Annotated in this window: 107 protein-coding genes, 3 tRNA genes, 2 other RNA genes and 1 riboswitch (2 of these 113 cut by a window edge); of the genes, 80 read left to right on the top strand and 32 right to left on the bottom strand. The window is 56.5% G+C overall.

The window, feature by feature from the left end; genetic code table 11:
* Window positions 1-1617, top strand: the 3' portion of a protein-coding gene (gene pgm, locus ACXKZG_RS15990) for a phosphoglucomutase (alpha-D-glucose-1,6-bisphosphate-dependent) (protein WP_053146095.1). Its footprint begins 24 nt before the window's first position; 1617 of the gene's 1641 nt are visible here — the last part of the coding sequence; its start codon lies beyond the left edge, outside the window; the stop codon is at window positions 1615-1617.
* A 68-nt stretch (window positions 1618-1685) separates the two neighbouring features.
* Here the strand turns inward: pgm and kdpE are convergent, their stop codons facing one another.
* Window positions 1686-2369 (bottom strand): two-component system response regulator KdpE, encoded by a 684-nt coding sequence (kdpE, locus tag ACXKZG_RS15985; RefSeq protein ID WP_105759483.1) that lies wholly within the window; start codon window positions 2367-2369, stop codon window positions 1686-1688.
* Between the two features lie 316 nt (window positions 2370-2685).
* Here kdpE and ACXKZG_RS15980 point away from each other — a divergent pair, with 316 nt between their 5' ends.
* The 3 genes from ACXKZG_RS15980 to phrB all read left to right on the top strand — a co-directional run bounded on the left by ACXKZG_RS15980 (window position 2686) and on the right by phrB (window position 5406).
* Complete coding sequence (locus tag ACXKZG_RS15980; protein WP_013201307.1) at window positions 2686-2892, top strand: YbfA family protein; 207 nt, start codon at window positions 2686-2688, stop codon at window positions 2890-2892.
* A 111-nt stretch (window positions 2893-3003) separates the two neighbouring features.
* Window positions 3004-3960, top strand: coding sequence for a YbgA family protein (locus tag ACXKZG_RS15975; RefSeq protein ID WP_013201308.1), 957 nt, complete (start codon window positions 3004-3006; stop codon window positions 3958-3960).
* An 18-nt stretch (window positions 3961-3978) separates the two neighbouring features.
* Window positions 3979-5406: a deoxyribodipyrimidine photo-lyase gene (gene phrB / locus ACXKZG_RS15970; protein ID WP_488875138.1), complete on the top strand. Its 1428-nt coding sequence runs from the start codon at window positions 3979-3981 to the stop codon at window positions 5404-5406.
* Window positions 5407-5509: 103 nt separating this feature from the next.
* On the opposite strand, the gene ACXKZG_RS15965 is transcribed toward phrB, so the two are convergent.
* Window positions 5510-6403 carry an SDR family oxidoreductase gene (locus ACXKZG_RS15965; protein ID WP_013201310.1) on the bottom strand — a complete coding sequence of 298 codons (894 nt, stop codon included), beginning with the start codon at window positions 6401-6403 and terminating at the stop codon, window positions 5510-5512.
* A 314-nt stretch (window positions 6404-6717) separates the two neighbouring features.
* Here ACXKZG_RS15965 and ACXKZG_RS15960 point away from each other — a divergent pair, with 314 nt between their 5' ends.
* The 8 genes from ACXKZG_RS15960 to nei all read left to right on the top strand — a co-directional run bounded on the left by ACXKZG_RS15960 (window position 6718) and on the right by nei (window position 13169).
* Window positions 6718-7461, top strand: a complete 744-nt coding sequence (locus ACXKZG_RS15960) for a type 2 GTP cyclohydrolase I (protein WP_134823712.1) — start codon at window positions 6718-6720, stop codon at window positions 7459-7461.
* Window positions 7462-7582: 121 nt separating this feature from the next.
* Window positions 7583-8239, top strand: a complete 657-nt coding sequence (gene pxpB / locus ACXKZG_RS15955) for a 5-oxoprolinase subunit PxpB (protein WP_053146085.1) — start codon at window positions 7583-7585, stop codon at window positions 8237-8239.
* Window positions 8233-9165: a 5-oxoprolinase subunit PxpC gene (gene pxpC / locus ACXKZG_RS15950; protein WP_488875137.1), complete on the top strand. Its 933-nt coding sequence runs from the start codon at window positions 8233-8235 to the stop codon at window positions 9163-9165. Before pxpB ends, pxpC begins: the two co-directional genes overlap by 7 nt.
* Entirely contained in the window at window positions 9155-9892 is a 738-nt protein-coding gene (gene pxpA, locus ACXKZG_RS15945; protein WP_346595036.1) for a 5-oxoprolinase subunit PxpA, read from the top strand. Before pxpC ends, pxpA begins: the two co-directional genes overlap by 11 nt.
* 77 nt (window positions 9893-9969) lie before the next feature.
* Window positions 9970-10698, top strand: coding sequence for a DUF969 domain-containing protein (locus ACXKZG_RS15940; RefSeq protein WP_488875136.1), 729 nt, complete (start codon window positions 9970-9972; stop codon window positions 10696-10698).
* Entirely contained in the window at window positions 10698-11687 is a 990-nt protein-coding gene (locus tag ACXKZG_RS15935) for a DUF979 domain-containing protein (RefSeq protein ID WP_013201316.1), read from the top strand. Before ACXKZG_RS15940 ends, ACXKZG_RS15935 begins: the two co-directional genes overlap by 1 nt.
* 7 nt (window positions 11688-11694) lie before the next feature.
* Complete coding sequence (pcp, locus tag ACXKZG_RS15930; protein WP_134823714.1) at window positions 11695-12360, top strand: pyroglutamyl-peptidase I; 666 nt, start codon at window positions 11695-11697, stop codon at window positions 12358-12360.
* A 17-nt stretch (window positions 12361-12377) separates the two neighbouring features.
* The gene (gene nei, locus ACXKZG_RS15925) at window positions 12378-13169 is read left to right on the top strand and encodes an endonuclease VIII (RefSeq protein WP_346565893.1); all 792 of its coding nucleotides are present in this window, start codon (window positions 12378-12380) and stop codon (window positions 13167-13169) included.
* A gap of 48 nt (window positions 13170-13217) precedes the next feature.
* On the opposite strand, the gene ACXKZG_RS15920 is transcribed toward nei, so the two are convergent.
* Window positions 13218-14498: a citrate synthase gene (locus tag ACXKZG_RS15920; RefSeq protein WP_013201319.1), complete on the bottom strand. Its 1281-nt coding sequence runs from the start codon at window positions 14496-14498 to the stop codon at window positions 13218-13220.
* A gap of 622 nt (window positions 14499-15120) precedes the next feature.
* On the opposite strand from ACXKZG_RS15920, the gene sdhC reads away from it, so the two are divergent.
* The 24 genes from sdhC (at window position 15121) to ACXKZG_RS15800 (ending at window position 35141) form a co-directional block, all read left to right on the top strand.
* Entirely contained in the window at window positions 15121-15510 is a 390-nt protein-coding gene (gene sdhC / locus ACXKZG_RS15915) for a succinate dehydrogenase cytochrome b556 subunit (protein WP_013201320.1), read from the top strand.
* Complete coding sequence (gene sdhD / locus ACXKZG_RS15910) at window positions 15504-15851, top strand: succinate dehydrogenase membrane anchor subunit (RefSeq protein ID WP_053146075.1); 348 nt, start codon at window positions 15504-15506, stop codon at window positions 15849-15851. The genes sdhC and sdhD overlap by 7 nt, the downstream gene beginning before the upstream one ends.
* A complete protein-coding gene (gene sdhA, locus ACXKZG_RS15905) occupies window positions 15851-17617 on the top strand; it encodes a succinate dehydrogenase flavoprotein subunit (protein WP_013201322.1) in 1767 nt (588 codons plus the stop codon). Before sdhD ends, sdhA begins: the two co-directional genes overlap by 1 nt.
* A 16-nt stretch (window positions 17618-17633) precedes the next feature.
* A complete protein-coding gene (locus tag ACXKZG_RS15900) occupies window positions 17634-18350 on the top strand; it encodes a succinate dehydrogenase iron-sulfur subunit (protein WP_013201323.1) in 717 nt (238 codons plus the stop codon).
* 267 nt (window positions 18351-18617) lie between these two features.
* Window positions 18618-21425, top strand: a complete 2808-nt coding sequence (gene sucA / locus ACXKZG_RS15895) for a 2-oxoglutarate dehydrogenase E1 component (RefSeq protein ID WP_053146074.1) — start codon at window positions 18618-18620, stop codon at window positions 21423-21425.
* Window positions 21426-21439: 14 nt separating this feature from the next.
* Window positions 21440-22663, top strand: coding sequence for a 2-oxoglutarate dehydrogenase complex dihydrolipoyllysine-residue succinyltransferase (gene odhB / locus ACXKZG_RS15890; protein ID WP_013201325.1), 1224 nt, complete (start codon window positions 21440-21442; stop codon window positions 22661-22663).
* Window positions 22664-22770: 107 nt separating this feature from the next.
* The gene (gene sucC, locus ACXKZG_RS15885) at window positions 22771-23937 is read left to right on the top strand and encodes an ADP-forming succinate--CoA ligase subunit beta (RefSeq protein WP_013201326.1); all 1167 of its coding nucleotides are present in this window, start codon (window positions 22771-22773) and stop codon (window positions 23935-23937) included.
* The gene (gene sucD, locus ACXKZG_RS15880; protein WP_134823719.1) at window positions 23937-24809 is read left to right on the top strand and encodes a succinate--CoA ligase subunit alpha; all 873 of its coding nucleotides are present in this window, start codon (window positions 23937-23939) and stop codon (window positions 24807-24809) included. The genes sucC and sucD overlap by 1 nt, the downstream gene beginning before the upstream one ends.
* A gap of 552 nt (window positions 24810-25361) precedes the next feature.
* Complete coding sequence (gene cydA, locus ACXKZG_RS15875) at window positions 25362-26945, top strand: cytochrome ubiquinol oxidase subunit I (protein ID WP_488875135.1); 1584 nt, start codon at window positions 25362-25364, stop codon at window positions 26943-26945.
* Window positions 26942-28081, top strand: coding sequence for a cytochrome d ubiquinol oxidase subunit II (gene cydB, locus ACXKZG_RS15870; protein WP_151037955.1), 1140 nt, complete (start codon window positions 26942-26944; stop codon window positions 28079-28081). The genes cydA and cydB overlap by 4 nt, the downstream gene beginning before the upstream one ends.
* Before the next feature lie 15 nt (window positions 28082-28096).
* Entirely contained in the window at window positions 28097-28207 is a 111-nt protein-coding gene (gene cydX, locus ACXKZG_RS15865; RefSeq protein WP_065762065.1) for a cytochrome bd-I oxidase subunit CydX, read from the top strand.
* On the top strand, window positions 28207-28500 hold the full coding sequence (ybgE, locus tag ACXKZG_RS15860; RefSeq protein WP_488875134.1) for a cyd operon protein YbgE: 294 nt from the start codon (window positions 28207-28209) through the stop codon (window positions 28498-28500). Before cydX ends, ybgE begins: the two co-directional genes overlap by 1 nt.
* A gap of 213 nt (window positions 28501-28713) precedes the next feature.
* Window positions 28714-29118 carry a tol-pal system-associated acyl-CoA thioesterase gene (gene ybgC / locus ACXKZG_RS15855; protein WP_013201331.1) on the top strand — a complete coding sequence of 135 codons (405 nt, stop codon included), beginning with the start codon at window positions 28714-28716 and terminating at the stop codon, window positions 29116-29118.
* A 5-nt stretch (window positions 29119-29123) separates the two neighbouring features.
* Complete coding sequence (tolQ, locus tag ACXKZG_RS15850; RefSeq protein ID WP_013201332.1) at window positions 29124-29801, top strand: Tol-Pal system protein TolQ; 678 nt, start codon at window positions 29124-29126, stop codon at window positions 29799-29801.
* 14 nt (window positions 29802-29815) lie between these two features.
* The gene (gene tolR, locus ACXKZG_RS15845; RefSeq protein ID WP_013201333.1) at window positions 29816-30247 is read left to right on the top strand and encodes a colicin uptake protein TolR; all 432 of its coding nucleotides are present in this window, start codon (window positions 29816-29818) and stop codon (window positions 30245-30247) included.
* A 29-nt stretch (window positions 30248-30276) separates the two neighbouring features.
* Window positions 30277-31548, top strand: coding sequence for a cell envelope integrity protein TolA (gene tolA, locus ACXKZG_RS15840; protein WP_488875133.1), 1272 nt, complete (start codon window positions 30277-30279; stop codon window positions 31546-31548).
* 121 nt (window positions 31549-31669) lie between these two features.
* Window positions 31670-32962 carry a Tol-Pal system beta propeller repeat protein TolB gene (tolB, locus tag ACXKZG_RS15835; RefSeq protein WP_013201335.1) on the top strand — a complete coding sequence of 431 codons (1293 nt, stop codon included), beginning with the start codon at window positions 31670-31672 and terminating at the stop codon, window positions 32960-32962.
* A 44-nt stretch (window positions 32963-33006) separates the two neighbouring features.
* Window positions 33007-33525, top strand: a complete 519-nt coding sequence (gene pal, locus ACXKZG_RS15830; protein WP_013201336.1) for a peptidoglycan-associated lipoprotein Pal — start codon at window positions 33007-33009, stop codon at window positions 33523-33525.
* Window positions 33526-33534: 9 nt separating this feature from the next.
* A complete protein-coding gene (gene cpoB / locus ACXKZG_RS15825; protein ID WP_013201337.1) occupies window positions 33535-34353 on the top strand; it encodes a cell division protein CpoB in 819 nt (272 codons plus the stop codon).
* Between the two features lie 164 nt (window positions 34354-34517).
* A tRNA-Lys gene (locus ACXKZG_RS15820) sits at window positions 34518-34593 on the top strand.
* Between the two features lie 13 nt (window positions 34594-34606).
* A non-coding RNA gene (locus ACXKZG_RS15815) (RtT sRNA) lies at window positions 34607-34732 on the top strand.
* Between the two features lie 42 nt (window positions 34733-34774).
* A tRNA-Lys gene (locus ACXKZG_RS15810) sits at window positions 34775-34850 on the top strand.
* Window positions 34851-34910: 60 nt separating this feature from the next.
* A tRNA-Lys gene (locus tag ACXKZG_RS15805) sits at window positions 34911-34986 on the top strand.
* 32 nt (window positions 34987-35018) lie between these two features.
* A non-coding RNA gene (locus ACXKZG_RS15800) (RtT sRNA) lies at window positions 35019-35141 on the top strand.
* Between the two features lie 579 nt (window positions 35142-35720).
* Here the strand turns inward: ACXKZG_RS15800 and ACXKZG_RS15795 are convergent.
* Window positions 35721-37181, bottom strand: coding sequence for an AlkA N-terminal domain-containing protein (locus ACXKZG_RS15795; protein WP_488876278.1), 1461 nt, complete (start codon window positions 37179-37181; stop codon window positions 35721-35723).
* A 178-nt stretch (window positions 37182-37359) separates the two neighbouring features.
* On the opposite strand from ACXKZG_RS15795, the gene ACXKZG_RS15790 reads away from it, so the two are divergent.
* The 3 genes from ACXKZG_RS15790 (at window position 37360) to pnuC (ending at window position 39822) form a co-directional block, all read left to right on the top strand.
* The gene (locus ACXKZG_RS15790) at window positions 37360-37869 is read left to right on the top strand and encodes a methylated-DNA--[protein]-cysteine S-methyltransferase (RefSeq protein ID WP_488875132.1); all 510 of its coding nucleotides are present in this window, start codon (window positions 37360-37362) and stop codon (window positions 37867-37869) included.
* A 155-nt stretch (window positions 37870-38024) separates the two neighbouring features.
* Window positions 38025-39068, top strand: coding sequence for a quinolinate synthase NadA (nadA, locus tag ACXKZG_RS15785; RefSeq protein ID WP_134823725.1), 1044 nt, complete (start codon window positions 38025-38027; stop codon window positions 39066-39068).
* Between the two features lie 34 nt (window positions 39069-39102).
* Window positions 39103-39822, top strand: a complete 720-nt coding sequence (pnuC, locus tag ACXKZG_RS15780; protein WP_013201341.1) for a nicotinamide riboside transporter PnuC — start codon at window positions 39103-39105, stop codon at window positions 39820-39822.
* On the opposite strand, the gene zitB is transcribed toward pnuC, so the two are convergent.
* The 4 genes from zitB to ACXKZG_RS15760 all read right to left on the bottom strand — a co-directional run bounded on the left by zitB (window position 39819) and on the right by ACXKZG_RS15760 (window position 44910).
* Window positions 39819-40748, bottom strand: coding sequence for a CDF family zinc transporter ZitB (zitB, locus tag ACXKZG_RS15775; protein ID WP_134823726.1), 930 nt, complete (start codon window positions 40746-40748; stop codon window positions 39819-39821). The genes pnuC and zitB overlap by 4 nt on opposite strands.
* Entirely contained in the window at window positions 40729-43824 is a 3096-nt protein-coding gene (locus ACXKZG_RS15770) for a hybrid sensor histidine kinase/response regulator (protein ID WP_488876277.1), read from the bottom strand. Before ACXKZG_RS15770 ends, zitB begins: the two co-directional genes overlap by 20 nt.
* Before the next feature lie 23 nt (window positions 43825-43847).
* A complete protein-coding gene (locus ACXKZG_RS15765) occupies window positions 43848-44438 on the bottom strand; it encodes a response regulator (protein WP_488875131.1) in 591 nt (196 codons plus the stop codon).
* A gap of 124 nt (window positions 44439-44562) precedes the next feature.
* A complete protein-coding gene (locus ACXKZG_RS15760; protein ID WP_013201345.1) occupies window positions 44563-44910 on the bottom strand; it encodes a YbgS-like family protein in 348 nt (115 codons plus the stop codon).
* A 292-nt stretch (window positions 44911-45202) separates the two neighbouring features.
* On the opposite strand from ACXKZG_RS15760, the gene aroG reads away from it, so the two are divergent.
* Window positions 45203-46258, top strand: coding sequence for a 3-deoxy-7-phosphoheptulonate synthase AroG (gene aroG / locus ACXKZG_RS15755; protein WP_013201346.1), 1056 nt, complete (start codon window positions 45203-45205; stop codon window positions 46256-46258).
* Window positions 46259-46396: 138 nt separating this feature from the next.
* Here the strand turns inward: aroG and gpmA are convergent, their stop codons facing one another.
* The 6 genes from gpmA to modE all read right to left on the bottom strand — a co-directional run bounded on the left by gpmA (window position 46397) and on the right by modE (window position 53048).
* A complete protein-coding gene (gene gpmA, locus ACXKZG_RS15750) occupies window positions 46397-47149 on the bottom strand; it encodes a 2,3-diphosphoglycerate-dependent phosphoglycerate mutase (protein WP_013201347.1) in 753 nt (250 codons plus the stop codon).
* 157 nt (window positions 47150-47306) lie between these two features.
* Window positions 47307-48344 carry a galactose-1-epimerase gene (gene galM, locus ACXKZG_RS15745; protein ID WP_346565909.1) on the bottom strand — a complete coding sequence of 346 codons (1038 nt, stop codon included), beginning with the start codon at window positions 48342-48344 and terminating at the stop codon, window positions 47307-47309.
* Window positions 48338-49486: a galactokinase gene (gene galK, locus ACXKZG_RS15740; protein ID WP_013201349.1), complete on the bottom strand. Its 1149-nt coding sequence runs from the start codon at window positions 49484-49486 to the stop codon at window positions 48338-48340. Before galK ends, galM begins: the two co-directional genes overlap by 7 nt.
* Window positions 49487-49488: 2 nt before the next feature.
* Window positions 49489-50535: a galactose-1-phosphate uridylyltransferase gene (gene galT / locus ACXKZG_RS15735; RefSeq protein WP_013201350.1), complete on the bottom strand. Its 1047-nt coding sequence runs from the start codon at window positions 50533-50535 to the stop codon at window positions 49489-49491.
* Between the two features lie 188 nt (window positions 50536-50723).
* On the bottom strand, window positions 50724-52193 hold the full coding sequence (gene modF, locus ACXKZG_RS15730) for a molybdate ABC transporter ATP-binding protein ModF (RefSeq protein ID WP_488875130.1): 1470 nt from the start codon (window positions 52191-52193) through the stop codon (window positions 50724-50726).
* A 75-nt stretch (window positions 52194-52268) separates the two neighbouring features.
* Window positions 52269-53048 (bottom strand): molybdenum-dependent transcriptional regulator, encoded by a 780-nt coding sequence (modE, locus tag ACXKZG_RS15725; RefSeq protein ID WP_134823732.1) that lies wholly within the window; start codon window positions 53046-53048, stop codon window positions 52269-52271.
* A 150-nt stretch (window positions 53049-53198) separates the two neighbouring features.
* Here modE and ACXKZG_RS15720 point away from each other — a divergent pair, with 150 nt between their 5' ends.
* From ACXKZG_RS15720 to modC, 4 genes are all read left to right on the top strand, one after another.
* Window positions 53199-53354 carry an AcrZ family multidrug efflux pump-associated protein gene (locus ACXKZG_RS15720; protein WP_013201353.1) on the top strand — a complete coding sequence of 52 codons (156 nt, stop codon included), beginning with the start codon at window positions 53199-53201 and terminating at the stop codon, window positions 53352-53354.
* A gap of 147 nt (window positions 53355-53501) precedes the next feature.
* Complete coding sequence (gene modA, locus ACXKZG_RS15715) at window positions 53502-54275, top strand: molybdate ABC transporter substrate-binding protein (protein ID WP_488875129.1); 774 nt, start codon at window positions 53502-53504, stop codon at window positions 54273-54275.
* Window positions 54272-54961: a molybdate ABC transporter permease subunit gene (modB, locus tag ACXKZG_RS15710; RefSeq protein WP_346595017.1), complete on the top strand. Its 690-nt coding sequence runs from the start codon at window positions 54272-54274 to the stop codon at window positions 54959-54961. The genes modA and modB overlap by 4 nt, the downstream gene beginning before the upstream one ends.
* Window positions 54961-56040 carry a molybdenum ABC transporter ATP-binding protein ModC gene (gene modC, locus ACXKZG_RS15705; protein ID WP_053146034.1) on the top strand — a complete coding sequence of 360 codons (1080 nt, stop codon included), beginning with the start codon at window positions 54961-54963 and terminating at the stop codon, window positions 56038-56040. The genes modB and modC overlap by 1 nt, the downstream gene beginning before the upstream one ends.
* On the opposite strand, the gene ACXKZG_RS15700 is transcribed toward modC, so the two are convergent.
* Window positions 56022-56840: a pyridoxal phosphatase gene (locus tag ACXKZG_RS15700; protein ID WP_013201357.1), complete on the bottom strand. Its 819-nt coding sequence runs from the start codon at window positions 56838-56840 to the stop codon at window positions 56022-56024. The two genes, modC and ACXKZG_RS15700, sit on opposite strands and share 19 nt — an antisense overlap.
* Window positions 56841-56990: 150 nt before the next feature.
* On the opposite strand from ACXKZG_RS15700, the gene pgl reads away from it, so the two are divergent.
* Complete coding sequence (pgl, locus tag ACXKZG_RS15695; RefSeq protein WP_488875128.1) at window positions 56991-57986, top strand: 6-phosphogluconolactonase; 996 nt, start codon at window positions 56991-56993, stop codon at window positions 57984-57986.
* 73 nt (window positions 57987-58059) lie between these two features.
* Here pgl and ACXKZG_RS15690 read toward each other — a convergent pair whose 3' ends face one another.
* The 4 genes from ACXKZG_RS15690 to bioA form a co-directional block, all read right to left on the bottom strand.
* Window positions 58060-58536 carry a kinase inhibitor gene (locus ACXKZG_RS15690; protein WP_013201359.1) on the bottom strand — a complete coding sequence of 159 codons (477 nt, stop codon included), beginning with the start codon at window positions 58534-58536 and terminating at the stop codon, window positions 58060-58062.
* A 14-nt stretch (window positions 58537-58550) separates the two neighbouring features.
* Window positions 58551-59231, bottom strand: coding sequence for a type 1 glutamine amidotransferase domain-containing protein (locus ACXKZG_RS15685; protein ID WP_105759457.1), 681 nt, complete (start codon window positions 59229-59231; stop codon window positions 58551-58553).
* Window positions 59228-60286 carry an NADP-dependent oxidoreductase gene (locus tag ACXKZG_RS15680; RefSeq protein ID WP_346595013.1) on the bottom strand — a complete coding sequence of 353 codons (1059 nt, stop codon included), beginning with the start codon at window positions 60284-60286 and terminating at the stop codon, window positions 59228-59230. Before ACXKZG_RS15680 ends, ACXKZG_RS15685 begins: the two co-directional genes overlap by 4 nt.
* Window positions 60287-60373: 87 nt before the next feature.
* Complete coding sequence (gene bioA / locus ACXKZG_RS15675) at window positions 60374-61666, bottom strand: adenosylmethionine--8-amino-7-oxononanoate transaminase (protein WP_488875127.1); 1293 nt, start codon at window positions 61664-61666, stop codon at window positions 60374-60376.
* Between the two features lie 89 nt (window positions 61667-61755).
* Between bioA and bioB the strand changes: the two genes are divergently transcribed.
* The 4 genes from bioB to bioD are packed head-to-tail and all read left to right on the top strand — an operon-like array spanning window position 61756 to window position 65348.
* Window positions 61756-62787, top strand: coding sequence for a biotin synthase BioB (gene bioB / locus ACXKZG_RS15670; protein ID WP_013201363.1), 1032 nt, complete (start codon window positions 61756-61758; stop codon window positions 62785-62787).
* Window positions 62788-63939 (top strand): 8-amino-7-oxononanoate synthase, encoded by a 1152-nt coding sequence (gene bioF, locus ACXKZG_RS15665; RefSeq protein WP_134823739.1) that lies wholly within the window; start codon window positions 62788-62790, stop codon window positions 63937-63939.
* Complete coding sequence (gene bioC, locus ACXKZG_RS15660; protein ID WP_488875126.1) at window positions 63926-64681, top strand: malonyl-ACP O-methyltransferase BioC; 756 nt, start codon at window positions 63926-63928, stop codon at window positions 64679-64681. Before bioF ends, bioC begins: the two co-directional genes overlap by 14 nt.
* Complete coding sequence (gene bioD, locus ACXKZG_RS15655; protein WP_488875125.1) at window positions 64674-65348, top strand: dethiobiotin synthase; 675 nt, start codon at window positions 64674-64676, stop codon at window positions 65346-65348. Before bioC ends, bioD begins: the two co-directional genes overlap by 8 nt.
* A 42-nt stretch (window positions 65349-65390) precedes the next feature.
* Here bioD and ACXKZG_RS15650 read toward each other — a convergent pair whose 3' ends face one another.
* A complete protein-coding gene (locus ACXKZG_RS15650) occupies window positions 65391-66110 on the bottom strand; it encodes an ABC transporter ATP-binding protein (protein WP_013201367.1) in 720 nt (239 codons plus the stop codon).
* A 281-nt stretch (window positions 66111-66391) separates the two neighbouring features.
* Between ACXKZG_RS15650 and ACXKZG_RS15645 the strand changes: the two genes are divergently transcribed.
* Both ACXKZG_RS15645 and uvrB read left to right on the top strand, forming a co-directional pair.
* Window positions 66392-66580: a hypothetical protein gene (locus tag ACXKZG_RS15645; RefSeq protein ID WP_488875124.1), complete on the top strand. Its 189-nt coding sequence runs from the start codon at window positions 66392-66394 to the stop codon at window positions 66578-66580.
* Window positions 66581-67030: 450 nt separating this feature from the next.
* Window positions 67031-69052, top strand: a complete 2022-nt coding sequence (gene uvrB, locus ACXKZG_RS15640) for an excinuclease ABC subunit UvrB (RefSeq protein WP_151037930.1) — start codon at window positions 67031-67033, stop codon at window positions 69050-69052.
* Window positions 69053-69116: 64 nt separating this feature from the next.
* Here the strand turns inward: uvrB and ACXKZG_RS15635 are convergent, their stop codons facing one another.
* Window positions 69117-70025, bottom strand: coding sequence for a gluconeogenesis factor YvcK family protein (locus tag ACXKZG_RS15635; RefSeq protein ID WP_013201369.1), 909 nt, complete (start codon window positions 70023-70025; stop codon window positions 69117-69119).
* Window positions 70026-70210: 185 nt separating this feature from the next.
* A riboswitch (molybdenum cofactor riboswitch) is annotated at window positions 70211-70341 on the top strand.
* Here ACXKZG_RS15635 and moaA point away from each other — a divergent pair.
* The 6 genes from moaA (at window position 70328) to ACXKZG_RS15605 (ending at window position 74212) form a co-directional block, all read left to right on the top strand.
* Complete coding sequence (gene moaA, locus ACXKZG_RS15630) at window positions 70328-71317, top strand: GTP 3',8-cyclase MoaA (RefSeq protein WP_488876276.1); 990 nt, start codon at window positions 70328-70330, stop codon at window positions 71315-71317. Its footprint overlaps the riboswitch before it by 14 nt.
* A gap of 16 nt (window positions 71318-71333) precedes the next feature.
* Window positions 71334-71849, top strand: a complete 516-nt coding sequence (gene moaB, locus ACXKZG_RS15625; protein WP_013201371.1) for a molybdenum cofactor biosynthesis protein B — start codon at window positions 71334-71336, stop codon at window positions 71847-71849.
* 4 nt (window positions 71850-71853) lie between these two features.
* On the top strand, window positions 71854-72339 hold the full coding sequence (gene moaC, locus ACXKZG_RS15620) for a cyclic pyranopterin monophosphate synthase MoaC (RefSeq protein ID WP_013201372.1): 486 nt from the start codon (window positions 71854-71856) through the stop codon (window positions 72337-72339).
* Window positions 72332-72577, top strand: coding sequence for a molybdopterin synthase sulfur carrier subunit (gene moaD, locus ACXKZG_RS15615; protein ID WP_013201373.1), 246 nt, complete (start codon window positions 72332-72334; stop codon window positions 72575-72577). The genes moaC and moaD overlap by 8 nt, the downstream gene beginning before the upstream one ends.
* Before the next feature lies 1 nt (window position 72578).
* Window positions 72579-73031 (top strand): molybdopterin synthase catalytic subunit MoaE, encoded by a 453-nt coding sequence (moaE, locus tag ACXKZG_RS15610; RefSeq protein ID WP_488875123.1) that lies wholly within the window; start codon window positions 72579-72581, stop codon window positions 73029-73031.
* 86 nt (window positions 73032-73117) lie between these two features.
* On the top strand, window positions 73118-74212 hold the full coding sequence (locus ACXKZG_RS15605; RefSeq protein WP_346595006.1) for a DUF1615 domain-containing protein: 1095 nt from the start codon (window positions 73118-73120) through the stop codon (window positions 74210-74212).
* An 8-nt stretch (window positions 74213-74220) separates the two neighbouring features.
* Here the strand turns inward: ACXKZG_RS15605 and ACXKZG_RS15600 are convergent, their stop codons facing one another.
* On the bottom strand, window positions 74221-76167 hold the full coding sequence (locus ACXKZG_RS15600; RefSeq protein WP_488875122.1) for a methyl-accepting chemotaxis protein: 1947 nt from the start codon (window positions 76165-76167) through the stop codon (window positions 74221-74223).
* Window positions 76168-76440: 273 nt separating this feature from the next.
* On the opposite strand from ACXKZG_RS15600, the gene ACXKZG_RS15595 reads away from it, so the two are divergent.
* Window positions 76441-77151, top strand: coding sequence for a Bax inhibitor-1/YccA family protein (locus tag ACXKZG_RS15595; protein WP_488875121.1), 711 nt, complete (start codon window positions 76441-76443; stop codon window positions 77149-77151).
* Between the two features lie 34 nt (window positions 77152-77185).
* On the opposite strand, the gene ACXKZG_RS15590 is transcribed toward ACXKZG_RS15595, so the two are convergent.
* The 3 genes from ACXKZG_RS15590 to ACXKZG_RS15580 are packed head-to-tail and all read right to left on the bottom strand — an operon-like array spanning window position 77186 to window position 80156.
* The gene (locus ACXKZG_RS15590; protein ID WP_105759448.1) at window positions 77186-78154 is read right to left on the bottom strand and encodes a lysylphosphatidylglycerol synthase domain-containing protein; all 969 of its coding nucleotides are present in this window, start codon (window positions 78152-78154) and stop codon (window positions 77186-77188) included.
* Window positions 78154-79398, bottom strand: coding sequence for a cardiolipin synthase ClsB (gene clsB / locus ACXKZG_RS15585; RefSeq protein WP_013201379.1), 1245 nt, complete (start codon window positions 79396-79398; stop codon window positions 78154-78156). Before clsB ends, ACXKZG_RS15590 begins: the two co-directional genes overlap by 1 nt.
* The gene (locus tag ACXKZG_RS15580; protein ID WP_053145997.1) at window positions 79395-80156 is read right to left on the bottom strand and encodes an endonuclease/exonuclease/phosphatase family protein; all 762 of its coding nucleotides are present in this window, start codon (window positions 80154-80156) and stop codon (window positions 79395-79397) included. Before ACXKZG_RS15580 ends, clsB begins: the two co-directional genes overlap by 4 nt.
* Before the next feature lie 182 nt (window positions 80157-80338).
* On the opposite strand from ACXKZG_RS15580, the gene ACXKZG_RS15575 reads away from it, so the two are divergent.
* The 8 genes from ACXKZG_RS15575 (at window position 80339) to ACXKZG_RS15540 (ending at window position 87219) form a co-directional block, all read left to right on the top strand.
* Window positions 80339-80728, top strand: a complete 390-nt coding sequence (locus ACXKZG_RS15575) for a YbhQ family protein (protein ID WP_013201381.1) — start codon at window positions 80339-80341, stop codon at window positions 80726-80728.
* Between the two features lie 121 nt (window positions 80729-80849).
* Entirely contained in the window at window positions 80850-81401 is a 552-nt protein-coding gene (locus tag ACXKZG_RS15570; protein WP_013201382.1) for a cytochrome b, read from the top strand.
* A 31-nt stretch (window positions 81402-81432) separates the two neighbouring features.
* Entirely contained in the window at window positions 81433-81960 is a 528-nt protein-coding gene (locus ACXKZG_RS15565; protein WP_013201383.1) for a tetratricopeptide repeat protein, read from the top strand.
* Window positions 81961-81984: 24 nt separating this feature from the next.
* Window positions 81985-82500, top strand: a complete 516-nt coding sequence (locus ACXKZG_RS15560; protein ID WP_053145995.1) for an RNA polymerase sigma factor — start codon at window positions 81985-81987, stop codon at window positions 82498-82500.
* A complete protein-coding gene (locus tag ACXKZG_RS15555) occupies window positions 82497-83276 on the top strand; it encodes an anti-sigma factor family protein (RefSeq protein ID WP_013201385.1) in 780 nt (259 codons plus the stop codon). The genes ACXKZG_RS15560 and ACXKZG_RS15555 overlap by 4 nt, the downstream gene beginning before the upstream one ends.
* 210 nt (window positions 83277-83486) lie before the next feature.
* Window positions 83487-84929 carry an ATP-dependent RNA helicase RhlE gene (gene rhlE, locus ACXKZG_RS15550; protein ID WP_013201386.1) on the top strand — a complete coding sequence of 481 codons (1443 nt, stop codon included), beginning with the start codon at window positions 83487-83489 and terminating at the stop codon, window positions 84927-84929.
* Between the two features lie 59 nt (window positions 84930-84988).
* Window positions 84989-85951: a tRNA dihydrouridine(16) synthase DusC gene (gene dusC / locus ACXKZG_RS15545; RefSeq protein ID WP_488875120.1), complete on the top strand. Its 963-nt coding sequence runs from the start codon at window positions 84989-84991 to the stop codon at window positions 85949-85951.
* 65 nt (window positions 85952-86016) lie between these two features.
* Window positions 86017-87219, top strand: a complete 1203-nt coding sequence (locus tag ACXKZG_RS15540; protein ID WP_488875119.1) for an MFS transporter — start codon at window positions 86017-86019, stop codon at window positions 87217-87219.
* A gap of 80 nt (window positions 87220-87299) precedes the next feature.
* Here ACXKZG_RS15540 and ppk2 read toward each other — a convergent pair whose 3' ends face one another.
* Window positions 87300-88220, bottom strand: coding sequence for a polyphosphate kinase 2 (gene ppk2 / locus ACXKZG_RS15535; protein WP_013201389.1), 921 nt, complete (start codon window positions 88218-88220; stop codon window positions 87300-87302).
* A 13-nt stretch (window positions 88221-88233) separates the two neighbouring features.
* The gene (locus ACXKZG_RS15530; RefSeq protein ID WP_488875118.1) at window positions 88234-89844 is read right to left on the bottom strand and encodes an inorganic phosphate transporter; all 1611 of its coding nucleotides are present in this window, start codon (window positions 89842-89844) and stop codon (window positions 88234-88236) included.
* A gap of 225 nt (window positions 89845-90069) precedes the next feature.
* Between ACXKZG_RS15530 and ACXKZG_RS15525 the strand changes: the two genes are divergently transcribed.
* Both ACXKZG_RS15525 and ACXKZG_RS15520 read left to right on the top strand, forming a co-directional pair.
* Complete coding sequence (locus ACXKZG_RS15525) at window positions 90070-91095, top strand: CorA family divalent cation transporter (protein WP_041692244.1); 1026 nt, start codon at window positions 90070-90072, stop codon at window positions 91093-91095.
* A 109-nt stretch (window positions 91096-91204) separates the two neighbouring features.
* Window positions 91205-92212 (top strand): DUF481 domain-containing protein, encoded by a 1008-nt coding sequence (locus ACXKZG_RS15520; protein WP_013201392.1) that lies wholly within the window; start codon window positions 91205-91207, stop codon window positions 92210-92212.
* 48 nt (window positions 92213-92260) lie between these two features.
* Here ACXKZG_RS15520 and ACXKZG_RS15515 read toward each other — a convergent pair whose 3' ends face one another.
* Together ACXKZG_RS15515 and ACXKZG_RS15510 are read right to left on the bottom strand one after the other, a co-directional pair.
* Window positions 92261-93571, bottom strand: coding sequence for a L,D-transpeptidase family protein (locus ACXKZG_RS15515; RefSeq protein ID WP_346594998.1), 1311 nt, complete (start codon window positions 93569-93571; stop codon window positions 92261-92263).
* 184 nt (window positions 93572-93755) lie between these two features.
* A complete protein-coding gene (locus ACXKZG_RS15510) occupies window positions 93756-95570 on the bottom strand; it encodes a glycoside hydrolase family 15 protein (protein ID WP_134823754.1) in 1815 nt (604 codons plus the stop codon).
* A 154-nt stretch (window positions 95571-95724) separates the two neighbouring features.
* Here ACXKZG_RS15510 and ACXKZG_RS15505 point away from each other — a divergent pair, with 154 nt between their 5' ends.
* Window positions 95725-96507: an SDR family oxidoreductase gene (locus ACXKZG_RS15505; RefSeq protein WP_206402631.1), complete on the top strand. Its 783-nt coding sequence runs from the start codon at window positions 95725-95727 to the stop codon at window positions 96505-96507.
* 20 nt (window positions 96508-96527) lie between these two features.
* Here ACXKZG_RS15505 and ACXKZG_RS15500 read toward each other — a convergent pair whose 3' ends face one another.
* On the bottom strand, window positions 96528-97157 hold the full coding sequence (locus ACXKZG_RS15500) for a DedA family protein (protein ID WP_049789592.1): 630 nt from the start codon (window positions 97155-97157) through the stop codon (window positions 96528-96530).
* 211 nt (window positions 97158-97368) lie between these two features.
* Between ACXKZG_RS15500 and ACXKZG_RS15495 the strand changes: the two genes are divergently transcribed.
* The 3 genes from ACXKZG_RS15495 (at window position 97369) to ACXKZG_RS15485 (ending at window position 101615) form a co-directional block, all read left to right on the top strand.
* A complete protein-coding gene (locus ACXKZG_RS15495; RefSeq protein ID WP_053145971.1) occupies window positions 97369-97956 on the top strand; it encodes a Yip1 family protein in 588 nt (195 codons plus the stop codon).
* Window positions 97957-98136: 180 nt separating this feature from the next.
* Window positions 98137-99084: a D-alanyl-D-alanine endopeptidase gene (pbpG, locus tag ACXKZG_RS15490; protein WP_013201398.1), complete on the top strand. Its 948-nt coding sequence runs from the start codon at window positions 98137-98139 to the stop codon at window positions 99082-99084.
* Between the two features lie 101 nt (window positions 99085-99185).
* On the top strand, window positions 99186-101615 hold the full coding sequence (locus ACXKZG_RS15485; RefSeq protein ID WP_013201399.1) for a DUF3772 domain-containing protein: 2430 nt from the start codon (window positions 99186-99188) through the stop codon (window positions 101613-101615).
* Here ACXKZG_RS15485 and dld read toward each other — a convergent pair.
* The gene (dld, locus tag ACXKZG_RS15480) at window positions 101596-103365 is read right to left on the bottom strand and encodes a D-lactate dehydrogenase (RefSeq protein ID WP_488875117.1); all 1770 of its coding nucleotides are present in this window, start codon (window positions 103363-103365) and stop codon (window positions 101596-101598) included. The two genes, ACXKZG_RS15485 and dld, sit on opposite strands and share 20 nt — an antisense overlap.
* 195 nt (window positions 103366-103560) lie before the next feature.
* Between dld and bglX the strand changes: the two genes are divergently transcribed.
* The 5 genes from bglX to idi all read left to right on the top strand — a co-directional run bounded on the left by bglX (window position 103561) and on the right by idi (window position 110781).
* Complete coding sequence (bglX, locus tag ACXKZG_RS15475; RefSeq protein ID WP_013201401.1) at window positions 103561-105861, top strand: beta-glucosidase BglX; 2301 nt, start codon at window positions 103561-103563, stop codon at window positions 105859-105861.
* Between the two features lie 116 nt (window positions 105862-105977).
* Window positions 105978-106850 (top strand): oxygenase MpaB family protein, encoded by an 873-nt coding sequence (locus tag ACXKZG_RS15470; protein WP_488875116.1) that lies wholly within the window; start codon window positions 105978-105980, stop codon window positions 106848-106850.
* Between the two features lie 122 nt (window positions 106851-106972).
* Window positions 106973-108082, top strand: a complete 1110-nt coding sequence (locus tag ACXKZG_RS15465; RefSeq protein WP_013201404.1) for a suppressor of fused domain protein — start codon at window positions 106973-106975, stop codon at window positions 108080-108082.
* 138 nt (window positions 108083-108220) lie between these two features.
* A complete protein-coding gene (locus ACXKZG_RS15460) occupies window positions 108221-110116 on the top strand; it encodes a methyl-accepting chemotaxis protein (RefSeq protein ID WP_013201405.1) in 1896 nt (631 codons plus the stop codon).
* Window positions 110117-110238: 122 nt separating this feature from the next.
* A complete protein-coding gene (idi, locus tag ACXKZG_RS15455) occupies window positions 110239-110781 on the top strand; it encodes an isopentenyl-diphosphate Delta-isomerase (protein ID WP_013201406.1) in 543 nt (180 codons plus the stop codon).
* A gap of 32 nt (window positions 110782-110813) precedes the next feature.
* Here the strand turns inward: idi and ACXKZG_RS15450 are convergent, their stop codons facing one another.
* Complete coding sequence (locus ACXKZG_RS15450; RefSeq protein WP_013201407.1) at window positions 110814-112283, bottom strand: MFS transporter; 1470 nt, start codon at window positions 112281-112283, stop codon at window positions 110814-110816.
* Between the two features lie 221 nt (window positions 112284-112504).
* On the opposite strand from ACXKZG_RS15450, the gene osmF reads away from it, so the two are divergent.
* The 3 genes in view from osmF to ACXKZG_RS15435 are tightly spaced (at most 47 nt apart) and all read left to right on the top strand, a layout consistent with a single transcriptional unit that may run on beyond the window.
* On the top strand, window positions 112505-113425 hold the full coding sequence (gene osmF / locus ACXKZG_RS15445) for a glycine betaine ABC transporter substrate-binding protein OsmF (protein WP_053145948.1): 921 nt from the start codon (window positions 112505-112507) through the stop codon (window positions 113423-113425).
* A 47-nt stretch (window positions 113426-113472) separates the two neighbouring features.
* A complete protein-coding gene (locus tag ACXKZG_RS15440) occupies window positions 113473-114633 on the top strand; it encodes an ABC transporter permease (RefSeq protein ID WP_488875115.1) in 1161 nt (386 codons plus the stop codon).
* A protein-coding gene (locus ACXKZG_RS15435; RefSeq protein ID WP_013201410.1) for an ABC transporter ATP-binding protein crosses the window boundary here: on the top strand, window positions 114630-114662 show its beginning. 900 nt of this gene lie beyond the right edge of the window; 33 of the gene's 933 nt are visible here — the first part of the coding sequence; the start codon lies at window positions 114630-114632; its stop codon lies beyond the right edge, outside the window. Before ACXKZG_RS15440 ends, ACXKZG_RS15435 begins: the two co-directional genes overlap by 4 nt.

The following is a 114662-nucleotide window of genomic DNA, read 5'->3' as shown; positions in this document are numbered from 1 at the left end:
CAACCCGCCCAGCAGAGTGATTTGATTAACGTTGCACAATTAACGTCACAGTATTATGTCCTGCAGCCCGATCTGAGCAACCCGGAACATGCGGTTAAATTCGGGACTTCTGGCCATCGCGGCAGTGCAGGGCGTCAGAGCTTTAACGAGACGCACATTCTGGCTATTGCTCAGGCGATTGCAGAAGAACGCAAAAAGAACGGCATTACCGGTCCTTGCTTCGTCGGCAAAGATACCCATGCGCTCTCCGAACCTGCGATCATTTCCGTACTGGAAGTGCTGGCCGCGAACGGTGTCGATGTGATTGTGCAGCTGGACAATGGCTATACGCCAACGCCTGCGATCTCCAATGCTATTCTGGAGCACAACAAAGCCGGTGGCCCTCAGGCCGATGGCATTGTGATCACGCCTTCGCACAACCCACCGGAAGATGGCGGCATTAAATACAACCCGCCAAACGGTGGCCCGGCTGACACTAACGTCACCAAAGTGGTTGAAGACCGTGCCAATGCTCTGATTAAAGATGGCCTGAAAGGCGTTAAGCGCATCGCGCTGGACAAAGCCTGGGAAAGCGGCCATTTGCAGGAAAAAGACCTGATCCAGCCTTACATTGAAGGCCTGGCGCAGATCGTTAACATTCCTGCCATTCAGAAAGCGGGCCTGAAAATTGGTGTCGATCCGTTAGGCGGTTCAGGGATTGCTTACTGGCAGCGTATTGCCGAGTTCTACAACCTTGATCTGACCATCGTGAACGATTCGGTCGATCAGACCTTCCGCTTTATGCACCTCGACAAAGATGGCGTGATCCGTATGGATTGCTCGTCTGAGAGCGCGATGGCGGGTCTGCTGGCGCTGCGTGATAAATTCGATCTGGCCTTTGCCAACGATCCGGATTATGACCGCCACGGTATCGTCACGCCTGCTGGCCTGATGAACCCGAACCACTACCTGGCCGTTGCAATCAACTACCTGTTCCAGAACCGTCCGCAGTGGGGCAAAGATGTCGCCGTCGGCAAAACGCTGGTTTCCAGCGCGATGATCGACCGCGTGGTTAACGACATTGGTCGCAAGCTGGTGGAAGTGCCGGTTGGCTTTAAATGGTTTGTTGACGGCCTGTACGATGGCAGCTTTGGTTTCGGCGGCGAAGAGAGTGCGGGTGCTTCCTTCCTGCGCTTTGACGGCACGCCGTGGTCTACCGACAAAGACGGCATCATCATGTGCCTGCTGGCGGCAGAAATCACTGCGGTAACCGGCAAGAATCCACAGCAGCATTATGACGAACTGGCCGCGCGCTTCGGCGCCCCGAGCTACAACCGTCTGCAGGCTTCTGCGACTTCTGCGCAAAAAGCGGCGCTGTCTAAACTGTCACCAGAAATGGTCAGTGCCGATACGCTGGCGGGCGATCCGATCACTGCACGCCTGACGGCAGCGCCGGGTAACGGTGCTTCTATCGGTGGTCTGAAAGTGATGACCGAGAACGGCTGGTTTGCTGCGCGTCCTTCGGGCACTGAAGATGCATACAAAATCTACTGCGAGAGCTTCCTCGGTGCTGAGCACCGTGAGCAGATCGAGAAAGAAGCGGTTGAGATTGTTAGCGAAGTGCTGAAAAACGCCTAATCGCGAAGCTTCAGAAAAACCAAAAGGCGCTGATATAGCGCCTTTTTTATTGCCTACGCCGCAGCCATTCACGGCATAAAGCGGTAGCCGACACCGGTTTCGGTGATCAAATGGCGAGGTTGCGCCGGATCGTTTTCCAGCTTCTGCCGCAGATGTCCCATATAGATGCGCAGATAATGGCTGTGCTCGACGGCATTGGGTCCCCAAACCTGGTTAAGCAGTTGACGTTGCGTCATGACTTTTCCGGCGTGATTCAACAGGCTGACCAGCAGACGAAACTCAATGGGCGTCAGATGCAGATCCGCACCGCCTTTGGTGACGCGTCGCCCGGCAATATCCACGCAGACGTCGCTAAAGGTGATTTCACTGGCTTGCGTCCCGTTGCCGGATTTATCCCGGTGCCGAAGCGCAACACGCACTCTTGCCAGTAACTCCCCAATACCAAAAGGCTTGGTGAGAAAGTCATCGGCGCCGGCATCCAGCGCCGCAATCTTATCCTGTTCGTCACTGCGTGCAGAGAGCACGATGACCGGCACCGCACTCCACTGGCGCACTTCGCGGATAAACTGATTGCCATCGCCGTCAGGCAAACCCAGATCGAGGATCACTAAATCGGGTTTACGGGTTGCCGCTTCAATCAGCCCGCGTTGCAGGGTGTCGGCGTCGTACACCCGCAGGGATTCACCCTCCAGCGCAATACGCAGAAAACGGCGGATCTCTTTTTCATCTTCAACGATCAGAACGGTTGTCACCGGGTTTCCTTCCTGTTATCGGGCAGCGGCGCCGCATTAGGGCGGCCCAATTTATCAAATATCCTTCCGCTTTGCTGCAAACCTTATCGGCCGTGCAACAGGCGACCGAAGACGGTAAGGGATAATCCGGCAGTGGATGTCATTCGATTGTTAATTAATAACGGTAAAGTTAACATTTATGTAACTTGATTACGGTTCGGTGAAAATATCAGCGGTTTTTTTCGCTTTTAGTGGTCGGATGAGTAGTAAAATTACACAGAAGGCGCTATTATTTTGCGCAGATTACATTCGTTTCATTGGGCTAACGGGAGGACATATGGGTCTTTATCAGCACTACTCTTTACACCGGATTGTCCTGCGTCGCATTGCGGTGATCGTCGCAGGCACTTTGGCTTTACCGGTTATGCTTTTCCGCCAGGATCGTGCCAGGTTTTACAGTTATCTGCACCGCGTCTGGTCCAAGACCAGCAGCCAGCCGGTCTGGCTGGCCCAGTCTGAAGCCGCAGGTTGCGACTTCTACTGATCTCTCCCGCTCCGGCGGGATTTTTTTTGCCCGTTATTCAACCTTCACGCGATCATTGCGCGGCTTTCAGCTACACTTAAACCTCTACAAGATTCTGGAGGTTGTACAACTATGAGCGAAAAAATTCCCGTCGGCATCAGCGCCTGTTTGCTCGGTGACAACGTCCGTTTTGATGGCGGTCATAAGCGCTGCGCTTTCGCCACCGAAGATCTCGCCCCGTTTATCCGTTATGAACCGGCCTGCCCGGAAATGGCGATCGGATTGCCGACGCCACGACCTGCGCTGCGTTTAACCGAAAATGGTGACGATCTGCCCGCGCTCTGCTTCAGTAATGGCAAAGGCGATCCGGTCACCGAGGCCATGCAGTCTTACGCAGAAAAACGCGTTTCAGCCCTGCATCATCTGTGTGGCTACATTGTCTGTGCTAAATCGCCCAGCTGCGGCATGGAACGCGTGCGGGTCTATCAGGCTGACAACAACAATAACCGCAAAGAAGGGGTAGGGGTCTTTACTCGCGAGCTGATGGCGCAAATGCCGTGGCTGCCGGTTGAAGAAGATGGTCGCCTGCACGATCCCGTACTGCGGGAAAACTTTGTTGAACGCGTGTATACGCTGCATGAATTTAATGAGCTGTGGCGCAGCGGGCTGACGCGCGGCAAATTAATGGCCTTTCACAGCCGTTATAAGCTCTCTTTGCTGGCGCATTCCCAGCCGGAATACCGCGAAATGGGGCGTTTTGTTGCGGCGATGGCCGACTGGTCGTCACTTGAAGAGTATGCCTTTGAGTATCGCCAGCGTCTGATGGACTTGCTGAAGAATCAGGCCACCCGGGGAAATCACACTAACGTGCTGATGCACGTTCAGGGTTATTTCCGTCCTCAGCTGACCTCAAAACAGCGCCAGGAGCTGACCTCGCTGATTGAACACTATCGTCAGGGGATGCAGCCGTTGCTGGCACCGATCACCCTGTTGAAGCATTACATGGCGGAGTACCCCGATGCGTATCTGGCGCAGCAGCGCTATTTTGAACCCTATCCGGAAGCGCTTCGCCTGCGCTATGGACACTAGTTTTTCTCAGGGAGTGTTATGGCAACCCATTTGATCTGGCTGCGCAACGATCTGCGCGTCCATGATAATTACGCATTGCATGCTGCCTGCCGCGATGCCGATGCCACCGTGCTGGCACTGTTTATTGCCACGCCAGCGCAGTGGAAAAGTCATTCGATGGCGCCGAAACAGGCGGCCTTTATCTACCAGAACCTGCTGGATGTTCAACAATCGCTGGCTGAGAAGGGCATCGCACTGCACACATTGCAGTGTGATGATTTTGCCGCTTCCGTCGAGGCGTTAAGTGATTTCTGCCAGCAGCATCATGTCGACCGGCTGTTCTACAACTATCAGTATGAAGTTAACGAACGCCAGCGCGATGCGGCGGCGGAGCGCTGGCTGTTTGATCTCGATATCATTTCTCAGGGATTCGACGACAGCCTGTTGCTGCCACCGGGTAGCGTACTGACCGGTAACCGTGAGATGTACAAAGTCTTTACGCCGTTCAGCCGGGCGTTTGTTAAACGCCTGCACGAAGGATTGCCCGAGTGCGTGCCGGCACCCAAACCGCGTCAGGGCGCGCCGTTAAGCAAAACGCCGGAGATAAAGCCCTTCGATTATCCGACCGAAGCGTTCGACAGCGAGCTGTTTGCCGCCGGAGAGAAAGCCGCCTTGCATCAGTTACGGCATTTCTGCCAGCAGCCGGTCACTGACTACCCCGACACCCGCAATATTCCGGCGGTTGATGGCACCAGCCGGCTTTCTGTCTATCTGGCTACCGGCGTGCTTTCGCCACGTCAGTGTCTTCACCGGCTGCTGGCGGAACATCCCCGCGGTCTGGACGACGGAAACGTTTTTGTCTGGCTGAATGAGCTGATCTGGCGTGAGTTTTACCGTCATCTGCTGGTGGCCTGGCCGAAGCTCTGTCGGTATAAACCCTTTATCGCTTGGACCGACAACGTGAAGTGGCAGCCGGCTGATAAGCAGCTGGAAGCGTGGCAGCAGGGTAAAACCGGCTATCCGATAGTTGATGCGGCGATGCGACAGATGAATCAGTTGGGCTGGATGCACAACCGTCTGCGGATGATCGTCGCCAGCTTTCTGGTCAAAGACCTGCTGATCGACTGGCGGGAAGGGGAACGCTACTTTATGTCACAGCTGATTGATGGCGATCTGGCGGCCAACAATGGCGGCTGGCAGTGGGCGGCGTCCAGTGGCAACGATGCCGCACCCTATTTCCGCATCTTCAATCCCACCACTCAGGGCGAGCGCTTTGATAAAGACGGTGAGTTTATCCGCAAGTGGCTGCCGGAGTTAAAGGACGTGCCGGTTAAGCATATTCATCAACCGCATATCTGGGCCGACAATATGGGCGTTGCGCTGGATTACCCTCAGCCGGTTGTCGATCACAAGGAAGCGCGGAAGCGCACGCTTGAGGCGTTTGAAGTGGCGCGTAAACAGAGTTAACCCTTAAGGCGACAGAATTTTTCACTGGACGCTTTACGTAATTGCCAGCAAAAAAAAGAGATCGCCAGGCGATCTCTTTTTTATTTCTTAGCAGGAACGGGAGTTACAGCGTGCCGGTACCACCATCCGAGCACCAGACCTGACCAGAGGTATAGCTGCTTTCGGTCGAGGCGAGGGTGACATACAGCGGAGCAATTTCAGCTGGCTGTCCCGGGCGACCCAGTGGGGAATCCTGACCAAACTGCTGCACTTTTTCCTGCGGCTGTCCGCCACTTGACTGCAGTGGCGTCCAGTAAGGTCCCGGTGCGACGGCATTGACGCGAATGCCTTCTTTCCCCAGCTGCTTAGCCAGTGATTTGGTAAAGGCGACAATGCTGGCTTTGGTCTGGGCATAATCCAGCAGGATTTCGCTGGGTTTAAAGGCCTGAACCGAACTGGTATTAATAATCGACGCGCCACGCGGAAGATAATCCACCGCCGCTTTAGTTATCCAGAACATGGCATAAACGTTGGTTTTAAATGTGGCATCGAAATCTTCGGTACTTAATGTCCGAATAGATTCATTAAATTGCTGACGCCCGGCATTGTTCACCAGAATATCCAGACCGCCAAGTTTGCTGGCTGCCTCTTTAACTAATTGCTGACAGAAAGCTTCGGTGCGAATATCACCCGGGATCGCGATGGCTTTGCGCCCTTCGGCTTCGATAAGCTGAATAACTTCAGCCGCATCTGACTCTTCTTCCGGCAGATAATTGATTGCCACGTCGGCCCCTTCACGAGCATAGGCAATGGCCACGGCGCGGCCGATGCCGGAGTCGCCACCGGTGATCAGCGCTTTACGTCCGGCCAGTCGGCCTGACCCTTTATAGGATTTCTCACCGTGATCCGGCACCGGGATCATTTTGCTGGCAAGGCCTGGCACAGGCTGAGGCTGTTCTGCAAAGGGTGGCGCAGGATAATCAACGGTCAGGATGCTTTTGTTATTTTGATGTGACATATTTTTCACCTTGTGCATATTTACGTGTTGTTAAAGCCTGGCACAGATGTGAGGTTTGTCACACATTAAGCCGGAAAAAGTCCTTTTATCGGAACAATCGTCCGGGCGATCCAGTGCATTAACCCGATGAACAACCCGGGCGAAATAAATAACGTACACCGCTGTTGATGCGTTAATTGTCTGTTTTATCAGCAGCTGTCGGCAGATAAAAAAATGCTGCTGATAGTCCCCACGCTTTGTTATTGTGACGGTAATCCCACACGCAGCGTTACGCGGTAATTGTTTTCCGGGTAACGCGCACTTCAGGAATTGATATGCGTAATACAGAGCTTGAACAGATTGTTAACCAACTGCTGAACACCGCTGCCTTCAAAGACTACGGCCCGAACGGCTTGCAGGTGGAAGGGCGGAGTGAGGTGAATAAAATTGTTACCGGCGTTACCGCGTGCCAGGCGCTGCTGGATGAGGCGGTGCGGCTGAATGCTGATGCGGTGCTGGTCCATCACGGTTATTTCTGGAAGAACGAAGCCTCGGTGATCAAAGGGATGAAGCGTAACCGGCTGAAAACCCTGCTGGCCAATGACATCAATATGTACGGCTGGCATCTGCCGCTGGACGCGCATCCTCAGTTGGGAAATAACGCCCGGCTCGCCAGCCTGCTGGGCATTGACATCAAAGGTGAAATTGAAGAACTGCTGCCATGGGGAGAGCTGAAAGAACCGTTGACCGGCGACCAGTTTGCCCAGCGTATCAGTCAGGTGCTGGGACGTGAACCGCTGCACTGTGGCGATAATGCCCCTGAGTCGATCCGCCGTATTGCCTGGTGCTCCGGTGGCGGTCAGGGCTTTATTGATGCGGCGGCAGCCTTCGGCGTCGATGCGTTTTTCAGTGGCGAAGTCTCAGAGCAGACCATCCACAGCGCGCGCGAACAGGGCCTGCACTTCTTCGCTGCCGGGCATCATGCCACCGAGCGTTGTGGCATTCAGGCGCTCGGCGAGTGGCTGGCAGAGAACCATAATCTGGACGTCACCTTCATCGATATCCCTAATCCTGCCTGATTTCTGCCAGGCGGCTACCCCGGCCGCCTGCAACACAGTTGACACATCCCCGACATTTCCGCATAACTATTTGCCTTATATCGATTTCAGATGGCCTTAATACCAGGTCAGGAGGAGCGTTTTGCAACGAGCTCGTTGTTACCTGTTAGGCGAACGTGCAGTCGTACTTGAACTTGAGCCGCCGGTTACGCTGGCCACTCAGCAACGGATTTGGGGCCTGTCGTCGCGATTAATGGCAAGACCTGAAGTCATTGAAGTGGTCCCGGGGATGAATAACATCACCGTGCTGCTGAGCGATCCGCAACAGACGGCGCTGGATGCCATTGAGTGGTTACAGTCCTGGTGGGAAAAAAGCGAACAGCTGGAAATGACCTCACGCGAGGTTGAGATTCCGGTGGTTTATGGCGGTTCCGCCGGGCCGGATCTGGATGAGGTTGCCCGCCACAGTGGCTTAACGCCGCAACAGGTTGTCGAAGCCCATGCCAGCGGAAAATACGTGGTTTACTTTATCGGTTTCCAGCCTGGATTCCCGTATATGGCTGGGCTGGACGATCGCCTGCATACGCCACGGCGTGCCGAGCCAAGAGTGGCGGTGCCCGCCGGATCGGTAGGCATCGGCGGCAGCCAGACCGGCGTCTATCCGTTTTCCGCCCCTGGCGGCTGGCAGTTGATTGGTCAGACGGACATCACGTTGTTCAATCCAGCAAACCAGCCACCCACTTTCTTAAGGCCGGGCGACAGCGTGCGGTTTGTACCGCAGAAGGGAGGCTTATGCTGAAGATAATTCGCGCAGGAATGGCGACCACGTTGCAGGACGCCGGCCGCACCGGTTGGCGGCAGTACGGCGTCGGTCTGAGCGGGGTTCTCGATCGTCCCGCCATGGAAACCGCCAATCTGCTGGTGGGCAATGATAAAAACAGCGCGGTACTGGAGATTACGCTGGGGCAATTCAGTGCTGAATTCACCCGCGACGGCTGGATAGCGCTAACCGGCGCGGGATGCAGTGCCGAGCTGGACAGTCAGCCGGTGTGGACCGGCTGGCGAACGGCGGTGAAAAAGGGACAGCGGCTGACGTTAAGCATGCCGCACCGGGGCATGCGCAGCTATCTGGCGCTGGATGGCGGGTTTGCCGTCGAGCCAATGTTAGGTTCTTGCAGCACGGATGCCAAAGCCGGCTTTGGTGGCTTTAGCGGCGGCCCGATTAAAGATGGCGATTTGCTGCCTCAGCGCGAGCCGCAACGGCACTTCCTGAAGCCGGTCGGCGTGCGCCAACTGCTGTTCGGTAACCGCATCCGGGTGATGATGGGGCCGGAATATCATGAGTTTACCCATGAGAGTCGTGAAGCGTTCTGGCGGACCGCCTGGAAACTTAATCCGCAAAGTAACCGCATGGGTTACCGTCTGCAGGGCCGGCCGCTGCAACGCAGCGAAAAGCGTGAAATGCTGTCGCACGGCCTGATCCCCGGCGTGATTCAGGTGCCGCCAAACGGTCAGCCGATTGTGCTGATGGCGGATGCGCAGACCACCGGCGGCTATCCGCGCATTGGCTGCGTGATCGAAGCCGATCTTTACCATCTGGCGCAGATCCGTCTGGGCGAGCCGATGCATTTTGTTTACTGCACGCTTGAAGAAGCGCTGAAAGCCAAACGCGACCAGCAACTGGCGCTGGAGCAAATGGCCTGGGGAGTGGAACATGAAAGTTGATCTCAATGCCGATCTGGGCGAAGGCTGCGCCAACGATCGTGACTTATTGCAGCTGGTGTCATCGGCCAATATCGCCTGTGGATTCCATGCCGGCGATGCGCAAACCATGCGTCAAAGCGTGTTATGGGCGCTGGAATTCGGCGTGGCCATCGGCGCACATCCGAGCTTTCCCGATCGGGAGAATTTTGGCCGCACGCGGATGCAGCTCCCTGCCGAAACCGTGTTTGCCCAGATGATTTACCAGATTGGCGCCCTGCAGGCGATTGCCCGCAGCGAAGGCGGCAAGTTGGTGCATGTGAAGCCGCACGGAATGCTCTATAACCAGGCCGCTCAGGAGCCTGAGCTGGCGGATGCGATTGCGCGGGCAGTGAAAGCCGTCGATCCGGCTCTGGTGCTGGTGGGGCTGGCCAACAGTGAATCCATTCGGGCCGGCAAGGCGTTGGGTCTGACCACGCGCGAAGAGGTTTTCGCCGATCGTGGCTACCAGGCCGACGGATCGCTGGTTCCGCGCAGCCAGCCAGGCGCGCTGATTGACAGCGATCAACAGGCCATCGAGCAGACCCTGAGCATGATCCAGCAGGGCAAGGTGAAGAGCCTCAGCGGTGAATGGGTGAACGTCAATGCTGACACCGTTTGCCTGCACGGCGATGGCGCACACGCAATGGCCTTTGCCGCCCAGCTCCGTCAGGCCTTTAAGCAACAACAGATTCAGGTCACCAGCCTTTAAGGCAATAACGCGTTGAAACGCGGCAGATTCCTCAACTCGGTTGGGGAATTTTTTTTATCAATACCGGGAGGATGTATATGGAAAGTGCAGTGAATTTGTGGCCACTGGCAGGGATTGTGGCCATCGTCATCGGTTTTTTACTCCGGTTTAACCCGGTGCTGGTGGTGATCGTCTCCGGACTGATTACCGGGCTGGCCGCGCATATGCCGCTGGGCGATATTCTGGAAAAGCTGGGCTCAGGATTTCTGAACACCCGTAACCTGCCGCTGATCCTGTTGTTGCCGCTGGCCGTTATCGGCCTGCTGGAGCGTCACGGTCTGAAGCAGCGGGCCCAGGCGTGGATCGCTCAGATTAAAACCGCCACAGCCGGACGCCTGCTGATTGTGTATCTGTTCGTGCGTGAAATCACCGCCGCGATGGGCCTGACCAGTCTGGGTGGGCATCCGCAAATGGTGCGTCCGCTGCTGGCACCGATGGCCGAAGGGGCCACCGAAAACCGCTATGGCGAGTTGCCTGACAGCGTTCGCCATCGCCTGCGCGCGATGTCGGCCGCAACCGATAACGTCGGCCTGTTCTTTGGCGAAGATATCTTTGTCGCCTTTGGCGCGATCATCTTTATGCATAACTTTATGCAGGAATCCGCCGGTATTCAGACCGAGCCGCTGCATATTGCGCTGTGGGGCATTCCGACCGCTTTCTGCGCGTTTCTGATCCACGCCGTGCGCTTACGCCGCCTGGATAAAACCATTGCCAAAGAACTGTCTGCACTGAATAACACCGCGTTGAAAGCGAAGGGAGGCCGCTAATGTTCCAGCAACAATATCTGTTCTGGCTGGCGGGAATTATCCTGCTGGTGGTCGCCGTGATGTCCTGGCGCGACAAAGGAAACCCACGCCGCTTAACCACCGGGCTGTTCTGGGCACTGTACGGGCTGGTGTTTTTCGTCGGTGACTGGGCGGTTGAGCTGCTTGGCGCACGTTCACTGCACATTGTGATAGGCGTGATGGTGGTGGTGATGGCGTTGATTGCCGGTCTGGGCGGCGTGAAGCTGGGCTCATACCATCAGCGCAGCGAAGAGCAGAAAGAGCAAAGCGCTCAGCGCTTACGCAACAAACTGTTCCTTCCGGCGTTAGCCATTCCGGTGGTGACGGTGATTGGCGTGCTGGCCTTCAATAATATTCCGGGGTTGCAGGAAGGGCTGTTTGGTCCGGGGAATCACTCCACGCTGGTGACGTTATTCTCAATGATGGTCGGCTGCGTGATCGGCTGGCTGATCGCCCTGAAACTCACCCATGAAGGCCCGGCGCAGTCGGTGCAGGAAGCGCGTCGCCTGCTGGATGCCATCGGTTGGGCATTTATTCTGCCGCAAATCCTTGCCACCTTAGGTCTGCTGTTCACCAGCGCCGGCGTTGGCACGGCGATTTCGCACCTGACCGAAACCTACCTGGCGGTAGATAACCGCTTTATTGCCGTTGCCACCTATGCCATCGGCATGGCGCTGCTGACCATGGTGATGGGCAATGCCTTTGCCGCATTCCCGATTGTTACCGCCGGCATTGGTATTCCGATCCTGGTGCTGCAACACCATGGCAATCCGGCGGTCATGGCGGCGATTGGCATGTTCTCCGGCTATTGCGGCACGCTGATGACGCCCATGGCGGCCAACTTCAATATTGTCCCGGCGGCGCTGCTCGAACTGCCTGACCGCAATGCGGTGATCAAGGCTCAGGTGCCCACCGGCGTGCTATTGTTAATAGCCAATATCTTCCTTCTGTATTTCATGATGTTCCTGTGAGGCCACAATGAAGACCGTTTTGATTACCGCTTTCGAGCCGTTCGGAGGCGAGCTGGTGAACCCGTCGTGGGAAGCCGTCAGCCATCTGCATGAGCGCATGGTGTGCGGAGCAAAAGTGATGGCCAAACAGCTGCCCTGTGCTTTTGGCGACTCGCTGACCGCGTTGTATGCCGCCATTGAAGAGTTGAAACCGGATCTGGTGATTGCCGTAGGGCAGGCGGGGGGGCGTACCGATGTGACCATCGAGCGCGTCGGCATCAATGTCGATGATGCCCGCATTCCTGATAACCTGGGGAATCAGCCGATTGACGAAGAGATTGTCGAGGATGGGCCGGTGGCCTACTTCTCCACGCTGCCGATTAAGGCGATTGTCGAAGGGATCCGCGAAGCGGGGATCCCGGCGTCCGTCTCTCAGACGGCGGGCACCTATGTCTGCAATCACGTGATGTACGGGCTGATGCATTATCTGGAAAAATACAACAGCCTGGCTAAGAACAAGACCAAAATCCGCGGTGGGTTTATCCATATTCCTTACCTGCCTGAACAGGCGGTTAAACATCCTGGCGTGGCGAGCATGCCGGCGGCGACGGTGATCCTCGCGCTGGAAATGGCGCTGAGCATTGCGCTGACCGTTGAAAAGGATATTCGTCTGGAAGGCGGCGCCACACACTGAGACTGAACGGGTGAATCATGCCAGAAGGACCTGAAATCCGCCGCGCGGCGGATAAGCTGGAGAAAGCGATCAAGGGGAAAACGCTGACTGACGTCTGGTTTGCTTTTCCTCAGCTAAAAACCTACGAACCGGCATTGCTTGGCGAACGGGTTGAGGCGATTGAAACGCGGGGCAAAGCGATGCTGACCCACTTTTCTAATGGCCTGACGCTTTACAGCCATAACCAGCTGTATGGCGTCTGGCGGGTGGCGAAAAGCGGCGTTGATCCTGCCACTAACCGCATTCTGCGCGTTCGTCTGGCGGCGGAAGATAAGGCCATTCTGCTCTACAGCGCGTCAGAGATTGAATTGCTGAATGCGGATACGTTGATGGCACATCCTTTTCTGCAGCGCGTAGGTCCGGACGTGCTGGATATGACGTTAACCTCTGAGCAGGTTAAAGCGCGGTTGCTTTCATCCCGTTTCAGACGGCGTCAGTTCAGCGCGTTACTGTTGGATCAGGCTTTTCTGGCGGGATTAGGCAACTATCTGCGGGTAGAAATACTCTGGCTGGCAGGCCTGGCGCCGCAACATAAAGCGCAGGACCTGACCGAAGAGCAGTTGGCGCTATTGGCTGACGCGTTACTGGCCATTCCGCGGCTTTCGTACCTCACGCGGGGAGTCAGTAAAGAGAATAAACATCACGGCGCGCTGTTCAGTTTTAAGGTGTTTCATCGGGCAGGGCAGCCGTGCGAGCGGTGCGGCGGCATCATTGAGAAAACGGTGCTTTCGTCGCGGCCGTTTTACTGGTGTCCGGGTTGCCAGCATTAATCAAAAAAAAACGCCGCAATTGCGGCGTTTTTTATGCGGTCTGGCGGATTATTTGGTGCCAGACTTGAAGTCACGCTTGTCGTAGCCGGTATACAGCTGACGCGGACGGGCAATTTTGATGCCGTCGTCGTGCATTTCTTTCCAGTGTGCAATCCAGCCCACGGTACGCGCCATCGCGAAGATCACGGTAAACATGGAAGACGGAATGCCCATCGCTTTCAGAATAATGCCTGAGTAGAAGTCGACGTTTGGATAGAGTTTACGCTCGATAAAGTACGGGTCGTTCAGCGCGATATCTTCCAGCTTCATCGCCACTTCCAACAGATCGTCCTTCATGCCCAGTTCGTTCAGCACTTCATGACAGGTCTCACGCATCACGGTTGCACGCGGATCGTGGTTCTTATACACGCGGTGGCCGAAGCCCATCAGACGGAACGAATCGTTCTTGTCTTTTGCACGCTTCACGAACTCAGGGATGTGATCAACGGTGCTGATCTCTTCCAGCATACGCAGGGTCGCTTCGTTTGCGCCACCGTGGGCAGGTCCCCACAGGGAAGCGATCCCCGCGGCGATACAGGCAAACGGGTTAGCGCCAGAAGAACCGGCGGTACGCACGGTAGAGGTGGAGGCGTTTTGCTCGTGGTCAGCATGCAGGATCAGGATACGATCCATGGCGCGTTCCAGAATTGGGTTCACCACGTACTCTTCGCACGGCGTGGAGAACATCATATGCAGGAAGTTTCCGGCGTAAGACAGGTCGTTGCGTGGGTAAACGAAAGGCTGGCCGATCGAATATTTGTAACACATCGCCGCAACGGTCGGCATCTTGGACAGCAGGCGGAATGCCGCAATTTCGCGGTGACGCTCAATGTTAACGTCCATCGCATCATGATAAAACGCGGCCAGTGCACCGGTAACACCACACATTACCGCCATCGGATGAGAGTCACGACGGAAGCCACGGAACAGATGATGGATCTGCTCATGGATCATGGTATGGCGGGTTACGATGGTTTTGAATTCTTCAAACTGCTCTTTGGTTGGCGCTTCGCCATTCAGCAGGATGTAGCACACTTCCAGATAGTTGGAGTGCACAGCGAGTTGATCGATCGGGAAACCACGGTGGAGCAGGATACCTTCATCACCGTCGATGTAGGTGATTTTAGATTCGCAGGACGCAGTAGAGGTGAAGCCTGGGTCAAAGGTGAAATACCCTTTGGATCCGAGGGTACGTACATCTATCTCGTCCTGGCCTAACGTGCCTTGCAACACATCAAGTTCAATAGGAGCTTCGCCTGGTAGGGTTAGCGTTGCTTTTTTATCAGCCATTTATTGTCTCCTTTGCGCCTTATCTATAGATCTTCGACACTCGAAATGCTCATTGTGTCCGCGCCTGCATAAAAAAGCGCAGTGTCGTCTCTGTGGCATCTTGTATCGTGCAGGGTACAGAGAGACGGGGCGTGCGCAGGCCGGGTGGGCACAACAGTACTGCGTTTCGCGGTTGTTAAAGATCCGGTCTGGTCGTAACTTGTTGGTAACCGATACCTGATACTTTGTACGTATATATCATCAATGTTACATAACTTGTGCTTAGGGGAAAGTGTATCCCCATAACTTTTGTGCATCATAGAACTTTTGATCGTCCGTTTGTAACAGGAATGTTGAAGTTTTGTCAAATCAGATAATTAAATTTGTATAAATTGTGAAAAATGTGAGTCGGATCACTGTTCCACCTAAATATGCCCAAGAAGTTTGTAGGGGAATTGTAATGAGTTTGTGAACCCCCTATACTTCCGCCAGGTCTCCGGAATACCCTGCAGTAGGAGCCACCCAGCGTTGCGTACGCGTCGTTTTGACACTGGATGTTGTTGTTTTAGTGCCTGGCGCAGTATCTCCGTAACGCTGTCTGACCCGCCCTCAGGACCGGAGGAAGCAAAATAAGAAAGGCTGTGTGGGCAAAACCGTGAAAAAACAAAGACCTGTCAACTTGGATCTCTCCACGATCCGGTTTCCCGTTACTGCAATAGCGTCTATTCTCCATCGCGTATCTGGCGTCATTACGTTTGTGGCTGTTGGTATACTGCTCTGGTTACTGGGCCTGTCACTCTCATCTCCCGAAGGCTTCCTGCAAGCTTCTGCCGTCATGGGCAGCTTCTTTGTCAAATTCATCATGTGGGGCATTTTAACCGCACTGGCGTATCACATCGTCGGTGGGATTCGTCACATGCTGATGGACTTCGGATATCTGGGTGAAACGCTGCAAATTGGGACGCGCTCCGCGCAAATCTCTTTTGGTATCACTGTCGTGCTTTCAATTCTGGCTGGAGTCCTCGTATGGTAAGCAACGCTTCTGCATTGGGTCGCAACGGCGTTCATGACTGGCTGCTGCTGCGTGCTGCTGCGATGATCATGACGTTATACGTGATCTACATCCTCGGTTTCGTGGTGATGTCAGGAACCCTGACGTACGACATCTGGCGTGGCTTCTTTGCCTCCAACTTTACCAAAGTCTTCACCCTTCTGACGCTGTTCTCCATTCTGGTGCATGGCTGGATTGGGATGTGGCAGGTACTGACGGATTACATCAAGCCGGTTGCTATTCGCTTGATGCTGCAACTGGTGGTGGTGGTTGCGCTGTTGGTTTATGCCATTTATGGAACTGTTGTTGTGTGGGGTGCGTAATGAGTTTGCCAGTAAGAGAGTTTGACGCCGTAGTAATCGGCGCCGGTGGTGCAGGCATGCGTGCCGCGCTGCAGATTTCCCAATCGGGCCAGAGCTGTGCTCTGTTGTCCAAAGTTTTCCCGACCCGTTCCCATACAGTTTCTGCGCAGGGCGGTATCACCGTTGCGCTGGGTAACACCCATGAAGATAACTGGGAATGGCATATGTACGACACGGTGAAAGGCTCCGATTACATCGGTGACCAGGACGCCATTGAATATATGTGTAAAACCGGACCGGAAGCGATTCTGGAACTGGAACACATGGGCCTGCCTTTCTCCCGTCTGGACGATGGCCGCATTTATCAGCGTCCGTTTGGTGGCCAGTCGAAGAACTTCGGCGGTGAGCAGGCGGCGCGTACCGCGGCGGCGGCTGACCGTACCGGCCATGCGTTATTGCATACCCTTTATCAGCAGAACCTGAAAAACAAGACCACTATCTTCTCCGAGTGGTATGCGTTGGATCTGGTGAAAAATGCCGACGGCGCCATTGTCGGCTGTACCGCACTGAATATTGAAGATGGCGAAGTCGTCTACTTTAAAGCGCGCGCAACGGTTCTGGCGACCGGCGGTGCAGGACGTATTTACCAGTCCACCACCAATGCCCACATCAATACCGGTGACGGCGTGGGTATGGCACTGCGTGCCGGCGTGCCGGTACAGGACATGGAAATGTGGCAGTTCCACCCAACCGGTATTGCCGGCGCGGGTGTGCTGGTGACCGAAGGCTGTCGTGGTGAAGGTGGCTACCTGTTGAACAAACACGGTGAGCGCTTTATGGAGCGTTATGCGCCAAACGCCAAAGACCTTGCCGGTCGTGACGTGGTTGCCCGTTCAATGATGATCGAAATCCGTGAAGGTCGTGGTTGCGAAGGTCCGTGGGGCCCGCACATCAAACTGAAACTGGATCACCTCGGTCACGAAGTGCTGGAAGCGCGTCTGCCAGGTATTCTGGAACTGTCCCGCACCTTTGCTCACGTCGATCCGGTTAAAGAACCGATCCCGGTTATCCCTACCTGCCACTATATGATGGGCGGTATTCCGACCCGCGTAACCGGTCAGGCGCTGACGGTAAATGAGAAGGGCGAAGATACTCTGGTGCCAGGACTCTTTGCGGTGGGTGAGATTGCCTGCGTATCGGTTCATGGTTCTAACCGTCTGGGCGGCAACTCGCTGCTGGATCTGGTGGTGTTTGGTCGTGCGGCGGGTCTGCACCTGCTGGAATCCATTCAAGAGCAGGGCGAGCTGAAAGACGCAACCGAAGAAGAGATCGAAGCGTCTCTGGCCCGCATGAACCGCTGGAACAACAACACCACCGGCGAGGATCCTGCCGAGCTGCGCAAAGCCCTGCAAACCTGTATGCAGAACAACTTCTCGGTGTTCCGTGAAGGCGATGCGATGGCAAAAGGTCTGGAAGAGCTGAAAGTTCTGCGTGAACGCCTGAAAGGCGCCCGTCTGGATGACCGTTCAAGCGACTTCAATACCCAGCGTATTGAGTGCCTTGAGCTGGATAACCTGATGGAAACGGCCTATGCAACGGCCGTCGCGGCGAACTACCGCACCGAAAGCCGTGGCGCGCACAGCCGCTTCGACTACCCAGAACGTGACGATGCAAACTGGTTATGCCACAGCGTGTATCTGCCGCAGAGCGAAAGCATGACTCGCCGTGAGGTGAACATGGCGCCGAAACTGCGCGCGGCGTTCCCGCCGAAAGCACGTACTTACTAGTTTGCGGAGATAAGCGATGAGACTCGAATTTTCTATTTATCGTTACAACCCGGAAGTTGACGATGCTCCGCACATGCAGGAGTACAGCCTGGAGTCCGAAGAAGGGCGCGACATGATGCTGCTGGACGCGCTGATGCGTCTGAAGGAAAAGGACCCGACGCTGGCTTTCCGTCGCTCCTGCCGCGAGGGCGTTTGCGGTTCCGATGGCATCAACATGAACGGTAAAAACGGTCTGGCCTGTATCACACCTGTTTCCGCCCTTGGCGGCGGCAGTAAAAAAATTGTGATCCGTCCTTTACCGGGTTTACCGGTGATCCGTGATTTGGTGGTGGACATGGGGCAATTCTACACTCAGTATGAGAAGATTAAGCCTTACCTGTTGAATAATGGGGAAAATCCACCGGCGCGTGAGCATCTGCAGGAGCCGGAACAGCGTGAAAAACTGGATGGCCTGTACGAATGTATCCTGTGTGCATGCTGCTCAACGTCCTGCCCATCTTTCTGGTGGAACCCGGACAAATTTATCGGTCCGGCTGGGTTGCTGGCAGCCTACCGCTTCCTGATCGACGACCGTGATACCGAAACGGATGCGCGCTTGGATAATCTGAACGATGCTTTCAGCGTATTCCGGTGTCACAGCATCATGAACTGTGTGAGCGTATGTCCTAAAGGACTTAACCCTACGCGCGCCATCGGCCATATTAAGTCGATGCTGCTGCAAAGAGGCGCATAAGCGCACCTCATCCGGGAACCGCCAGGTTCCCGGTTGTTTTACCAGGAAACCCTGCCAAGCTTATCTTCGGGTTGGCTTTGCAAGGTTCCCTTACGGGCCCGGGCGCCAGCAGTCGCGCACAGCGCTCGTATCGATGAACTTTCAGGCTGCGTCCCGCGTTGTTAGCGGAACACAGCCGAGGGCAAGCCGCTTATGCGGCGTGGGGCCTGCAAAGGCCCTGTTAAATAATCACGGCGAACTAAAGCACAAAATGCTTAAGGGATCACAATGCAGAACAGCGCGATGAAACCCTGGCTGGACTCCTCCTGGCTGGCCGGCGCGAACCAGACCTACATAGAGCAGCTCTATGAGGACTATCTAACTGATCCTGACTCTGTTGATGTTGCCTGGAAAGAGCTCTTTCAGCAGCTTCCAGGTCAAGGGGTCAGACCGGAACAATTTCACTCGAGCACACGCGAGTACTTCCGCCGTCTGGCGAAAGACGCCACGCGTTACACCTCTTCCGTAAGCGATCCTGATACCAATGCCAAGCAGGTTAAGGTTCTCCAGCTGATCAACGCCTTCCGTTTCCGCGGACATCAGCTGGCAAACCTCGATCCGTTAGGCCTGTGGCAGAATGAATCCGTGCCGGATCTGGATCCTAAATTCCACGATCTGAGCGAAGCGGATTTCCAGGAAACCTTCAACGTGGGTTCATTTGCTTTCGGCAAAGACACCATGAAGCTGGCGGATCTTTACGCCTTGCTGAAGCAGACCTACTGCGGCTCGATCGGTGCTGAGTATATGCACATCACCAACACCGAAGAGAAACGCTGGATCCAACAGCGCATCGAATCGGTAGCCGGGCAGGCATCGTTCTCCACCGCGGAGAAGAAAGGTTTCCTGAAACAGCTGACCGCAGCCGAAGGCCTTGAGCGTTACCTCGGTGCGAAATTCCCGGGCGCCAAGCGCTTCTCGCTGGAAGGCGGCGATGCACTGGTGCCAATGCTGAACGAGATGATCCACCATTCAGGCAAAAGCGGCACGCGTGAAGTGGTGCTGGGCATGGCCCACCGTGGTCGTCTGAACGTGCTGATCAACGTGCTGGGTAAAAAGCCGCAGGACCTGTTTGACGAGTTCGCGGGCAAGCACAAAGAGCATCTCGGTACCGGTGACGTGAAGTACCATATGGGCTTCTCTTCCGACGTCGAAACCGAAGGCGGCATGGTTCACCTGGCGCTGGCGTTTAACCCGTCGCACCTTGAGATCGTCAGCCCGGTAGTGATGGGGTCTGTGCGTGCGCGTCTGGATCGTCTTGACGAGCCGGGCAGCAACAAAGTTCTGCCAATCACCATCCACGGTGATGCGGCGATCATTGGTCAGGGTGTGGTTCAGGAAACGCTGAACATGTCTCAGGCTCGCGGCTATGAAGTCGGCGGCACCGTGCGCATCGTGATCAACAACCAGATTGGTTTCACCACCTCCAATCCGAAAGATGCCCGTTCAACCCAGTACTGTACCGATATCGGTAAAATGGTGCTGGCGCCAATCTTCCACGTGAATGCCGATGACCCGGAAGCGGTGGCCTTTGTGACCCGCCTGGCGTTGGATTTCCGTAACACCTTCAAGCGTGATGTCTTCATCGATCTGGTCTGTTATCGCCGTCACGGCCATAACGAAGCGGATGAGCCAAGTGCGACTCAGCCGGTGATGTATCAGAAGATCAAAAAGCATCCAACCCCGCGCAAACTCTATGCCGATCGTCTCGAAAGCGAGAAGATTGCCAGCCTGGAAGATGCCACGGAAATGGTCAACCTGTACCGCGACGCGCTGGATGCTGGCGAATGCGTGGTGCCTGAATGGCGTCCGATGAGCCTGCACTCCTTCACCTGGTCGCCGTATCTGAACCATGACTGGGATGAAAGCTATCAGGAAACCTTAGACCTGAAGCGCCTGCAAGAGCTGGCTAAGCGCATCAGTAGCGTGCCGGAAGCCATTGAAATGCAGTCCCGCGTGGCGAAGATCTATAACGATCGCGCTGAGATGGCCGCAGGCAACAAACCGTTCGACTGGGGCGCTGCCGAGAACCTGGCCTATGCCACGCTGGTAGATGAAGGCATTCCGTGCCGTCTTTCCGGTGAAGACATGGGACGTGGCACCTTCTTCCACCGCCATGCGGTGATCCACAACCAGTCTAACGGCTCAACCTATACCCCGCTGATGCACGTGCATAACGGTCAGGGCACCTTCAAAGTCTGGGACTCCGTCCTGTCTGAAGAAGCGGTGCTGGCGTTCGAATACGGTTATGCCACGGCAGAACCACGCACGCTGACCATCTGGGAAGCGCAGTTTGGTGACTTTGCCAACGGTGCTCAGGTGGTTATCGACCAGTTCATCAGCTCCGGCGAGCAGAAATGGGGCCGTATGTGCGGTCTGGTAATGCTGCTGCCGCACGGTTACGAAGGGCAGGGCCCGGAGCACTCATCTGCCCGTCTGGAACGTTATCTGCAGCTTTGCGCTGAGCAGAACATGCAGGTTTGCGTGCCGTCAACGCCGGCTCAGGTTTACCATATGCTGCGTCGTCAGGCGCTGCGCGGTATGCGCCGTCCGTTGATCGTCATGTCACCGAAATCTCTGCTGCGTCATCCGCTGGCGGTCTCTTCTCTGGAAGAGCTGGCCACGGGCGGCTTCCAGCCGGCAATTGGCGAGATCGACGAGCTTGACCCGAAAGGCGTGAAGCGTGTGGTGCTCTGCTCCGGTAAGGTCTATTACGATCTGCTGGACAAGCGTCGCAAAAACGAGCAAACCGATGTCGCTATCGTGCGTATCGAACAGCTGTATCCGTTCCCGCACAAAGCGGTTCAGGATGTGCTGCAGCAATATTCGCATGTGCATGATTTCGTGTGGTGCCAGGAAGAGCCGCTTAATCAGGGCGCATGGTTCTGCAGCCAGCACCACTTCCGTGAAGTGGTTCCTTTTGGGGCTTCATTACGTTACGCCGGCCGCCCCGCCTCCGCCTCGCCGGCAGTTGGCTATATGTCCGTTCACCAGCAGCAGCAGCAAGATCTGGTAAATGACGCGCTGAACGTTAATTAATTCAAGGAAAAATAATGAGTAGCGTAGAGATCATCGTTCCCGACCTGCCTGAATCCGTTGCCGATGCCACCGTGGCAACCTGGCACAAAAAACCAGGCGATTCTGTCCAGCGCGACGAAGTGCTGGTAGAGATCGAAACCGACAAAGTGATTCTGGAAGTTCCGGCCACCGCCGATGGCGTGCTGGAAGCGATTCTGGAAGATGAAGGCGCAACAGTTATCTCTCGTCAGGCGCTGGGTCGTCTGAAAGAAGGGAACAGCGGCGGCAAAGCAAGCTCTGCCAAAGTTGAAGAGCAGGATTCTACCCCGGCACAGCGTCAGAGCGCTTCTCTGGAAGAAGAGAGCAACGACGCGCTCAGCCCGGCTATCCGCCGCCTGATTGCTGAACACAACCTCGATGCGGCCGCCATCAAAGGCACCGGTGTCGGTGGACGTTTGACGCGTGAAGACGTTGAAAAACATCTGGCGAAAAAACCTGAAGCCGCCGCGAAAGCGCCTGCTGCAGCCGCGCCTTCTGCACCAGCCGCCGCTCTGCCAGGCCGCAGCGAGAAGCGCGTTCCAATGACCCGTCTGCGTAAGCGCATTGCCGAGCGTCTGTTGGAAGCCAAAAACAGCACCGCGATGTTGACCACCTTTAACGAAGTCAACATGCAGCCAATCATGAACCTGCGTAAGCAGTACGGCGAAGCGTTTGAAAAACGTCACGGCGTGCGTCTGGGGTTCATGTCCTTCTACCTGAAAGCGGTTGTTGAAGCGCTGAAACGCTTCCCGGAAGTCAATGCGTCTATCGACGGCGAAGACGTTGTTTACCACAACTACTTTGACGTCAGCATCGCTGTTTCCACCCCACGTGGGCTGGTCACGCCAGTGCTGAAAGATATCGATGCACTGGGTATGGCCGATATCGAGAAGAAAATCAAAGAGCTGGCAGTGAAAGGCCGTGACGGGAAACTGACCGTTGACGAACTGACTGGCGGTAACTTCACCATCACCAACGGCGGCGTGTTCGGTTCCCTGATGTCCACGCCGATCATCAACCCACCGCAGAGTGCCATCCTCGGCATGCATGCGATCAAAGATCGTCCTATGGCGGTTAATGGTCAGGTTGTGATCCTGCCAATGATGTATCTGGCCCTCTCTTACGATCACCGCCTGATCGACGGTAAAGAATCCGTCAGCTACCTGGTGGCGATCAAAGAGCTGCTGGAAGATCCGTCAAGGCTGCTGCTGGACGTTTAATCCCTGTCGGGTGCGGCCTGGTGCTGCACCCAACCCTATGTGTGGCCGACACTCTGGCAACCGCCAGATTCGGCCAAGTTTTTTCCGACCTGAATGGATAGAACATCATGAACTTACACGAATATCAGGCAAAACAGTTGTTTGCACGGTATGGTTTACCGGCACCAACCGGCTATGCCTGCACCACTCCACGTGAAGCTGAAGAAGCCGCCTCAAAGATTGGCGCCGGTCCGTGGGTAGTGAAATGTCAGGTTCATGCCGGAGGCCGTGGTAAAGCGGGCGGTGTGAAGGTAGTGAAGAGCAAGGAAGAGATCCGTGCTTTCGCTGAACACTGGCTGGGCAAACGCCTGACCACCTATCAGACTGATGCCAATGGCCAGCCGGTAAACCAGATCCTGGTTGAAGCGGCAACGGATATCGACCAGGAACTCTACCTGGGTGCCGTGGTTGACCGTGCGACCCGTCGCGTGGTGTTTATGGCCTCGACCGAAGGCGGCGTGGAAATTGAGAAAGTGGCGGAAGAAACCCCGCACCTGATCCACCAGATGGCGCTGGATCCATTGACCGGTCCTCAGCCTTATCAGGGCCGCGAACTGGCCTTCAAACTGGGTCTGACCGGTAAGCAGGTTGGCCAGTTCACCAAGATCTTTATGGGTCTGGCCACGCTGTTCCTGGAGCGCGATCTGGCACTGGTTGAGATCAACCCGCTGGTGATCACCAAGCAGGGCGATCTGATCTGCCTCGACGGCAAACTGACTGCGGATGGCAATGCTCTGTTCCGTCAGCCGGAACTGCGTGAAATGCGCGATCCAAGCCAGGAAGATGCCCGTGAAGCGCAGGCTGCACAGTGGGAACTGAACTATGTGGCACTGGAAGGCAACATCGGTTGTATGGTTAACGGCGCAGGCCTGGCGATGGGTACCATGGACATCGTTAAGCTGAGCGGCGGCCAGCCTGCTAACTTCCTGGACGTTGGCGGCGGCGCAACCAAAGAGCGCGTGACCGAAGCCTTCAAAATCATCCTGTCTGACGACGCGGTGAAAGCGGTATTTGTGAACATTTTCGGCGGCATCGTACGCTGCGACCTGATTGCTGATGGCATCATCGGCGCGGTTGAAGAAGTCGGTGTGAACGTGCCAGTGGTGGTGCGTCTGGAAGGTAACAATGCCGAGCTGGGTGCCAAAAAACTGGCAGACAGCGGTCTGAACATCATTGCAGCAACCAGCCTGAGTGACGCGGCGCAGCGCGTTGTTGCCGCAGCGGAGGGTAAATAATGTCCATTTTGATCGATAAGAACACCAAAGTAATCTGCCAGGGCTTCACCGGTGGCCAGGGAACTTTCCACTCCGAGCAGGCGCTGGCCTATGGCACGCAGCTGGTTGGCGGCGTAACGCCAGGTAAAGGCGGCACCGAGCATCTGGGTCTGCCGGTGTTCAACACCGTGCGTGAAGCGGTAGAAGCAACGGGCGCAACCGCCTCGGTCATCTACGTTCCGGCCCCGTTCTGTAAAGACGGTATCCTGGAAGCGATCGAAGCGGGCATTAAGCTGATCATCACCATCACGGAAGGCATTCCTACCCTGGATATGCTGACGGTGAAAGTGAAGCTGGATGAAGCTGGCGTGCGTATGATTGGCCCGAACTGCCCAGGTGTGATCACCCCTGGCGCCTGCAAAATCGGCATCATGCCGGGTCACATTCACCAGCCAGGCCGTATCGGCATCGTTTCACGTTCCGGTACCCTGACCTATGAAGCCGTTAAGCAGACCACAGACATCGGCTACGGCCAGTCTACCTGCGTCGGTATCGGTGGTGACCCGATCCCAGGTTCAAACTTCATTGATATCCTGAAACTGTTCCAGGAAGATCCACAGACCGAAGCGATTGTGATGATCGGTGAAATCGGCGGCAGCGCGGAAGAAGAAGCGGCAGCCTTTATCAAAGAGCACGTCACCAAGCCGGTTGTCGGTTATATCGCGGGCGTGACTGCGCCGAAAGGTAAGCGTATGGGCCATGCTGGCGCCATCATCGCGGGCGGTAAAGGCACAGCAGACGAGAAGTTTGCCGCGCTGGAAGCTGCAGGCGTGAAAACCGTGCGTAGCCTGGCCGATATCGGCGACGCGGTTAAAGCGGTTCTGCCGAATTAACTGACGCTTTCTGGAATACCTTCAAAGGCCACCTTCGGGTGGCCTTTTTAATGTGTTCAAAAAAAGTGATGCCAAAGAGGGTGTATCGCAGGCAAAGCTGAGAAACCTGACTAAGATTAGGGAAGCTGGCCGCGTTAAATTTTACCGGAAACTATTACTTAATTATTTCAAATTAGAGTTCATTTAAAACAATAAATTAACAACTTCACCCCTCTACCACACCAACAGGTCACTAAACTTTAATTAAGATCAAATAAGTGCGATCTATATCAATTCTTAAAGCTGGCTAAGAAAAAGGTTTTTCGATTAAATTGCTCTGCATCAATACGGGCGTCTCAGGCAATATTAGAAAAACCTGTATCTGGTTAAATAAAATAAATCTGGCATCACAAATTCTTTACTTTCAGCAAGGTAAAACCGCAAGGCTTATCGCCATGATGATGCGGAAAACTGTGTGTTTAATTGGATTAAAATACTGGTACTGACCGGTATCACGGATACTCAGCCGTGCTTACCGCGTCATCACCCACGTGTGTGGAGCAAGGAGTCAAGATGTTTGATATTGTCGAACTATCGCGCTTACAGTTTGCTCTGACAGCCATGTACCATTTCCTGTTCGTCCCATTAACGCTCGGTATGGCGTTTTTGTTGGCGATCATGGAAACGGTCTATGTGCTTTCAGGCAAGCAAATCTATAAAGATATGACCAAGTTCTGGGGCAAGTTATTTGGCATTAACTTTGCGCTGGGCGTGGCAACCGGGCTGACCATGGAGTTCCAGTTCGGAACCAACTGGTCTTATTACTCTCACTATGTCGGGGATATCTTTGGCGCACCGTTGGCCATTGAAGGCCTGATGGCATTCTTCCTCGAATCCACCTTCGTCGGGCTGTTCTTCTTTGGCTGGGATCGCCTGGGCAAAGTTCAGCATATGGCCGTGACCTGGCTGGTGGCGTTGGGTTCAAACCTCTCCGCACTGTGGATCCTGGTGGCGAATGGCTGGATGCAGAATCCGGTCGCCTCCGAATTCAACTTCGAAACCATGCGTATGGAAATGGTCAGCTTCTCCGAGCTGATCTTAAACCCTGTCGCGCAGGTGAAGTTCGTGCATACCGTAGCTGCCGGCTATACCTGTGGCGCGATGTTCATCCTCGGTATCAGTGCCTACTATCTGCTGCGCGGACGCGATATCGCCTTTGCGAAACGCTCCTTTGCCATTGCCGCCAGTTTCGGTATGGCCGCCATTCTCTCGGTGATCGTGCTGGGTGATGAATCCGGTTATGAAATCGGTGACGTGCAGAAAACCAAACTTGCCGCGATTGAAGCCGAATGGGAAACGCAGCCGGCGCCAGCCGCGTTCACGCTGTTTGGTATTCCCGATCAGGAAGCGCAGGAAAATAAATACGCCATTCAAATTCCGTGGGCGCTGGGGCTGATTGCTACCCGCTCGGTGGACAAGCAAGTCACCGGCCTGAAAGAGTTAATGGGTCAACATGAAGTGCGTATCCGCAACGGGATGAAGGCCTACAGCCTGCTGGAGCAACTGCGTTCCGGGAATAAAGATCCTGCTGTGCGCACCGAATTCAACGATGTGAAGAAAGATCTGGGTTACGGGCTGCTGCTGAAGCGCTACACGCCAAACGTGGCAGATGCCAGCGAAGCGCAAATCCAACAGGCAACCAAAGACTCAATTCCACGCGTGGCTCCGCTGTACTTCTCCTTCCGTATCATGGTCGGCGCGGGCGTGCTGATGCTGCTGATTATCGGTGGATCCTTCTGGACCGTAATCCGTAACCGCATTGGTAAGAGTACCTTCCTGTTGAAATGCGCGTTGTACGGCATTCCGCTGCCGTGGATTGCCATCGAATCGGGCTGGTTTGTCGCTGAATACGGTCGTCAGCCGTGGGCCATCGGTGAAGTGCTGCCAACCGCGGTCGCCAACTCCTCGCTGACCGTGGGCGACCTGCTGTTCTCGATGATCCTGATCTGCGGTCTGTATACGCTGTTCCTGGTGGCTGAAATGTATCTGATGTTCAAGTTTGCGCGCCTGGGGCCAAGCAGCCTGAAGACCGGACGCTATCACTTCGAACAGTCCAGTATTGCTGTGCGTGATGCTCAGACAGGAGTCCTGCAATGATCACTTATGAACTGTTGCGTTTCGTCTGGTGGGTACTGATTGGCGTGTTGCTGATTGGCTTCGCCGTTGCCGACGGATTCGATATGGGCGTGGGCATGCTGACCCGCATTCTTGGGCGCACCGATACTGAACGTCGCATTATGATCAACAGCATCGCGCCACACTGGGACGGTAACCAGGTCTGGCTGATCACCGCCGGTGGCGCGCTGTTTGCCGCCTGGCCAACGGTGTATGCCGCTGCGTTCTCCGGCTTTTATGTGGCGATGATTCTGGTGCTCGCTTCGCTGTTCTTCCGGCCGATCGGCTTTGACTACCGTTCAAAACTGGAAGACAACCGCTGGCGTGGCATGTGGGACTGGGCGATCTTTATCGGCAGCTTTGTGCCACCGTTAGTGATTGGCGTGGCCTTCGGCAATCTGCTGCAGGGCGTGCCTTTCCATATGGATGAGTATCTGCGCCTGTTCTATACCGGCAACTTCTTCCAGCTGTTGAATCCGTTTGCGCTGCTGGCCGGGATTGTCAGCCTGACCATGATCCTCACGCAGGGTGCGACCTATTTGCAGATGCGTACTGTCGGCGAGCTGCATGTGCGTTCGCGCCTTGCTGCACAGATCTCGGCATTGGTGATGGTGGTGTGCTTCGTACTGGCCGGCGTCTGGGTGATGCATGGTATCGACGGCTATGCCGTGACCAGCGTGCTGGATCACAACGCGGCTTCAAACCCATTGGGCAAAGAAGTGGTGCGTGAAGCGGGTGCCTGGATGGTCAACTTCAATAAGACACCGTTGCTGTGGATCATTCCCGCGCTGGGCGTTGTGCTGCCGCTGTTGACCATTCTGTGTTCGCGACTGGAGAAAGGGGCCTGGGCGTTTGTCTTCTCTTCCTTAACGCTGGCCTGTGTGATCCTCACTGCGGGTGTTGCCATGTTCCCGTTCATCATGCCGTCCAGCACGATGCCGAATATGAGCCTGACTATGTGGGACAGCACCTCCAGCCTGTTGACGCTGAAAATCATGACCGTTGCCGCCATTATCTTCGTGCCAATTATCCTGGCCTACACAACCTGGTGTTACTACAAAATGTTCGGTCGTCTGACCAAAGAGCAGATTGAAAACAACACCCATTCTCTCTATTAATTGAGGAGCTGAACAATGTGGTATTTTGCCTGGATCCTCGGCACCTTGCTGGCCTGCGCGTTCGGCATTATTACAGCGCTGGCAATTGAGCATATCGAAGACAGTGAAGTGAAAGAGAAACGCTGATGGGGCAGGGGATAACACGCCTCTATCAGTGGATGGATAAGAGCCCGTTACGGGCTCTTTCATTGCTGATGGCCTTGCTGCTGGCAGGCTGTATGTTCTGGGATCCGAAACGGTTCGCGGCGAACAGCAGCTCACTGGAAATCTGGCAGGGATTATTAATGATGTGGGCGGTGTGCACCGGGGTGATCCATGGGGTTGGTTTCCGGCCTCGTCGACTGGGCTGGCAGGCATTTTTCTCGCCTCTTCCTGCCTGGATCGTCCTTATTTTTGGCCTGGCCTTCTTCTTTTCCTAAGCTTACTCAGGCGAAGTCTCACTTCGCCTGCCTTCCCTGACCGCCTAAACCGCCTTTTTCCTCAGATTACGTCAAGAAACGTCCAGGATTTGTCCGTATTTCCTCCGGCTTGTTTCCAAACAATAATTATTTTCTTTCCCCTCTGGCAACCCATTCCAAAGGCGTATGCTCTTGCGTATAGTAGCAGCGTTTAAAGCATTACCGGGATGTAGAGTGAGTACAACGCTGTTTCGATGGCCGGTTCGTGTCTACTACGAAGACACCGATGCCGGTGGTGTGGTTTACCATGCCAGCTATGTCGCGTTTTATGAACGGGCACGAACTGAGATGTTGCGCCAGCACCATTTCAACCAACAGGCTTTGCTGGAACAGCAGGTCGCGTTTGTCGTGCGTCGGATTACGGTCGATTACCTTGCAGCTGCCCGCCTTGACGATCTTCTCGAGGTGCAGTGTGAAGTGGTAAGCATGACCAGAACGACCATGACTTTCGCACAACGTATTGTGAATGCAGAAGGACGGACGCTGAACGAAGCGGAAGTGCTGATCGCCTGCATCAATCCACATCTAATGAAGCCCATTGCGCTTCCCAAGTCTATTGTCGCGGAGTTCAAGCAGTGACTGACATGAACATTCTTGATTTGTTCCTGAAGGCGAGCCTTCTGGTCAAACTTATCATGTTGATTTTGATTGGTTTTTCTATCGCCTCATGGGCAATCATTATTCAACGCACGCGCATCCTGAATGCCGCCGGGCGTGATGCTGATGCATTCGAAGACAAGTTTTGGTCGGGGATCGAACTGTCTCGCCTGTATCAGGAAAGCCAGGCCCGTCGTGACGAGCTCGGGGGCTCTGAACAAATTTTCTATTCGGGCTTCAAAGAGTTTGCCCGACTGCACCGTGCCAATAACCATGCGCCAGAAGCGGTGGTTGAAGGCGCAACGCGTGCGATGCGCATCTCGCTGAACCGTGAAATGGAAGCGCTGGAAAACCACATTCCCTTCCTGGGAACCGTGGGCTCCATCAGTCCTTATATCGGTCTGTTCGGTACCGTCTGGGGCATCATGCATGCCTTTATCGCGCTGGGCGCGGTGAAGCAGGCCACCTTGCAGATGGTTGCGCCGGGTATTGCAGAAGCGCTGATCGCCACGGCTATCGGTCTGTTTGCGGCGATCCCAGCCGTTATGGCTTACAACCGCCTTAATCAGCGCGTGAATAAGCTGGAACAGAATTACGATAACTTTATGGAAGAGTTCACGGCTATTCTGCATCGTCAGGCGTTCTCCAGCGAGAACACCAAGTAAGAGCTGAGGTTAGCATGGCCAGAACTCGTGGTCGCGGCGGTCGCCGTGAGATGAAGTCCGAGATCAACATTGTTCCACTGCTGGACGTTTTGCTGGTGCTGCTGCTGATTTTCATGGCAACCGCACCGATCATTACCCAGAGCGTGGAAGTGGATCTGCCGGATGCGACAGATTCAAAAACTGTTTCCAGTGACGATAATCCGCCAGTGATCGTCGAAGTGGCGGGCGTGGGGCAGTACAGCCTGGTGGTTGATCACGATCGGATGGAGCAGCTGCCACCTGAGCAGGTAGTAGCCGAAGCTCAGCGCCGTATTGAGGCGAATCCGAAGACGGTATTCCTGATCGGTGGGGCAAAAGATGTGCCTTACGACGAGATCATTAAGGCGCTCAACTTGCTGCATCAGGCAGGCGTTAAGTCTGTCGGATTAATGACGCAGCCGATTTAATTCATTCGAACCGTTTTTGGGAATCGAGAGTGTCGAAGGCAACCGAGCAAAACGATAAGTTAAAACGAGCGATTATCTTTTCAGTCATCCTGCATGTGCTTGTCATTGCGGTACTGATCTGGAGCTCTTTTGACGAACACATCGACGCGAGCAGCGGCGGTGGCGGTGGTGATATCGATGCCGTCATGGTCGATCCTGGTGCGATCGTTGATCAGTATAATCGGCAGCAGAATCAGCAAAGCGACAGTAAGCGGGCTGACAATCAGCGTAAGAAGCAGGCGCAACAGCAGGCTGAAGAGCTGCAACAGAAGCAGGCCGCTGAGCAACAGCGTTTGAAAGAGCTGGAAAAAGAGCGTCTGCAAGCCCAGCAGGATGCGAAGCAGCAAGCGGCTGCGCAGGCTGCCGAGCAGAAGCAGGCTCAGGACGCGGCGAAGCAGGCACAGGAAGAGCAAAAGCAGGCTGAAATGGCCGCCGCTAAAGCGAAGTCCGATGCCAAAGCGCAGGCTGATGCTCAGGCTAAATCGGCCGCTGAAGCACAGAAAAAAGCGGAAGCAGAGGCCAAACAGGCAGCTGCCGATGCACAGAAAAAAGCCGAAGCCGAAGCCAAAAAAGTGGCAGCCGAAGCCAAAAAGCAGGCTGACGCTGAAGCCAAAGAAGCTGCCGCTGAAGCCGCCAAGGTAAAAGCGGCCGCCGATGCGAAGGCGAAAGCCACCGCAGACGCGAAAGCCAAAGCGGCGGAAGAGGCTAAAGAAGCGAAAGCTGCTGCCGCGAAAGAAGCCGCAGAAGCGAAAGAGAAAGCCGCTGAAGAGGCGAAAGCCAAAGCAGAGGCTTCTGCAAAAGCGAAAGCAGACGCCGCGGCGAAAGCCAAAGCCGCTGCCGACGCCAAGAAAAAAGCCGCCGCTGATGCCGCAAAAGACACCAGCGATGTGGACGATTTACTGGGAGGACTCAGCTCTGGCAAGAACGCGCCGAAGCAGGGTAAATCCGGTGGCGCTGCCGCAGGGCTGGGTAATCAGAAAAAAGCGGGCGCTTCAGGGGCTGCAATTGATAGTTATATAGGCCAGGTTCAGGCGGCTATCCAGAGTAAGTTCTATGATTCGGACACGTTCAAAGGCAGGACGTGTGATATTCACATCAAGATCATGTCCGATGGCACCTTAGTTTCCGCCACTGCGGCTGGAGGCGATGCTGCACTGTGTCAGGCGGCAATTAATGCTGCCCGCATGGCAAGAATGCCTAAACCGCCGAGTGCGGAAGTTTATCAGGCAGTTAAAGATGCAACGTTAGAATTCAAGCCATAAGAATTCGGTAACATCCGGCAAGTTGAACTATGGTCAACTTGCCGTACTCTATAGATGCATTATTGGTTCGTTTGAACACTGCTAATTATCGTGGACGTTGCGTTCAGGTAAGGGAGAAAAGATGAAGCAGGCATTTCGTGTAGCAATGAGTTTTTTACTGCTGTTTGTCGCTGTAGCGCATGCAGAAGTTCGCATTGAAATTACCCAGGGTGTGAACACCGCGCGTCCAATTGGCGTGGTCCCATTCAAATGGGCCGGCCCGGGTGCCGCACCTGAAGATATCGGTGGCATCGTTGCCGCTGATTTACGCAACAGTGGTAAATTCAACCCGTTAGATCGTTCACGTCTGCCTCAGCAGCCAACCACAGCAGCTGAAGTTCAGCCTGCTGCCTGGACCGCGCTGGGTATCGATGCCGTGGTTGTCGGTCAGGTTCAGCCTGGCGCCGACGGCAGCTACCTGGTTTCTTACCAGCTGGTGGATACCTCGGGCAATCCGGGTGCCATTCTGGCTCAGAACCAGTATAAGGTGACCAAACAGTGGTTACGTTATGCGGCGCATACTGCCAGTGATGAAGCCTTTGAGAAGCTGACCGGCATTAAAGGGGCTTTCCGCACCCGTATTGCGTATGTCGTGCAGACCAACGGCGGTCAGTTCCCGTATGAACTGCGCGTCTCTGACTACGACGGTTACAACCAGAACACCGTGCACCGTTCACCACAGCCGCTGATGTCTCCGGCCTGGTCTAAAGACGGCAGCAAGCTGGCTTACGTGACTTTCGAAAGCGGTAAATCAGCCCTGGTTGTGCAGACTCTGGCGAACGGCGCGATCAAACAGGTTGCTTCCTTCCCGCGTCACAACGGTGCACCGGCCTTCTCCCCAGACGGGACGAAGTTAGCCTTTGCGCTGTCCAAGACCGGTAGCCTGAATCTGTACGTGATGGACCTGGCGTCAGGCCAGATCAATCAGCTGACAGACGGTCGTTATAACAGTACTGAACCCACCTGGTTCCCGGACAGCCAGAGCCTGGCTTACACTTCGGATCAGGCAGGTCGTCCACAAATTTATAAAATCAGTGCAAGTGGCGGTACCGCACAGCGTCTGACCTGGGAAGGCGGACAGAATCAGGATGCGGACGTGAGCTCTGATGGTAAATCACTGGTGATGATTAGCACCAACGGCGGTGCTCAACACGTCGCCAGACAAGATCTGGAAACGGGAGCCGTTCAACAATTAACGGACACGTTCCTGGATGAAACGCCAAGCCTCGCACCAAATGGCACCATGGTAATCTACAGCTCTACTCAGGGTATGGGATCCGTATTGCAGTTGGTTTCGACTGATGGGCGTTTCAAAGCGCGTCTTCCGGCAACTGATGGACAGGTAAAATTCCCTGCCTGGTCGCCGTATCTGTGATGCATATGTAAATATGTATGGCTAACAATAATAGGATTGTAGAAATGCAACTGAACAAAGTGCTGAAAGGCTTAATGCTGGCACTGCCAGTAATCGCAGTGGCTGCTTGTAGCTCACACAAAAACAATAACAACGACCAGACCAATGGTATGGGCGATGGCGCTAACGCTAATAGCGGCATGAACAGCGGCAACATGTCATCTGATGAGCAGGCTCGCCTGCAGATGCAGGAACTGCAGAAAAACAACATCGTTTACTTCGGCCTGGACAAGTATGACATCCAGTCTGAGTTCGCACAGATGCTGGATGCTCACGCTAACTTCCTGCGTAGCAACCCATCTTACAAAGTGACTGTTGAAGGTCATGCGGATGAGCGCGGTACACCAGAGTACAACATCGCCCTGGGCGAACGTCGTGCTACTGCTGTTAAAATGTACCTGCAGGGTAAAGGTGTTTCTGCTGACCAGATCTCTATCGTTTCTTACGGTAAAGAGAAGCCAGCTGTACTGGGTCATGACGAATCAGCGTATGCTAAAAACCGTCGTGCCGTACTGGTATACTAAGAGAATCACATGATTAGTAACTTCAGACTTCACGTGTTGGGTCTGTCGTTACTGGTTGGCGTAGCGGCCCCCTGGGCCGCTAATGCCCAGGCGTCAATCAGTAACGTTGGCTCAGGCTCGGTCGAAGACCGTGTCACAACTCTTGAGCGTATCTCCAATGCTCAGGCGCAACTTCTTCAGCAACTTCAGCAACAGCTCTCCGACTCACAGCGCGATGTCGATTCACTCCGTGGTCAGATTCAAGAAAATCAGTACCAAATGAATCAGATGACTGAGCGTCAGAAAAGCATGTACCAGCAGATTGATACGCTAAGCAATGGCGGTGGCAATGCCAACGCACAGGCTCAGGGTGCTTCTGGTGATGCCGCCGCTGCTGCCGGTGGTGCTGCAGCCGATAATGCCGCAAACGGCAACAGCGCAGCGTCAGGGGCCTCTGCGGCACCTGTGCAAAGCGGGGATGCCAACACTGATTACAATGCTGCGGTCGCGCTGGTTCTTGAAAAGAAACAGAACGAACAGGCAATCAGTGCATTTCAGGCTTTTGTGAAGAAATATCCGGATTCCACTTATCAGCCCAATGCCAATTACTGGTTGGGACAGTTGAATTACAACAAAGGCAAGAAAGACGACGCGGCGTATTATTTCGCTACTGTGGTCAAAAACTACCCGAAATCACCAAAGAGTCCTGATGCGTTGTATAAGGTTGGGGTGATCATGCAGGAGAAGGGCGACACGGCGAAAGCCAAAGCCGTTTACCAGCAAGTGTCCAAACTTTATCCAAACAGTGATGCAGCGAAAAATGCCGCAAAACGGGCAGCTGCGCTCTAAGTGACCAGCTTTGACCGGATATTGCCGTATTTCTGGTCTTTGCGGACGAAAGGTAGTCAGTTGAACAAGTTATCTGAAAATAGTGGTTGCGCTGAATCGGTAAATCAGTAATATATGCCGCCGTTGAAGGGACATATGTGAAAACGTTCTGGCAGCGCAAAAGTGGGTCGTTAGCTCAGTTGGTAGAGCAGTTGACTTTTAATCAATTGGTCGCAGGTTCGAATCCTGCACGACCCACCACTTTCAAAGTAGTACCCAGTGTTAAGCGTGAAGGATTTGAACCTGCAGCAGGTTCGAGTTGAGCGAAGCGAAACAACGTTGCAATAAGCAACGGGCCGAGAGGCCGAGGCGTAGCCGAGTTATCCTGCACGACCCACCACTTTAAAGCAGTATGCAGTACCAAGCAGTAACCGCTCGATGCGGGTCGTTAGCTCAGTTGGTAGAGCAGTTGACTTTTAATCAATTGGTCGCAGGTTCGAATCCTGCACGACCCACCATTAAGCCTTAATAGCGCAAGTGTTTAAGCAGGCATCGAAGTGAAGTGTTACCGCGAAAGCGGGTCGTTAGCTCAGTTGGTAGAGCAGTTGACTTTTAATCAATTGGTCGCAGGTTCGAATCCTGCACGACCCACCAGTGTTAAGAAGGCGCCCTAAAGGCGCCTTTTTGCTATCTGCGATTCGTGTAGGATTTGAACCTGCAGCAGGTCGAGTCGAACGAAGTGAGACAGCGTTGCGACAGCAACGACCCGCAGGGCGAGGCGTAGCCGAGTCATCCTGCACGACCCACCAGTGTTAAGAAGGCGCCCTAAAGGCGCCTTTTTGCTATCTGCGATTCGTGTAGGATTTGAACCTGCATCCTGCACGACCCACCAGTGTTAAGAAGGCGCCCTAAAGGCGCCTTTTTGCTATCTGCGATTCGTGTAGGATTTGAACCTGCATCCTGCATGACTCACCAATGTTAAGAAGGCGCCCTAAAGGCGCCTTTATGCTTTCTGCGATTTATAAAATGTTGGTTGAAGGGCTGGTTGCCTGCGTGGCCCGGTATCCCGGTCAGGGAGAGAAGGTTGAACGCAAAGTCGCCGTGAACCCATCCCTGGGGGCTCAGCGGCGACATCCCTGTCGCCGATGCTTTGCTTATCAACCTTCTCTCCCTTCCCCTAAGCTTCAGTATCGAATGGTTAATTGTGGACACACAGGTCAAAGCCCTATTCGATGCTTGCCTTTCAAACGAGCTTCCACCGAGCCTCATCAACGCGATCGCACTTCACTCAGCCTTTGACCTGTGTATCCATCAACCTACCCATCGACACCAATTCTATGCTGACGCCATACCCCCGAACCCGGTTTTGACCTGAATCCCTTTAGCCCTCAACCCTTCCCCGGCGCAAGATTCTTCCAGATATGCATCACGGCATAACTTCGCCACGGGCGCCAGGCTTGAGATAATCGCTCGGCTTCCTTCGCCGTTACGCTACCCAGATTCTTTCTGACCACCACATCTCCGGCAGGGAATGCGTCAGGCCAACGCAGCGCCCGCATCGCAATATAATGCGCGGTCCACTCTCCTATGCCCGGCTGAGCCACCAATGATGCGATTGCGCGATCCGGATCGGTGCCTGCATCCAACCTCAGCTCACCCCGATCGTAGGCTTGTGCAATGGCTATCAGCGTCCGTGAACGCGCGCTGACGATGCCAAGGCTCGCCACCTCATCCAACGTCGCCACTGCTATCCTCGCGGCCTGTGGTGACAGCTGAGTGAGCTCAGGGAAGGGCGTCTTGATCGCCTCGCCAAAGGCCTCTGCAAAACGACCACCAATCGTGGTGGCAGCTTTCACGGTGATCTGCTGACCGAGAATGGCCCTGACCACCATTTCAAAACCATCAAATGCGCCAGGTACCCGCAATCCCGCATCTTTCGTCAGACTGTCCCGCAACAGCGGATCCTGCTCAAGATGGGCGGCAATCAGATCGGGATGGGCATCGAGATCAAAAAGATTCTTCAACCGACGCAACAGCGCAGGTAACACCGGCGTCAGCGAATGGGTAAACTCGACCTGTAATCCGTGCTTCTTGTCAGACTGTGTGACACGAACCCATCCGGTATGCTCGCCCAGACGCACGGTACGCGCATAACTTTGATTATCCACACTCTCCACGCCTTTAATGGCACGAAGCCGCAGAAAGGCTAACAGGGCGGTCCAGTTGAATGGCGGACGATAGCTCAACAACAGCGTCGAGGTCTCACTGCTGATAAAATGCCCCGTTTCGCTGGCTTCTTTGCGTAACCGGCTCGGCGGCATTCGATACTGACGGCTGAACACCTCGTTGAAGCGACGCAAACTGGCAAATCCACTGGCATATGCCACCTCAGTGACTGGCAGCGTGGTTTCGGTCAATAGCTGCTTTGCCAGCAGCAAACGACGGGTCTGCCTGAGCTCGAGCGGCGAAACGCCCAACTCTTTTTGCACAATGCGCCGCAACTGACGTGAACTGAGCGAAAACTGCGCCGCAATCTCTTCCAGACTGTCGATATCCTCAACCAATCCTTCTTCAATCCGCTGGATCAGCAAATCGGCAATCCGGTGACTGCTGTCTACCGGCGCATTCCCCGGCGCCAGTTCCGGACGACAGCGCAGGCAAGGGCGAAAGGCGGCCTTTTCTGCCGCTTCAGCACTGTCAAAAAACAGACAATTCACCTCATGCGGCGGCTTAACCGGACAGACAGGCCGGCAATAAATGCCGGTAGACGTCACGCCGACATAAAACACCCCATCAAAACGCACATCCCGGGAGGTCAGTGCCCGGTAAGCAACCTGTTTATCAATCATCATCATTCCCGACTCGCTGGCTTTTATGCCAGGTTAAGGGCAATTTGTTGCCCTCGCTAGCCGTTTTCGGACAGCTAACGTATTTCAACCTGATGTCCGAAAACGGCTAGCGTAGCGTTTCTTCTCACGGATAATAGACGTAATCTCAGCAAAACATCGTGATACAGGAAGAAGACTGATGAGCTATTTTTGCAAAGTAATGCCTTCACCCGTGGGCGCCCTGACGCTGATTGCCAGCGATCTCGGCCTGACGGCGATCCTCTGGCAGGATGACAACCCAAATCGCGTGCGCTTACCGGATATGCAAGAAAATCCGACGCATCCGGTGCTGGTGGAAACCGAGCGTCAGCTGAATGAGTATTTTGCCGGGACGCGTACCACCTTCACCATGACGCTGGATTTTGTCGGTACCGAATTTCAGAAAAAAGTCTGGCAGGCGCTGGTGGCCATTCCGTTTGGGGAAACGCGCAGCTATGCCGATATCGCCCGCGAGATTGGCAACCCGAAGGCGGTCAGAGCGGTCGGCGCGGCCAACGGTAAAAATCCAATCTCGATTATTGCTCCCTGTCATCGCGTGATTGGATCGAATGGCAAACTGACCGGATTTGCCGGCGGTCTGGAGGTCAAAGCCTTCCTGCTGAAGATTGAAACGGTGAAGCAGGACGAGGCAGAATTCATCCTGAAGTGATCGGGCTCACATCCTGAGATCTCAGCGAAAAACTGAGCGACAGCGGCGACTATTTCGGCTATCGTGTTTAGCATATAAAACAAACCAACCGCAGGTCGGCGCGGAAAGGCCAATTTCCGCTAATTTGGTTAAGTTAAAGAAACGAGAGCCGCGATATGAGCCTGATGTTCGATCCTGAAACCGCTGTATATCCCTTCCCGCCGAAACCTGCCCGCCTTACCCAGGATGAAAAGCAGATTTACCGGGAGAAAATCAAACGGTTACTTAAAGAACGCAACGCCGTGATGGTTGCCCATTACTATACCGATCCGGAAATTCAGGCGCTGGCAGAAGAGACCGGCGGTTGCGTCGCCGATTCGCTGGAAATGGCCCGCTTTGGCAGCCAGCACTCCGCCAGCACCTTGCTGGTGGCGGGCGTACGGTTTATGGGCGAGACGGCCAAGATCCTCAGCCCGGAAAAAACCATCCTGATGCCAACCCTTCAGGCGGAATGTTCCCTCGATCTCGGCTGCCCGATCGACGAATTCAACCGCTTCTGCGACCAGCATCCCGACCGCACCGTGGTGGTGTATGCCAACACCTCCGCAGCAGTCAAGGCTCGCGCTGACTGGGTGGTCACCTCAAGCATTGCCGTAGAACTGATTGAACATCTTGATAGCCTGGGTGAGAAAATCATCTGGGCACCGGATCGTCACCTTGGCCAGTACGTTACCCGCCAAACCGGGGCCGATATCCTGTGCTGGCAGGGCGCATGTATTGTCCATGACGAGTTCAAAACTCAGGCGTTGCAACGCATGAAGGCACTTTATCCGGACGCGGCGGTGCTGGTTCACCCGGAATCTCCGCAGGCGATTGTGGATCTGGCGGATGCGGTCGGCTCGACCAGCCAGCTGATCCAGGCAGCCAAAACCCTGCCTAACCCACAGATGATTGTGGCGACCGATCGCGGCATCTTTTATAAAATGCAGCAGGCTTGCCCGGACAAAGAACTGCTGGAAGCGCCAACAGCGGGCGAGGGCGCAACCTGCCGCACCTGTGCAAACTGTCCGTGGATGGCGATGAATGGCCTGAAGGCGATTGCCGATGGCCTGGAACATGGCGGCAGCCAGCATGAAATTCATGTCGATGCGGCGCTACGTGAAGGCGCGTTGATCTCGTTGAACCGTATGCTAACCTTTGCAGCAAGTTTAAAAGGCTAATCGTTGCTTTTCTGCTGAGGACACAGGTGCCAATATGGATTTTTTTAGCACGCATAATATTCTGGTTCACATCCCCCTTGGGACCGGTGGTTACGATCTTTCGTGGATTGAAGCCATTGGTACCGTGGCGGGCCTGCTTTGTATCTGGCTTGCCAGTCTTGAGAAAATCAGTAACTACGCCTTTGGCCTGATTAACGTCACGCTGTTTGCGGTTATTTTCTTCCAGATCCAACTCTACGCCAGCCTGCTGTTGCAGCTGTTCTTCTTTGTCGCCAACATCTACGGCTGGTATGCGTGGAGCAGGCAAACCACGGATAACCAGCAGGCGCTGCAAATCCGCTGGATGACCTTGCCGAAAGCCATTGGCTGGCTGCTGGTGTGCGTGGTAGCGATTGGCCTGATGACGCTGTACATCAATCCGGTCTTTGCCTGGCTGACGAAAATTGCGGTGACGGTAATGCAGGGCGTGGGCCTGTCGGTCGCCATGCCGGAATTGCAGCCCGATGCGTTCCCGTTCTGGGACTCCTGCCTGATGGTGTTGTCGATTGTGGCGATGATCCTGATGACGCGGAAATACGTCGAGAACTGGCTGCTGTGGGTGATTATTAACGTGATTAGCGTGATGATCTTCGCGCGCCAGGGCGTTTACGCCATGTCGCTGGAATATGCCATCCTCACGCTGATTGCCCTGAACGGTTGCTGGCTGTGGATTAAAAGCGCCCGCGAACAGGGTTCACGCGCGCTTTCGTCTTAGTGATGATGGTGGGCATGCTCATGCCCACCATTTCCCCAACTCAGTTCACAGTCGCCATCATCACAACTCTGATATTCCATCTGCACCGTCGCATGTTCAATCTGATAATGGTCATGCAGCCAGTCGTGGATGCGGTGCAGTAATGCATCGTGGTCGTAAGGCGGGATGACGTGAACGTGCAGCGTCATCACCGGCTTCTCACCTACCTGCCACAAATGAATATGATGCACATTGCGGATCTCCGGGATGCCTTGCGTCAGCGCCCGCTTCAATTTGTCGACATCCAGTGAAGGAGGCGCGCCTTCCAGCAACTCATGAATACTCTCTTTCATCAGCGCCCAGGCACTGCGTAACACCAGCACCGAAACCAGAATCGACAGGATCGGGTCAATCGGCGTCCAGCCGGTATAAATGATGATTAATGCTGCGGCGATGGCGCCGACGGAACCCAGCAAATCCCCCAACACATGCAGCGCCGCAGCGCGCACGTTGAGGTTCTTTTCCTCACTGCCACGATGCAACAGCCAGAAAGAGAGCAGATTCGCCAGCAGTCCCGCCACGGCAACGGTCAGCATAAAACCGCCCGCCACGGGTTCCGGATGACGGAAACGAACGATCGCTTCCCAGACGATCAACACGGTGATCACCACCAGCGCGATGGCGTTGACGAAAGCCGCGAGGGTGGTCAGACGAAGCAGGCCAAAGGTGTGGCGAGCATTGGGTTTGCGTTGGGCAAACTGTACCGCAAGCAGGGCCATCAGCAGAGCGGCCGCATCGGTAAGCATATGCCCGGCGTCCGCCAACAGCGCCAGCGAGCCAGAGAGTATGCCGCCGGCCACTTCAGCCACCATAAAGACGGCGGTAACGAGAAAGGCTGCCAGCAGGCGGGTACGGTTTCCCGTGCCTTCAGAATGGGTGTGCGCCATAAGATTCCAGTTCAGTGAGTAAACTTTCTGTTAATGATATCAATAAATTCAGTTCGGTAGCAGGCTGTTGCTGTGCCCGGCACTGCCCGATAATGTGCTGGCAGCGATTTTCACCCTCGGCATAGCCTAGCATTTGCCAGCTTCCCTTCAGACGATGGGCGGCTTTTTCGGCCTTTTCCCAATCTTGTTCCTTCAGCGCGGTGACCAGCCTGGTGCTGTCTTCTCGTAGGGTCTGCTGCAGCGTTTTCTGCAATTTGCTGAAAAAGGCGTGGTCATGACCGGCCAGATCCCACAGTCGCTGGTGCAGATCGGCAAAAACGACCTCGGTGCCCGCGGTCAGCAGCGGCTCAATTTCGTTCAGGGTTACAGGTTTCAGCAACACCTTATCGGTCAGCGCCGCCACCTGTGGGCTGGCCAGGATATCGGCATCGGCCGAACACATCACAATGCGGCAGCGTCGGGCGGTGTGACGCTCACCACGACGGATGATTTTCGCCAGCGTCACGCCATCCGGATGCGGCATGCTGTAGTCAATAAACAGCAGGTCATACACGCCGCCCGCGGCGAGAAAAGCCCGGCCATCAGGATAGCAGTCGGCTTCAATGCCAAACCAGGCCAGCTGCTGCTGCATCACCAGCAGATTGGTGGGATGATCGTCGACCACCGCAACGCGCTGCACGTTTGGCGTTCCACCCGGCGAGCGCACGGGTGCCGGTTCATTCATGGCAGCATCGCTGGTGACGATCTGCAAAGGCAGAAACACCGTCAGCGTGGTCCCTTGATGCGGCGTGGATGCCAGCAGGATCTCTCCGCCCATCCTGGCGACAATCTCTTTGCAAATCGACAGGCCAAGACCGCTGCCCTGCACGGAAAGCTGACGGCCCGATGGTGTCTGATACCAGGGCTCAAACAGCCTTATCTGCTCCTCGGCAGGAATGCCGCTGCCGCTGTCGATCACCTGTAAGCGCAGGCGATCGTTTTCCGTCGCCAGGGTAACGCGAATCTCACCCTGGCGGGTAAATTTGATCGCATTGCTGATCAGGTTATTGGCAATCTGCTGCAGCCGTTGCCCATCAATCATGATCAGCGCAGGTAACGGCGGGAGGGTTTCGACGCGGAACAGCGGCCCGTTATTTCGCATCAACGGGTGATAAAAATCTGCCAGCCGGCTGAGCCATTTGGCCGGATCGAGCGGCTGCGGCACCAGGGTAAAACTGTTGCTCTCCAGCTTGGCGTGATCCTGTAGGTCGTTCAGCAAGGTCAGTAGCGTGGAGGCGCTGCTGTGGATCACGTTGAGGTTTTTGCTGGCAGGCGTGCGGGACACTTCCACTTCCAGCAGGCCCAGAATCGCCTGCATCGGCGTGCGCAGCTCGTGGCTGACGGTGGCCAGAAACTGGCTTTTCATCTGATTGGCACGCTCGGCCTCTTCGCGCTCCAGCTCCAGCTGGCGGCGCTGCAGCCGTTCGCGGCGCTGTTCCAGATAACGTCGAATCAACAGCACCAGTAAAAAGACAATGGCAAATAACGCGGCGATCAGCACAAATAACGAGATCGGCCGCATGCTGTTTTCAGCGCCTTCTGAAAGCACCGAGCTGTTGTTGCTCCAGGTCTCTCTCATCCGTTGCTGCGTATCGGCGGGGATTTGCTGCAGGCTGGTGTTGAGCAGGGTTCTTAACAGCGGGAACGCCGGGCTGACGCCCAATGTGATGGGCCAGGCGGTGTCGCTGGCGGCAAAGGCCAGGCGTAACGCGTCGCTATAGCGGGACTGAATCAGCCAGCGGGCCGAAATGACATTGTCTACCAGCGCATCGATCTGTCCATTAGCCAGCGCGTCATACAGCGTTTTGCTGTCTTCAAACGGCACGACAGTGATGCCTGCGGGTATCAGCCCGCGCGCGATATCCCCGCGACGGATGCCGACTTTCAGGCCCTGAAGCTGCTGCCAGCCGGTCGCCGGTCGCGACATCTGCCCAACGTAGACGCCCCAAAGCGCACGCCAGATTGGCAGCGTATTGCTGCGCATCGCATCGTCGCCGGTCAGGGGCAGCGTCAACTGAATCATCGCCCGTCCCTGATCGACCAGCGCCTGCGCCTGTTGCGCATTGCTCACCCACCAGGGCTGAAAACGCAGCCCGGTGTTCTGACCGATAATATTCAGCAGCTCGACGCTGTAGCCACTCGGTTGACCGTTGGCCGCCCGGTAACTCCAGGGATAGTCATCGCCGATCGCCGCATAGGTCACAACCGGATGTTGCGTGATCCAGCTGCGCTCCATCGGGGTTAAGTGGGCAGTATTGGTGTCCTGATAACGCGGTAACTGGCTGCTCCAGCGGCCCTGAATGCCGTTAATCACCTCCATCGGGAGCTGGCGGATGGCCATGTCCAGCCGTTCGGTTAACGCCGGCTGGGTGGTAATGGCCTGCAGACGCAGTTCACCCGGATCGAGCGGCGAGGCCAGTTGATAAATTTGCCCCTGTTGCAGCTGATTGAGCAAAAAACCGGCGCTGGTCTCATCGGCGACCACATAATCACTTTTATTATTCAGCAAGGCATACAGCGCCTGCAGATCGTTATCCACCACCTGCCAGTGATGCTGGCGGGCAAATGCCGGATCGATCAGCGCAATGGCCGATTTGCTGATGGTGATTTGGGCATCGGTGGAATTGAACATCACCGGCCGCAGATTTTCGCGGCTGCGGTAAATGCGCAGGGGGCTGGTAAACCAGGGCTGGGTGGCGCTCATTCCCTTTTCCAGCGTTTGCTGAGGCACGCCAAAAGCGATATCCAGCTTGCCTTCTAGCAGAGCCTGCTGCAAGGCCTGCCAGTCCGGGTAATCCGCAACCTGAAACTTCAGACCGGTGGTTTGCGTCAGCGCCACCAGATAGTCAGCATTGATGCCATAGAGATCCTGGCCAACCACCATATTCCACGGCGTGCTGTTATCGCGCAGGATGCCCACGCGTAATGGCTTATCCTGCCACTTCGACGACTGATCCAGCGGCATCATCTCCTGCGGCATCAACACGCTGCTGATCGGCCGCAACGCGGCGGCAACCGGCAGGCACAGCAACAGCATCACAGCCAGCAACAGGCGACGCGTCACTGCTGAGCCTTCCAGAATCCGGCCAGTTCAACCACCGAGGTGGCTCCGGTTTTATCCATGATGTTCTTTTTATGGGTGCTGACGGTTTTATTGCTGATATTGAGCTGTTCAGCAATCTGTAAATTAGACAGACCGCGCGCCAGCAGCGCTAAAATCTGCTGCTCTTTGCTGGTCAGTATATGCGTGGTGGTTTCACTCTCGCTGCTGACAGGGAACGCCTGCTGGCCGCCCAGTACCGCCAGAATGGCAGAGAGCAGCTGTGGCATCGGCTGACGTTTCGCAACATAGCCCGCTGCACCGGCGGCTTCGGCCAGCCGTTGATAGAGACGTTCCTCCTGCGCGGAATAGATGATCACCGGCAGGGCAGGGAAGTGGCGGCGGATAAATTTCAGCAACTGCAGGCCATCACTGTCCGGCAGCCCGATATCCAGCACCACAATATCCACCGGCTGTGCCGCCAGCAGCGCATGGGCGCGGTTTTCATCTTCGGCTGCCAGCAGGGTAAAGGGAAAAGGCGCACGCGCCAGCGCCGCTTCAAGCGCAACATGCACCAGCGGGTGGTCGTCAATCAGCAGCAGCGTAACCATGAATTTATCCGGGGGAAATCAGGGCTTTCAAGAATAGCGTAAAGGTTCAGGTAAGCAAACAGACATGAAAAAGGAGAGCCTGAGCTCTCCTTTTAATCACGCGTCAAAACGGTTATCAGGCGACTTACTGGGTAGTGCCATCCGTTTTAGTATTCGCGTCAGGTCCGACTTTTTTGTTGATGTTCGGACATTTACCGTCTTTACACTCGCTGTTTTTGTGGATCTGCTCAGCGCTCATTTTTTTGTGATGCTTCATGGTTTTATGGGTCGTACCACTGGTGGCATCACCGGTATTGTTGATTTTGCTGTTATCCACGCCATTAGGGGCGATTTTCTGGGCTGCACCACCGGCCGCTGCACCGGCATCTGCTGCCTGGTTAGACGTACCGTTGTTGCCAGATTCAGCCATTGCCGCGCCGCTACCCAGGGTCATTGCTGCGGTCAGGAATACGATTGCAAACTTATTCATCATTATGCTCCGTTTAGGTGTGAATATTGCCGAACCAAACCCGTTAAAATGCGGTTTGAATAAATAATTCGAAGAGTTCGGAATACAATCAGCACAAGATCAACTCCTCTAAAGTTAGTGATCTTTATGCGTTTTTTTTAAGTATTAACAAGTAAAAGTGTAGTTCAGGAACCGGAAACAGCAACTTTAAATGGCAAGAAGTTGACCAAAGCGGATTTACAGCACTGTAAGCACGCGATAAATTGGACGTGATGCGCCTGATGTGCAGAACGGCCTTTAAAATACTGGAAATATTATGAATTATCAGAATGATGACTTAAGAATCAAAGAGATAAAAGAACTTCTTCCCCCTGTAGCCCTGCTTGAAAAGTATCCTGCCACGGACATGGCGGCGAAAACCGTTTCTGACTCCCGCCAGGCTATTCATAATATTCTTAAAAAGACCGACGATCGTTTATTGGTGGTGATTGGACCTTGCTCCATTCATGACACCCAGGCCGCAAAAGAATATGCTGCGCGTTTACTGACGCTGCGTGAAGAGTTAAGTGACTCTTTGGAAGTGGTGATGCGCGTGTATTTTGAAAAACCGCGGACTACCGTTGGCTGGAAAGGGCTGATTAACGATCCGCATATGGACAACAGCTACCAGATCAATGACGGCCTGCGCATTGCCCGCAAGCTGCTGCTGGACATCAATGATTCCGGCCTGCCTGCCGCCGGTGAGTTCCTCGATATGATCACGCCACAATATATGGCTGACCTGATGAGCTGGGGAGCAATTGGCGCGCGCACCACCGAATCGCAGGTTCACCGTGAACTCTCTTCGGGCCTTTCCTGCCCGGTTGGCTTCAAGAACGGCACCGACGGGACGATTAAAGTGGCTATCGATGCTATTAATGCCGCCAGCGCGCCGCATTGCTTCCTGTCAGTAACCAAGTACGGTCACTCGGCCATTGTTGAAACCAGCGGCAACGGCGACTGCCATATCATCCTGCGCGGCGGCAAAGAGCCGAACTACAGCGCCCACCATGTCAGCGCCGTTAAAACCGGTCTGGAGAAGGCCGGTCTGGATCCGCAGGTGATGATCGACTTCAGCCATGCCAACAGCAGCAAGCAGTTCCAGAAGCAGCTGGTGGTGTCGGATGACGTGTCGCAGCAGATTGCGGGCGGAGACAAGGCGATTATTGGCGTGATGATCGAGAGCCATCTGGTGGAAGGTAATCAGAGCCTCGAAAGCGGTGAGCCGCTGGTTTACGGTAAGAGCGTGACCGATGCCTGTATTGGTTGGGAAGACACTGAGAAAGTGCTTCGCCAGCTGGCAGATGCCGTGAAGGCGCGTCGCGCCCACTAAGCCTCGGCGTTGAGACTACTTATGCCCGAGTACAGGTCGGGCAGCGTTTTCTCAGCGCATCAGCCATAAAAAAATCCGCCTTTCGGCGGATTTTTTGTGCTCAGTATTCTCTCTTTTCCCGCAGGGAAGAGGAGGGAATTACTTCGCTTTACCCTGGTTGGCTACTGCCGCCGCTTTCGCAGCAATTTCGTCAGCATCGCCCAGATAGTAATGTTTGATTGGTTTGAAGTTTTCATCAAACTCATACACCAGTGGCACGCCAGTTGGGATATTCAGTTCAAGGATGGCTTCTTCACTCATGTTGTCCAGGTATTTCACCAGCGCACGCAGGGAGTTACCGTGGGCCGCGATGATCACTTTCTCGCCGCTTTTCATGCGTGGCAGAATGGATTCGTTCCAGTATGGCAACACGCGATCGATGGTCAGCGCCAGGCTTTCTGTGGTTGGCAGCTGCTCAGCCGTCAGTGCAGCGTAACGTGGGTCATGGCCAGGGAAACGCTCATCGGCACGATCCAGCTCTGGCGGCGTTACCGCGAACCCGCGACGCCATTGCTTAACCTGCTCGTCACCGTATTTCTGTGCGGTTTCGGCTTTATCCAGACCCTGCAGCGCACCGTAGTGACGCTCGTTCAGACGCCAGGATTTCTCCACTGGCAGCCAGACCTGGTCAACTTCGTCCAGGATGTTCCACAGCGTGTGGATGGCACGTTTCAGCACGGAGGTGTAAGCGAAATCGAAGGTGAAGCCTTCTTTTTTCAGCAGCTGACCTGCGGCTTTCGCTTCGGTACGGCCTTTATCGGACAGGTCAACATCGTACCAACCGGTAAAGCGGTTTTCATTATTCCACTGGCTTTCGCCGTGACGTACCAGAACCAGCTTAGTTACAGCCATAGCTTAACTCCTTAATAATCTGACGTTTCTATGATAATGGTAAACCGTAAATTGCCGGTAGCACCCTGGCGGCAATTTTATAGGCCATTACCATAGCGGAAATCTGCGCACCGCGTAAGCCTGTCGCCTCTCCGATGCGCGTTTTTCATGCGCTGAATCAAACCGCTGTCAGGCGGTAGCGCGTAATCGACTGATACGATTCACCCGGTTTAAGCCAGCAGTCAGGCTGCGGCCACTCGGGATGATTCGGCGAGTCGGGTAAAAACTCGCTCTCCAGTGCGATACCCTGAAAGGCATTATAGACGCCCTGCTCACGAGCAGGGGTGCCTTGCAGATAATTGCCTGAGTAAAATTGCAGCGCCGGGGCCGAGGTAAATACGCTCAGCTGCAGCTGACCATCTGCCGACCAGAGTTCGGCCGCGGACTGGCTTTCATCCTCGGTGTTCAGCAGGAAGGCGTGGTCGTAACCTTTCACCGCGCGCTGATCGTCATCCTGCAGGAACTCGGCGGCGACCGTTTTTGGCTGGCGGAAGTCAAAACTGGTGCCGGCAACGGCTTTCAGATCGGCATTCGGGATGCCTTCACTGTCAACCGGCAGATACCGTTCAGCATTCAGCTGCAACTTATGATCGCGGGCATCGCCATGCCGGGCGTCCAGATTGAAGTAGGCATGGTTGGTCAGGTTCACCGGGCAGGCTTTATCCGTGGTGGCGTGATACTGGATGGTCAGCGTGTTGTCATCTTCCAGACGGTAGAGCAGGGTCACCAGCAGATTGCCTGGATAGCCCTGATCGCCATCGGGCGAATCCAGCTGATATTCCACTTCATGCTCTGCCTGGCGGACGATCTGCCAGCGACGGCTGCTGAAACCTTCCGGGCCGCCGTGGAGCTGATGAGGTCCCTGATTGGCCGCAACCTGCCAGGTTTTGCCTTCACCGCTGAACGTGGAATGGGCAATACGGTTGGCATAGCGACCGACGGTGGCACCAAGGTAAGCCGTCTGATGCAGATAATCCGCCGGTGTGGCGCAGCCGAGCAGGGCTTCACGCACGGTGCCATCTTTCATGGGCACACGGGCGGAGAGCCAGGTGGCGCCCCAGCTCATAAAGGTGGCAACCATGCCGCCCGCATTGCGCAGCGTGGTGATATGCCATGGCTGACCATCCGGCGCACGGGAAGTGGGTTCGGTTAGCATTGACCCGCTCCTTCAGAGGCTTTGCAGACGTAGAAGGTTTCTTTGATGCCCGATTTGGCTTCGTATTGCTGCTCCACGGCAGCTTTCACCGACTCCACCATCTCCAGCGGCATCAGCGCGACAACGCAGCCGCCGAAACCGCCGCCGGTCATGCGCACGCCGCCACGATCGCCCAGCGAGGCCTTAACGATCTCAACCAGCATATCGACCGGTGGCACGGTGATTTCAAAGTCATCACGCATTGAGGCATGAGATTCGGCCATCAGCACCGCCAGACGCGCCAAATCGCCGCGTGCCAGCACGTCAGCGGCTTCCAGCGTACGGGCATTTTCGGTCAGCACATGACGCACGCGCTTCGCGACGACCGGGTCGAGTTTGTCTTCCGCCGCTCTGAACTGCTCCAGTTCGACGTCACGCAGTGAGGTCTGACCAAAGAACGCCGCACCCGCCTCACACTGTTCACGACGCACGTTATATTCGCTGCCGACCAGGCTACGACGGAAGTTGGTGTTGATAATCACCACCGCAATGTCTTCCGGCATAGGCACCGGGCGCGTACCCAGCGTGCGGCAATCGAGCAGCATGGCGTGATCTTTTTTACCCAGCGCCGAAATCAGCTGGTCCATGATGCCGCAGTTACAGCCAACAAACTGGTTCTCTGCTTCCTGGCCGTTCACCGCAATCTCCGCACCGTCTAAAGGCAGATCGTACAGCTGCTGGAACACGGTGCCGACCGCCACTTCCAGCGAGGCAGAAGAGCTCAGACCTGCACCCTGCGGCACATCACCGGCAATCACCATATCCACGCCAGAAAAATCGCTGTTGCGCTTCTGCAGATGCTTCACCACGCCACGGACATAGTTCGCCCACATTTTGTCGTTCAGCGGCGCGATCGGCTCATCCAGCGAGAAGATATCCTGCTCGTTGTCGTAATCCGCCGCAATAACGCGCACCTGACGATCGTCGCGTTTCGCGCAGGCAATCACCGTCTGATAGTCGATGGCGCACGGCAGCACGAAGCCGTCGTTGTAATCGGTATGTTCGCCAATAAGATTCACGCGGCCTGGCGCCTGGATAGTATGGTCAGCGGCGTAACCAAACTTTTCCTGGAAAATGTTGTGGGTAGAGGTCTGTAAGGTCATGGTTATGCTCCCGTCTCGCGGAAATGAATATCACTGACGGAACGCAGACGTTCTGCTGCCTGTTCCGCTGTTAAATCACGTTGTGTTTCGGCCAGCATTTCATAGCCAACCATAAATTTACGTACCGTAGCGGAACGCAGCAGCGGCGGGTAGAAGTGGGCGTGTAACTGCCAGTGATCGTTGGCTTCGCCGTTGAAAGGCGCGGCGTGCCAGCCCATCGAATATGGGAAGGAGCACTGGAACAGGTTGTCATAGCGGCTGGTCAGTTTTTTCAGCGCCAACGCCAGATCGGTACGCTGTGCATCGGTCAGATCGACCAGGCGTTTGATATGGGCTTTAGGCAACAGCAGGGTTTCGAACGGCCATGCAGCCCACCAGGGCACCACTGCCAGCCAGTGTTCGGTTTCAACCACCGTGCGGCTGCCGTCTTTCAGCTCGCGCGCGCTGTAATCGACCAGCATTGGTGACCCGTGCTGCTCGAAGTAAGCGCGCTGCAAATCGTCTTCGCGTTTCACTTCATTTGGCAGGAAGCTGTTGGCCCACACCTGGCCGTGCGGATGCGGGTTAGAGCAGCCCATGGCCGCACCTTTGTTCTCAAAAACCTGCACCCACGGATAGTGTTGGCCCAGATCGGCGGTCTGTTCCTGCCAGGTTCTGACCACCTGCTCGATACCGGCAACGGTCAGTTCAGGCAGGGTTTTGCTGTGATCCGGCGAGAAGCAGATCACCCGGCTGGTGCCGCGCGCGCTTTCGCAACGCATCAGCATGTCTTCGCTTTCCGGCGCGTCTGGCGTGTCGGTCATCAGCGCCGCAAAATCGTTGGTGAAGACATAGGTGCTGCTGTAATCGGGGTTTTTATCGCCTGTTACACGGGTGTTTCCAGGACACAGGAAGCAGTCCGGATCGTGGGCAGGCAGTTTTTCCTGGGAAGCGGTTTCCTGCGCGCCTTGCCATGGGCGTTTGGCGCGGTGAGGAGAAACCAAAATCCACTGATCTGACAGTGGGTTATAACGGCGATGCGGATGATCGACCGGATTAAATTTTTGCATGTTGAGTCCTGATAACCTTCTTTATGCGTCGATAGCCTTAAAGAAAAATAGCACAGCGCGGAGGAATAAAGCGTGATCAAGTCTGTATAAATGGAATCGTTTACACAAGTTGAATAATCCGAACTGTCAGTAAAAACGGCAAAATAATCCATGCGTCGATGGTGGTAAGCAATAATTAGTGGTAGCGGTTACATCATTTTATCCCGCTGATAGCGATAGTGCTCGCCTTCGGCGACAAAGGTCAGGCGATCGGTAATACAGTGCGGCGCATCTTCAGCATGGTGTGAGACGAACAGCAGCTGCGTTTCGCCTTCGCCAATCAGCACATCGACGAAACGGCGAACCAGCTGACGGTTGATCGGATCCAGACCCTGCAACGGCTCATCGAGGATCAGCAGCGCCGGATGTTTCACCAACGCGCGGGCGATCAGGACCAGCCGCTGCTGTCCCCAGGAAAGGCCGTGGAACGGCGCATCGCCGAGCTTTTCCATCCCCAGCAAATGCAGCCACTGCTTAGCCAGCGATTGCTGGCGATCGGACACCGCCTGATAAATGCCAATGGAGTCAAAATAGCCGGAGAGGATCACGTTGCGCACGCTGCTGCTGACCCGGTAATCCAGGTGCAGGCTGCTGCTGACGTAACCAATATGCTGCTTGATATCCCAGATGGTTTCACCACTGCCGCGCCGGCGGCCAAACAGCGTCAGATCGTTGCTGTAGCCCTGCGGATGATCGCCGGTCACCAGGCTCAGCAGCGTGGATTTTCCTGCGCCGTTCGGCCCGACGATCTGCCAGTGTTCGCCGGGTTTCACTTCCCAGCTGAGATGATTGAGGATCGGCTTATCGTTATAGGAGACGACGCCATTGCGCAGCACAATCAGCGGATCGCCGGCGACAAGCGCAGGCTTACTTCCGGCGTCATCGGCTTCGGGCAGGGCCATCCCCGCCAGCTGTTCGCTGTGAGCGAGCTGGGCGACTAAGGCTTCGGCGAGGATTTCACGGCGGGGACCCACGTGGGTCAGGGTGCATTCAGCCAGCACGCCCACGTTGTCGATAAAATCAGGGATATCATCAAAGCGGTTCAGCACCAGCACCAGCGTGCAGTTTTGCTGATGCAGCCCGGCCAGCACCTGTGCCAGATTGGCGCGAGAATCAACGTCCAGACCGTCAAACGGCTCATCCAGCACCAGCAGGTCCGGTTGCGACATCAACGTCTGGCACAGCAGGGTTTTACGCGTTTCGCCGGTGGACAGGTATTTGAAGCGGCGATCCAACAGCCGCGTGATGCCAAATAACGCGGCCAGCTGCTGGCAGCGTTGCGGATCTTTGGTATTTTCCTGGATGATTTCTGCGGTGGTGCGGCCGGTATCGTCTTCACCGGGACTGAGCAAATCGGTGTTATTTCGCTCCCACTCTTCCGCCACCAGTTTCTGCAACTGCTCCAGGGAGAGGCGGACGGGGCGGACAAAGCTGTTGGTCAGCTGGCCTTTAGCCGCATTCAGTTCACCTGCCAGCACGCGAGCCAGCGAAGATTTACCGCTGCCGTTGGCGCCAACAAAGGCCCAACTTTCACCGGCCTGCAGGGTCAGCGCATCCAGGGTCAGGTTTTTAGTCTCACTAAGGTGAAACGTGCCTTGCAAAATTTGCAACGTCGACATTGTTCATTCCATTTTATGCATTGTTAGCAAACTATGGATCCGCAATGCCCTTGCTGTCAAATCTCCTGTCCGGTTTCAGAGCAGTGTGGCGATGATCACCTTGTCGGCATTAAAATGTGCTGTGACCGGCAGATCCTGTTGCAGGTTTTGCTCTGCCACGCGTTCGTTGGCAAGCGTTGCACACAGCGTTTCACCGCCCGGTAAGGCGATTAACACCTCACTCTGACTTTCTCCCTGTTCAATCTTGCTGATGGTGCCACTCAGCTGATTATCCGCGTCTGAGGCGCCGGTGGTCACGTCAATCCACGGCGCTTTGATTAACACCAGCACCTCTTTACCGCTGGTCAACGCCAGCCGGTTGGCGCTCTGCTCGGTTAACGCCACCGAGATTTTTGTACTGCCATCGGCCAGCAGCACTTCAACATGCTGCACCACGGCCCGATCGTCGCGGTCGGTAATCGTGCCAAACAGCTGGTTACGCGCGCTGGTTTGCAGCGAGAAGCGGGCGATGGCGCCCAGCAGGCTGCCTAACGGCACATCGTCCTGCAGCACATCAAACGCTTTCTGCTGGATCTGTTCCATCAGCGCAAACAGCTGGATCAGCCGCTCGCCGTAAGGGGTGACTTTGGCGCCCCCACCGCCTTTGCCGCCGGTGGCGCGGTCCACCAGCGTGCGGTCGGCGAGGGTATTCATTTCATTAATGGCATCCCAGGCGCTTTTGTAGCTGATGCCAGCGAGTTTTGCGCCCTGGCTGATCGAGCCCGTTTGTTGAACCTGCTTCAGCAACTCAATACGCCGTGGGTCGGCAAACAGCCGCTGCTGTAGTTTCAGGATCAGGGAAAGTTCTGCCTGCATAATGGCTCTCGCTTCGGGATAAAATAAGGGTGGGGTGCAGTGTACACCTTTGGCTGGCCGGGCGTAAAAACAGGTAAAAGGCACAAAAGGGCAGTGCACTTTTTTTGGCTGTAGATACAATGGCTTTTTTACGCTGCAATGGAGGCGACCATGCTTGAATTACTGATAGGTCTTGGCGAAGCAATCCTGATGGTGCCTGTTGTGATGGCGATTATCCTCGGTCTGATTTGGGGACTGGGTGAAGTATTTAACGTTATCTCAACAATCGGTCATAAAAAGGACCAGACGGAACAATCCCGTCATTAAGCTTTCCTGAAACGCCCGGCACCTGCCGGGCGTTCGTTTTTTGTTGATCCCCCTTAAGCTTTTCCCCCTTCCAACCGATAAACTCCATGACAGGGTAGATAAAATCGTTATATTACGAACTACATAACGAACCCTCTGGAGATCACCATGTCTGTAAAATTACGCCATTTCTTCGTTGGTGCCGTGCTCAGCGCCAGCTTTTCCGGCCAGGCGGTTGCCGCCGATAAGATCACCGTGTTTGCCGCGGCCTCGTTGACCAATGCGCTGCAGGAAATTGGCGACAGCTATCAGAAAGGCAAAAACGTGCAGGTGGTTTCTTCCTTCGCCTCGTCGTCCACGCTGGCGCGACAGATTGAGCAGGGCGCGCCTGCGGATCTGTTTATCTCAGCCGATCAGCAGTGGATGGACTACGCGGTGCAGAAGAAAACCATCGATGACGCCAGCCGTTTTACGCTGCTGGGTAACGAGCTGGTGCTGGTGGCGCCCGCCGAGACTCACCCTGAGCAAGTGACGATTTCCAAAAATACCGACTGGAAAAGCCTGTTAAAAGGACAGCGTCTGTCAGTGGGCGATCCCGATCATGTCCCGGCCGGTATCTATGCGAAAGAAGCGTTGCAGAATTTAGGTGCGTGGGAAACTCTGTCAGGCCAACTGGCGCCGGGCAACAGCGTACGCGTCGCGCTGGCACTGGTTGAGCGCAACGAAGCGCCTTACGGCATCGTCTATGGCTCTGATGCGGTTGCCAGTAAAAAAGTGAAGGTGGTTGGCATCTTCCCGGAAGACAGCCACAAACCGGTCGAATACCCGATGGCTATGGTGAAAGATCATAACTCTGCCGCCGTAACCGCTTTCTACAATTATTTGAAAGGGCCTGACGCTGCGGCCGTGTTCAAACGTTACGGATTTACGCCTGAAAAATGATCCTGAGTGAGCCCGAATGGCAGGCCGTTGCCCTGAGCCTGAAAGTCGCTTCAGTGGCGGTAATTTTTAGCCTGCCCTTCGGGATCCTGATGGCGTGGATCCTCGTCCGCTGCCGTTTTCCCGGCAAAACCCTGTTAGACAGTCTGGTTCATCTGCCGCTGGTGCTGCCGCCGGTGGTGGTGGGCTATTTACTGCTGATCGGTTTTGGCCGTCGCGGATTTATCGGCGAATACCTGTATGACTGGTTTGGCTTCACCTTCGCCTTCAGCTGGCGCGGCGCGGCGCTGGCCTCGGCGGTGATTGCTTTCCCGCTGATGGTCAGGGCCATCCGCCTGGCGCTGGAAGGCGTCGACAGCAAGCTGGAGCTGGCCGCCCGCACGCTGGGTGCCGGGCGCTGGCGCGTCTTTTTCACCATCACCTTACCGCTGACCCTACCGGGCATTATTGCCGGCACCGTGCTGGCCTTTGCCCGCTCGCTGGGCGAGTTTGGTGCCACCATTACCTTCGTCTCGAATATTCCGGGTGAAACCCGCACGCTTCCCTCCGCGATGTACACGCTGATTGAAACACCCGGTGCTGAAAATGCCGCCGCGCGGCTCTGCGTCATTGCGATTTTACTGGCGCTGGCTTCACTGCTGATTTCTGAATGGCTGGCACGCTGGGGCCGCAAAAGGTTGGGATTGTAATGCTGGAACTCAATTTCACTCAGCGCTTGGGCGATCATACCCTGACCCTCGATACACAGCTGCCCGCCAGGGGCATCACCGCGATTTTCGGCGTATCGGGTGCCGGGAAAACCTCCCTGATCAATGCTATCGGTGGCCTGACCACGCCACAGCAGGGCCGCATCGTGCTGAATGGCCGGGTGTTAAGCGACGCCGGGAGCAAACTTCATCTGCCGCCAGAAAAACGGCGGATTGGCTATGTGTTCCAGGATGCCCGGCTGTTCCCGCACTATCGCGTGCGGGGCAACCTCGAGTACGGCATGGCCAAAAGCCTGCGTCCGGAGTTTGATCAACTGGTCAGGCTGTTGGGTATTGAAGATCTGCTGACGCGCTTTCCGGCGTCGCTGTCGGGCGGTGAAAAGCAGCGTGTCGCCATCGGCCGGGCGCTGCTGACCGCGCCCGAAATTTTGTTGATGGACGAACCGCTGGCCTCGCTGGATTTGCCGCGTAAGCGTGAATTGCTGCCTTACCTGCACAAGCTGGCGAAAACGGTGGATATCCCGATCCTGTATGTCAGCCACAGCCTGGATGAAATCCTGCAGCTGGCCGATAACGTGCTGGTGCTGGATAACGGCCAGGTCAAGGCGATGGGCAGCGTGGAAAAAGTCTGGGCCAGCAGCGCGATGCGGCCGTGGTTACCGCGATCCGAACTGAGTAGCGTGCTGCGGGTGCAGGTGCTGGAGCAGCATCCGCACTATGCGATGACCGCGTTGTCGTTGGGCGATCAGCATATCTGGGTCAGTCGGGTGGATGCGCCGGCGAAGACGCCGCTGCGTTTGCGTATTCAGTCCGCCGACGTGTCATTAAGCCTGCAGCCGCCGGTCAACAGCAGCATTCGCAACGTGATCCCGGCCCATGTGGCGGAGTTGCTGGAGATTGACGATCAGATTGAAGTGAAGCTGATGGTGGGACAAAGCGAGCTGTGGGCGCGCATCACGCCCTGGGCTCGCGATGAACTGATGATCAAACCGGGCATGTGGTTATATGCCCAGATTAAAAGCGTGTCGATTATCGCGCCAACTCACAGCACTTCGCGGTAGATGGTTTCCGCAATACCTGGCTCAAGGTTGGTGCCGATTACCCGGCCGGCACGGGCTTTGATCGCCTCGTCGGCATTGCCCATCGCCACACCCAGACCCACCGTTTCCAGCATGCTCAGGTCATTGTAGTTATCGCCAAAGGCCAGCACGTCACTCATCTGGTAACCCTCGGATTCCACCCACTGTGCCAGACGCTTGCCTTTGCTGTTGCCGGCTTTGGCGATGTCCACCTGATCGTGCCATGACCACTCGCAGGCCAGCCCCATCTCTTTTTCGACCCGTTCGGCGAAGTGCTGTAATGCGACGGTGTCAGGATGGGAAAGGGCGAACTTCCAGATTGAGCCCGCATCTTTGGCTGCCTGCGCCAGGCTGTCGACCTTGTTGAACACCGGACGCTGATGTTCTGGCAGGGATAACCCCCAGTCGATGGTGCGCGTCACGTGGCCAGTTTCAGTCTGATAAAGCATGGCATCGTCGACGTACAGCAGACCGTGGATCCCGGCTTCGTCGAGCATCTCAATCACCCGCAACGCCTGCTCTTTTGGCAGCGGATCGGCTTGCAGGACCTTTTTTGCATGATAATCATACAAATAGGTGCCGTTACAGCAGATTGCAGGTGTATCTAATGCCAGTGCCTGATAAAAAGGATGGATAGCGACATGATGACGACCGGTGACGATGGCCACCTTTACCCCAGCCTGTTGTGCTTTTTTCAGGGCTTCCAGCGATTCGGGAAGGATGGTTTTGCGCGGCGTTAACAGGGTGCCGTCCAGGTCCAAAGCAATGATGCGATAACTCATAAACAGTTCCGGAAGTGGCTAAACAAGAGCCAGAGAGTGTACACCTTGTGACGGGGTTAACAAAATGACACGCCACAAATCCCCCCACGCGGGAAGGAAAAACACGCTACGCTTTGCCACAGGTCAGCTTACTCAGAAAAAGGAGAATTCATGAAACAAGTCGTATATACCGCCAGCCCGGAGAGCCAGCAGATCCATGCCTGGCAGTTAGCCGATGATGGCGCGCTAACCCTGCTGCAGGTGATTGATGCGCCAGGCCAGGTTCAGCCGATGGTCGTCAGCCCCGACAAACGTTTTCTCTATGTGGGCGTGCGCCCTGATTTCCGTGTCGTCGCCTATCAGATTGATGCGGAAGGCAAACTGAAGGAAGCCGGGCACGCGTCATTGCCAGGCAGCCCAACCCATATTTCTACCGATCGTCAGGGCCGCTTTGTCTTCGTCGGCTCGTATAACGATGCCTGCGTCAGCGTGACGCCGATTGGCGCCGATGGCCTGCCGGGCGAGCCGGTGCAGGTAATCGACGGTATGGACGGCTGTCACTCCGCCAATATCACGCTTGATAACAAAACCCTGTTTGTGCCGGCATTAAAACAGGATCGTATCTGCCTGTTTGATTTGCAGGAAAACGGCCAGTTGCAGCCGCATAAGCAGCCGCAGGTGACCACCGTTGAAGGTGCGGGCCCGCGTCATATGGTGTTCCATCCGAACCAGCAGTACGCCTACTGCATCAACGAGCTGGACAGCACGGTTGACGTCTGGAAATTGAACAATGCGCAGGGTGTGGTTGAGCGGGTGCAGAGCCTGGATACCATGCCAGCTGGCTTCAGCGAAACCCGCTGGGCAGCCGATATTCACCTGACGCCAGATGGTCGCCATCTGTATAGCTGCGATCGTACCGCCAGCCTGCTGACCATCTTTAGCGTCAGCGAAGACGGCGCTGTGCTGACCGTTGAAGGGCATCAGCCGACCGAAACGCAGCCACGCGGCTTCAACATCGATAATACCGGACAGTATCTGGTGGCGGCGGGGCAGAAATCGCATCATATCGAAGTGTATAAAATTGCTGGCGAGCAGGGGTTACTGCAACCGCTGGCGCGCTACGCGGTCGGTCAGGGCCCGATGTGGGTGGTGATCACCCAGCTGTAAGGCTGGTTCAGACAGCAAAAGGGGGCGATTTCTCGCCCCCTTTTTTTATGCGCTGAAAAGCCGCTCTTTCGCGTTAGCTGTACATCGCGGTAATTGATGCGCTGCCCAGCTGATGGAAATGGACGTTGAAGCCCAGATAAGCGCCGCTGGCCTGCTCATCGACCTCCAGTTTTTCCACATCAATGGCGTAAACGGTGAAGATATAGCGGTGGCTTTCGCCCTTCGGCGGTGCTGCGCCGCCGTAGCCGCTTTTACCAAAGTCGGTGCGTGTCTGAACTGATCCAGAAGGCAGTTCGGCCGCGCCGGAACCTGCACCCTGTGGCAGAGAACGGGTGTCGGCCGGCAGATTGGCCACGCCCCAGTGCCACCAGCCTGATCCGGTCGGCGCATCAGGATCGTAGCAGGTGACGACAAAGCTTTTGGTGCCCGCCGGCACGTCATCCCAGGCGAGGTGCGGTGACAAATTGTCCCCTTCATACCCCATGCCGTTAAAGACCTGGCGCTCCGGCAGCTTATCGCCGTCGTTAAAATCCTGGCTAATCAGTTTCATTCCCTCTCCTGCGGTTAACGATGAAGTAATTTAAGCAGCTCTTCGGCTGCTGCTGCGGAGGATGCCGGGTTCTGTCCGGTGACCAGATGGCCATCGGTCAGCGTATAAACGCCCCAGTTATCGGTTTTTTCATACTCTGCGCCCAATGACTTAAGCACATCCTCAACCAGGAAAGGTACCACATCTGTCAGCCCCACGGCTTCCTCTTCCGTGTTGCTGAAACCGGTGACCCGCTTACCGGCAACCAGCGGCGTGCCGTCCGGTTTTTTTACATGGCGCAGTACGCCAGGCGCGTGGCAGACCGCACCGACCGGCTTGCCGTTGGCAAAGAAGTTTTCGATCAGATCGATGCTGACCCGATCTTCGGCCAGGTCCCACAGCGGACCGTGACCGCCGGGATAAAACACCGCATCAAACTGGGTGGTATCGATGGTTTCCAGTTTCTGCGTATGCGCCAGCGCCTGCTGGGCCGGGAGATCGCCACGGAAGCGATCGGTGTCGGTGGTCTGCGCATCGGGTTCATCGCTGACCGGATCCAGCGGAGGTTGCCCGCCGGCCGGTGAAGCCAGCACCACGTTTACCCCGGCATCGCGGAACACGTAATAGGGTGCGGCGAACTCTTCGAGCCAGAAACCGGTTTTCTTCCCCGTTTCACCCAGCCGATCGTGTGAGGTAAGCACCATTAAGAGTTTCATTTCACTGCTCCTGAAGGTTTGTCGCCCGCCACCCGGATCAGCACTTTGCCGAAGTTGTTACCTTCAAGCATGCCGATAAAGGTTTCTGGCGCGTTATCCAGCCCGTCAACGCAGTCTTCCCGGAAGACGAAGCGTTCCTGCTCCACCCACTGGCTCATCTGGCTGAAGAATTCACCGAAACGGTGACCATAATCCTGGGTGATGATAAAGCCCTCGACCCGCAGACGTTTACGCAGGATCGCGCTCTGGAACTGCGGCAGAAGATCCGGGCCTTTGGCGGCTTCGGTACTGTTGTAGTCGGCAATCAGACCACAGACGGGAATGCGACCTTTGGTATTCATCAGCGGCAGAACCGCGTTAAAGACCTTGCCGCCCACGCTTTCGAAATAGACGTCAATACCGTCGCGGCAGTAGCGTTTCAGGGCTTCCGCCAGATCGGCTGCGCGGTGATCGAGGCAGCGGTCAAAGCCCAGAACCTCTTCGGCGTAACGGCATTTCTCTTCGCCGCCGGCAATGCCGACCACGTAGCAGCCCTTCAGCTTGGCAATCTGACCGACCATTGAGCCCACAGCACCGGTCGCGGCTGCGACCACCACGGTTTCGCCCGGCTGCGGGTTACCGATATCCAGCAAGCCCATATAGGCGGTGAAGCCGGTCATCCCCAGCAGGCCTAACGCCCAGGATGGGTGCTTCAGAACCGGACCGGAAAGCTTGAACAGATCCTTACCGTTCGAGACGGCGAAATCCTGCCAGCCGCTCTGGCTAACCACCCAGTCGCCCGGGGCATAGTTTTCATTATTGGACTGTTCGACGATGGCGACGGTGCCGGCGCCCATCACTTCATTGATGCCAACCGGCGGAACGTAGGAAGGCGCGTCGCTCATCCGGCCACGCATATAGGGATCTAACGACAGCCAGACGGTACGAAGTAACACTTCTCCCTGGCCTGGGGTAGGAACGTGCTGCGATTCAAGACGGAAATTGGCTTCCGTAGGCGCACCGTGCGGGCGGGAAGCCAGCACGATACGGCGGTTAGTCTGTTTATCTTGTGGCATAAATTTGCTCCTTTACGGGATGTTGCCCCGTAAAAGCGTAGTGCATCAGCGGCCTCGCTGCTTTGCTGTGACGCGCATAAGTCAGCGTCAGGCGCTGAGAAACAGCTCGGGACGCGCCAGCGCGGCGGCAATTGCCCCGGTGAGCTGGGTTAAGGCGTCGGCTTGAATAATGTACGGCGGCATCAGGTAAATCAGTTTGCCAAACGGCCGGATCCATACGCCGCGCTCGACAAAGAACGCCTGCAGCGCGGCCATATTCACCGGCCGGTGGGTCTCGATCACCCCAATGGTCCCCAGCACCCGGGCGTGGGCCACTTCAGGCATTTCCTGCAGCGGCAGCAGGGCGGCTTTCAGCTGCGCTTCAATGGTCGCGACCTGCTGTTGCCAGTGACCTTCCTGCAACATCGCCAGGCTTTCAGTGGCGACCGCGCAGGCCAGCGGATTGCCCATAAAGGTCGGGCCGTGCATAAAGCAGCCGGCCTCCCCGTTGCTGATGGTGTTGGCAACCTCGCGGGTGGTCAGGGTGGCGGAAAGGGTCATGGTGCCGCCGGTCAGCGCTTTACCAACGCACAGTATGTCCGGGGAAATTCCGGCATGTTCGCAGGCGAACAGCTTGCCGGTGCGGCCAAATCCGGTGGCAATCTCATCGGCGATCAGCAGAACGTTATGGCGATCGCACAGCTCGCGGACCTTTTCCAGATAACGCGGATGATAGAAGCGCATGCCGCCCGCGCCCTGAACAATCGGCTCAAGGATCACTGCCGCCAGCTCACCGGCATGCAGGCGGATCAGTCGCTCGAAGTCGTCAACATCAAGCGCCTGCCATTCATCGTCAAAGCCACAGGCGGGTGCGGCAGCAAACAGGTGCGAAGGCAGATAGCCCTGATACAGGCTGTGCATTGAATTCTGCGGATCGCACACCGACATCGCGGCGAAGGTATCGCCGTGGTAGCCGTTTCGCAGCGTCAGGAAGCGCTGACGGCGCTCGCCACGGGCCTGCCAGTATTGCAGCGCCATCTTCATCGACACTTCAACCGCCACCGATCCCGAATCGGCCAGGAACACGCACTCCAGCCCTTGCGGCGTCATCTCAACCAGCTTGCGGCACAGCGCTACGGCGGAAGGATGGGTAATGCCGCCAAACATCACGTGTGACATCTGTTCAATTTGCGCGGTCATCGCCCGGTTCAGGCGCGGATGGTTGTAGCCATGGATCGCTGCCCACCATGAAGACATGCCATCAACCAGCTTACGACCGTCGGCCAGTTTCAGGGACGTCTCCTGCGCGGCGACCACCGGATAGACCGGCAGCGGTTGGCTCATGGAGGTGTAAGGGTGCCAGATATGGTCACGATCAAAAGCGAGGTCAGCAGGCGTCATAAATTACTTGTAAACCAAATTCAAAAAAATTAGTTTACAAGTATAACCACGCAAAGATGATTAACGACAGATTTTTTTTGGAGCACGCAATGGCAACTCGTTGGACGATCCCACAGGCTCAGGCCCTGTTTGATAAACCCTTTCTGGAACTGATGTTTGAAGCTCAGCAGGTGCACCGCCAGCACTTCGATCCCCGCCAGGTGCAGGTCAGCACCTTGCTGTCGATCAAAACGGGCGCCTGCCCGGAAGACTGTAAATACTGTCCGCAGAGCTCACGCTATAAAACCGGCCTCGCCACCGAGCGGCTGATGGAAGTGGAAGACGTGCTGACCTCGGCCCGCAAAGCGAAAGCGGCCGGTTCGGATCGCTTCTGTATGGGCGCAGCCTGGAAAAACCCGCACGAACGGGACATGCCTTACCTTGAGCAGATGGTGAAAGGCGTTCGGGAAATGGGGCTGGAAACCTGTATGACGCTGGGCACGCTGAGCGAAGAGCAGGCGCAGCGTCTGGCGCACGCCGGACTGGATTACTACAACCACAACCTCGATACCTCGCCGGAATTCTACGGCAGCATCATCACCACCCGAAGCTATCAGGAACGCCTGGATACGCTGGGCAAAGTGCGCGATGCCGGGATCAAAGTCTGTTCAGGCGGCATCCTCGGCCTTGGCGAAACCGTTAACGATCGCGCGGGCCTGCTGGTGCAGCTGGCGAATCTGCCGACGCCGCCGGAAAGCGTGCCGATCAATATGCTGGTAAAAGTCAAAGGCACGCCGCTGGCCGATAACGACGATGTCGATCCGTTTGATTTTATCCGCGCCATCGCGGTTGCCCGCATCATGATGCCCACCTCGCACGTGCGCCTGTCTGCCGGACGTGAGCAGATGAGCGAGCAAACGCAGGCCATGTGCTTTATGGCCGGGGCAAACTCCATCTTCTACGGCTGCAAACTGCTGACCACGCCGAACCCGGAAGAAGACAAAGACCTGCAACTGTTCCACAAGCTGGGCCTGAATCCGCGCCACACCACCACCGAAGCGGGTGACAACGAGCAGCAGCAGGCGTTGGCAGGACAGCTGATGACCGCTGATACCGACCAGTTTTACAACGCGGCGGTGTAAGTGAGCTGGCAGCATCGAATTTCCCTGGCGCTGACCGGGCGCCAGCAAAAAGGGCAGATGCGCACCCGTCGGGTTAACCAGCACAGCGATGCGCGGACCTTGCAGATTGACGGCACGTGCTATCTGAACTTTGCCGCCAATGACTATCTTGGGTTGAGCCATGACCCGAGGCTGGTTCAGGCCTGGCAACAGGGTGCGGAACGTTATGGCGTCGGGGCCGGCGGATCGGCGCACGTCACCGGTTATCATGCGCCACAGGCGGAATTTGAGCAGCAGCTTGCCGACTGGCTGGGTTATCCACGCGCCCTGGTATTTATTTCCGGCTTTGCCGCCAATCAGGCGGTGATTGCGGCGATGCTGGCGAAAAATGACCGCATCTTCGCCGATAAGCTGGCGCACGCCTCGTTGCTCGAAGCGGCGGCTCACAGTCCCGCTACCCTGCGTCGCTTCGCACACAATCAACCGGCTGCGCTTGAAAAACTGCTGCAACATCCGGCCGGGGGCGAGACGCTGGTGGTCACCGAAGGCGTTTTCAGCATGGATGGCGACAGCGCGCCGCTGGCGGAGCTTCACCGCTTATCTCAGCGTCAGGGAAGCTGGCTGATGGTGGACGATGCGCATGGCATTGGCACCACCGGCGAGCAGGGACGCGGCAGCTGCTGGCAGCAGCAGGTTAAACCGGAACTGCTGGTGGTCACCTTTGGTAAAGCCTTTGGCCTGAGCGGGGCGGCGGTGTTGTGTGATGATGACACCGCTGATTATCTGCTGCAGTTTGCCCGCCACCTGATCTACAGCACGGCGATGCCACCGGCGCAGGCCTGGGCATTGCAGACCGCGCTGGCCTGCATTCAGCAGGGTGACGAACTGCGTCAGCGGCTGCAGCAAAATATTGCGCTGTTCCGTCAGGGCGCGCAGGCGCTGGGGCTGGCTTTACTGCCGTCGGCCACGGCGATCCAGCCGTTGATCGTCGGCGAAGAGCAGCAGGCGCTGGCCCTGGCCGACAGGCTGCAACAGCAGGGATGCTGGGTGACGGCTATCCGGCCACCGACGGTTCCGCCCGGCACCGCCCGTTTACGGATCACCTTAAGTGCGGCGCATCGGCCGGAAGATATTCATCGCCTGCTGGAGGGACTGCAACATGCAAACCGTTAATAAACAGGCGATTGCACAGGCGTTTGGCCGGGCGGCGCAGAGCTACAATCAACATGCCGGCTTGCAACGCCTCTGTGGCGAAGCGCTGGCCAGCTATGCCAACCGACAGCAGGGGCAGAAAGTGTTGGATGCGGGCTGCGGTCCGGGCTGGTTCAGCCAGCACTGGCGCGCCGCCGGTAACCATGTGACCGCCCTCGATCTCTCAGCAGAAATGCTGGTTCAGGCGCAGGCGCTGCAAACCGCGGATTGCTATCAGCCGGGCGATATCGAAGCGCTGCCGTTCAGTGATGCGAGCTTTGATCTGTGCTGGAGCAACCTTGCGGTGCAATGGTGCAGTGACTTATCGCTGGCACTGACAGAACTTTACAGGGTGACCTCGCCAGGCGGCCAGGTGCTGTTCTCGACGCTGTCTGCCGATTCATTACATGAGCTGTCCGCCGCCTGGCAACCGCTGGATTTACCCGCCCCGGTTAACCGCTTTTTGCCTTTCGACGCCATCGCCCACGCGGGCCAGCATCTGCCGCTGAAACTGATGCAACAAACGCTGACCGTTGGATTCCCGGACGTGCTGAGTGCGCTGCGTTCACTTAAAGGCATTGGTGCCACGCATTTGCATCAGGGCCGACGCGGTGGACTGCTTAGCCGCGGGCATCTGCAACAGCTGGAGCAGCACTGGCCGCGCGATCGGCGGGGATATTTACTGAGTTATCATCTGGTTTATGGAGTTATGCATCGTGAGTGAACGCTGGTTTATCACCGGAACGGATACGGAAGTGGGCAAAACGGTTGCCAGTTCGGCCTTGCTTCAGGCCGCCAACGCGGCGGGATTTCGCAGCGTGGGTTACAAGCCGGTCGCTTCAGGCTGCGAGATGACGGCAGTCGGGTTGAGAAATGAGGATGCGCTGGCGCTACAAAAGTACAGCGTGCTGCAATTGCCTTATGACAGCATCAACCCTCTGGCTTTCGCAGAGCCGACCTCGCCGCATATCGTCAGTGCCGAAGAAGGCCGGCCGATTACCTTTGAGCAGCTTTCTACCGGGCTGGCTGCGTTAACCGCGCAGTCTGACTGGGTGCTGACGGAAGGGGCCGGTGGCTGGTTTACGCCGCTCTCTGAGCAGACCACCTTTGCCGACTGGGCGGTGGCGGAACAGCTGCCGGTGATTTTGGTGGTGGGCGTGAAGTTAGGCTGTATCAATCATGCGGTGCTGACCGCACAGGCAATTCAGGCCAGCGGACTGCGTCTGGCGGGTTGGATAGCCAATGACATTCAACCGCCGGGAAAACGCCACACCGAGTATCTGGCGGCGCTTAAACAGCGGCTGCCGGCGCCAATGCTGGGTGAGATCCCCTATCTGACGCAGCCAGAACAGTTCGACCAGCTGGCACAGTACGTGCAGCTGCCGTTATAACGGTTCAACCTTCGGGCGGAGTTTCCTCCGCCCACCTTACCGTCAAGACACCGTCATCCAGGTATTGAGCATGCTTTCGTCCAGCTGGGCGACTTTGCCGTGCGCCACGTTGCGGCCCCGATGCAGCAGCAGGAAGTAATCCGCCACCTTACGGATAAACGAAATGCGTTGCTCCAGCAGCAGGATCGTCAGGCCGAAATCGTGATTCAGACGATGGATCAGATTGCCCATCTCCTCTTCCAGCCACGGCGACATACCTTCGGTTGGCTCGTCCAGGATCAAAAGCTTAGGCTGCAACACCAGCGCTCTGGCCAGCGCCAGTTGCTGCTGCTGTTCAATCTGTAAATCACCGCTGCGCTGATGGCGCAAGGAGTAGAGGGCAGGGAACAGGTCATAGACCATCTGCGGAATGGCCCGATGGCGTTCCAGGCCCGCGCCGGCCAGCAGCGCAATCTGCAGGTTATCTTCCACGCTAAGCTGGGAGAAAAGCTGTCGCCCTTGCGGCACATAGCCAATGCCCAGCGCAGCCCGTTGCTCCATCGGCTGCAGCAGCAGATCCTGCGGCGGGCGGTTGGCTTCCTGCCAGGTCATTGAGCCGCTGTTAATCGGCAGATGGCCCATGATGCAGTTGACCAGCGTGGTTTTTCCCATGCCGGGACGTCCCAGTACGCCGGTACAGGTGCCTGGGGCGAGATCCAGATCAACATCCCACAGGATGTGATTTTGTCCATAAAATTGGTTGATTGAACGTAAGCTGAGCATCTGACACTCTCCTCCAGACAGTTTTCGATCGCACCTGGTTGCATCCGCTCTACGTCGTGTGGCAAACAGTCGTCAACGTCTCCTGCGAGACGCCTGCGGCTTTGTGCTCCTCGCTCTGGTGTTATGAAAGCGTGAGGCGGTTAGACAGAGTCTTGCAATTGGCAGGCCAACCTGGCAATAGTCTCAGAAAACGCCCGCCCGCCTGATGATTAGCACCAGTAATTAGTAATAAAACTTAAACAATTGCCCGGGGTAATATTCCGCTGCACTTTGTCAGTGCTATGGACGAATCATTTCTGGTGCAGTTGCCTGTCTCAGTGGCAACCGGCGACTGTCATCAAACTGAAAAAAACGTCGAAATAGGGCTAGCGGCAACGGGGGAAATATGCCTTTCAGGACCATTAATCCTCAAGCGTCAGGCGAAAATAATGCAAAAAAAAATATTTGCGGCCCCGATCGCAGGGCAATGAGGTTTTATACACATCAGACGGCTCGGGCGCTCAAATCAGTTATCCACCATTCCTGTGGATAACCATGTGCATGAGCGTCTGAAAACTTACGGCAGGCGAGAGCGGACGCGGGTTGAGCACGAGTTGACGCGAAACTCATCTCTGAGCGCAAAGGGTGATTTATCAATATGTTAGTTAAAATCAAGCACCCGAAAAATCTCAGTTGCCTGGCCCACCGCATTTTGTCAGTGCTGCTTGACAAATGTTAAAGCGCTTCCTCTTTTGGGGATAACCTGTCCGACCAGCCGCATTGCTGATTGCCCACTGGGCCGGGAAAGGGCAACGCTGAACGCATGAGCAATATCTTGCAAAATTACTGTAATTATATCCAGTCTTTTTTTCTGGTAAATTCGCAGTAGCAGAGTAAAATTAGGATCCTGTTCGCGTCATTCATTACCAGGTAGCCACTCAATGAGCAAAGTCTTTAAACTCAACTCCGAATTCAAACCCGCTGGTGACCAGCCCGAGGCGATCCGTCGTCTGGAAGAGGGGCTGGAAGACGGGCTGGCGCACCAGACGCTGCTCGGGGTAACCGGCTCAGGTAAAACCTTCACCGTGGCCAACGTGATTGCCGACTTAAACCGGCCAACCATGGTGCTGGCACCGAATAAAACGCTGGCGGCGCAGCTGTACGGCGAAATGAAAGAGTTCTTCCCGGATAACGCGGTGGAGTACTTCGTCTCTTACTACGACTACTATCAGCCGGAAGCGTATGTGCCCAGCTCCGACACCTTTATCGAAAAGGATGCCTCGGTAAACGAACATATCGAGCAGATGCGTCTGTCAGCGACCAAAGCGCTGCTGGAGCGACGGGATGTGATCGTGGTCGCCTCGGTGTCGGCCATCTACGGTCTGGGCGATCCTGACCTGTATCTGAAGATGATGCTGCACCTGACCCGTGGCATGGTGATCGATCAGCGCTCTATCCTGCGCCGCCTGTCGGAATTGCAGTATTCCCGCAACGATCAGGCGTTCCAGCGCGGCACCTTCCGCGTGCGCGGCGAAGTGATTGATATCTTCCCGGCGGAATCGGACGATTATGCGCTGCGCGTCGAACTGTTTGATGAAGAGGTCGAGCGCCTGTCGATCTTCGACCCGCTCACCGGGCAGGTCACTTCCGTGGTCCCGCGCTACACCATCTACCCGAAAACCCACTATGTGACCCCGCGCGAGCGCATCCTGCAAGCGATGGAAGAGATCAAAGTGGAGCTGGCCGACCGGCGCAAGGTGCTGCTGAACAACAACAAGCTGCTGGAAGAGCAGCGCATCTCTCAGCGTACCCAGTTCGATCTGGAGATGATGAACGAGCTGGGCTACTGCTCCGGTATCGAGAACTACTCGCGCTATCTCTCCGCGCGCGGGCCGGGCGAAGCGCCGCCAACCCTGTTTGACTACTTACCGGCGGACGGCCTGCTGGTGGTCGACGAATCCCACGTCACCATTCCGCAAATCGGCGGGATGTACAAAGGTGACCGTGCGCGTAAAGAGACGCTGGTTGAGTACGGTTTCCGTCTGCCTTCGGCGCTCGATAACCGCCCAATGAAATTTGAAGAGTTTGAGGCGCTGGCGCCGCAGACCATTTATGTCTCCGCCACGCCGGGTAAATATGAGCTGGAGAAATCCGGTGGTGAAGTGATCGATCAGGTGGTGCGCCCAACCGGTCTGCTGGATCCGCTAATCGAAGTGCGTCCGGTCAGCACCCAGGTGGATGACCTGCTGTCTGAGATTCGTAAACGCGTGGCAATCAATGAGCGCGTGCTGGTAACGGTGTTAACCAAACGCATGGCCGAGGATCTCACCGAGTATCTGGAAGAGCACGGTGAGCGGGTGCGTTACCTGCACTCGGATATCGACACCGTCGAGCGCGTGGAGATCATCCGTGACCTGCGTCTGGGCGAGTTTGATGTGCTGGTCGGCATCAACTTACTGCGAGAAGGTCTGGATATGCCGGAAGTGTCGCTGGTGGCGATTCTGGATGCCGATAAAGAGGGCTTCCTGCGTTCCGATCGCTCGCTGATCCAGACCATTGGTCGCGCCGCGCGTAACCTGAACGGTAAGGCCATTCTCTACGGCGATAAAATCACGCCGTCAATGGAGCGCGCCATCGGCGAAACCGAGCGCCGCCGTGCTAAGCAGGAAATCTACAACGCTGAGAACGGCATTGTGCCGCAGGGACTGAACAAGAAGATTGCCGATATTCTTGAACTGGGCCAGGGGCTGGCGAAAAACAAATCCCGTGGACGTGCCAAGGCCGGACGCATTGTGGAAGATGATGCACCGTTCCTGGATCTGTCACCGAAAGGACTGCAGAAGAAAATTCACCAGCTGGAAGCGCAAATGCAGGAGCATGCGCAGAATCTGGAGTTTGAAGAGGCCGCCAATATCCGTGACCAGCTGCATAAGGTGCGGGAGCTGTTTATCGCCGCGTCCTGATCGGTCAGCCGTGACGGCGGGCAGAGGAGCGGGGAAACGCCGGACGACTTTCCCCGCTCTGGCCTTACTGAATGGCCTGAATTGCGTGTTCCAGCGCGATGTGCAGCAACTGGCGATCGTGGCGGTATTTGATATCCGCCGCTTCCAGCGGTTCCTGAATAATCAGCCGGCCGCTGACATTGCTGATGTCCACCGCCGGGCCAACCACCACCGCATCAATCACTTTCTTGCCAATATATTTTTCCATCATCTCCAGCTTGCCCGCCAGCGTCAGCTGCGCGGCCGCCGGGCTTAATTCTTTCCCGAGGTTGCCGATAAAGACCATGGTGGCGGGCGTGCGGCGCAGTGCCTGTGCCATATCCGGCATCAGCAGCAGCGGCATCAGGCTGGTGTAGAAGCTGCCGGGGCCAATCAGGATCAAATCCGCTTCGCCCACCGCTTCAATCGCTTCGCGGGTGGCGCTGACGTTGGGGGAAAGCAGCAGTTCCTGCGGCGGAAGCTGCATCTGGTCAATCTCGGTTTCGCCGTAGATCTGGTTGCCTTCGCTGTCGACCGCCACCAGATCGACCGGCTGCTCGGACATCGGGATCAGAAAGGCGTCGACCTTCAGCAGATTGCGGATCAGGTTGATGGCTTCAAACGGCCGCACGCTAAGGTGATCCAGCGCTTTCAGCATCAGGTTGCCGAGATTGTGACCGGCCAGTTCACCGTTACCGCTAAAGCGATATTCGAACATCGCCGAGGCGACGCTGGGTTCGGCGATCAGCTGATTCAGGCAGTTGCGCATGTCGCCCCAGGCGATGCCGCCTTCTGAACGGCGGATGCGTCCGGTGGAGCCGCCGTTATCGGTGGTGGTAACAATGCCGGTAAGGCGCGAACCCAAGGGGGAAAGGGCAGACATCACACGGCCAAGGCCATGTCCGCCACCTAAAGCCACCACTCTGTCGAGATCGGCTAATGTGCGATTACGCATAAAAATCCTTCATTATGTTGATGCTTTATTGATGAATCAGCCAAGCTACTGGCAGTACGGCAATTTTAGCGAAAGTAACGGTGATCTGCCGACAAAAACGTTATATATCAAAATACATAGCGAAAGTCTGTGGTGGTAAGACTTTCCGGTTAGCGGTAGAATTTTACCACCATGATTTACCGGTGTTCGGTAAATCACACTTAGCCCTGACACCTAAGTCTCCTGATACGGTGTCCTGGCCGCAACCTCGCGTTGCCAGGGTGCAGAAAGAAATGCCTGCATCTCCCGATTTGGAAGGTGTTCTGGTGTCACAATTTCAAGATAGCTTCGATCGCAAGTTTTACTACCTGCGTCTGTCGATCACTGACGTCTGCAATTTCCGTTGCAACTATTGCCTGCCTGACGGTTACAAGCCGCAGGGCATCAGCAATAAAAGCTTCCTGTCGCTGGATGAAATCCGGCGTGTTACCCGTGCCTTTGCGGCGGCGGGGACGGAAAAAGTGCGTCTGACCGGCGGCGAACCCTCGTTGCGCCGCGACTTCACCGAGATTATCGCGGCGGTGCGTGAAAACAGCGCAATCCGCCAGCTGGCCGTCACCACCAATGGCTATCGCCTGGCGCGTGACGTTGCCCAATGGCGCGACGCCGGTCTGACGGCACTCAACGTCAGCATAGACAGTCTGGATGCCCGTCAGTTTCATGCCATCACCGGTCAGGATAAATTCCAGCAGGTAATGAACGGCATCGATGCGGCGTTTGAGGCCGGTTTCAGCAAGGTGAAAGTCAATACCGTGCTGATGCGGGACGTCAATCATAACAGTCTGCAAACCTTCCTCGACTGGATCCGCACCCGTCCCATTCAGCTACGCTTTATCGAGCTGATGGAAACCGGCGACGGCGGCGACCTGTTCCGCAAACACCATATTTCCGGCGAGGTGATCCGCGCCAGCCTGTTGCTACAGGGATGGGAGCGGCAGGTCAGTGAACGCAGTGCCGGACCGGCGCAGGTGTTCCGTCATCCGGATTATCAGGGCGAGATTGGCCTGATCATGCCTTACGAAAAAGATTTCTGTGCCACCTGTAACCGTCTGCGGGTTTCCGCCACCGGCAAGCTGCATCTGTGCCTGTTTGGCGATGGCGGCGTGTCGCTGCGTGACCTGCTGCAAGACGACAATCAGCAGGATGCGTTACAGGAGCGGATTGCCGCCAGCCTGCGTACCAAAAAGCAGACGCATTTCCTGCATCAGGGCAATACCGGCATTACGCAGAATCTCTCTTATATCGGCGGTTAACACTAAGGACGTTAAAATGGGCAAACCTTCGGCTGAATTTATGCCGCTCAACGTAGCAGTACTCACCGTTTCCGACAGCCGCGATGCGACCAGTGACAGCTCTGGCGACTATCTGCGTGAAGCGCTGGCCGAAGCGGGCCACCAGGTGCTGGATCATGCGCTGGTGAAAGATGACCGTTACCGCATCCGCGCGGTGGTCTCCAGCTGGATTGCCAGCAGTGATGTTCAGGTGGTGCTGATTAACGGCGGCACCGGCTTTAACACTAAAAACTGCACGCCAGAAGCCCTGCTGCCGCTGTTTGACCGCGAGATTGAAGGGTTCGGCGAACTGTTCCGCATGATCTCGTATGAAGATATCGGCACCTCAACCCTGCAGTCACGCGCCGTGGCCGGTGTGGCTAACGGCACGGTGATTTTTGCCGTGCCGGGATCAACCAATGCCTGCCAGAGCGCGTGGGAAAGGATCATTCAGGACCAGCTGGATGCCCGCACCCGTCCCTGTAATTTTGTTTCGCATGTGAAGAAGCCCTGAACTTATGTCGCAACTGACCCATATTAATGCCTCTGGCGAGGCGCACATGGTGGACGTCTCCGCCAAGGCCGAAACGGTGCGCGAAGCCCGTGCCGAAGCCTTTGTGAAGATGCGTCCCGAGACGCTGAAGATGATTGTCGACGGCAGCCATCATAAAGGCGACGTGTTCGCTACCGCGCGCATCGCCGGCATCCAGGCCGCCAAGCGCACCTGGGAGCTGATCCCGCTGTGCCATCCGCTGTTGCTCAGCAAAGTGGAAGTGACACTGACGGCGGATGTGGAAAACAGTCAGGTCCGCATTGAGTCGCTGTGCCGTCTCACCGGGAAAACCGGGGTCGAGATGGAAGCGTTGACCGCCGCCTCCGTGGCCGCGTTGACCATTTACGATATGTGCAAAGCGGTGCAGAAAGATATCAGCATTGAGATGTGCCGTTTGCTGAGCAAAAGCGGCGGCAAATCCGGTGATTTTAAGGCGGTGTCTGATGATTAACGTGCTGTTTTTTGCCCAGACGCGTGAGCTGGTCGGTACCGGCAGCATCACCGTCACCCGGGATTACGCCACGGTAGACGAGCTGCGTGCGGTGCTTGCGGCGAAGGGCGACCGCTGGTCGCTGGCGCTGGAGTCCGGCAAAGTGCTGTCGGCGGTTAACCAGACGCTGGTGTCGCCGCAGCATGCGCTGAAAGCGGGGGATGAAGTGGCTTTCTTCCCGCCGGTTACCGGAGGGTAAGATGGAAACGCGGATCAGAGTCGGGCAGGCGCCTTTTGATATGGGCGAAGAGTATCGCTGGCTGGCGGCCTGTGATGAAGACGGCGCGGTCGTGACCTTTACCGGCAAAGTGCGCAATAACAACCTGGGTGACAACGTGTCGGCGCTGACGCTGGAGCACTATCCTGGAATGACCGAAAAAGCGCTGGCCGGGATCGTGGCTGAGGCGCGCGAACGCTGGCCGATGCAGCGCGTCACGGTGATCCACCGCATTGGCGAACTGTTTCCCGGCGATGAGATTGTGATGGTCGGCGTCAGCGGCGCGCACCGTGCCGGGGCCTTTGCCGCCGCCGAATTCATTATGGATTACCTGAAAACCAAAGCCCCGTTCTGGAAGCGTGAAGCCACGCCGGAAGGCGATCGCTGGGTTGAATCGCGTGACAGCGATCGTCAGTCCGCCGCGCGCTGGAAGTAAACGCCCGCATTCAGCCGCCTCCGATGGATTATTGCCGCTGCGCTGTGTAACCTCGGGGCGGTCGTTATTACAGAACAAGGAAAGTCATGATCGGTTCCCTCTCCAAACGCCTATCTCTGCTGGCACTGATGGTGCTGGCAGGGTGTAGCAGCCAGCCTAAAAAGTCCCTCCCCGAGCAGCGTCCGGTGGACGTCAAGGCGCAAATTTCCCGCCTGTTACCGGCCAAGGTGAGCGATCGTCAGGGCTGGAGCAACGATATCTTCGCCGCTTTTAATGGCCAGGGGCTTGAGCCGTCGGTCAGCAATCTCTGTTCGGTGATTGCGGTCACCGATCAGGAATCCACCTTTAATGCCGATGCCAATGTGCCTGGGCTGCCGAAAATTGCCTGGGGCGAAATCGATCGCCGCGCTGGCAAGCTGCATATCCCGTCGTTCGTGGTGCGTACCGCGCTGATGATCAAATCGCCGAATGGCAAAAGCTACACCGATCGCCTGGACAACGTGCGCAGCGAAAAAGAGCTGAGCGCCATTTTCGATGACTTTATCGATATGGTGCCGATGGGGCAAAAGCTGTTTGGCAATCTGAATCCAATCCATACCGGCGGCCCGATGCAGGTCAGCATTGAGTTTGCCGAGGCCCATGCCAAAGGCTATCCGTATCCGGTTGATGGCTCGATCCGCCGTGAAGTGTTCAGCCGGCGTGGCGGCGTGTGGTTTGGCACCATGCACCTGCTGGGCTATCCGGCGGATTACACCCGCCAGATCTACCGTTTTGCTGACTTCAATGCCGGATGGTATGCCAGCCGCAACGCCGCCTTCCAGGCCGCCGTTTCGCGGTTAAGCGGCATTAAACTGGCGCTGGACGGTGATTTAATTCAGTACGGTTCAGATGCGGCGGGATCGACGGAGCTGGCGGTCAGGACGTTGAGCACGCGTCTGGATATGAGCAACCGCAGCATCCGCAGCGCGCTGGAGAAGGGCGACAGCGAAGACTTTGTTAAAACCGATTTGTGGAAGCAGGTGTTTGCGATGGCGGATAAAAATGCTGGCAGACCTCAACCGCGTGAGATGCTGCCAGGCATTAAGCTGGAAAGTCCAAAAATCACCCGTAATCTGACCACCGCCTGGTTTGCCCAGCGCGTCGACGGTCGTTATCAGAGTTGCCTGGCGCGCGGGAAGTAAACGACGCCTTAAGCGGCATCCAGCCGGAAAATCTGCACGGTTTGCGCCAGCTGCTTCGCCTGGTCCTCCAGCGAAGCGGCGGCAGCAGACATCTGCTGAACCAGCGCCGAGTTCTGCTGAGTGGCGCCATCCATCTGATTGACCGCCACCGTCACCTGACCAATCCCCTGCGACTGCTCGTCGGACGCATGCACAATCTCGCCAATGATGGTTTTTACCGAGTTCACCGCGGTGGTCATCTCCTGCATGGTCTTGCCTGCATCCTGCACCAGCGACACCCCTTGATTAACGCGTAGGGTGGATTCGCCAATCAGCGCGGAAATGTCTTTAACCGCGTTGGCACTGCGCTGCGCCAGGCTGCGAACTTCTGCCGCCACCACCGCAAATCCGCGACCCTGTTCCCCTGCGCGCGCTGCTTCTACCGCCGCGTTCAGCGCCAGAATATTGGTCTGGAAGGCAATGCCGTTGATGATGCTGGTGATCGCGCCAATCTTGCGGGAACTCTCGTCAATCTGCTGCATGATCTGCACCACCTGCTGCACCAGCGACTCGCCGCGTTGCGCGATATCGGTGGCGTTTTCGGTTAACGAGGTGGCCTGATGGGCGTTATCGGCATTGTGCTTCACCGTGGCGGTTAACTGCTCCATGCTGGCCGCCGTCTCTTCCAGCGCTGCCGCCTGTTGTTCAGTGCGTGAGGCCAAATCCAGATTGCCGGAAGCAATCTCTTCGGCACCCTGACGGACCGAATCACTGGCGGAGATTATCTCGCCGACCATGGTTCTCAACTGCTGCTGCATGGTCTGCATGGCAAAGAAAATGCTCTGGCGGTCACGATCGCCCACCGGGATGTCGGCAGTCAGATTGCCTTCGGAGACGCCCAGCGCAATCGCTGCGGCCTGTGAAGGTTCGCCGCCGATCGGTTTAGAAATCTTACGGCTGAACAGCAGACCCAGCACCGAGCACACGATGACAATGCTGAGAATCATCATAATCAGCGCGTTCATCAGCTGACGGTTGGCTTCAGCCATTACCGCGCTGACCGGAGTGACGATGCCCAGATACCACGGGAACTGGCTGTTGCCGACGGTGACCGGTCGCCAGGTTTCCAGCACCTTTTCGCCCAGCGAGTCGTCAAAATGCTCCACGACCTGCTGGGTAAATTTGTCGGTTTCCCCTTTATACGGCTTGCCGGACATGGCTTTATCCGGGCTGGAGACCACCAGTCCCTTGTTGGACAGCAGCAGAGCGTAACCCACGCCTTCCCACGGCTTGATGGCCCCGACGGTTTTCTGCAGCGATGCCAGCGAAATATCGGAGGTGATCACCGCTTTCAGCTTGTTATCGTCCATCACCACCGCCGCGACCGAAGTCAGCAGGGTCGGCACGCCGTTATAGGCGTAGCTGTAAGGCTCAATCAACATATCCTGCTGCAGTTTCTGTGGGATCAGATAGTAGTCGCCCTGGCCGGGCTTGAAGATTGAGTCGAGGTTATGCAGGGCGAATTTGCCGCTGCTGTCGCGATCGACAAAGCGCGCAAAACGGCCCTTCGGCGCCGCGTCAGGCTGCTGTGCGAACTCGGCATCGCGGTCATCAAAGGCGTTCTCTTCGAAAATTACCGACATCGACAGATAGTCAGGGTTTTGTTTCAGGGAGTACTTCATCAGCTCTTCGCCGATCTTACGGTCGGTGATCCCGGCCGGGGGCAGGGCAATCAAACTCTGGCCAAGATTGCGTGCGACCGTACGGGCATAATCCAGGTCCTTCTGCACGCTTAGCGCCTTGCTCTCGGCAATCTGGCCGAGATAATTCTCTGCCAGCTTGCGCTGTTGCTGGCTGGACTCCCAGCTGAGAAAACCAATGGTGATAGTGAAGCCCAGCGTGATGGTCAGGGCTCCGGTCAGGAGCATAAGCGTGCGCGTGCTCATTTTCCGCTTAGGTGACGGCGTGGTCTGCATTCTGGCTTCCCCGATGTAAGAGATGACGCGTATTAACTTCCTGTTAGCTGTTCTCCATCTGTTCACTCTATCGGCAAAATATGGACAATCTTTATGCGGGCGAGAGCGGTTTCCGCCGATAACGTCCATGCCGGATAAACGCTTACGTAAAAAGCCCGGGGCAGGACTGGCTTATCTTCCCCTGAGTGTGCCAGACTTAACCACGACCGGGGCGGGGCGCGTTGCGCCCTTTCCCTGTGTTCACATCGTTAATTTAAGCATCAGGAGAGCATCATGGATCGATATCCACGTTCCGACAGTTCTATGGTTTCGCAGGTCAATACCGGCCTGCAGACCTATATGGCACAGGTGTATGGCTGGATGACCTGCGGTCTGTTGCTGACCGCGTTTGTCTCATGGTTTGCCGCCAACACGCCTGCGGTGATGGAGATGGTTTTCGCTAACCGCATCACCTTCTATGGCCTGATTATTGTGCAGCTCGGTCTGGTGTTCGTGCTGTCCGGTATGGTGCATAAGCTGAGCGGGGCGGTCGCCACCGGCCTGTTTATGCTGTACTCCGCGCTGACCGGTTTAACCATGGCGAGCATTTTCCTCGTCTACACCTACTCCTCCATCGCCGGGACCTTCCTGGTGGCGGGCGGCATGTTTGGTGTGATGAGCTTCTGGGGTTACACCACCAAGCGCGACCTGAGCGGCATGGGCAGCATGCTGTTTATGGCGCTGATCGGGATCGTGCTGGCGTCCGTGGTGAACATCTGGCTGAAAAGCACCGCGCTGATGTGGGCCGTGACCTATATCGGCGTGCTGGTGTTTGTCGGGCTGACGGCGTATGACACGCAGAAACTGAAAAATATCGGTGAGGGGATCAATGTTGAAGACAAAGAGAACCTGCGTCGTTATTCCATTATGGGCGCATTAACGCTGTATCTGGACTTTATTAACCTGTTCCTGATGCTGCTGCGTATTTTCGGTAACCGCCGCTAAGAAAGAGGGGGCGACTCCCGTCGCCCCCTTTGTTTTACGCCTGTTTCTCTCTCTCCCGCTCGTTCATCGCCCGCAATGACTTCGCCCGACTCTCCAGCCAGAGATAGAGCACCAGCGCCAGCAGTAGCGGGGCAATAAAGTAGATCACGCGATACGCCAGCAGCGCGGCAATGATCGAACCGTGCGACAGATGCTCGCCGCCCAGCAAGGCCAGGAACACCGCTTCCAGCACGCCAATCCCCGCCGGAATATGAATAATCACGCCCGCAATACTGCTGATCAGCAACACGCCCAGCACCTGCGGATAGTCCACCTTCTGCGCCAGCAGCAGCCAGATAATCGCGCCCATCACCAGCCAGTTGGCGCTGGATACCGCAAACTGCAACATCGCCATGCGGAAAGAGGGCAGCGCCAGCTTATGGCCCTTGACGGTCCAGCGGCGGCGTTTAGAGAAGGCACACAGCGCCAGATAGACCACCACAAACACCAGCAGCGCCGCACCGATGGTTCTCAGCGTGCCTTCGCCAATAAACCAGCCTGACGGGATCGGCACCCAGCCGGAGGTGAACACCACGCCGGCCACCAGCACGTAACCCAACCAGTTAGTGGCAATACTGAGCGAGAAAATACGGGTGATGGTGCTGCCATCCAGACCTAACCGGGAATAGAGCCGGTAGCGCATCGCCACGCCGCCCACCCAGGTGCTGAGCGTCAGGTTAAAGGCATAACAAATAAACGACACCAGCATCACCTGGCGCTTTTGCAACTTGTGACCGCAATAGGCCTGGCCAATCAGATCGTACACGCCATAGGTGAGGTAGCTGACCACCACCAGCGCGACAGAGGCCAAAATAGCAAAGCGGTTATAGTTGCTGATCACCTCAACCACGTCGTGCCAGTTGACCTTGCGCGCGTAAATAACCAGCAGCACGATAACGGCGATAAAGAACAGCCAGGTGAGAATTTTCTTCACCCACTTCCAGCGGGAATGCGCAGCAGACATCAGGGTTTTACTCGCTCATTGTCGGATTCAACACGGTCCTGGGTTTCCAGCTCTGGCTGCACCGGCGGCGCAATCTGCGCCAGTTTCGGCGTATGCGCAGGTAGCCAGCCAGCAATGGCCGGGAAATGACGCAGGAAATGGAACACCACGATGCTTTTTGCCAGCTGGCGCCAGTTCTGTTTGGGTAACTGGCTCTCCTCCACCCGCTGGCAATCTTCTGTCAGCAGGCGGTTGAGATTGCCACGCATCACTTCGTTAAAGGTGCGGTCGTGGATCATCAGGTTAGCCTCAAGGTTTAGCGACAGGCTCAGCGGATCGAGATTGCTGGAACCCACCGTTGACCAGTGGTTATCCTGTACGGCAATTTTGGCATGCAGCGGACGGCGAATATATTCATACACTTCCACACCGCCGCCCACCAGGTAGTTATAGAGCAGCTCGGCGCCCACCTTAACAATCGGCATATCCGGTTCGCCCTGTACAATCAGCTTCACCGACACGCCGCGCTGTGCGGCACTGCGCATCTCCCGCAGCAGCTTATAGCCGGGGAAGAAGTAGGCGTTGGCGATGATCACTTCCTGCTTTGCGCTACGCAGCATGTCGATATAGTGCTGCTCAATATCGTCGCGGTGCTGATCATTGTCTCGCCAGACAAAGAGGATCTGCGCATCACCAGGCGTCACATTTTTCGCCGGGCGATGGGAGCGGGCGCCCCACCAGCGGCGAGTCACCTGTTCGCTGTTGATGGCCTGCTGCACATACAGCGTGATGTCATCGACGATTGGGCCTTTCACTTCCACCGCATAATCCTGCTTGGCTTCTGCGCCATAGCTGGAATTGTGCTCAGCGGAGAAGTTGATGCCGCCGACAAAGGCAATCTCCCCGTCGCAGACCACAATTTTACGGTGTAGACGACGGAAGATATTGGTACGCATACCAAAGATCAACGGGCGCGGATCGTAATAAAGGAAACGCACGCCGGCCGCCGTCAGGCTTTGGGTAAATTCGGTTGAGAGATCGTTGGAGCCGTAGCCATCCACCATCATCTCCACTTTGACGCCGCGGTTTGCCGCGTCCAGCAGCACCTCATGGAGCGCATTTCCCACCTCGTCCTCAAACAGGATAAAGGTTTCCAACAGCACGGTTTCCTTCGCCCGCCGAATGGCTTCAAAGACTCGCGGAAAATACTGTTCGCCATTTTCCAGCAGGCGCAGGCGGTTACCGTCACGCCATTCCATTTTCATAGGTGGATCTCCACAGCCAGCGGGGCATGATCGGACAGATGGGACCAGGGCCGCAGCGGGATGGTCTGCGGGTGGCTGATCCCGGCATTACGGACATAGATCCGGTCAAGGCGCAGCAGCGGGAAGCGGGCAGGGAAGGTGCGTGCCGGACGGCCAAACTTGCGGCTGAACACCTCTTCCAGCGCCGCCCCTTTTTTCAGCACCGCGTTAGCTTTTTGCTGCCAGTCGTTGAAATCGCCCGCGACCACCACCGGCGCATCGGCCGGCAGGCTGTTGACCAGATCGCACAGCAGTTTCAGCTGCGCATGGCGGTGGGCATCCTTCAGACCCAGGTGCACGCAGATGGCATGCAGCGGCTGCTCGTGGCTGGGAATGGCAACCTGGCAATGCAGCAGCCCGCGTTTTTCGGTGCCTTCCACCGAAATATCGCGGTTTTCAAACTTCAGGATCGGGTAGCGGGACAGGATGGCGTTACCATGATGTCCTTCGGGATAAACCGCATTGCGGCCATAGGCATAGTCGTTCCACATGGTGTCGGCCAAAAATTCGTAATGAGGTGTGTCTGGCCAGTTCTCAACCTTCAATTGGTTGATGGCAGGCGCTCCCATTACCTCTTGTAAGAAGACAATATCCGCCGCGGTTGCACGCACTGCATCACGCAGTTCAGGCAGGATAAAGCGGCGATTAAAAGCGGCAAAACCTTTGTGTGTATTGATCGTCAGGACTTTTAATGAAAATCCTTGAGCATTTTGTGCCATACTGTGCGCGCTCTCCTTTTCAATGTACGAAAGGTAAAGTGTAGTCTTTGTCACAAAAGAGTGCCCTGAAACGGCGTTCTTTGCGGCATTATCCGAAAACTACGTTAGTCTGAGGAAATTCGTTATCACTTACTGTGTTAACAAGGCTGGGCGACCTCTGTTGGGTCTGCCAGGAGAAGAAAATGAAATGGTCTAACCGTATTCAGATTGTCACCGGACAAACCTGTGTACATATCGCGCTCCACCTTCTGCTGATTGCAGGGTTGGTGTGGGGTTGGAAGCACCAGGCATTGCTGCAGGTCAGCACGGTATTTCTGGCGATGTATGCCAGCGTGTTTACCGCCATGTTGTTGACTCAGCGACTGCCACGTCTGCGCCGGGTGGGCGACTTCTTAGAAGACGTCACCACCACCTACTATTTTGGCGCAGCGATGTTGGTGCTTTATATGCTCTCCCGCGTGATCCACAACAACCTGCTGCTGGGTTGTGTTGGTGTGCTAATGCTGACCGGACCCTGTGTGGTCTCTCTGCTGGCTAAAGAGCCTGTTCGCGCTCGCCAGCGTCACCGCTAAGCACAACAGGCCACGAAAGTGGCCTGTTCTTTATAAGAAACGCCTTCCTTAGAACAAAACGACCTGAATAAAATCCTGCCCTGAACTGTTAACCCTGTAATTACTCACGGGGAACATCATCATGCACCAGACTTCCGCTCCTGTTCATTACGACCGGCTTACTATTGCCCTGCACTGGCTGACGGCGCTTGACGTCATTTTTCTGTTTGCCAGCTATCAGGTGTGGTCACGACTGGAAAAAGGCACGCCGCTGCGCCATGACCTGCAATCACTGCATATCTCTTTTGGCCTGCTGCTGGCGCTGTTGATGGTGGTGCGCATTGTCTGGCGCATCAGTAAAGGCCGCCGTCTGCCGCCGGCCAGCCCTTCCCGCGCGGCGCATGTCGGCGCGAAATCCGTCCACGGCCTGCTCTATTTATTGCTGATCGCCCAGGTGGTGTTGGGTTTCCTGTTTCGCTGGGCGCAGGGCGAACCGTTCGCCTTCTTCGGCTTCGGCGATCTGTCCGATCTGGTTTATATCGAAAGTTCATTGCGTAAGCTGTTGGGATCGCTTCATTACTACAACGCCTGGCTGATTATTGTGCTGGCCGGCGGCCACGCCGTGGTGGCGCTATTGCACCATTACGCGCTGCGCGACGGCACGTTAAAACGCATGATCCCAAAACTGAAGTAACCCTCTGCTGTACTCTACCGGAGTCACAAAAATGAAGAGCAAAATCAGTCGTGTGTTATGTCTGGCCGCCTTATCGGGCGTGCTGGTGAGCGGAATGGTTCACGCCATGGGCGATGATGATGACAAGCCGCCAACCTGTCCGAAAGGGCAGATCTACGATAAAAAAGCCAAAAGCTGTGTGGCCGATAAAACCAGTATGATCAATGATAATGATCGCACCGCCTATGCCTACGCGCTGGCGAAAGCCGGCCGCTATGATGAGGCGCTGCAAACGCTGAATAAGCTGAAAGAACCCAATACCGCCAAAGCCTGGAATTATCGCGGTTATGCCACCCGCAAGCTGGGACGCACCGACGAAGGGATTGGCTATTATCAGAAATCTATCGCCCTCGATCCGCATTACGCCAAAGTCCGGGAATACCTCGGTGAGGCTTATATGGTCAAGCAGCAGCCGGCGATGGCGCGTGAGCAGCTGAATATTATCAAAGGCATCTGTGGCACCGGTTGCGAAGAGTACCGCGATCTCTCTGCCGCCATCGATGGCCACCCGGAAAGTTAATCCACGGCAGCCCAAGGAGCACCGGTGAATCACCACGATATTCGCGCTGAACTGCCGCTTTATCTGGCGCGTTTATGGCGTTACGGGCTGGTGCTGTCCCGCAAACGGGATGTGGCCGAAGATCTGGTGCAGGCGACCTGCCTGCGCGCGCTGGAAAAAAGCAGCCAGTATGTTCCCGGCACCCGCCTGGACCGCTGGCTGTTTACCATTCTGCATTCGGTGTGGATCAATCAGGTTCGGGCCACCCATCTGACGCAACAGCAAAATATTGATGACGTGGATGAGCAGGCGTTCCAGCTAAGCGAAGGCGAAGCCGATCACCTCTGGGCGCAGCAGGTGCGTGAACGGATCAACCGCCTGCCGGAAGCCCAGCGCAATGCCGTGTTCCTGGTCTACGTTGAGGGCTTTACCTATCAGGAAGCCGCCGACACGCTGGCGGTGCCGATTGGCACCATCATGAGCCGACTGGCAAACGCCAGACAGACGCTGGCCAAAGGCGTGGTGGTGGGCGTCAGACGTAACAAAAGGGGGGAAGTATGACCCAGTGGCAGAACGGCGCGCCCATTTCCGACGAGGTGCTGGTGGCCTGGCTTGATAAGCAACTCACGGTTCAACAGCATCAGCAGGTGGAAAAAATGCTCAGTGATGACCCGGAGCTGGCCGAGCGACTGGCCGAGCTCGATCGCGCCAGCGTGGACTTTTCGGCTGCCTTTGCGCCTTTACTGCAGGAAGCGCCGAAGGATCGCCTGCAGCAAAAGCTCAGCGCCGCACTGGCGCAGCCGCAAACGCCGCCATCTGCAGGCATCAGCCGCAGAACCCTGATTGCCGCGACGGTATCTGCGCTGGCGTTGGGCGTGGTCGGCGGCATGAAAGGCAGACGGTTGTTTGATAATGATGATGGCTGGCGGGATACCGTGGCGCAATATATGGCGCTGTACACCCATCAGACCTTTGAAGGGGTTTCACCTTCTGACAGCGCCATGCAGCAGCAGATAGCCAGCGTCAGCGGTCACCTGGGCCTGTCGCTCTCCGCCAGCGCGTTAACGCTTCCCGGCAGCGCGTTTAAGGGCGCAAGAATGCTGAATTACGATGATCAGGCCATCGCACAGATTGTCTGGGATGACCCAAACAGCGGGCCGTTGGCGCTGTGCATTACCGGTGCGGTTCACCCGACGGATCGCGGATTTGCCGAAGAGCAACGCCGTGGCATGAACGTGGTGTACTGGCAACAGCAACAGCACAGCTTTATGCTGATAGGCCACAAGCCCGTGTCAGAGCTGCGAAGGGTCGCCAGCAGCCTGTCGGCGGCGGTCTGAAACGGCCCGCATAAAGGCCGGGGAAATGGTCAGAATTGACCCACACAAAGAAACTCTCTCTGTGTGGGCATAACATCTGTTATAATCCGGCGCTTACGCACCGTGGTTTGTGCTCCCTTTCAAACGTCAGGCGAAGCCTGGCGTCATATTCTCCCCCTGGAAACTACATCGCTTACCGCGATCAGGGCGGATCCGGAGTCAGTCAATTTTATGTCATTTGATTCTCTCGGCCTGAATGCCGATATTTTGCGTGCTGTTGCAGAACAGGGTTACGACGAGCCTACGCCGATCCAGCGTCAGGCAATCCCGGTAGTGTTGGCAGGTCGCGACCTGATGGCCAGCGCCCAGACCGGTACCGGTAAAACCGCGGGCTTTACGCTGCCGGTTTTACAGCTGCTGAGCAGCCACAACCCGCATCCTAAAGGTCGTCGCCCGGTTCGTGCGCTGATCTTAACCCCAACCCGTGAGCTTGCAGCTCAGATCGGGGAAAACGTCCAGGATTACTCTAAGTACCTGGATCTGCGTTCGCTGGTGGTCTTCGGCGGCGTGAGCATCAACCCGCAGATGATGAAACTGCGCAGCGGCGTTGACGTGCTGGTGGCGACACCTGGCCGTCTGCTGGACCTGGAACATCAGAACGCACTGGACCTCTCTAAAGTTGAGATCCTCGTGCTGGATGAAGCCGACCGTATGCTGGATATGGGCTTCATTCACGATATCCGTCGCGTGCTGGCCAAACTGCCTGCCAAGCGTCAGAACCTGCTGTTCTCCGCCACCTTCTCTGACGAGATCAAAGGCCTGGCCGAGAAGCTGCTGCACAATCCAGAAGAAGTGTCTGTGGCGCGCCGCAACACCGCTTCCGAGCAGATCACTCAGCACGTTCACATGGTTGATAAGAAGCGTAAGCGTGAACTGCTGTCGTTCCTGATTGGCCGTGATAACTGGCAGCAGGTGCTGGTCTTCACACGTACCAAGCACGGTGCTAACCACCTTGCTGAGCAGCTGAACAAAGATGGCATTACGTCTGCGGCCATCCACGGCAACAAGAGCCAGGGTGCCCGTACGCGCGCGCTGAGCGACTTTAAAGAAGGCAAAATCCGTGTGCTGGTGGCGACCGATATCGCCGCTCGCGGCATCGATATCTCCGAGTTGCCACACGTGGTGAACTTTGAGCTGCCAAACGTACCGGAAGACTACGTGCACCGTATTGGCCGTACCGGCCGTGCGGCAGCCACCGGTGAAGCGTTGTCTCTGGTCTGTGTCGATGAGCTGAAACTGCTGCGTGATATCGAGCGCGTGCTGAAGCGTGAAATCCCACGTATGGCGATTGAAGGCTACGAGCCGGATCCGTCGATCAAAGCTGAGCCGATCCTTAACGGTCGTCAGCAGCAGCGTGGCGGTGCAGGTGGCGGCGGCGGTGGTCGTGGTCGCGGTGCGCCAGGCGGCGGCGGAAATCGCAGCGGTCAGGGCGGTCGGGGTAACGGCGGCGGCAACGGCGGCGAGCGCAGCCAGTCTGCCACCGGCGAACGTAGCCAGGGTAACGGTCAGCGTCGTCCGGCGGCGGCAGGTTCGGGTTCTGCCCGCACTGAAGGCAGCAGCAACGGGGCACCACGTACCAACAAAACCCGTCAGCGCCGCTCTAACCCAGCCTAAGCACTTCTTCCGGGGGGATCGCCAGATCCCCCTTCTCAACGCTACGAACAGGTTGTGACATGCGCGTTTTACTTGCCCCGATGGAGGGCGTGCTGGACTCTCTGGTGCGCGAACTGCTCACCGACGTCAACGAGTACGATCTCTGCATCACCGAATTTCTCCGGGTTGTCGACCAGCTATTGCCGGTTAAATCCTTCCAACGCCTTTGCCCTGAACTTCACCATGCCAGCCGCACCTCTTCTGGCACGCTTGTGCGCATCCAGCTGTTGGGTCAATACCCGCAATGGCTGGCGGAAAATGCCGCGCGTGCGGTGGAACTGGGTTCGTGGGGTGTGGATCTCAACTGTGGTTGCCCGTCCAAAACGGTCAACGGCAGCGGCGGTGGGGCGACCTTACTGAAAGATCCCGAGCTGATTTATCGCGGAGCGAAAGCGATGCGTGACGCGGTGCCGGCGCATCTGCCGGTGACGGTGAAGGTCAGGCTGGGCTGGGAATCCGGTGACCGGCAGTTTGAAATTGCCGATGCGGTGCAGCAGGCTGGCGCGACGGAGCTGGCGGTACACGGCCGCACCAAGGAAGACGGCTACAAACCCGAGCGCATTAACTGGCAGGCGATTGGCGAGATCCGTCAGCGGCTGACCATTCCGGTGATCGCCAACGGCGAAATCTGGGACTGGCAGAGCGCACAGGACTGTATGCAGGTGACCGGCTGTGATGCGGTAATGATTGGCCGTGGGGCGCTCAATGTGCCGAACCTGAGCCGGGTGATCAAATACAACGAGCCGCGTATGCCGTGGCCCGAGGTAGTGATGCTGCTGAAAAAGTACGTGCTGCTGGAGAAGGAAGGCGACACCGGGCTGTATCACGTTGCCCGCATCAAACAGTGGCTGAGCTATCTGCGCAAAGAGTATGACGAAGCCAGCGACTTGTTCAGTCACATTCGTGCGCTAAAAACCTCGAACGAGATCCAACGGTTCATTACTGCCTGGCAACCTGTCAGTCACATTTATCACAATTCTTAAGGGGATATCTTAGCGTGCTAAGGGTATGATGTGAGCTACATCACACACTAATTCCTGGCGCCGGTATGTCTTCGACCCCCGCATTATCCAATGCACAGCTCAATAAACGCATCATCTCTGTGGTGGTTTTCACCTTCTTCTGTTACCTGTCGATCGGTCTGCCGCTGGCGGTGTTGCCGGGTTATGTGCATAACCAGCTCGGCTACAGCTCGTTTATGGCCGGCCTGATTATCAGCCTGCAATATTTCGCTACGCTGATTAGCCGTCCACAGTCGGGGCGCTATGCCGATCTGCTGGGACCGAAAAAAGTGGTGCTGGTGGGGCTGCTGCTGTGCGGCACCAGCGGGCTGTTCACGCTGCTGGCGGTGATGTACGAAGCCACACCGTTAACCAGCCTGATTCTGCTGGCCATCGGCCGTATCTTCCTCGGTTTAGGCGAAAGCCTGACCGCCACCGGCTCGATACTCTGGGGCATCAATATTGTCGGCACGGTGCAGAGCGCCAGGGTGATCTCGTGGAACGGCGTGGCAACCTATCTGGCGATGGCAGTGGGTGCGCCGCTGGGGGTGATCCTCAATTCGATGTTCGGCATTCCCGGTTTTGCGGTATTGATAATGCTGATGGCGATCTTCGGCTTCTGGCTGGCGACCAGACGTCCGGCGGTAGTGGTGGCCGTTGGGCAGCGCATCCCGTTCAATCAGGTCTTTTCCCGTATCTGGGTGTATGGCTTGTGCCTGGGGTTGGGCACCGTCGGTTTCGGCACCATCGCCACCTTTATTACCCTCTACTTCGCCAGCCATGACTGGCGCGGTGCCGCTTTCTCACTGACGCTGTTCAGCCTCGGTTTTATCGCCATGCGGCTGGTGTTCAGCAGCTATATTGGCCGCTTTGGCGGCATTCGCGTTTCGCTGGTCTCCTTCGCGATTGAATGTATCGGGCTGGTGATGATCTGGAAGGGCGGTTCGGTGCTGATGGTCGATGCCGGGGCCTTCCTGACCGGTTCCGGTTTCTCGCTGATATTCCCGGCGCTGGGCGTGGAAGCCATCCGTCAGGTGGCACCGCAAAATCAGGGCTCGGCACTGGGGCTGTATTCTGCCTTCCTCGATTTTGGTCTGGGGATCACCGGGCCGATTGCCGGTTTGCTGATTGGGCGCTGGGGCGTGGATTCGATCTATCTTGGTGCGGCGGTGGTGGTGCTGTTTGCCTTTGCGCTGACGCTCCGGCTGCAGCTGATCGCCCAACGAGAAACGGTGACCACCTGGCGATAATCCCGGCCGCATCAATAGACGGGCGGAGAGACAACGACGACCAGACCCTGGCACGTCGGCTGGCTCTCCGCCCGTTTTGTTTAGTAGATTTCCGGCACGATCATATTGTCCGGCACCGGCGAGCGGCGGTAATCCTCGTTACGCTCACGCGGCGGCAGGGCGATTTTCTTCTCTTCCGTATCTTCGTAAGGCACCTGACGCAGCAGATGGCTGATGCAATTCAGTCGCGCCTTCTTCTTATCAACGCCCTGAACCACCCACCATGGCGCTTCGTCGATATGGGTGCGCGCCAGCATAATCTCTTTCGCTTCGGTGTAATCCTCCCACAGGCGGCGGCTTTCCAGATCCATCGGGCTGAGCTTCCACTGCTTAAGCGGATCGTGAATGCGGCTTAAGAAGCGCAGTTCCTGCTCTTCATCGGTAATCGAGAACCAGTACTTCACAATCTGCACGCCGCTGCGGGTCAGCATCTTTTCAAACTCAGGCACGCTGCGGAAAAACTCTTCCACTTCGGCATCGTTACAAAAGCCCATCACCCGTTCCACCCCGGCACGGTTATACCAACTGCGGTCGAACAGCACGATTTCGCCCGCGGCAGGCAGATGGGCAATGTAGCGCTGGAAATACCACTGTGTGCGCTCGCGATCGTTGGGCGCAGGCAGGGCCGCCACCCGGCAGGTTCTTGGGTTCAGGCGCTGGGTAATGCGCTTGATCACGCCGCCTTTGCCGGCGGCATCCCGCCCCTCAAAAATGATCACCATCCGGTGGCCGGTGCGCGTTACCCAGTCCTGCAACTTCACCAGCTCGCCCTGCAGACGCAGCAGCTCGCGGAAGTAGTATTTACGCCAGGCCTTTTCACCCGGTTCAGGGGCCTGCTGCTGCTCGCCGAAGCGGATATCATCGAGTTCCATTTCCAGCTCTTCGTCGTAGCTGTCATAGAACTCCTGCAGCAGACGCTGGTGGAAATGCTCGTTGCTAAAATCATTACCTTGCATAGCCATAGTTTTCTCCCGATTAGAAGTGAGTAAACAGCCAGTAAAGGGTGGCCGAAAGCAAAATGGAGACCGGCAGCGTCAGCACCCACGCCATCAGCAGATTGCGCAGGGTCGACATTTGCAGGCCGGAGCGGTTGGCGGCCATGGTGCCGGCGACGCCAGAAGAGAGCACGTGGGTGGTGGAAACCGGCAGGCCGAAAACGTCCGCCGCGCCGATGGTGGCCATCGCCACCAGTTCTGCGCTGGCACCCTGCGCATAGTTCAGGTGCGTTTTACCGATTTTTTCGCCCACGGTGACCACGATACGACGCCAGCCGACCATGGTGCCGAGGCCCAGCGCGATGGCCACCACCACCTTCACCCACCACGGGATAAAGCGGGTGGCGTTATCCAGCTCGACCTTCAGCGCATCAAGATCATGCTGGGTCTGCGCCGGGATTTTTAGCTGCTCATCGCTTTTCATATGCTTGATGGTTTCGGAGGCCAGATACATATCGTTTCGGGTATTCGACACCGCCTGAGCAGGGATCTTTTCGACCGTACCGTACTGGCGGATCTGATTACCGATCGCGCCCGTTAGCGCCGCCAGCGCCGGCATCACGTTGGCATTCATGGTGCCGGTCCGCACATAGTCGGTCAGCACGGTATGCGGCGCGGCGGGCGACGTGACGCCCGGCGACAGTTGCAGCAGCTGCTGCTGGGTCACGGTCGCCAGCGCGGCAACGCGCGGGCTTTGTTCCGCCGGAATTGAGCGGTTCAGCGCATAGGCGATGGGCATGGTGCCGACCAGGATCAGCATGATCAGGCCCATGCCTTTCTGACCATCATTCGATCCGTGGGCAAAGGAAACGCCGGTACAGGTGAGGATCAGCAAGCCGCGGATCCAGGTCGGCGGCTTCTCGTTGCTCTTGGGCGCGGTGTACAGTTCGGGCTTTTTGACCAGCCGTTTCATAATCAGCAGCAGCGCGGCGGAGAACACAAAGCCGATAATCGGCGAGAACAGCAGGGCATATCCCACTTTCAGCGCCTGTCCCCAGTCCACGCCGCTGGTGCCGGTGCGGCCATGGATCAAGGCATTCGCCACGCCCACGCCGATAATCGAGCCAATCAGCGTATGGGACGACGAGGCAGGTAAGCCGAACCACCAGGTGCCGAGGTTCCAGATAATGGCCGAGAACAGCAGGGCATACACCATGGCGAAGCCGGTGCCGGTTCCCGCCTGCAGGATCAGCTCGACCGGCAGCAGCGAGATGATGCCGAAGGCGACCACGCCGCTGGACATCAACACCCCAAGGAAGTTGAAGAAGCCGGACCACATCACCGCGATATTCGGCGTCATTGAGTGGGTGTAGATGACGGTCGCAACCGCATTGGCGGTGTCATGAAAGCCGTTAACAAACTCGAAGCCGAGGGCAATCAGCAGCGCCATTCCCAACAGCAGGAAGGGAACATAGCTGGTGACCACGCCGCCGGCATCGCTGACATCGTTGAACAGGTTAACGCCGGCGAAGGCAATCCCCAGGATCACCAGCAGAATAAACAACATCACCGAGAAGCGGCTATTTTTCCCATAAATAGGCGGGCGCCCGGCGCTGGCCTGGCCCTGCTGAATCGCACTGTTATGGCTCATAAAACCTCGTGAACGGGTTGGCTAAGGAAAACTGACCTGACGCTGTGGTGAGAATGACGTCTCACAGTCGGTGTACGCAGGTTTTGTGACAAAGAGATGAAGTTGATCGTCGCCTCCAGAAGCGGCTGGATCGAAAATTTAACGGTGCTGTGCCGCTGGCAGTCAACTCTCTGTAATAGAGTTGCGTTACCGTTCGGTGACACTTTACTGACGGCCCGCCTGACTATGACCCATCGCCAGCCACTGACCATTCAAAAACCCGACTTTACCGATGATGTCGCCGGATTGATTTACGGCTATTGCTTCCACAGCGGCGCGGAGCCGCGGCCGCTGACGGCTCAGCAGGCCTGCCAGGCCTGGCAACAGCAGCAGGGCGAAGGATTTATCTGGCTGCACGTCAACCTCAGTCATGCCGCCTCTGCGCGCTGGCTGAAGAACAATTTTGCGGTGGATGAAGACTTCTTCGATGAGATCCAACACGGTTCGCACAGTACCCGCATCGAGCGGCAGAACGATGCGCTGATGGCGGTGCTGAACGACGTGATTTTCGATGCGCGGGAAAACAGCGAACAGAACGCCACGCTGTGGATCTGGTGCCGCGCCGGGCTGGTGGTCAGCGCCCGCTTTAAGCCGGTGCGGTTGATTGAACGGCTGAACGACAAGCTTGATGAGCTGGTGCTGCACTCCTCGACCGAGCTGCTGACCCATTTACTGGTAGAGCAGGAAACGGTGCTGGAGCAGATCGTGCGTCAGGCCAATCAGGTGGTCGATCAGATCGAAGAGCGGCTGCTCAGCCACCATATCAAAAGCAACCGCAGCGAGCTGGGTCGGTTGCGGCGGATGCTGTTACGTTTTCAGCGCTTACTGGCACCGGAACCGGCAGCGTTGTTCCGGCTGATCAACCGCCCGCCGGGCTGGCTGGACCGCCAGGTGGTGCAGGATTTACGCCAGTTCACCGAGGAGTTCACCGTGGTGCTGAACGATCTGATTGGCCTGACGGAGCGCATCCGCCTGCTGCAGGAAGAGATCGCTTCCCGGCAGATGGAGCAGAGCAACCGCACGCTGTTTACCCTGACGGTGATCACCGTGCTGGCGTTGCCGATCAACATTATCGCCGGTTTTTTTGGCATGAACGTTGGCGGCGTTCCGCTGGCCAACAATCCGCACGGTTTTATTTTGCTGGTGTTACTGGTGACGCTGTTTACCTGTATCGCCGCCTGGCTGACGCTGCGGCGGCGGGATAAACTCTAACCCCATCTGATTTATCGGAAAATTTCCCTCAGATTACCGCGCCGGCGATCCACTGGTGTATAAAGAGGGAGGTCTTTCGTCTCGTCAGCTGAAGGTAAAATTACCGGTTATGTTTGTCCCTAAGCCCATTCACCTGCTGGCCGGTTGTCTGCTGCTGCCCGGCCTGGCGCAGGCCGATACCGTCTGGATGAAAAACGGCGATCGTCTGAGCGGCAAGGTGCGTTCACTGAGCGACGGTAAGCTGCTGATCGACACGCCTTATGGCGGCACGGTTTCCCTCAACTGGAGCGCGGTCAGCACGCTGTCCAGCGACAAGCTGGATGTCAGCACCGGTAAAAATACGCCACAGATTCAGGCCCGGCTGGAAGCGGCCGATGCCGGCTATATCGTCGTGCGTCGGGGCAATGACCAGCAGCGGGTGGCGGTCGACAAGTTCGAACAGTTTATGAAGCCGAAAGAGCCGTCCGATAAGCTGGACTGGCAAGGGAAGGTCGATGCCGGCGTCAGCCTGAAAAAAGCCTCCACGCACACCCAGGATTACAACCTGGCGTTCAGCAACAAGATCAACGTGGGCAAGTGGCGCAACGACCTCGGCGGCACTTACGATCGCGAGAAAGAAGACGACAGCCTGAATACCGATAACTACAGTCTGCGATACTCGCTGGACTATATGTTTCGCGACCAGTATTTCTGGCAGGGGCGGGCAACCTATAAACGTGACTGGGTGGAAGATCTTTCCCGCCAGGCGTTGATTGGCACCGGGCCCGGCTATCAGTTCTGGGATGATGAGCTGGGATCGTTTTCACTGTCGCTTCTCGGCGGCGCCTTTGGCTATGCCTACAGCGATGGCAGTTCCGACCGTCACTATGGCGCGTCGGTGCATTGGGATTATCAACGCTTCCTGCGCGGTAAAGAGCTGACCCTGTTCACCGACGGTGAGCTTGGCCACTCGCTGGACGACGATGGGGTGGTCAGTCTGGATGCGGAAGTGGGCTTACGCTACCAGCTTAACAACTGGTCGTCGCTGAATATCACTTACCGCCATAATCTGGTCAGCGGTACCCGGGATACCCTTAACGAGCGGGATTTCACCACCGGGCTGGGCGTGAAGTGGTAGAGCAAAAAAAAACGGGCCATCAGGCCCGTTTTTTTATCACCCAGTCGCTTAAGACTGGGTGTTTGCTGCCGGTGCAACCGCAACAGGTGCGGTGGCTTTAGCCGGTACGGAAGCCGGTTTAGATTCGTAAATCGGACCAGGCTGCTTTGGCACCACAAAGGTGCTGTCGTTTGGCTGTGCAGGGGCTGCTGGCGCGGCTGGCTGCGCATTCTGCGGCGCCTGCTGTGCCGGATCGCCGTTCTCTGGATTGACCGGTGCAGCCGGAGCAGCCGGTGCAGTGGTGTCCGCTGGGGCTGCAGGCTGGGCATCGGCCGGCGCAGCATTCGGATCCATCACGTTCGCGCCCTGTGGGGTCACTGGCGTCATTGGCTCTTCATGTGGCAACGCACCTTCCTGCTCCTGCACCACCAGTGGCGCTGAAGGCTGGTTATCCGCCGCACCGTTCACTTTGGTTGGCATACCGGTACGGGCTTTCAGCGCGTTTTCCATCGCCGCAGTATCGACGCTGGCATCGCTGATCACTTTGTTTACTACTGGAGTGATAGACAACGGCACCGGCTCACGAGAGTTGAACTGCTCTTCGGTCTGAGAAAGTGGGTTATGCACTTCCACCAGGCGAGAGCCGTCTGGCTCAACGGTCGCTTTGATTGGCTGGTCGATAAACTGAACGCGGGTGCCGACCGGCACGTTGTCGAACAGCCATTTAATGTCGTCAGCACGCAGACGCACACAGCCGTGGCTCACACGCAGACCAATACCGAAGTTGGCGTTGGTGCCGTGGATGGCATACAGGCGGCCGATATACAGCGCGTACAGGCCCATCGGGTTATCCGGGCCAGCAGGGAAGATGGTTGGCAGAGGGGAGCCCGCAGCCACAGAATCCTCATGCATTTTTTTGGTTGGCGTCCAGGTTGGACCGTCTTTCTTACGCTGAACGGTGGTGGTCCAGTTGATTGGGGTATCTTTGCCCAACTCGCCCACACCGACCGGCAGGACAACCACGGTTTTGGTGCCTTTCGGGTAGTAGTACAGACGCATTTCGGCGCTGTTGATCACGATGCCTTCGCGCGGTGCGTCTGGCAGGATCAGCTGCTGAGGAATGATCAGCTTGGTACCGGCTTTTGGCAGGTAAACATCAACACCTGGGTTGGCTTCGAGGATATTGCTCAGGCCCATCTGGTACTGTGCAGCAAAAGCTTCCAGCGGGAGTTTACTGTCCTGAGGCACGGTGATCTGCAGGTTCTCGCCGATCACACGGCTGTTGGCCGCAGGCAGGGAATAAACAACCGCAGAGGCTGACTGGCTGTATGCCGTAAAGGCCAGCACTAAGGTGGCTAACGCGCGAATGCTTTTTTTCATATTCTTTAAAATGAAGCGCCTGTAACAGTGGATAAATGAGCCTGTGGCCGGTCAGGTTCAACCGGCTGCACATTATATGGTCATAACCCATTAGGAAGAAACCAGGATTTGTAACAGTTGAACTAACTTTACGCAAAATGGTCAGGGAAAACGGCTGACGCCAGGCAAACCGCACGATTTGCCGTCACGGTTGCCACAGCGGATCGTCGCCACTCAGTTTTCGGTTGAGGAAAAAGGCGGCACTGATCAGGGCCAGGTGACTCAAGGCCTGCGGCGTATTGCCCAGCGCGCGTCCCTGATGGTCAAACTCTTCGGCATACAGCCCCAGCGGATTGGCATAGCTCAACAGCTTTTCAAACTCAAAGTGCGCTTCCTGCACCCGACCGGCCCGCGCCAGGCACTCCACGTACCAGAATGAACAGGCGGTAAAAGAGCCTTCATCGCCTTCCAGCCCGTCGGCCGGAGTCTCTTCCAGGTTGTAACGCCGTACCAGCCCGTCACTCACCAGCTTCTCTTTGATGGTATCCAATGTGGAAATCCAGTCCGGATCGGTGGCGCCGACAAAGCGCACCAGCGGCATCAGCAGCATCGACGCATCAACAAAGTTACCGTGGCGCGTGGCGACAAAATGGCCGCGCTCTTCGTTCCAGAAATTGGTCCAGATATCCTCGCGGATCGCATCCCGTGCCCGGCACCAGCGGTCGTAGGGGAAGGAGAGCGAGCGTTTCTCGCCGAGGCGCACCGCCCGATCCAGCGCCACCCAGCACATCAGCCGCGAGTGCAGGAAATGCTGCGGCTCGCCGCGCATCTCCCAGATCCCGGCGTCAGCCTGCTCCCAGTTTTCGCTGACGTAATCAATCATCTTGCTGACATGGGTCCAGCCACGATGCGAAATCGCTTCGCCATATTTATTGGCTAAATAGATCGCGTCCATCAGCTCGCCATAGATATCCAGCTGCGTCTGTCGCCAGGCATCGTTACCAATTCTGACCGGCGTGGAGTTGGCATACCCCGACAGATTGAGCAACTCGCTCTCCTGCAGTTCCGTGCCGCTGTCGAGGCGATACATCACCTGCAGTTTTTCAATATCGTGATGGCTGTTTTCCACGCAGCGCCCAACCCAATGGGTGAAGTGCTTGGCTTCATCGATATAACCGAGCCGCATCAGCGCATACATGCTGAACGACGCGTCACGCAGCCAGGAGGCGCGATAATCCCAGTTACGTCCTCCGCCTAACTCCTCCGGCAGACCGAAGGTGGCGGCCGCGGCGATCGAGCCATGCTTGCGGGACGTCAGCAGCTTCAGGGCCAGCGCCGAACGGTTGACCATCTCCTGCCAGCGCCCTTTATAGGTGCTTTTCGAACTCCAGTGACGCCAGTAGTGCAGGGTCTGCTGGAAGCACTGTTCGCTGCTCTCTTCATCGAGATGCCGGTCGTCGGCGCTGCCGAGAATAAATTCGCGCGATTCCCCGGCTTTCAGGGTAAAGCTGGACTCCGCCGCCGCGCCATTCAGGCTAAAGGTGACGTTGCCGCAAAGGCGCAGCGTGGGCTGGCCTTCAGCGCTGAACTCCACGCTGCCGTCTTTCAGGCTGGCGCGGGTGTCAGCGCGGGCATAGTCATGGACCGGCGAGCAGCGCAGGGAAAGGGTGGCGTGCCCGTGGACCATTTTTATCCGGCGGACAATGCGCGGCTGATCCTCATCCTGATGACAAATCGGCATGTAGTCGGTGATTTCCGCCACGCCCTGTTTGGCCAGCCAGCGGGTTTGCAGAATGTTGGTATCCGGCAGGTAAAGCTGCTGGCGGCGCACATCCTGCCAGTCAGGTTCGATGCTGAAAACGCCGGCTTCATCGCCATCCAGCAGGGCGGTAAAGACCGACGGGCTGTCCAGATCCGGCCAGCAAAAATAATCCAGCGTGCCGTCGTTGGCGATTAATGCGCAGGTGCGTAGATCACCGATCACGCCGTGGTCTTCAATTTTCCGTTTAATGTCACTCATGTTGCTCCCCGGCGTTAAGAACGTCCTTCAGAAGGGTTAACTATAGTCATGGAACCCGGGCCGTGGCGGCGCGCATCCGCAACCAGATGTAAACCGGGCTGACATTTCGTCTTCTATACTTGCCTGAGGCTTCAACCCGTTACAGGAGAGAACCATGAGTACACCGCAAAATAAGGTCGCTATTGTCACCGCATCAAGTTCCGGTATTGGCCAGGCCAGCGCCATCATGCTGGCGGAACAAGGCTTCGATATTGGCATTACCTGGCGTTCCGATGAGAAAGGCGCGCAGGAAACCGCAAAGCAGGTGCGCGAGCGCGGCAAAAAAGCCGAAATTGAACGGCTGGATTTGGGCGATCCCGAGGAAGGGGGCAAATCTTTACAGGCGCTGATTGCCCGACTGGGCAGGATTGACGTGCTGGTGAACAATGCCGGTGCCAATTTCAAATCTGACTTTCTCGACACCAGCTTTGAAGAGTGGCGGAAAGTCTTTTCCGTCGACGTCGATGGCGCGTTTGTCTGCGGGCAGATTGCCGCACGGCATATGGTCACCCAGGGCGAAGGCGGGCGGATTATCAACATCACCTCGGTGCATGAACACACGCCGTTGCCCGGATCCATTTCCTACACCGCTGCCAAGCACGCGCTGGGCGGGTTAACCAAATCGATGGCGCTCAGCCTGATCAAACACAATATTCTGGTTAACGCTGTAGCACCCGGCGCGATTGCCACCGCCATGAATCAAATGACCAATGACGATGCCCGCACCGTATCCATTCCGGAAATCCCGGCAGGCCGTCCGGGTGACACTCGCGAAATTGCCAGTATGGTCGCCTGGCTTTGCTCGCAATGGTCAAGCTACACCACCGGGCAATCCTTTGTGATTGATGGCGGGTTCACGCTGGCGAACCCGCAATTCTTTATGCAGAAATCAGACTGAATGCCGGGCAACCGGCTGCGCTAGTGTTGCGGTCGGTTGCTGCTTTCATCCTGAGAACCCTGATCCTCGTCCTCGTCGTCTTTCTCATTGTTTGAGCGCCGCTTCAGATAGAGACGCACGCCCCACACCAGCGCCAGGCTCAATACCACCCAGAAAATCTGCTTCAGATGGCGATCGATGGTATGCAGCCATGGCGCAATCACCTGGCCACCGAGATAGCCGAGAGAAACAAAGATCACCGCCCACAGCACAGCGCCAATCACGTTCAACAGCAGGAACTTTTGCGGCTTCAGCTTACTGGCCCCGATGATGATCGGGCCGACAATGCGCAGGCCATACATAAAGCGCACGCCAATCACAAACAGCACCGGCCGTTTACGGATCAGCTTGTTGGCTTTATTGATCTGCTTCTGGTGTTTCTTAAAGCGCTTTAGCAGGCTGTCGCCATAGTGACGCCCGATAAAGAACAGCGCGGTGTCACCGAGAATGCCACCGGCCATCGCCACCAGCACCACCCAGCCGTAATGTAATAACCCTTCATGGGCGGCAATACCGCCGAGCAAGGTGAAGGTTTCCCCTTCGGCTATACAGCCGATAAACAGCGCCCAGTAACCGTATTGTGATATCAGACTGTTGACGTCCATATGCATGATCTCCTCCGGTCGATGCGCAACAAACCCCTAAGTCTAACTGCTTTGGCTTAAACCGTGATGAAAGATGTTGCGAAGGCGGTTTATTTTCACTGCAAATTGAAGTGATTAGCACAAAGTTTCCCTGTGGAAAAAACAAACAGTTCACGGCCACTTATACTTGAAGACAATCCGCGCAGATTGCGGCCTTTCCGAGTAGAGGAGTGAAGATATGAACCATGTATGGGGACTTCTTGCGCATCCCGACCGTGAGATGCGTGACATCAAACAAGAGAACGAAACCGTCTCTCACCATTACACTCACCACGTCCTGTTACTGGCGCTGATCCCGGTGATCTGCGCGTTTATCGGCACCACTCAACTTGGCTGGGATCTCGGCGCACGACAGACCATCGCCTTATCGATGGTGACCGCCTTCGGCCTGGCGATCCTGTTTTATGCGGTGATCCTCGGCGGCGTGGCGGTGATGGGCCGGGTGATTCACTGGATGGCGCGGGATTATCCGCAGCGTCCCAGCCTGCAGCGCTGTACGGTGTTTGCCGGCTATGTGGCCACACCGCTGTTTATCAGTGGGTTAGTGGCGCTTTATCCGCTGGTCTGGCTGTGCCTGTTTGTCGGTACGCTGGCGCTGGTGTACACCGGGTATCTGCTGTACGTCGGCATTCCGCTGTTCCTCAATATCGACAAAGAAGAGAGCATGCGTTTTTCCGGATCGACGCTGGCAATTGGGGTGTTGGTTCTTGAGGTTTTACTGGCCCTGACCGTGGTGCTTTGGGGCTACGGATATCAGCTTTTCTAACGCTTTTCGCCGCCGGGATCCCGGCGGCGTCTCATTCATCATCAGAAACGAATATCCACTAGGAAAATACTTAGCGGCCAGCGTATGATGCGCTTGCCAGCCCCCGTGTGGCCTGCTTTTCGCGGCGGCGGCGTGCGGTTTTTCCGCACCTGAATCACTTCCCGGTTAAGTTTTTATAAGATGCCTGCAAAAATTCGCTTGTCTCTTCTGAGTTTGGCTTTAGTTTTCTCCGCTCAGCTCCCGCTGGGCCAGGCCGTCGCCAGCAGTAAACTGGCTGATGTTGCCCCGATCGTACAGCCGCAGATTGCGTCTGGCAGTGCGATGATTGTCGATCTCAATACCAACAAAGTGATCTTCGCCAGCCATCCCGATCTGGTGCGCCCAATGGCCTCCATCACCAAGCTGATGACGGTTATGGTGACGCTGGATGCCCATCTGCCGATGGATGAGATGCTGAACGTGGATATCAGCCATACGCCAGAGATGCGCGGCGTCTATTCCCGCGTGCGCCTGAACAGTGAAATCAGCCGCAAAAACATGATGCTGCTGGCGCTGATGTCCTCTGAAAACCGTGCCGCAGCCAGCCTGGCCCACCATTATCCTGGCGGCTACGACGCCTTTATCCGGGCGATGAACGCCAAGGCACAGTCGCTGGGCATGACCCATACGCATTACGTGGAGCCCACCGGCCTGTCGATTGAAAACGTCTCGACGGCGCGCGATCTGACCAAACTGCTGATCGCCACCAAACGCTACCCGCTGATTGGCCAGCTCAGCACCACCCATGAAGACATGGCGGTGTTTAAGAGCCCGAACTACACCTTGCCGTTCCGTAACACCAACCACCTGGTGTACCGTCAGGACTGGAATATCCAGCTGACCAAAACCGGCTTCACCAATGAAGCGGGGCATTGCCTGGTGATGCGTACGGTGATCAATCAACGTCCGGTGGCGCTGGTGGTGATGGATGCCTTTGGCAAATATACCCATTTTGCTGACGCTAACCGTCTGCGTGACTGGATTGAAACCGGCAAGATTTCACCGGTGCCCGCGTCCGCGCTGAGCTATAAAAAGCAGAAGGCGGCGGAGATGGCCAGTACCGGCAGCAATACCGAGATCGTCGAGTAACGTTTTCGTTAGTGAATCCTATAGTGTCGGGCCGGGCAAAAGCATAGACTTGCACGCAGGCTGCTGGATTGCCCGGCCATATCTGATACCTGGAAATTTTCATGTCTACGTTGTTAATCTATTTTCGCATCCTCCTTTTAAGTCTGGTCACCCTCTCCCCGGTGATGGCACAGGCTGCCGATGACACCACTCAACAAACCAGCGATGCGCCTGTGAAGGTCAACGCCGCGGTTGAGCTGCCTAAAATGCAGAAGGTGCTGGATAAAATTAAGCAGCAGGTTTCTGGCGAGAGCAACGACAGCAAACTCAGTGCGCTGAACGATATGGCGCTGGAACTCTCCGGCGACGCCGATACTCTGATGCAGGGCATTATTCCACAGCGCGCCCAGCTGCAGGCGCAGTTAGGCGTCCTGGGCCCGGCACCCAAGCCGGAAAGCGGGGTAAAAGAAACCGCGGAAGTCACCAGCAAACGCAAAAATCTGGAAAGCCAGAAAAGCAAAATGGATGACCAGGTTAAGCAGGCCGAAGCGATCAAAAGCGGTGCCATTAACCTCTCTGCGCAAATCGTTAACCTGCGCCGCGATGCGCTGAAAACCCAGCTGGCACTGAATGCCGGCAGTATTTTTGGCCCGCGTTTCTGGTCTCCGTTGTTCAATACCCAGAGCGATGACGGCGATAAGGTCAGTGACTTTGTTGATGAACTGAAAGATACCGCCGTGCTTTCATGGGAACCCGGCTGGCGTGTCGGCACCGTATTGTGGGTGGTGATGTCCGTGCTGGTGGCCACTTTAGGTCGTCGCTATCTGGAAGAGTTTCTGGCCTGGGTTGGCATTCATTTGCTGCCGGAAGGCCGCCTGCGTCGCAGCTTCCTCGCGGCAGCAACCGCGTTAACCACGCTCGCTGCAGTGGTGCTGGCGTTTAATTTCCTCGATCTCGCCTTTACCCGTCACGATAACGTGGTGGATGACGTGCGTGATTTCGCCGACAAACTGGTCGGCCTGAGTATTCTGTGCGGCCTGATTGCCGGGCTGGGCAGGGCGTTCCTCTCCACGCGCCGTCCGTCGTGGCGCCTGCCGAATATCTCGAATGAAGTGGCCACCGCGTTAAAACCGTTCCCGCCGCTGACCGCAGGTCTGGTGTTTGTTTTCCAGACGGTAGAAATCCTCAACAGCAGCGCCAACACCAGCGTTGGCACCACCATTTTCGCCAACGGCTTAACCGCGCTGCTGATCGGCTTTACCGCCTTATCGATCAGCTTCCGCACCAACCGCGTTCGCCGCAAAATGTTGCTGGCCGGCCAGCAGCCGGAAGCCAAGTCGACGCTGGTCGGGCTGATCCAGATGGCGATCACCCTGTTCGGTATTTCGATCATGGTGACGCTGGTGATTGGTTACGTCACCCTGGCGCGCTTCCTGAGCTATGAACTGATCTGGATGGGCATCGTCTTCGGCTCGTTCTATATTCTCAGCCAGCTGATGGCCGACGGCTGTGAAAGCCTGTTCTCCACCAATAACGCTTCCGGCAAAAGTATCCAGCGCTCGCTGAACATCGATGAACGTCATCTGGCGCAGGTTGCTGCACTGCTGGCCGGACTCGGTAAAACGATTCTGGTGCTGGCCGCTGCCATGGCGGTGTTGAACGGCACGTTCGGTAGCTCAACGCCGATTGAACTGGTGCAGAAGGCGATCGAATTCTGGGGCGGCAAAGGCCTGGAAACGCTGAACATCGTTCCGGCCCACGTGCTGAATGCGTTGATCACCCTGGTGGTCGGCATTTACGTGCTGCGGTCGGTTAAGCGCTGGCTGGATACCGATTTCCTGCCGAAAACCACCATGGACGCGGGCATGCGCGTCTCGCTGATTACGCTGTTCAGCAACCTCGGTTACGTGATGGTGTTCCTGCTGGCCCTGTCGATTATGGGGCTGCAATGGAACAAGCTGGCCTGGATCGTCAGCGCCTTGTCGGTCGGTATCGGTTTTGGCTTGCAGGAGATTGTGAAGAACTTTATCTCCGGTCTGATCCTGTTAACCGAACGTCCGGTGAAGGTTGGCGATCTGGTCAGTATCAGCGGCATTGAAGGGGATATTCGCCGTATTAACGTGCGTGCCACCGAAATCCAGCTGAGCGATAAATCGACGGTGATTGTGCCGAACTCGCAGCTGATCTCGCAGAACGTGCGTAACGCCACCATGGGCAATGCGCAGGGGGTGGCGACCATTACGCTGACCTTCCCGCTGGATATCAATCCTGAGCAGGTGCGCGATCTGTTGCTGGAAGTGTATAACGAAAACGAACGTATTCTGGAAAATCCGGAACCATCCGTCTCGTTCAAGGATCTGACGTCGGCGGGCATCGTGCTGTCAGTCACCGGTAACGTCGCCAGCCCGCGTCAGGTATCCGGCGCGAAGAGCGATCTGCTGTTCGATATCCTGACCCGACTGCGCAAAGAGGGCGTGGTGTTATCCACGCCGCAAACCATGATTGTCGAGCAACGTAACGGCACGCTGATGGTTAAGGATCCTGAGGAGTAACCTCGTCCGGTGCGCCGCTGTGAACAGCAGACGGCGCACCGCATCCACATTCTCCCCAGTATTTCGCTTTAGTGGTTTTCCCAATCCCAGGGTTAAAGCTGTTGGTCGGATCCAACTGCTGATAGAACGCCTTCAGCTGCGGTTTAGCGGCATACAAATGCCCGACGTTATGTTCAGCCGGGTACTCCGCACCGCGATCGGCCAGCATCGCCAACATCTTCTCTTTCAGCGCATGGACATCGACCCCTTTTTTGACAATGTAATCCTGATGGAAAACATGGCAGAAGAAGTGGCCGTAATAGAGACGGTGCACCAGCGCATCATCGAATTCTGCCGGTAAGCGTTCAAACCAGTCGCGATCGTTACGGCGCAGCGCGATATCCAGCGCCAGAATATCCTCCACTTCATCGTGATGCACCGCGTGATAGCGCACGGCCGCACCCGCTGCGGCAAAGCGATGCAGGAAGGCTTTGCTGCCTTCATCCGGCGTACATTCAAAGAACTCGCCGTCCGCCTGGGCGAAATACGTCGTCAGATAGTCCCGCGCTTCGCCAATCCCGTCGCCCGACATCTTAATCATCAGATGGTGTTCAAAGCGGTCGCGGTAGGCTTTCATCCGTTTGGGCAGATGTGACGGTAACGCCTTGCTGATTTTTTGCAGCAGCCGATCGCTGAAGTTCGGTTTCAGGAACGAAACAGGCTTAAGCAAGGCGTCGGTACGGCCCTTCAGGGTAAAGAACAGCGGCATCTTATCGGTGCCGAGCTTGTCGATCATCACAAAGGTATCTTTGCCGTAGACCTCGGCGATATCGAAAATATCGCGGTGCATATACTCTGCCGCCACCGGAAGATGGCTGAAGTGTTGCAGCATATGGCGGCGAAGTTCGTCCAGCACGTCGGGATCGTTGGTGCCGAGATAAAACACCTGCTGTTGCTTCTCGCTGACAAAGGTATCCAGCCGCACGGCAAACACCGCCAGCTTGCCCGCACAGCCGGACGCTTCAAATAATCGGCGGGCGTCGGCATTAAAACGTGAAGGGGTGTCCGCCTCGACGTCGCGCACGCGGTCGGCATAATCGTTGTCGGACGCCAGGCGCTGGTCGTATTTCACCGCCTCGGGCTGCCAGGTTTCGTCGTCCAGCCGGCTGAGGATCTGTTCCGGCGTGGTGCCTAAATCCATCCCTAAATGGTTGACCAGCTTCAGTTTGCCCTGCGCATCCACCTGCGCATACAGCGCCATCTCGCTGTAAGCGGGCCCGCGTTTAATCAGCGAACCGCCGGAGTTATTGCACACGCCACCGAGCACGGATGCGCCGATGCAGGACGATCCAATCACCGAGTGCGGCTCGCGTCCCAGCGGTTTCAGCACCTTTTCCAGTTGATACAGCGTGCTGCCCGGAAAAGCCAGCACCTGTTTGCCCTGATCCAGCAGCTGAATTTTATCCATCCGCAGGGTGCTGATAATCACGATATCGCGCTCGTAATCGTTGCCGTTCGGCGTTGAGCCTTCGGTCAGGCCGGTATTCGCCGCCTGCATCAGCACGATGACATCGGCGGCGACGCAGGCCTGCAGAATGCGCCATTGTTCCAGCAGGGAGCCGGGGAAAATCACCGCCAGCGCGTCACCCTGACCAGAGCGAAAGCCGGTGCGATAGCGCGCGGTTTGTTGGGGATCGGTAAGAAGATGATTGCGGCCCACGATGCGGCGCAAGTCGGCCACCAGTTTGCCCGTAGGGGAAGTGTTGTGCATATCCTTTGTCCTTTTATTTGACACGCCCTAACTTTAGCAGCTCCCGCTGCGGTCGGCGGCAGCAAAAATCTGACGCGGATCGCGCCAGTACGTTGAAAACTACCTGCTATCCTGAAGTTATGGCACACTGCCCATCTTACGACTTTGTCACCCAGACTCTTTTTGCTCCGCAGTTATTTGAGAGAAACCAACCTGATGAAATGGATTTGCTCTGTCAGCCTCGCTGCCGCCTTAACCTTGCAGCCGGCTTTTGCTGAAGACCTGTTTGGCCCACATCCGCTCACCCCTGAAGCCCGTGATGCGTTCGTGACGAATTTGCTGAAGAAAATGACCCTGGATGAAAAAATAGGGCAGCTGAGATTGATCAGCGTCGGGCCGGACAACCCGAAAGAAGCCATCCGCGAGATGATCAAACATGAGCAGGTTGGGGCGATCTTTAATACCGTCACCCGTGACAATATCCGCGCGATGCAGGATCAGGTGATGCAGCTTAGCCGCCTGAAAATCCCACTGTTTTTCGCCTATGACGTGGTGCACGGTCAGCGTACCGTTTTCCCGATCCCGTTAGGGCTTGCGGCCACCTGGGATCTGGATGCGGTGGCAAACGTCGGCCGCGTTTCAGCCTATGAAGCGGCAGATGATGGTCTGAATATGACCTGGGCACCGATGGTGGACGTCACCCGCGAACCGCGTTGGGGCCGGGTATCCGAAGGCTTTGGCGAGGACACCTACCTGACGTCGGCGATGGGCCGCACGCTGGTGGAATCCATGCAGGGTAAAAGCCCGGCGGATCGCTACTCGGTGATGACCAGCGTGAAGCATTTTGCGGGCTATGGCGCCGTGGAAGGCGGACGTGATTACAACACCGTGGATATGAGCCCACAGCGTCTGGCGCAGGATTATCTGCCGCCTTATAAAGCGGCGCTGGATGCCGGCAGTGGCGGCGTGATGGTGGCGCTGAACTCGCTGAACGGCGTGCCGGCAACGGCGGACAGCTGGTTGCTGAAAGATCTGCTGCGCGATCAGTGGCACTTTAAAGGCATTACCATCAGCGATCACGGCGCGATTAAAGAGTTGATGAAGCACGGCGTGGCCAGCGATCCGCAGGATGCGGTGCGCATTGCCATTCAGTCAGGCGTGAACATGAGTATGAGCGACGAGTACTACAGCAAGTACTTGCCGGGACTGGTAAAAAATGGCGCGGTGAGCGAGAAAGAGATCGACGATGCCGTGCGCCACGTGCTGAACGTGAAATATGATATGGGGCTGTTTAACGACCCGTACAGCCATCTGGGCCCGAAAGAGAGCGACCCGGTGGATACCAATGCGGAAAGCCGCCTGCACCGTGCCGACGCGCGCGATGTGGCGCGTAAAAGCATAGTGCTGTTGAAGAACCGTCTGGAAACCTTGCCGCTGAAGAAATCCGGCACCGTGGCGCTGATTGGGCCACTGGCCGACAGCCAGCGTGACATTATGGGCAGCTGGTCTGCCGCCGGTAAGGCTAATCAGTCGGTCAGCGTATTGCAGGGGGTGAAAAATGCCCTCGGTGATAAGGCGACGGTGCTGTATGCCAAAGGCGCCAATATTACCGACAACAAAGCGATTCAGGACTTCCTCAACCAGTATGAGAAAGGCTCGGTGATCGTCGATCCGCGCACGCCGAAGCAGATGCTGGATGAAGCGGTGGCCACCGCGAAAAAAGCGGACGTGATCGTGGCGGTCGTGGGCGAGTCGCAGGGGATGGCGCATGAGGCATCCAGCCGCAGCGATATCACCATTCCGCCAAGCCAGCTGACGCTGATTGATGCGTTAAAAGCCACCGGCAAACCGCTGGTGCTGGTGATGATGAATGGTCGTCCGCTGGCGATGGTGAAAGAGAATATGCAGGCGGATGCGCTGCTGGAAAGCTGGTTCAGCGGCACCGAAGGCGGTAACGCCATTGCCGATGTGCTGTTTGGTGATTACAACCCGTCGGGCAAACTGCCGATGTCCTTCCCGCGCTCGGTTGGTCAGATCCCGATTTACTACAATCACCTGAACACCGGTCGTCCGTATGACTTCACCAGACCTAACAAGTACACCTCGCATTATTACGATGCGGCTAACGGTCCACTGTTCCCGTTTGGATATGGTCTGAGCTACACCACCTTTACGCTGTCGCCAGTGAAAATGTCCGCTGCCACCATGCCACGTAATGGCACGGTGAATGCCAGCGTGACGGTGACCAATACCGGCGATCGTGATGGTGCCACCGTGGTGCAGATGTATCTGCATGACGAGATGGCGAGCATCAGCCGCCCGGTGAAAGAGCTGAAGGGCTTTAAGCGCATCATGCTGAAAGCGGGTGAGTCGCAGACGGTGACCTTCCCGATTGATGTTAACGCGCTGAAGTTCTGGAACGCGAAGATGCAACAGGTGGCTGAACCGGGTAAATTCAATGTGATGATCGGGCTGGATTCTGCCCGCACCACCGATGCGGAATTCACCTACCTGTAACGGTTCGCACATCCTGAGCGCATAAACCGGATAAAAGCGTTACGCCGGTTAATGCCACACTCTGAGGGACGAATTTATTCGTCCCTTTGTTTATTTAACAGGAATCTAGCACCCTTATGCCTTCGTTTCGCGACAGAATTCAGCAACAGGTCTTTCGATTAAATGGGCTGGCAATGAACGAGTTTGATCTCTCAACGCCTGCGGGCGATCCGGGCTTATATGGCCCTGACAGCGTGATCTGGCGGGTACACGGTGATTTTTCCTCCATGCTGTGCGGCGGCATATCGGCGTTGCTGATGCAGATGCTGCATCCGCTGGCGCTGGCCGGCGTGTGGGATCACTCGACTTTCCGTTCGGATATGATGGGAAGACTGCGGCGGACCAGCCAGTTTATCGCCGTCACCACCTTTGGTAACACGGTGGATGCCCAGACGCTGATTGAGCGGGTCAGGCGCATCCATTTGCAGGTTACCGGCGTCGATGCGCAGGGTGTTGAATACGCCGCCAGCGATCCCCGTTTACTGACCTGGGTGCATGTGGCTGAAACCAGCCGTTTCCTGGCCTCGCACGTACGTTACAAAAACCCGCAGCTCAGTCTGGCCGAGCAGGACCGCTATTACGCCGAAGCCGCCGTGGTCGCCGAAGCGCTGGGCGCTGAGCAGGTCCCCAAATCGGTTGATGAGGTGGAGGCCTATCTGCTGGCGATGCAGCCCCAGCTGCGCTGCGACGAGCGCACCCGCGAAGTGTTGTCGATACTGATGAATGCGCCGGCACCGAGCTGGCAGGCACGTCCGGCGATGAAGGCAATGCTGATGGCCGGCATTGAGCTGCTGCCAGAATGGGCGCAGCAGCAGTTCGGCTTTCGCTTTTCCCCGTTGCGCCGCCGCCTGATCCGCCTGCGTATCAACCTGCTGGCAAAAGCCCTGCGCTGGTCCATCCGTCGGGGTGCCTATCAACGCGCGATGCAGCGGATGGGCAGGGAGGTTTAGCGCCAGAAAACCCGCCTGACGCGCATTTTTGAGACTTTTACCCTTGCTCCGACGTGGCACATCGGGACATCCTGCCCTATTCTCCGGGAAAAGGATCCCCCTACATCCATTGTCGAGGCTTTATGACACAGTCGTACCGGATTGCTGAAGTCCACAATCAGCAACAAACGCTGATCGCCAGGGTTGAACAGGATGAGCGTACCGCCTATTTCTATCTGTGGCCTGCCGAAGGGTTCCGCAGCCAGTTTGCGGTGCGCGGCTGCTGGTTGCGCAACCTGTTGCCTGCCCCTGCCAGCGAAGACCTCGCGTCGATGGAGCAGGGGATCCCGCCGTTACTTAGCGCTGAATACTGCCGCACCTTGCAGGCCGAACCGATGCTCGATCCTGCCGGGTTACAGATTATCTGGGAACCGGCCGATGACGGCGCGGCGCTGTGGTATCAGGGGCAATTACTGGCGGTGATCCCTGGCTGGAGCCTCTATCAAAACAAGCAGGTTAGCTTCTCTGCCGGCTGCATTAAAGAGAACCGGTTGACCGCGCCGTTGGGCTCGGCCTCCACCAACGACTACTATGCTCAGGCTGAAAAGCACCGCCATTTCTGGCGTGACTGGCATGACGGTCATCTGTGGGACCCGATGCAGCGCGAAATGATCGCCTGCTACGAAGCGCAGTACGGGGAATCCCTCAAGTACTACTCCATCGACCAGGGAAACTGGCCGCCGATGGCGATCTCACAACATTATCATCAGGGCAGCTGGTATTTCCTGACCCTGGGGATGAGCATCCGCCCGATGCCGTGGGTTGATTTTCTGTTTGAGGATCTGGCCGGGCAACACCGCCGCGTTGAGCTGGCGATGGCCATCGATGCTGAGGTCATGACCGAAGAAAACGCGGTACAGATGGCCAGCGCACTGGCCAGCTTCGCGCATTTCCCCTGGGCGCGTCTCAGCTGGTTGGGCGAAGGCCATACGCTGGAATCGTCGGTGGCACCGGTCGGCTTTGAAGGCTTCCTGATCTCAGGTGAACTGAGCGGCGAAGCAGGGCAGTTCAAATTGCCGAAACGCGACGGCGAGAAGGTCAACCTGCTGTGGACCACGCCGGTCACCACCGCTGAACGTGAACTGGCCGAAGCGGAAGAGAGCGGCGGCAACCAGCTGGTGGAAAGATTGCGTCAGGAAGGCTGTAACCACGTTTTCCGCCCCCGCCCGCAGGTGGTTGATTCACAGAATTAAATTCTGCCAGGCGATCCAACCGGAGCGCTTCAGCAAAACATTTGTCTGAAATGAGACGGATGTCACATCAAGTTTCCCTGTCAGCGGCCGTTAACCCGATCAGGCAATTGTGCCTGATTGAGTTGAGTGGGGCTCGTCATGTTGAAAACAACCCAGGCCAGATTTACCCTCCTGATCGTCGGCTTTTTTGCGTTACTGCTGTTGATCACGGTAGTGGTGATTAAAATGTTTGTTGCGCCCCAGCTCACGACCAATGAGAGTCGTCTGGTGCGTTATGAAGTGGAAACGATCGGTGCACGCATTACTGAAATGATGAACCGTATCCAGGCGCAACAGCGCAGCATCACGGAATCCGCTGCGGTGCTCGACAGCGCGGCTATCGACACCGTGTTACCGGCGTTAGTGAACCAGTATCAGGACGTTAACGTGTTTGGCGGCGGCATCTGGCCACTGCCAAAAATGCGTGATGCGGCGAAAGATAAGTTCAGTACGTTTTTTGCCCGTGACAGCAGCAACACCCTGCAGGTCAACACCTTCTGGAACTCCGCCGAAGCGCCAAATTACTATGAGCAGTCCTGGTATAAAGACGGCCTGGCGGCGGCCAAAGGCCAGTGTGCCTGGGCGAAAGCCTATCAGGATGCGGCCAGCCCTCAACCCCGTACCAACTGCGCGATGGGCATCTATCGCAACGGCGCAGCCTGGGGCGTTGCCACCATCGACGTGACGCTGGGCTTCTTCAACCATCTGGCGAAAGAGATGGGCGATGCGGTGCAGGGCCAGGTGCTGATTGTCGAAGCTGACGGCAAGGTCGTTGGCGATGCCAGCCTGATCGACAGCACGCCGAAACTGCGTAACCTGAGCGAGCTGACCACGCCAATGGCGGCCTCCCTGCGCACCGCGCTGACATCGGCCGGCAGCGAAGCGTCGCAGAGCACCTATGACGGTGAAGACGGCAACCATACGCTGTTTGTGCAGCAGATCAGCGGCAGTCCGTGGTTTATCGCCAGCGACGTCCCGACGGCGTTACTGTCCAAACAAACCAACTCGATCCTGACTCGTCTGGGCCTGGTACAAATCCCATTAGCAATCCTGCTGTTGCTGGTGCTGCTGGGCTTTATCCGTACCATGATGAAACGTCTGTCCGGCCTGAATGACAACATTCTGGCGCTGTCGACCGGCGGTGCGGATTTGACGCAGCGCCTGCCCAACAGCAGCAGCCCGGAATTCAATGCGGTTGCCCAGAGCTTCAACAACTTTATTGAATACCTGCAGGGGCTGATCCGGCAGGTGGGTGAGAGCGCGATGGCGATCACCTCGGCGTCGAAAGAGATTGCCAGCGGCAACCTCGATCTGTCCGCCAGGACGGAAGAGCAGTCCAGCTCTATTGTGCAGACGGCGGCTTCGATGGAAGAGTTAACCGGCACCGTGCGTCAGAACGCCGATAACGCCACCCATGCCAACCAGCTGGCGGGCGATGCGTCTCGCGTTGCCGCGCGCGGTTCCAACGTGGTGAAACAGGTGGTGGTCACCATGGGCGAGATCAACACCTCTTCCCGTAAGGTGGTCGATATCATCAGCGTGATCGACAGCATCGCTTTTCAGACCAACATTCTGGCACTGAATGCGGCGGTCGAAGCGGCGCGTGCCGGTGAGCAGGGCCGTGGATTTGCGGTGGTCGCCTCAGAAGTGCGTAATCTGGCCCAGCGTTCAGCCAACTCTGCCCGTGAGATTAAGAAACTGATTGAAGAATCGGTGGCGAATATCGATCAGGGAAGCCAGCTGGTGCAGGAAGCCGGCAGCACCATGGATGAGCTGATGAACGGTGTCAGCAGCGTCACCACCTTAATGTCAGAAATCATGTCTGCCAGCCGCGAGCAGAGTATGGGCATTGACCAGGTGAACACCGCCATCACCCAACTGGACAGCACCACCCAGCAGAACGCCTCGCTGGTTGAACAGGTTTCCGCCGCCGCCCAGGCGATGGAAGAGCAAAGCGTTCAGCTGGAGTTAGTGGTCAGCAGCTTCAAGTTATAATCCTCCGTCCCGCCGCTAACAGGGCAGCTTTATGCTGCCCTGTCATAATTTCGCACGATTTCTTGCAGCCGAACCGCCCTAAGCTGTGCCACAATGTGTGAGATTAGTCCTAAGGAGGGCGCATGTCTGCAATCGAAGTTATCCTGGTTGATCGTCACGATCGTCCCATCGGCAGGATGGAAAAGCTGGAGGTTCATCAGAAAGGTTTACTGCATCGCGCGGTAACCGTTTACGTGTTCAACTCCCGCCACCAACTGTTGCTGCAGCAGCGCGCCACGGGTAAATATCATTGCGGTGGCTTGTGGAGTAACACCACCTGCGGTCACCCGTTCCCCCAGGAATCAACGCAACATGCCGCAGAGCGCCGTCTGCGTGAAGAGATGGGCATGCGTCTGTCGCTGGATCCGGCGTTCGAGCTAAGCTACAACCTGCCGATGGGCAACGGCTTAACCGAACACGAATACGGCCACGTCTTTTTTGCCTTTAGCGATGAGCCGCCGCAGCCCAACCCGGAAGAAGCGGGAGGCTGGCGCTATGCTTCACTGAATGAAATCGAGCAGGAGATGCAACGTTACCCGGAACGCTTTACGCCGTGGTTCCTGCACACCTTTGCCCGCATTCCCCCTGCGTTTAAGCAGTTCACCGCGCAACAGCTTGCGGGCTGAACCTCAGCCCGCATCGGCAGTTATCCTCGCGCTTACTGCGCAAAATCCTCCGCATCCACATCGTAACCTGACGGTTCCCAGCGAATCGCCAGCAGGGCGATCAGCCCGGCCAACGGCGCCAGCGCAATAATCCAGAACACATTGGTACTGAATGCCGCCGACAGCAGCGGGAACAGGAACAGCGAGGCGGTAGAGCTGGCGCGCATCAGGGTCTGATTGAAGCCGACGCCCACGCCGCGTAACGAGGTGGGATAGCTGAGCGAGGCAAAGGTCATGGTATGGGAACCCGGACCAAATCCCTGACCCAACAGGAACAGCGCCAGCATGCCGATCGACACCGCCGCTTCCGCACCGTCGGCGGGACGGCCAACCAGTGCCAGGCCAATCAATGCGGCAAACTGGAAACTGTAGCCAAGGGTGGTCATCTTCCACGCGCCAAATCTGGGCACCAGCCGCACCGCCAGGATGCCGCCGACAAAGGCAAACAGCAGATTTAACGCCAGCGACACCAGAATGGTGGTCAGCATTGACTGGGCAAGGAAGCTGGAGAGGATCACCGGCAGGCCAAAGGCCACGGCGTTATAAGCAAAGGCGGAGGCAATCGCCGTCACGGTCGCCAGAATGGTACGACGCAGGTAAACCCCTTTCAGCAGTTCACCATAGTTGCGCCAGCTGGCCTTGCGGGTGGCTTTGGCCGGCGTCAGGTCCGCGTCTTCCGCCACATGGGCATTGATGCCGTAAGAGCTGCGCAGGATCGCCGCCGCACCTTTTAAATCCCCCTGATTGGCTGCCCACACCGGTGATTCGCTCATATAGCGGCTGCGGATGCAGATAATCAGAATCGCCGGTACCGCGCCGAAGCCCAGAATGATGCGCCACAGCAAGCCGGAATGGGCTTCTGGCAGCACGGAATAGAAGAACAGCACCAGCAGATAGGAAATCGAAATCGCCGCGTACCAGGTGGGGCACCACATCGCGATACTGGCGGCTTTGTTGCCGCGCCCCTTCAGCTTGGAAAACTCGGCGAGGAACGCCATCGCCACCGGCAAATCAATCCCGACCCCTAACCCCATCACAAAACGTGCGGCGGTGAGTACATACTCATTCGGTGCGAAGGCACAGGCCAGCGCGGCAAACACGAAGAAAAACATATCGGCCATAAACACCCGATAGCGGCCAATTTTATCGGTCAGATAGCCGCCGAGCAGCGCGCCGACAATGGCCCCAAACGCAATCGCCGACGCCACCATGCCCGCGCCGGTTGGCGACAGACCAAATTCTTTGGTGACATCCTTCATGCCAAAGGCCAGTGCGCCGAGGTCGTAAGCGTCAAGAAACACCCCGCCCAGCGCAATGCCGATCACGATACGGGCGTTACTGCGGGCCTGGGTACTGGTGTTGACCAGATGTGATACGTCAGCGGCGCGGCGGATAGTGAAGGCTTCCCCCGTCGGCGCACTCCCTGCAATGGCGACATGCGCCGAAGATGCTAAGTCAGTCATGATGTTAGGGTCTTTTATTTTAAGAATAAGCCCAGAGAATACTCCCGGGGATGACAGAGATAAATTCCTGCTGGTTATAAGTTACAACAAAATGCCCGTTGAAAAAGGGTGAGCGAAAGGGTTCTCTCTCTGAGAGGCGGCTCGGGGTTTTTAGCCGTCTGGCTTTCTCTGCTGATTTATTAGGCTACGCTTGTTACTAACCTTAAGGAAAGGAACAGAAAATGTCGCAAAGAACAGGGCGTACAGCCTTACTGGCACTGGCCGGATTACTGGCTCTGACCGCAACCGCGCAGGCGGCAGACCCGGTCAAAGTCGGTTCGAAAATTGATACCGAAGGATCGTTACTGGGCAATATCATCCTGCAGGTGCTGGATAAGCACGGGGTGAAAACGGTCAATAAGGTGCAGCTCGGCACCACCCAGGTGGTCAGAGGCGCGATCACCGCCGGCGAACTGGACATCTATCCTGAGTACACCGGCAACGGTGCCTTCTTCTTCAATGATGAAAAGGATCCTGCATGGAAAAATGCCAAAGCAGGCTACGAGAAGGTGAAGAAGCTGGATCAAGAGAAAAACAAACTGACCTGGCTGACGCCGGCCCCGGCAAACAACACCTGGACGATTGCGGTACGCAGCGATCTGGCCGACAAGAATAAGCTGAAATCCCTTGACGATCTCAGCGCCTACCTGAAGAAGGGCGGTGAGTTCAAACTGGCGGCGTCGGCCGAGTTTATCGAACGCGCTGATGCGTTACCGGCGTTCCAGAAAGCCTATGGCTTCACCCTGAAACAGGATCAGCTGCTGTCTCTGGCCGGCGGTGATACTGCGGTGACCATCAAGGCGGCAGCGCAGCAGACCTCCGGCGTGAATGCGGCGATGGCTTATGGCACCGACGGTCCGGTCGCGGCGCTGGGACTGCAAACCCTGAGCGATCCAAAAGGGGTGCAGCCAATCTATGCGCCAACGCCGGTGATCCGCGATGCGGTGCTGAAAGCCTATCCGCAGATTGCCGACTGGCTGAAACCGGTCTTTGCCTCGCTGGACGAGAAAACGCTGCAGGAACTGAACGCAAAAATTGCCGTAGAAGGGCAGGATGCGAAAACGGTGGCGGCGGACTATTTGCAGCAGAAAAAACTGTTGTAGGGTGAGCCCGGGCCGGACGCACCGGCCCACAAGGTAGTGGGAAAATTTTGCGCCTCCAACTTCATAATCGGGTTTTGCTGACGCTGGCTGTGCTGTTGGCCGTTGCCGCAGCCAGCTTGCCCTTCCTGAATTACGCCCCTAACCGGCTGGTTTCCGGCCAGCCATTGCCGCTGCATCAGCTGTTGCAGGGCGTGCAATGGCTGCTGCCTGTGCCGGTCATTCTGTTGCTGCTGCTGGCTTTCCTGCCGGTTTCCCGTCGACATCTGGTGCTGACGCTGCTGCTGAGCGAAGGGCTGTTTATCGCCCTGATCGCCTTTAGCGGCCATCAGGCGACGTCACTTTCACAGCAGGGCAGTCCACTGGCCAGAACCTCGTGGGGCAGCGGCTTCTGGCTGAGCGGCGGGCTCTGTCTGCTTATCGCGGCGGATACGATCTCCCGCCTGACGCCGCAGGTCTTCTGGCGGCTGCTGTTGAATGGTCAAATCTGGCTACCGGTCATCGTTTTTTTACTGAACGGTCAGCTGGAGCAGATGGCGCTGTTGAAGGAGTACGCCAACCGTCGGGAAGTGTTCGATCAGGCTTTCTCGCGCCATCTGCTGCTGCTGGTCGGCACCCTGATCCCGACGCTGGCCATCGGCATTCCGCTCGGCTGGTGGTGCGCCAAAAAAGCGGCGGTGCAGTCACCGGTGTTTGCCGTGCTGAATGTGATCCAGACCGTGCCTTCCGTGGCGTTGTTCGGCCTGCTGATTGCGCCGTTAGCCGGACTGGCCCGCGCCTTTCCCTGGTTATCCGAACTGGGGATCAGCGGGATTGGCATGGCGCCCGCGCTGATCGCCCTGGTGCTGTATGCACTGTTACCGCTGGTGCGCAGCGTGGTCGCCGGGTTGCAGCAGGTGCCGAAAGAGGTGATCGAAACCGCAGAAGGGATGGGCATGACCCGCAGTCAGATTTTCTGGCAGGCGGAAGTGCCGCTGGCGCTGCCGGTGCTGCTGACCGGCCTGCGGGTGATTGCGGTACAGACCGTGGGTATGGCGGTGATCGCCGCACTGATTGGCGCCGGCGGATTCGGGGCGATCATTTTCCAGGGCCTGCTCAGTAGCGCGCTGGAACTGGTGCTGCTGGGGGTGATCCCGGTGATCGCTATGGCCGTGGTTATCGATGCCCTGTTCAAATTTGTTCTTTCCGTTATTGAGGCGAAGCGCCAATGATCCACTTTAACCAGGTCAGCAAATACTTT

It is taken from the genome of Erwinia sp. 2186 (genome assembly GCF_057812255.1).
The sequence above is the reverse complement of the archived record's forward strand: the minus strand, read 5'-3'. Positions and strand labels throughout refer to the sequence as shown.

Coding starts and splice junctions, on each gene's coding strand:
- moaB (WP_013201371.1), top strand. CDS start 71,334: ATGGGCAAACCTTCGGCTGAATTTATGCCGCTCAACGTAGCAGTACTC.
- nei (WP_346565893.1), top strand. CDS start 12,378: ATGCCAGAAGGACCTGAAATCCGCCGCGCGGCGGATAAGCTGGAGAAA.
- ACXKZG_RS15690 (WP_013201359.1), bottom strand. CDS start 58,536: ATGAAACTGATTAGCCAGGATTTTAACGACGGCGATAAGCTGCCGGAG.
- pxpA (WP_346595036.1), top strand. CDS start 9,155: ATGAAAGTTGATCTCAATGCCGATCTGGGCGAAGGCTGCGCCAACGAT.
- ACXKZG_RS15920 (WP_013201319.1), bottom strand. CDS start 14,498: ATGGCTGATAAAAAAGCAACGCTAACCCTACCAGGCGAAGCTCCTATT.
- modB (WP_346595017.1), top strand. CDS start 54,272: ATGATCCTGAGTGAGCCCGAATGGCAGGCCGTTGCCCTGAGCCTGAAA.
- ACXKZG_RS15520 (WP_013201392.1), top strand. CDS start 91,205: ATGTTTGTCCCTAAGCCCATTCACCTGCTGGCCGGTTGTCTGCTGCTG.
- ACXKZG_RS15760 (WP_013201345.1), bottom strand. CDS start 44,910: ATGATGAATAAGTTTGCAATCGTATTCCTGACCGCAGCAATGACCCTG.
- ACXKZG_RS15685 (WP_105759457.1), bottom strand. CDS start 59,231: ATGAAACTCTTAATGGTGCTTACCTCACACGATCGGCTGGGTGAAACG.
- modF (WP_488875130.1), bottom strand. CDS start 52,193: ATGTCGACGTTGCAAATTTTGCAAGGCACGTTTCACCTTAGTGAGACT.
- moaE (WP_488875123.1), top strand. CDS start 72,579: ATGGAAACGCGGATCAGAGTCGGGCAGGCGCCTTTTGATATGGGCGAA.
- ACXKZG_RS15580 (WP_053145997.1), bottom strand. CDS start 80,156: ATGGCACAAAATGCTCAAGGATTTTCATTAAAAGTCCTGACGATCAAT.
- ppk2 (WP_013201389.1), bottom strand. CDS start 88,220: ATGGCTATGCAAGGTAATGATTTTAGCAACGAGCATTTCCACCAGCGT.
- odhB (WP_013201325.1), top strand. CDS start 21,440: ATGAGTAGCGTAGAGATCATCGTTCCCGACCTGCCTGAATCCGTTGCC.
- ACXKZG_RS15600 (WP_488875122.1), bottom strand. CDS start 76,167: ATGCAGACCACGCCGTCACCTAAGCGGAAAATGAGCACGCGCACGCTT.
- ACXKZG_RS15605 (WP_346595006.1), top strand. CDS start 73,118: ATGATCGGTTCCCTCTCCAAACGCCTATCTCTGCTGGCACTGATGGTG.
- cydA (WP_488875135.1), top strand. CDS start 25,362: ATGTTTGATATTGTCGAACTATCGCGCTTACAGTTTGCTCTGACAGCC.
- galT (WP_013201350.1), bottom strand. CDS start 50,535: ATGCAAAAATTTAATCCGGTCGATCATCCGCATCGCCGTTATAACCCA.
- galM (WP_346565909.1), bottom strand. CDS start 48,344: ATGCTAACCGAACCCACTTCCCGTGCGCCGGATGGTCAGCCATGGCAT.
- aroG (WP_013201346.1), top strand. CDS start 45,203: ATGAATTATCAGAATGATGACTTAAGAATCAAAGAGATAAAAGAACTT.
- sdhA (WP_013201322.1), top strand. CDS start 15,851: ATGAGTTTGCCAGTAAGAGAGTTTGACGCCGTAGTAATCGGCGCCGGT.
- pgl (WP_488875128.1), top strand. CDS start 56,991: ATGAAACAAGTCGTATATACCGCCAGCCCGGAGAGCCAGCAGATCCAT.
- tolB (WP_013201335.1), top strand. CDS start 31,670: ATGAAGCAGGCATTTCGTGTAGCAATGAGTTTTTTACTGCTGTTTGTC.
- cpoB (WP_013201337.1), top strand. CDS start 33,535: ATGATTAGTAACTTCAGACTTCACGTGTTGGGTCTGTCGTTACTGGTT.
- ACXKZG_RS15465 (WP_013201404.1), top strand. CDS start 106,973: ATGACACAGTCGTACCGGATTGCTGAAGTCCACAATCAGCAACAAACG.
- bglX (WP_013201401.1), top strand. CDS start 103,561: ATGAAATGGATTTGCTCTGTCAGCCTCGCTGCCGCCTTAACCTTGCAG.
- pxpC (WP_488875137.1), top strand. CDS start 8,233: ATGCTGAAGATAATTCGCGCAGGAATGGCGACCACGTTGCAGGACGCC.
- bioB (WP_013201363.1), top strand. CDS start 61,756: ATGGCAACTCGTTGGACGATCCCACAGGCTCAGGCCCTGTTTGATAAA.
- ACXKZG_RS15770 (WP_488876277.1), bottom strand. CDS start 43,824: ATGCTGTTGCTGTGCCTGCCGGTTGCCGCCGCGTTGCGGCCGATCAGC.
- idi (WP_013201406.1), top strand. CDS start 110,239: ATGTCTGCAATCGAAGTTATCCTGGTTGATCGTCACGATCGTCCCATC.
- ACXKZG_RS15540 (WP_488875119.1), top strand. CDS start 86,017: ATGTCTTCGACCCCCGCATTATCCAATGCACAGCTCAATAAACGCATC.
- ACXKZG_RS15530 (WP_488875118.1), bottom strand. CDS start 89,844: ATGAGCCATAACAGTGCGATTCAGCAGGGCCAGGCCAGCGCCGGGCGC.
- ACXKZG_RS15900 (WP_013201323.1), top strand. CDS start 17,634: ATGAGACTCGAATTTTCTATTTATCGTTACAACCCGGAAGTTGACGAT.
- moaC (WP_013201372.1), top strand. CDS start 71,854: ATGTCGCAACTGACCCATATTAATGCCTCTGGCGAGGCGCACATGGTG.
- ACXKZG_RS15700 (WP_013201357.1), bottom strand. CDS start 56,840: ATGAGTTATCGCATCATTGCTTTGGACCTGGACGGCACCCTGTTAACG.
- ACXKZG_RS15975 (WP_013201308.1), top strand. CDS start 3,004: ATGAGCGAAAAAATTCCCGTCGGCATCAGCGCCTGTTTGCTCGGTGAC.
- moaD (WP_013201373.1), top strand. CDS start 72,332: ATGATTAACGTGCTGTTTTTTGCCCAGACGCGTGAGCTGGTCGGTACC.
- modA (WP_488875129.1), top strand. CDS start 53,502: ATGTCTGTAAAATTACGCCATTTCTTCGTTGGTGCCGTGCTCAGCGCC.
- pal (WP_013201336.1), top strand. CDS start 33,007: ATGCAACTGAACAAAGTGCTGAAAGGCTTAATGCTGGCACTGCCAGTA.
- clsB (WP_013201379.1), bottom strand. CDS start 79,398: ATGAAAATGGAATGGCGTGACGGTAACCGCCTGCGCCTGCTGGAAAAT.
- ACXKZG_RS15575 (WP_013201381.1), top strand. CDS start 80,339: ATGAAATGGTCTAACCGTATTCAGATTGTCACCGGACAAACCTGTGTA.
- ACXKZG_RS15635 (WP_013201369.1), bottom strand. CDS start 70,025: ATGCGTAATCGCACATTAGCCGATCTCGACAGAGTGGTGGCTTTAGGT.
- rhlE (WP_013201386.1), top strand. CDS start 83,487: ATGTCATTTGATTCTCTCGGCCTGAATGCCGATATTTTGCGTGCTGTT.
- zitB (WP_134823726.1), bottom strand. CDS start 40,748: ATGGCGCACACCCATTCTGAAGGCACGGGAAACCGTACCCGCCTGCTG.
- ACXKZG_RS15960 (WP_134823712.1), top strand. CDS start 6,718: ATGCGTAATACAGAGCTTGAACAGATTGTTAACCAACTGCTGAACACC.
- modC (WP_053146034.1), top strand. CDS start 54,961: ATGCTGGAACTCAATTTCACTCAGCGCTTGGGCGATCATACCCTGACC.
- ACXKZG_RS15720 (WP_013201353.1), top strand. CDS start 53,199: ATGCTTGAATTACTGATAGGTCTTGGCGAAGCAATCCTGATGGTGCCT.
- pnuC (WP_013201341.1), top strand. CDS start 39,103: ATGGATTTTTTTAGCACGCATAATATTCTGGTTCACATCCCCCTTGGG.
- dld (WP_488875117.1), bottom strand. CDS start 103,365: ATGCACAACACTTCCCCTACGGGCAAACTGGTGGCCGACTTGCGCCGC.
- sucA (WP_053146074.1), top strand. CDS start 18,618: ATGCAGAACAGCGCGATGAAACCCTGGCTGGACTCCTCCTGGCTGGCC.
- sucC (WP_013201326.1), top strand. CDS start 22,771: ATGAACTTACACGAATATCAGGCAAAACAGTTGTTTGCACGGTATGGT.
- bioC (WP_488875126.1), top strand. CDS start 63,926: ATGCAAACCGTTAATAAACAGGCGATTGCACAGGCGTTTGGCCGGGCG.
- ACXKZG_RS15590 (WP_105759448.1), bottom strand. CDS start 78,154: ATGTCTGCTGCGCATTCCCGCTGGAAGTGGGTGAAGAAAATTCTCACC.
- galK (WP_013201349.1), bottom strand. CDS start 49,486: ATGACCTTACAGACCTCTACCCACAACATTTTCCAGGAAAAGTTTGGT.
- uvrB (WP_151037930.1), top strand. CDS start 67,031: ATGAGCAAAGTCTTTAAACTCAACTCCGAATTCAAACCCGCTGGTGAC.
- ACXKZG_RS15980 (WP_013201307.1), top strand. CDS start 2,686: ATGGGTCTTTATCAGCACTACTCTTTACACCGGATTGTCCTGCGTCGC.
- ACXKZG_RS15495 (WP_053145971.1), top strand. CDS start 97,369: ATGAACCATGTATGGGGACTTCTTGCGCATCCCGACCGTGAGATGCGT.
- ACXKZG_RS15595 (WP_488875121.1), top strand. CDS start 76,441: ATGGATCGATATCCACGTTCCGACAGTTCTATGGTTTCGCAGGTCAAT.
- ACXKZG_RS15515 (WP_346594998.1), bottom strand. CDS start 93,571: ATGAAAAAAAGCATTCGCGCGTTAGCCACCTTAGTGCTGGCCTTTACG.
- dusC (WP_488875120.1), top strand. CDS start 84,989: ATGCGCGTTTTACTTGCCCCGATGGAGGGCGTGCTGGACTCTCTGGTG.
- ACXKZG_RS15790 (WP_488875132.1), top strand. CDS start 37,360: ATGAGCTATTTTTGCAAAGTAATGCCTTCACCCGTGGGCGCCCTGACG.
- sdhD (WP_053146075.1), top strand. CDS start 15,504: ATGGTAAGCAACGCTTCTGCATTGGGTCGCAACGGCGTTCATGACTGG.
- tolQ (WP_013201332.1), top strand. CDS start 29,124: ATGAACATTCTTGATTTGTTCCTGAAGGCGAGCCTTCTGGTCAAACTT.
- ACXKZG_RS15555 (WP_013201385.1), top strand. CDS start 82,497: ATGACCCAGTGGCAGAACGGCGCGCCCATTTCCGACGAGGTGCTGGTG.
- ACXKZG_RS15510 (WP_134823754.1), bottom strand. CDS start 95,570: ATGAGTGACATTAAACGGAAAATTGAAGACCACGGCGTGATCGGTGAT.
- ACXKZG_RS15680 (WP_346595013.1), bottom strand. CDS start 60,286: ATGCCACAAGATAAACAGACTAACCGCCGTATCGTGCTGGCTTCCCGC.
- ACXKZG_RS15765 (WP_488875131.1), bottom strand. CDS start 44,438: ATGGTTACGCTGCTGCTGATTGACGACCACCCGCTGGTGCATGTTGCG.
- pcp (WP_134823714.1), top strand. CDS start 11,695: ATGAAGACCGTTTTGATTACCGCTTTCGAGCCGTTCGGAGGCGAGCTG.
- ACXKZG_RS15935 (WP_013201316.1), top strand. CDS start 10,698: ATGTTCCAGCAACAATATCTGTTCTGGCTGGCGGGAATTATCCTGCTG.
- ACXKZG_RS15645 (WP_488875124.1), top strand. CDS start 66,392: ATGGACGAATCATTTCTGGTGCAGTTGCCTGTCTCAGTGGCAACCGGC.
- gpmA (WP_013201347.1), bottom strand. CDS start 47,149: ATGGCTGTAACTAAGCTGGTTCTGGTACGTCACGGCGAAAGCCAGTGG.
- osmF (WP_053145948.1), top strand. CDS start 112,505: ATGTCGCAAAGAACAGGGCGTACAGCCTTACTGGCACTGGCCGGATTA.
- ACXKZG_RS15450 (WP_013201407.1), bottom strand. CDS start 112,283: ATGACTGACTTAGCATCTTCGGCGCATGTCGCCATTGCAGGGAGTGCG.
- ACXKZG_RS15525 (WP_041692244.1), top strand. CDS start 90,070: ATGACCCATCGCCAGCCACTGACCATTCAAAAACCCGACTTTACCGAT.
- cydB (WP_151037955.1), top strand. CDS start 26,942: ATGATCACTTATGAACTGTTGCGTTTCGTCTGGTGGGTACTGATTGGC.
- sucD (WP_134823719.1), top strand. CDS start 23,937: ATGTCCATTTTGATCGATAAGAACACCAAAGTAATCTGCCAGGGCTTC.
- ACXKZG_RS15470 (WP_488875116.1), top strand. CDS start 105,978: ATGCCTTCGTTTCGCGACAGAATTCAGCAACAGGTCTTTCGATTAAAT.
- phrB (WP_488875138.1), top strand. CDS start 3,979: ATGGCAACCCATTTGATCTGGCTGCGCAACGATCTGCGCGTCCATGAT.
- ACXKZG_RS15500 (WP_049789592.1), bottom strand. CDS start 97,157: ATGCATATGGACGTCAACAGTCTGATATCACAATACGGTTACTGGGCG.
- cydX (WP_065762065.1), top strand. CDS start 28,097: ATGTGGTATTTTGCCTGGATCCTCGGCACCTTGCTGGCCTGCGCGTTC.
- nadA (WP_134823725.1), top strand. CDS start 38,025: ATGAGCCTGATGTTCGATCCTGAAACCGCTGTATATCCCTTCCCGCCG.
- ACXKZG_RS15650 (WP_013201367.1), bottom strand. CDS start 66,110: ATGCTCAGCTTACGTTCAATCAACCAATTTTATGGACAAAATCACATC.
- ACXKZG_RS15795 (WP_488876278.1), bottom strand. CDS start 37,181: ATGATTGATAAACAGGTTGCTTACCGGGCACTGACCTCCCGGGATGTG.
- pbpG (WP_013201398.1), top strand. CDS start 98,137: ATGCCTGCAAAAATTCGCTTGTCTCTTCTGAGTTTGGCTTTAGTTTTC.
- ACXKZG_RS15460 (WP_013201405.1), top strand. CDS start 108,221: ATGTTGAAAACAACCCAGGCCAGATTTACCCTCCTGATCGTCGGCTTT.
- ACXKZG_RS15565 (WP_013201383.1), top strand. CDS start 81,433: ATGAAGAGCAAAATCAGTCGTGTGTTATGTCTGGCCGCCTTATCGGGC.
- ybgE (WP_488875134.1), top strand. CDS start 28,207: ATGGGGCAGGGGATAACACGCCTCTATCAGTGGATGGATAAGAGCCCG.
- ACXKZG_RS15940 (WP_488875136.1), top strand. CDS start 9,970: ATGGAAAGTGCAGTGAATTTGTGGCCACTGGCAGGGATTGTGGCCATC.
- tolR (WP_013201333.1), top strand. CDS start 29,816: ATGGCCAGAACTCGTGGTCGCGGCGGTCGCCGTGAGATGAAGTCCGAG.
- bioA (WP_488875127.1), bottom strand. CDS start 61,666: ATGACGCCTGCTGACCTCGCTTTTGATCGTGACCATATCTGGCACCCT.
- ACXKZG_RS15485 (WP_013201399.1), top strand. CDS start 99,186: ATGTCTACGTTGTTAATCTATTTTCGCATCCTCCTTTTAAGTCTGGTC.
- ACXKZG_RS15505 (WP_206402631.1), top strand. CDS start 95,725: ATGAGTACACCGCAAAATAAGGTCGCTATTGTCACCGCATCAAGTTCC.
- ACXKZG_RS15965 (WP_013201310.1), bottom strand. CDS start 6,403: ATGTCACATCAAAATAACAAAAGCATCCTGACCGTTGATTATCCTGCG.
- ACXKZG_RS15570 (WP_013201382.1), top strand. CDS start 80,850: ATGCACCAGACTTCCGCTCCTGTTCATTACGACCGGCTTACTATTGCC.
- modE (WP_134823732.1), bottom strand. CDS start 53,048: ATGCAGGCAGAACTTTCCCTGATCCTGAAACTACAGCAGCGGCTGTTT.